Source organism: Desulfitobacterium sp. PCE1 (assembly GCF_000384015.1).
Taxonomy (GTDB): domain Bacteria; phylum Bacillota; class Desulfitobacteriia; order Desulfitobacteriales; family Desulfitobacteriaceae; genus Desulfitobacterium; species Desulfitobacterium dehalogenans.
This window is the reverse complement of record NZ_KB913023.1, coordinates 3080029-3195371: the sequence shown is the minus strand read 5'-3', so window position 1 is coordinate 3195371 and position 115343 is coordinate 3080029. Positions and strand designations below refer to the sequence as shown.

The 115343-nt window shown below is 45.2% G+C and carries 115 protein-coding genes, 2 pseudogenes and 1 riboswitch (1 of these 118 running past the window's edge); of the genes and pseudogenes, 94 read left to right on the top strand and 23 right to left on the bottom strand.

The window, feature by feature from the left end:
• Together smc and DESPCE1_RS0115990 are read left to right on the top strand one after the other, a co-directional pair.
• Positions 1–2957, top strand: partial view of a chromosome segregation protein SMC gene (gene smc / locus DESPCE1_RS0115995; RefSeq protein WP_019851041.1) — the 3' portion only. It extends 640 nt beyond the left edge of the window; only the last 2957 of its 3597 coding nucleotides appear in the window; its start codon lies off the left edge, out of view; it ends in the stop codon at positions 2955–2957.
• Positions 2958–3509: 552 nt separating this feature from the next.
• Positions 3510–3938, top strand: a complete 429-nt coding sequence (locus DESPCE1_RS0115990; protein ID WP_019851040.1) for a hypothetical protein — start codon at positions 3510–3512, stop codon at positions 3936–3938.
• Between the two features lie 312 nt (positions 3939–4250).
• Here DESPCE1_RS0115990 and DESPCE1_RS0115985 read toward each other — a convergent pair whose 3' ends face one another.
• The 3 genes from DESPCE1_RS0115985 to DESPCE1_RS22710 form a co-directional block, all read right to left on the bottom strand.
• On the bottom strand, positions 4251–4571 hold the full coding sequence (locus DESPCE1_RS0115985; protein WP_019851039.1) for a nucleotidyltransferase domain-containing protein: 321 nt from the start codon (positions 4569–4571) through the stop codon (positions 4251–4253).
• 138 nt (positions 4572–4709) lie between these two features.
• On the bottom strand, positions 4710–4940 hold the full coding sequence (locus DESPCE1_RS23860; protein WP_019851038.1) for a HEPN domain-containing protein: 231 nt from the start codon (positions 4938–4940) through the stop codon (positions 4710–4712).
• A 54-nt stretch (positions 4941–4994) separates the two neighbouring features.
• Positions 4995–5138, bottom strand: coding sequence for a hypothetical protein (locus DESPCE1_RS22710; protein WP_019851037.1), 144 nt, complete (start codon positions 5136–5138; stop codon positions 4995–4997).
• 528 nt (positions 5139–5666) lie between these two features.
• Here DESPCE1_RS22710 and DESPCE1_RS0115965 point away from each other — a divergent pair.
• On the top strand, positions 5667–6425 hold the full coding sequence (locus DESPCE1_RS0115965) for an alpha/beta fold hydrolase (RefSeq protein ID WP_019851035.1): 759 nt from the start codon (positions 5667–5669) through the stop codon (positions 6423–6425).
• Positions 6426–6655: 230 nt separating this feature from the next.
• Here DESPCE1_RS0115965 and DESPCE1_RS0115960 read toward each other — a convergent pair whose 3' ends face one another.
• The 5 genes from DESPCE1_RS0115960 to DESPCE1_RS0115940 form a co-directional block, all read right to left on the bottom strand.
• Positions 6656–7435: an AAA family ATPase gene (locus DESPCE1_RS0115960; protein WP_019851034.1), complete on the bottom strand. Its 780-nt coding sequence runs from the start codon at positions 7433–7435 to the stop codon at positions 6656–6658.
• Between the two features lie 24 nt (positions 7436–7459).
• Positions 7460–9367 carry an anaerobic carbon-monoxide dehydrogenase catalytic subunit gene (gene cooS, locus DESPCE1_RS0115955; RefSeq protein WP_019851033.1) on the bottom strand — a complete coding sequence of 636 codons (1908 nt, stop codon included), beginning with the start codon at positions 9365–9367 and terminating at the stop codon, positions 7460–7462.
• 46 nt (positions 9368–9413) lie between these two features.
• Positions 9414–9902 carry a 4Fe-4S dicluster domain-containing protein gene (locus DESPCE1_RS0115950; RefSeq protein ID WP_019851032.1) on the bottom strand — a complete coding sequence of 163 codons (489 nt, stop codon included), beginning with the start codon at positions 9900–9902 and terminating at the stop codon, positions 9414–9416.
• A gap of 172 nt (positions 9903–10074) precedes the next feature.
• Complete coding sequence (locus DESPCE1_RS0115945; RefSeq protein ID WP_019851031.1) at positions 10075–10743, bottom strand: Crp/Fnr family transcriptional regulator; 669 nt, start codon at positions 10741–10743, stop codon at positions 10075–10077.
• Positions 10744–10920: 177 nt separating this feature from the next.
• Entirely contained in the window at positions 10921–11766 is an 846-nt protein-coding gene (locus tag DESPCE1_RS0115940) for a DUF3102 domain-containing protein (protein ID WP_019851030.1), read from the bottom strand.
• 249 nt (positions 11767–12015) lie between these two features.
• Here DESPCE1_RS0115940 and DESPCE1_RS0115935 point away from each other — a divergent pair, with 249 nt between their 5' ends.
• Both DESPCE1_RS0115935 and DESPCE1_RS0115930 read left to right on the top strand, forming a co-directional pair.
• On the top strand, positions 12016–12390 hold the full coding sequence (locus tag DESPCE1_RS0115935) for a BlaI/MecI/CopY family transcriptional regulator (RefSeq protein WP_014795031.1): 375 nt from the start codon (positions 12016–12018) through the stop codon (positions 12388–12390).
• A gap of 2 nt (positions 12391–12392) precedes the next feature.
• Positions 12393–14633 carry a M56 family metallopeptidase gene (locus DESPCE1_RS0115930; RefSeq protein ID WP_014795030.1) on the top strand — a complete coding sequence of 747 codons (2241 nt, stop codon included), beginning with the start codon at positions 12393–12395 and terminating at the stop codon, positions 14631–14633.
• 84 nt (positions 14634–14717) lie between these two features.
• Here DESPCE1_RS0115930 and DESPCE1_RS0115925 read toward each other — a convergent pair whose 3' ends face one another.
• Positions 14718–15254 carry a CDP-alcohol phosphatidyltransferase family protein gene (locus DESPCE1_RS0115925; protein WP_028305600.1) on the bottom strand — a complete coding sequence of 179 codons (537 nt, stop codon included), beginning with the start codon at positions 15252–15254 and terminating at the stop codon, positions 14718–14720.
• A 337-nt stretch (positions 15255–15591) separates the two neighbouring features.
• Here DESPCE1_RS0115925 and DESPCE1_RS0115920 point away from each other — a divergent pair, with 337 nt between their 5' ends.
• The 39 genes from DESPCE1_RS0115920 (at position 15592) to DESPCE1_RS0115720 (ending at position 52284) form a co-directional block, all read left to right on the top strand.
• Positions 15592–16524 (top strand): 2Fe-2S iron-sulfur cluster-binding protein, encoded by a 933-nt coding sequence (locus DESPCE1_RS0115920; RefSeq protein ID WP_014795028.1) that lies wholly within the window; start codon positions 15592–15594, stop codon positions 16522–16524.
• Between the two features lie 335 nt (positions 16525–16859).
• Complete coding sequence (locus DESPCE1_RS0115910) at positions 16860–17273, top strand: metal-dependent transcriptional regulator (RefSeq protein WP_028305599.1); 414 nt, start codon at positions 16860–16862, stop codon at positions 17271–17273.
• A gap of 237 nt (positions 17274–17510) precedes the next feature.
• Positions 17511–17759, top strand: coding sequence for a FeoA family protein (locus DESPCE1_RS0115905; RefSeq protein ID WP_014795026.1), 249 nt, complete (start codon positions 17511–17513; stop codon positions 17757–17759).
• A gap of 53 nt (positions 17760–17812) precedes the next feature.
• Positions 17813–18595: a FeoB small GTPase domain-containing protein gene (locus DESPCE1_RS0115900; RefSeq protein WP_019851026.1), complete on the top strand. Its 783-nt coding sequence runs from the start codon at positions 17813–17815 to the stop codon at positions 18593–18595.
• Positions 18592–19989 carry a nucleoside recognition domain-containing protein gene (locus DESPCE1_RS0115895; RefSeq protein WP_019851025.1) on the top strand — a complete coding sequence of 466 codons (1398 nt, stop codon included), beginning with the start codon at positions 18592–18594 and terminating at the stop codon, positions 19987–19989. Before DESPCE1_RS0115900 ends, DESPCE1_RS0115895 begins: the two co-directional genes overlap by 4 nt.
• A gap of 206 nt (positions 19990–20195) precedes the next feature.
• Positions 20196–21134 carry a signal recognition particle-docking protein FtsY gene (gene ftsY / locus DESPCE1_RS0115890; protein WP_014795023.1) on the top strand — a complete coding sequence of 313 codons (939 nt, stop codon included), beginning with the start codon at positions 20196–20198 and terminating at the stop codon, positions 21132–21134.
• 11 nt (positions 21135–21145) lie between these two features.
• Entirely contained in the window at positions 21146–21922 is a 777-nt protein-coding gene (gene mtnP / locus DESPCE1_RS0115885) for an S-methyl-5'-thioadenosine phosphorylase (RefSeq protein WP_019851024.1), read from the top strand.
• Between the two features lie 15 nt (positions 21923–21937).
• Positions 21938–22975, top strand: coding sequence for an S-methyl-5-thioribose-1-phosphate isomerase (gene mtnA / locus DESPCE1_RS0115880; RefSeq protein ID WP_014795021.1), 1038 nt, complete (start codon positions 21938–21940; stop codon positions 22973–22975).
• Entirely contained in the window at positions 22975–23607 is a 633-nt protein-coding gene (locus DESPCE1_RS0115875) for a class II aldolase/adducin family protein (protein WP_019851023.1), read from the top strand. The genes mtnA and DESPCE1_RS0115875 overlap by 1 nt, the downstream gene beginning before the upstream one ends.
• A 65-nt stretch (positions 23608–23672) precedes the next feature.
• Positions 23673–24968, top strand: coding sequence for an amidohydrolase (locus DESPCE1_RS0115870; protein WP_019851022.1), 1296 nt, complete (start codon positions 23673–23675; stop codon positions 24966–24968).
• A 185-nt stretch (positions 24969–25153) separates the two neighbouring features.
• Complete coding sequence (gene ylxM / locus DESPCE1_RS0115865) at positions 25154–25522, top strand: YlxM family DNA-binding protein (RefSeq protein WP_014795018.1); 369 nt, start codon at positions 25154–25156, stop codon at positions 25520–25522.
• Between the two features lie 32 nt (positions 25523–25554).
• Positions 25555–26916, top strand: coding sequence for a signal recognition particle protein (ffh, locus tag DESPCE1_RS0115860; RefSeq protein WP_014795017.1), 1362 nt, complete (start codon positions 25555–25557; stop codon positions 26914–26916).
• 61 nt (positions 26917–26977) lie between these two features.
• Complete coding sequence (gene rpsP, locus DESPCE1_RS0115855; RefSeq protein ID WP_014795016.1) at positions 26978–27244, top strand: 30S ribosomal protein S16; 267 nt, start codon at positions 26978–26980, stop codon at positions 27242–27244.
• A gap of 22 nt (positions 27245–27266) precedes the next feature.
• Complete coding sequence (locus DESPCE1_RS0115850; RefSeq protein WP_014795015.1) at positions 27267–27497, top strand: KH domain-containing protein; 231 nt, start codon at positions 27267–27269, stop codon at positions 27495–27497.
• Between the two features lie 753 nt (positions 27498–28250).
• Positions 28251–28763, top strand: coding sequence for a ribosome maturation factor RimM (rimM, locus tag DESPCE1_RS0115840; RefSeq protein WP_014795014.1), 513 nt, complete (start codon positions 28251–28253; stop codon positions 28761–28763).
• On the top strand, positions 28760–29590 hold the full coding sequence (gene trmD, locus DESPCE1_RS0115835) for a tRNA (guanosine(37)-N1)-methyltransferase TrmD (protein WP_014795013.1): 831 nt from the start codon (positions 28760–28762) through the stop codon (positions 29588–29590). Before rimM ends, trmD begins: the two co-directional genes overlap by 4 nt.
• A 12-nt stretch (positions 29591–29602) precedes the next feature.
• Positions 29603–30160, top strand: coding sequence for an RNA methyltransferase (locus DESPCE1_RS0115830; RefSeq protein ID WP_019851020.1), 558 nt, complete (start codon positions 29603–29605; stop codon positions 30158–30160).
• A gap of 512 nt (positions 30161–30672) precedes the next feature.
• Positions 30673–31014, top strand: coding sequence for a 50S ribosomal protein L19 (gene rplS, locus DESPCE1_RS0115825; protein WP_014795011.1), 342 nt, complete (start codon positions 30673–30675; stop codon positions 31012–31014).
• A gap of 153 nt (positions 31015–31167) precedes the next feature.
• On the top strand, positions 31168–31680 hold the full coding sequence (lepB, locus tag DESPCE1_RS0115820) for a signal peptidase I (RefSeq protein ID WP_019851019.1): 513 nt from the start codon (positions 31168–31170) through the stop codon (positions 31678–31680).
• A 23-nt stretch (positions 31681–31703) separates the two neighbouring features.
• Positions 31704–32534: a ribosome biogenesis GTPase YlqF gene (ylqF, locus tag DESPCE1_RS0115815; RefSeq protein WP_014795009.1), complete on the top strand. Its 831-nt coding sequence runs from the start codon at positions 31704–31706 to the stop codon at positions 32532–32534.
• Positions 32535–32590: 56 nt separating this feature from the next.
• On the top strand, positions 32591–33373 hold the full coding sequence (locus tag DESPCE1_RS0115810) for a ribonuclease HII (RefSeq protein ID WP_028305598.1): 783 nt from the start codon (positions 32591–32593) through the stop codon (positions 33371–33373).
• A 123-nt stretch (positions 33374–33496) separates the two neighbouring features.
• Positions 33497–33853, top strand: coding sequence for an NADH-quinone oxidoreductase subunit A (locus tag DESPCE1_RS0115805; RefSeq protein WP_014795007.1), 357 nt, complete (start codon positions 33497–33499; stop codon positions 33851–33853).
• Positions 33844–34365 carry an NADH-quinone oxidoreductase subunit B gene (locus DESPCE1_RS0115800; RefSeq protein WP_014795006.1) on the top strand — a complete coding sequence of 174 codons (522 nt, stop codon included), beginning with the start codon at positions 33844–33846 and terminating at the stop codon, positions 34363–34365. The genes DESPCE1_RS0115805 and DESPCE1_RS0115800 overlap by 10 nt, the downstream gene beginning before the upstream one ends.
• Positions 34355–34846: an NADH-quinone oxidoreductase subunit C gene (locus DESPCE1_RS0115795; RefSeq protein WP_014795005.1), complete on the top strand. Its 492-nt coding sequence runs from the start codon at positions 34355–34357 to the stop codon at positions 34844–34846. The genes DESPCE1_RS0115800 and DESPCE1_RS0115795 overlap by 11 nt, the downstream gene beginning before the upstream one ends.
• Positions 34847–34858: 12 nt before the next feature.
• Positions 34859–35971 carry an NADH-quinone oxidoreductase subunit D gene (locus DESPCE1_RS0115790; protein WP_019851017.1) on the top strand — a complete coding sequence of 371 codons (1113 nt, stop codon included), beginning with the start codon at positions 34859–34861 and terminating at the stop codon, positions 35969–35971.
• A 24-nt stretch (positions 35972–35995) separates the two neighbouring features.
• Positions 35996–37051: an NADH-quinone oxidoreductase subunit NuoH gene (gene nuoH, locus DESPCE1_RS0115785; RefSeq protein ID WP_019851016.1), complete on the top strand. Its 1056-nt coding sequence runs from the start codon at positions 35996–35998 to the stop codon at positions 37049–37051.
• 4 nt (positions 37052–37055) lie between these two features.
• A complete protein-coding gene (locus DESPCE1_RS0115780) occupies positions 37056–37463 on the top strand; it encodes an NADH-quinone oxidoreductase subunit I (RefSeq protein WP_014795002.1) in 408 nt (135 codons plus the stop codon).
• Positions 37460–37972 carry an NADH-quinone oxidoreductase subunit J gene (locus DESPCE1_RS0115775; RefSeq protein ID WP_014795001.1) on the top strand — a complete coding sequence of 171 codons (513 nt, stop codon included), beginning with the start codon at positions 37460–37462 and terminating at the stop codon, positions 37970–37972. The genes DESPCE1_RS0115780 and DESPCE1_RS0115775 overlap by 4 nt, the downstream gene beginning before the upstream one ends.
• Positions 37969–38301, top strand: a complete 333-nt coding sequence (nuoK, locus tag DESPCE1_RS0115770) for an NADH-quinone oxidoreductase subunit NuoK (RefSeq protein WP_014795000.1) — start codon at positions 37969–37971, stop codon at positions 38299–38301. Before DESPCE1_RS0115775 ends, nuoK begins: the two co-directional genes overlap by 4 nt.
• Positions 38302–38320: 19 nt before the next feature.
• A complete protein-coding gene (gene nuoL, locus DESPCE1_RS0115765; protein WP_019851015.1) occupies positions 38321–40279 on the top strand; it encodes an NADH-quinone oxidoreductase subunit L in 1959 nt (652 codons plus the stop codon).
• The gene (locus tag DESPCE1_RS0115760) at positions 40279–41838 is read left to right on the top strand and encodes a NuoM family protein (protein WP_014794998.1); all 1560 of its coding nucleotides are present in this window, start codon (positions 40279–40281) and stop codon (positions 41836–41838) included. Before nuoL ends, DESPCE1_RS0115760 begins: the two co-directional genes overlap by 1 nt.
• The gene (locus DESPCE1_RS0115755) at positions 41838–43328 is read left to right on the top strand and encodes an NADH-quinone oxidoreductase subunit N (protein WP_019851014.1); all 1491 of its coding nucleotides are present in this window, start codon (positions 41838–41840) and stop codon (positions 43326–43328) included. Before DESPCE1_RS0115760 ends, DESPCE1_RS0115755 begins: the two co-directional genes overlap by 1 nt.
• 390 nt (positions 43329–43718) lie before the next feature.
• Positions 43719–44084, top strand: a complete 366-nt coding sequence (locus DESPCE1_RS0115750) for a YraN family protein (RefSeq protein WP_014794996.1) — start codon at positions 43719–43721, stop codon at positions 44082–44084.
• A 211-nt stretch (positions 44085–44295) separates the two neighbouring features.
• Positions 44296–44988 carry a response regulator transcription factor gene (locus DESPCE1_RS0115745; protein ID WP_014794995.1) on the top strand — a complete coding sequence of 231 codons (693 nt, stop codon included), beginning with the start codon at positions 44296–44298 and terminating at the stop codon, positions 44986–44988.
• A gap of 32 nt (positions 44989–45020) precedes the next feature.
• On the top strand, positions 45021–46826 hold the full coding sequence (locus DESPCE1_RS0115740; RefSeq protein ID WP_019851013.1) for an ATP-binding protein: 1806 nt from the start codon (positions 45021–45023) through the stop codon (positions 46824–46826).
• Between the two features lie 27 nt (positions 46827–46853).
• Positions 46854–47777: a LysR family transcriptional regulator gene (locus tag DESPCE1_RS0115735; RefSeq protein ID WP_014794993.1), complete on the top strand. Its 924-nt coding sequence runs from the start codon at positions 46854–46856 to the stop codon at positions 47775–47777.
• A 15-nt stretch (positions 47778–47792) separates the two neighbouring features.
• Entirely contained in the window at positions 47793–48722 is a 930-nt protein-coding gene (locus tag DESPCE1_RS0115730; protein ID WP_014794992.1) for a LysR family transcriptional regulator, read from the top strand.
• 267 nt (positions 48723–48989) lie between these two features.
• The gene (locus DESPCE1_RS0115725) at positions 48990–50366 is read left to right on the top strand and encodes an MFS transporter (protein WP_014794991.1); all 1377 of its coding nucleotides are present in this window, start codon (positions 48990–48992) and stop codon (positions 50364–50366) included.
• Positions 50367–50397: 31 nt separating this feature from the next.
• Positions 50398–52284 (top strand): aryl-sulfate sulfotransferase, encoded by a 1887-nt coding sequence (locus DESPCE1_RS0115720; protein ID WP_019851012.1) that lies wholly within the window; start codon positions 50398–50400, stop codon positions 52282–52284.
• Positions 52285–52368: 84 nt separating this feature from the next.
• Here the strand turns inward: DESPCE1_RS0115720 and DESPCE1_RS0115715 are convergent, their stop codons facing one another.
• The 7 genes and pseudogenes from DESPCE1_RS0115715 to DESPCE1_RS0115690 all read right to left on the bottom strand — a co-directional run bounded on the left by DESPCE1_RS0115715 (position 52369) and on the right by DESPCE1_RS0115690 (position 58200).
• Positions 52369–53898, bottom strand: a complete 1530-nt coding sequence (locus tag DESPCE1_RS0115715) for a YifB family Mg chelatase-like AAA ATPase (protein WP_019851011.1) — start codon at positions 53896–53898, stop codon at positions 52369–52371.
• Positions 53899–54144: 246 nt separating this feature from the next.
• Positions 54145–54264, bottom strand: coding sequence for a hypothetical protein (locus tag DESPCE1_RS24050; RefSeq protein ID WP_019851010.1), 120 nt, complete (start codon positions 54262–54264; stop codon positions 54145–54147).
• A gap of 14 nt (positions 54265–54278) precedes the next feature.
• Positions 54279–54797 carry a phosphoribosylanthranilate isomerase gene (locus DESPCE1_RS22135; RefSeq protein ID WP_019851009.1) on the bottom strand — a complete coding sequence of 173 codons (519 nt, stop codon included), beginning with the start codon at positions 54795–54797 and terminating at the stop codon, positions 54279–54281.
• Positions 54797–54982 (bottom strand): annotated as a pseudogene (locus DESPCE1_RS24210) (hypothetical protein); the annotation flags it as partial. The gene DESPCE1_RS22135 and the pseudogene DESPCE1_RS24210, both read right to left, overlap by 1 nt.
• Positions 54983–55582: 600 nt before the next feature.
• A complete protein-coding gene (locus tag DESPCE1_RS23855; protein ID WP_242835402.1) occupies positions 55583–56530 on the bottom strand; it encodes a hypothetical protein in 948 nt (315 codons plus the stop codon).
• Positions 56472–57146 carry a hypothetical protein gene (locus DESPCE1_RS23850; RefSeq protein ID WP_242835401.1) on the bottom strand — a complete coding sequence of 225 codons (675 nt, stop codon included), beginning with the start codon at positions 57144–57146 and terminating at the stop codon, positions 56472–56474. The genes DESPCE1_RS23855 and DESPCE1_RS23850 overlap by 59 nt, the downstream gene beginning before the upstream one ends.
• Before the next feature lie 463 nt (positions 57147–57609).
• Positions 57610–58200: an accessory gene regulator B family protein gene (locus DESPCE1_RS0115690; RefSeq protein WP_019851007.1), complete on the bottom strand. Its 591-nt coding sequence runs from the start codon at positions 58198–58200 to the stop codon at positions 57610–57612.
• A gap of 692 nt (positions 58201–58892) precedes the next feature.
• Here DESPCE1_RS0115690 and DESPCE1_RS0115685 point away from each other — a divergent pair.
• From DESPCE1_RS0115685 to DESPCE1_RS0115660, 6 genes are all read left to right on the top strand, one after another.
• Positions 58893–59597, top strand: coding sequence for a LytTR family DNA-binding domain-containing protein (locus DESPCE1_RS0115685; RefSeq protein ID WP_019851006.1), 705 nt, complete (start codon positions 58893–58895; stop codon positions 59595–59597).
• 15 nt (positions 59598–59612) lie between these two features.
• Positions 59613–60107, top strand: coding sequence for a hypothetical protein (locus tag DESPCE1_RS0115680; RefSeq protein WP_019851005.1), 495 nt, complete (start codon positions 59613–59615; stop codon positions 60105–60107).
• Complete coding sequence (locus tag DESPCE1_RS0115675) at positions 60088–60948, top strand: sensor histidine kinase (protein ID WP_019851004.1); 861 nt, start codon at positions 60088–60090, stop codon at positions 60946–60948. Before DESPCE1_RS0115680 ends, DESPCE1_RS0115675 begins: the two co-directional genes overlap by 20 nt.
• Before the next feature lie 266 nt (positions 60949–61214).
• Entirely contained in the window at positions 61215–61334 is a 120-nt protein-coding gene (locus DESPCE1_RS22685; RefSeq protein WP_019851003.1) for a cyclic lactone autoinducer peptide, read from the top strand.
• A gap of 356 nt (positions 61335–61690) precedes the next feature.
• The gene (locus DESPCE1_RS23845) at positions 61691–62374 is read left to right on the top strand and encodes a hypothetical protein (protein WP_019851002.1); all 684 of its coding nucleotides are present in this window, start codon (positions 61691–61693) and stop codon (positions 62372–62374) included.
• 573 nt (positions 62375–62947) lie between these two features.
• Positions 62948–63382 (top strand): hypothetical protein, encoded by a 435-nt coding sequence (locus DESPCE1_RS0115660; protein ID WP_019851001.1) that lies wholly within the window; start codon positions 62948–62950, stop codon positions 63380–63382.
• A 547-nt stretch (positions 63383–63929) separates the two neighbouring features.
• Here the strand turns inward: DESPCE1_RS0115660 and DESPCE1_RS23840 are convergent.
• The 5 genes and pseudogenes from DESPCE1_RS23840 to DESPCE1_RS0115635 all read right to left on the bottom strand — a co-directional run bounded on the left by DESPCE1_RS23840 (position 63930) and on the right by DESPCE1_RS0115635 (position 67067).
• The gene (locus DESPCE1_RS23840; RefSeq protein ID WP_028305595.1) at positions 63930–64313 is read right to left on the bottom strand and encodes a transposase; all 384 of its coding nucleotides are present in this window, start codon (positions 64311–64313) and stop codon (positions 63930–63932) included.
• 16 nt (positions 64314–64329) lie between these two features.
• Complete coding sequence (locus DESPCE1_RS23835; protein WP_242835400.1) at positions 64330–64707, bottom strand: transposase; 378 nt, start codon at positions 64705–64707, stop codon at positions 64330–64332.
• 11 nt (positions 64708–64718) lie between these two features.
• Positions 64719–65219 (bottom strand): helix-turn-helix transcriptional regulator, encoded by a 501-nt coding sequence (locus tag DESPCE1_RS22130; RefSeq protein ID WP_019851000.1) that lies wholly within the window; start codon positions 65217–65219, stop codon positions 64719–64721.
• A gap of 39 nt (positions 65220–65258) precedes the next feature.
• Positions 65259–66335, bottom strand: a pseudogene (locus DESPCE1_RS0115640) (YifB family Mg chelatase-like AAA ATPase); the annotation flags it as partial.
• A gap of 171 nt (positions 66336–66506) precedes the next feature.
• Positions 66507–67067 carry a hypothetical protein gene (locus DESPCE1_RS0115635; protein WP_019850998.1) on the bottom strand — a complete coding sequence of 187 codons (561 nt, stop codon included), beginning with the start codon at positions 67065–67067 and terminating at the stop codon, positions 66507–66509.
• 259 nt (positions 67068–67326) lie between these two features.
• Here DESPCE1_RS0115635 and DESPCE1_RS0115630 point away from each other — a divergent pair, with 259 nt between their 5' ends.
• The 7 genes from DESPCE1_RS0115630 (at position 67327) to DESPCE1_RS0115600 (ending at position 74172) form a co-directional block, all read left to right on the top strand.
• Positions 67327–68274: a decaprenyl-phosphate phosphoribosyltransferase gene (locus DESPCE1_RS0115630; protein ID WP_028305593.1), complete on the top strand. Its 948-nt coding sequence runs from the start codon at positions 67327–67329 to the stop codon at positions 68272–68274.
• Entirely contained in the window at positions 68274–69533 is a 1260-nt protein-coding gene (locus DESPCE1_RS0115625) for a glycosyltransferase family 39 protein (RefSeq protein WP_019850996.1), read from the top strand. Before DESPCE1_RS0115630 ends, DESPCE1_RS0115625 begins: the two co-directional genes overlap by 1 nt.
• A gap of 1 nt (position 69534) precedes the next feature.
• The gene (locus tag DESPCE1_RS0115620) at positions 69535–69891 is read left to right on the top strand and encodes an SMR family transporter (protein ID WP_014794900.1); all 357 of its coding nucleotides are present in this window, start codon (positions 69535–69537) and stop codon (positions 69889–69891) included.
• A 230-nt stretch (positions 69892–70121) separates the two neighbouring features.
• On the top strand, positions 70122–70457 hold the full coding sequence (locus DESPCE1_RS0115615) for a metal-sensitive transcriptional regulator (protein WP_014794899.1): 336 nt from the start codon (positions 70122–70124) through the stop codon (positions 70455–70457).
• Positions 70458–70505: 48 nt separating this feature from the next.
• On the top strand, positions 70506–73397 hold the full coding sequence (locus tag DESPCE1_RS0115610) for a heavy metal translocating P-type ATPase (protein ID WP_014794898.1): 2892 nt from the start codon (positions 70506–70508) through the stop codon (positions 73395–73397).
• Between the two features lie 59 nt (positions 73398–73456).
• Positions 73457–73651, top strand: coding sequence for a heavy-metal-associated domain-containing protein (locus DESPCE1_RS0115605; RefSeq protein WP_014794897.1), 195 nt, complete (start codon positions 73457–73459; stop codon positions 73649–73651).
• Positions 73652–73740: 89 nt separating this feature from the next.
• Complete coding sequence (locus DESPCE1_RS0115600) at positions 73741–74172, top strand: Hsp20/alpha crystallin family protein (RefSeq protein WP_014794896.1); 432 nt, start codon at positions 73741–73743, stop codon at positions 74170–74172.
• A 58-nt stretch (positions 74173–74230) separates the two neighbouring features.
• Here the strand turns inward: DESPCE1_RS0115600 and DESPCE1_RS0115595 are convergent, their stop codons facing one another.
• Positions 74231–74410 (bottom strand): small, acid-soluble spore protein, alpha/beta type, encoded by a 180-nt coding sequence (locus tag DESPCE1_RS0115595; RefSeq protein ID WP_014794895.1) that lies wholly within the window; start codon positions 74408–74410, stop codon positions 74231–74233.
• Positions 74411–74613: 203 nt separating this feature from the next.
• Here DESPCE1_RS0115595 and DESPCE1_RS0115590 point away from each other — a divergent pair, with 203 nt between their 5' ends.
• Positions 74614–75444 carry a TIM barrel protein gene (locus DESPCE1_RS0115590; RefSeq protein ID WP_019850994.1) on the top strand — a complete coding sequence of 277 codons (831 nt, stop codon included), beginning with the start codon at positions 74614–74616 and terminating at the stop codon, positions 75442–75444.
• Between the two features lie 19 nt (positions 75445–75463).
• On the opposite strand, the gene DESPCE1_RS0115585 is transcribed toward DESPCE1_RS0115590, so the two are convergent.
• Positions 75464–77803, bottom strand: coding sequence for an ATP-binding cassette domain-containing protein (locus DESPCE1_RS0115585; RefSeq protein ID WP_019850993.1), 2340 nt, complete (start codon positions 77801–77803; stop codon positions 75464–75466).
• Between the two features lie 166 nt (positions 77804–77969).
• On the opposite strand from DESPCE1_RS0115585, the gene DESPCE1_RS0115580 reads away from it, so the two are divergent.
• From DESPCE1_RS0115580 to rbfA, 36 genes are all read left to right on the top strand, one after another.
• Positions 77970–78572: a DUF3786 domain-containing protein gene (locus DESPCE1_RS0115580; RefSeq protein WP_014794892.1), complete on the top strand. Its 603-nt coding sequence runs from the start codon at positions 77970–77972 to the stop codon at positions 78570–78572.
• Between the two features lie 506 nt (positions 78573–79078).
• A complete protein-coding gene (locus DESPCE1_RS0115575) occupies positions 79079–79630 on the top strand; it encodes a hypothetical protein (RefSeq protein WP_014794891.1) in 552 nt (183 codons plus the stop codon).
• Between the two features lie 306 nt (positions 79631–79936).
• On the top strand, positions 79937–80899 hold the full coding sequence (locus DESPCE1_RS0115570; RefSeq protein ID WP_019850992.1) for a Ku protein: 963 nt from the start codon (positions 79937–79939) through the stop codon (positions 80897–80899).
• A gap of 190 nt (positions 80900–81089) precedes the next feature.
• The gene (gene dprA / locus DESPCE1_RS0115565) at positions 81090–82259 is read left to right on the top strand and encodes a DNA-processing protein DprA (RefSeq protein ID WP_014794889.1); all 1170 of its coding nucleotides are present in this window, start codon (positions 81090–81092) and stop codon (positions 82257–82259) included.
• A gap of 141 nt (positions 82260–82400) precedes the next feature.
• Entirely contained in the window at positions 82401–84491 is a 2091-nt protein-coding gene (gene topA, locus DESPCE1_RS0115560) for a type I DNA topoisomerase (RefSeq protein ID WP_014794888.1), read from the top strand.
• A gap of 1 nt (position 84492) precedes the next feature.
• Positions 84493–85806, top strand: coding sequence for a methylenetetrahydrofolate--tRNA-(uracil(54)-C(5))-methyltransferase (FADH(2)-oxidizing) TrmFO (gene trmFO, locus DESPCE1_RS0115555; protein WP_019850991.1), 1314 nt, complete (start codon positions 84493–84495; stop codon positions 85804–85806).
• A gap of 424 nt (positions 85807–86230) precedes the next feature.
• A complete protein-coding gene (gene xerC / locus DESPCE1_RS0115550) occupies positions 86231–87127 on the top strand; it encodes a tyrosine recombinase XerC (protein ID WP_019850990.1) in 897 nt (298 codons plus the stop codon).
• A 99-nt stretch (positions 87128–87226) separates the two neighbouring features.
• On the top strand, positions 87227–87757 hold the full coding sequence (gene hslV / locus DESPCE1_RS0115545; protein WP_014794885.1) for an ATP-dependent protease subunit HslV: 531 nt from the start codon (positions 87227–87229) through the stop codon (positions 87755–87757).
• Positions 87758–87769: 12 nt separating this feature from the next.
• The gene (gene hslU, locus DESPCE1_RS0115540; RefSeq protein WP_019850989.1) at positions 87770–89146 is read left to right on the top strand and encodes an ATP-dependent protease ATPase subunit HslU; all 1377 of its coding nucleotides are present in this window, start codon (positions 87770–87772) and stop codon (positions 89144–89146) included.
• A 45-nt stretch (positions 89147–89191) separates the two neighbouring features.
• Complete coding sequence (gene codY, locus DESPCE1_RS0115535; RefSeq protein WP_014794883.1) at positions 89192–89980, top strand: GTP-sensing pleiotropic transcriptional regulator CodY; 789 nt, start codon at positions 89192–89194, stop codon at positions 89978–89980.
• A gap of 31 nt (positions 89981–90011) precedes the next feature.
• Positions 90012–90455: a hypothetical protein gene (locus tag DESPCE1_RS0115530; protein WP_019850988.1), complete on the top strand. Its 444-nt coding sequence runs from the start codon at positions 90012–90014 to the stop codon at positions 90453–90455.
• A gap of 154 nt (positions 90456–90609) precedes the next feature.
• Complete coding sequence (rpsB, locus tag DESPCE1_RS0115525; RefSeq protein WP_014794881.1) at positions 90610–91347, top strand: 30S ribosomal protein S2; 738 nt, start codon at positions 90610–90612, stop codon at positions 91345–91347.
• A 142-nt stretch (positions 91348–91489) separates the two neighbouring features.
• On the top strand, positions 91490–92143 hold the full coding sequence (gene tsf, locus DESPCE1_RS0115520) for a translation elongation factor Ts (RefSeq protein ID WP_014794880.1): 654 nt from the start codon (positions 91490–91492) through the stop codon (positions 92141–92143).
• A gap of 95 nt (positions 92144–92238) precedes the next feature.
• On the top strand, positions 92239–92961 hold the full coding sequence (gene pyrH / locus DESPCE1_RS0115515; RefSeq protein ID WP_014794879.1) for a UMP kinase: 723 nt from the start codon (positions 92239–92241) through the stop codon (positions 92959–92961).
• On the top strand, positions 92961–93518 hold the full coding sequence (gene frr, locus DESPCE1_RS0115510; protein WP_014794878.1) for a ribosome recycling factor: 558 nt from the start codon (positions 92961–92963) through the stop codon (positions 93516–93518). The genes pyrH and frr overlap by 1 nt, the downstream gene beginning before the upstream one ends.
• A gap of 77 nt (positions 93519–93595) precedes the next feature.
• On the top strand, positions 93596–94366 hold the full coding sequence (locus DESPCE1_RS0115505; protein ID WP_019850987.1) for an isoprenyl transferase: 771 nt from the start codon (positions 93596–93598) through the stop codon (positions 94364–94366).
• A gap of 10 nt (positions 94367–94376) precedes the next feature.
• Positions 94377–95159 (top strand): phosphatidate cytidylyltransferase, encoded by a 783-nt coding sequence (locus DESPCE1_RS0115500; RefSeq protein ID WP_014794876.1) that lies wholly within the window; start codon positions 94377–94379, stop codon positions 95157–95159.
• 4 nt (positions 95160–95163) lie between these two features.
• Entirely contained in the window at positions 95164–96261 is a 1098-nt protein-coding gene (gene ytvI / locus DESPCE1_RS0115495) for a sporulation integral membrane protein YtvI (protein ID WP_019850986.1), read from the top strand.
• Between the two features lie 15 nt (positions 96262–96276).
• Positions 96277–97440: a 1-deoxy-D-xylulose-5-phosphate reductoisomerase gene (locus tag DESPCE1_RS0115490; RefSeq protein ID WP_014794874.1), complete on the top strand. Its 1164-nt coding sequence runs from the start codon at positions 96277–96279 to the stop codon at positions 97438–97440.
• A 76-nt stretch (positions 97441–97516) separates the two neighbouring features.
• Positions 97517–98581, top strand: coding sequence for an RIP metalloprotease RseP (rseP, locus tag DESPCE1_RS0115485; protein WP_014794873.1), 1065 nt, complete (start codon positions 97517–97519; stop codon positions 98579–98581).
• Positions 98582–98593: 12 nt separating this feature from the next.
• Positions 98594–99679 (top strand): flavodoxin-dependent (E)-4-hydroxy-3-methylbut-2-enyl-diphosphate synthase, encoded by a 1086-nt coding sequence (gene ispG, locus DESPCE1_RS0115480; protein ID WP_019850985.1) that lies wholly within the window; start codon positions 98594–98596, stop codon positions 99677–99679.
• Complete coding sequence (locus tag DESPCE1_RS0115475; protein ID WP_019850984.1) at positions 99679–101406, top strand: proline--tRNA ligase; 1728 nt, start codon at positions 99679–99681, stop codon at positions 101404–101406. The genes ispG and DESPCE1_RS0115475 overlap by 1 nt, the downstream gene beginning before the upstream one ends.
• Before the next feature lie 224 nt (positions 101407–101630).
• Positions 101631–102185 carry a hypothetical protein gene (locus DESPCE1_RS0115470; RefSeq protein WP_014794870.1) on the top strand — a complete coding sequence of 185 codons (555 nt, stop codon included), beginning with the start codon at positions 101631–101633 and terminating at the stop codon, positions 102183–102185.
• Positions 102186–102354: 169 nt separating this feature from the next.
• Positions 102355–103662 carry a putative DNA modification/repair radical SAM protein gene (locus tag DESPCE1_RS0115465; protein ID WP_019850983.1) on the top strand — a complete coding sequence of 436 codons (1308 nt, stop codon included), beginning with the start codon at positions 102355–102357 and terminating at the stop codon, positions 103660–103662.
• Positions 103641–104546 carry a TIGR03915 family putative DNA repair protein gene (locus DESPCE1_RS0115460; protein WP_019850982.1) on the top strand — a complete coding sequence of 302 codons (906 nt, stop codon included), beginning with the start codon at positions 103641–103643 and terminating at the stop codon, positions 104544–104546. Before DESPCE1_RS0115465 ends, DESPCE1_RS0115460 begins: the two co-directional genes overlap by 22 nt.
• Before the next feature lie 148 nt (positions 104547–104694).
• Positions 104695–104789, top strand: a riboswitch (guanidine-I (ykkC/yxkD leader).
• 75 nt (positions 104790–104864) lie between these two features.
• Entirely contained in the window at positions 104865–105200 is a 336-nt protein-coding gene (locus DESPCE1_RS0115455; protein WP_019850981.1) for a multidrug efflux SMR transporter, read from the top strand.
• Position 105201: 1 nt separating this feature from the next.
• Positions 105202–105516, top strand: coding sequence for a multidrug efflux SMR transporter (locus DESPCE1_RS0115450; protein WP_019850980.1), 315 nt, complete (start codon positions 105202–105204; stop codon positions 105514–105516).
• A gap of 529 nt (positions 105517–106045) precedes the next feature.
• On the top strand, positions 106046–106726 hold the full coding sequence (locus DESPCE1_RS0115445) for a polysaccharide deacetylase family protein (RefSeq protein WP_242831261.1): 681 nt from the start codon (positions 106046–106048) through the stop codon (positions 106724–106726).
• Positions 106727–107026: 300 nt separating this feature from the next.
• Positions 107027–107557, top strand: coding sequence for a hypothetical protein (locus tag DESPCE1_RS0115440; protein ID WP_019850978.1), 531 nt, complete (start codon positions 107027–107029; stop codon positions 107555–107557).
• Positions 107558–108419: 862 nt separating this feature from the next.
• On the top strand, positions 108420–109298 hold the full coding sequence (locus DESPCE1_RS0115430; RefSeq protein WP_019850976.1) for a DUF6612 family protein: 879 nt from the start codon (positions 108420–108422) through the stop codon (positions 109296–109298).
• A 189-nt stretch (positions 109299–109487) separates the two neighbouring features.
• The gene (gene rimP / locus DESPCE1_RS0115425) at positions 109488–109946 is read left to right on the top strand and encodes a ribosome maturation factor RimP (RefSeq protein ID WP_014794861.1); all 459 of its coding nucleotides are present in this window, start codon (positions 109488–109490) and stop codon (positions 109944–109946) included.
• A 45-nt stretch (positions 109947–109991) separates the two neighbouring features.
• Complete coding sequence (nusA, locus tag DESPCE1_RS0115420) at positions 109992–111470, top strand: transcription termination factor NusA (protein WP_014794860.1); 1479 nt, start codon at positions 109992–109994, stop codon at positions 111468–111470.
• Positions 111471–111479: 9 nt separating this feature from the next.
• Positions 111480–111749 (top strand): RNase P modulator RnpM, encoded by a 270-nt coding sequence (gene rnpM / locus DESPCE1_RS0115415; protein ID WP_014794859.1) that lies wholly within the window; start codon positions 111480–111482, stop codon positions 111747–111749.
• Complete coding sequence (locus tag DESPCE1_RS0115410) at positions 111743–112039, top strand: L7Ae/L30e/S12e/Gadd45 family protein (protein ID WP_014794858.1); 297 nt, start codon at positions 111743–111745, stop codon at positions 112037–112039. Before rnpM ends, DESPCE1_RS0115410 begins: the two co-directional genes overlap by 7 nt.
• Positions 112040–112082: 43 nt before the next feature.
• A complete protein-coding gene (gene infB, locus DESPCE1_RS0115405; RefSeq protein WP_019850974.1) occupies positions 112083–115028 on the top strand; it encodes a translation initiation factor IF-2 in 2946 nt (981 codons plus the stop codon).
• A 24-nt stretch (positions 115029–115052) separates the two neighbouring features.
• The coding region (gene rbfA, locus DESPCE1_RS0115400; protein WP_019850973.1) for a 30S ribosome-binding factor RbfA at positions 115053–115343 on the top strand (291 nt) is incomplete at its 3' end.

Below are 115343 nucleotides of genomic sequence, written 5' to 3'. Positions count from 1 at the left end.
AAGAGCAAGCCGCCATTGCCAAAGAAGCTGTAGAATTAACCACAGAACAAAAGGCTTTGGAGATTGAGGTGGTGGCCTTTGATCTGAAAGAAGTTCGGAATAAGCTTGCCTCAGCGGTACAAGAAACGGAAGAGCTTCAATTGGCTATCGCTGCGGCAGTAGCTGATTTAGGCCAAAAGGAAAGTGAGATTCTCAGCAATAAAGTGAAGCTTAATCTTCTCGATGAGCACATCCAGAAGCAGCAGGAGACCACCTACCAATTGGATCAAGGGGTCAATGAAATCATCCAGGAACTGCGGCTCCGCCAGGAGAGGGAAGGTTATCTCGGTGAGCAAATAAACCGTGTCACCACGGAACTATCCACTTACGATGAGAAGGTTCGCCAGAGTGCAGAGCAACTCAGAGCCTTGGAGGATAGAAAATCTCTCTTACATAAGACCTTGGACCAGGCCAATCAAAAGTTAGCCGAGGATGAACAATGCTTAGCTGAGGCTAAAGCAAGAAATGGCTTAGAGGAAATCGAAACCCTCAGAGGTAATCTCTCCCATCTGCAAAGTAAGCTTGCCGAGTCCACCACAGGATTAAGCCGCATTACCCATCAGTTGGATACCTTGAACTCAACCCATCAGCAGTTGATTAAAGAAAAAGGGGCTAAAGAAACCGGTCTGCTTTCCTATGAGCAACAGGAAGACCATGTCCAGGAGCAGATCAAAGCTCAGGAAGGGATACAGAAGGATATCCTGCGCAAAGCAGAGAGGATGCACCAGGAGATAGCCCAGCTCCGTGAACAAAGCAAAACAGAACAGAAGGAGCTTCTGGAGCTTAATCGGGAGTTGGAGAAAAAATCAGCCCGCTATCATGTCCTTAAGAACCTTGAAGACTCTTTGGAAGGTTATCAACGAGGTGTCCGGGAGCTTATGCTGGCTAAGAAAAAGAACATTCCTTCTTGCGGAGACCTCTGTGGAACCCTGGCTGATCTCCTTCAGGTTGAAGAGCGTTATGAGGTAGCCATAGAGGTTGCACTGGGGGCAGGAATTCAAAATATCGTGACCGAAACGGAACGAGGTGCTAAGGAAGCCGTTCATTATCTGAAAAGCCGCAATCTGGGTCGAGCCACCTTTTTACCCCTGGATGTGATTCAAGGGGGGACAACCAATGTGGCGAAAGAGGCCGCTCAGGACCCCGGTTTCATCGGTGTGGCGGTGGATCTCATCGCCTTTCAGGAAAGATATCGCAAGGCTTTCGAATCCCAATTGGGGAGAACCCTCATCGTTACAGATATGGAGGCAGCTACCCGGGTAGCGCGAGCTTCGGGCTATCGGGCCCGCATCGTGACTCTGGAGGGGGAACAGGTTCACCCAGGCGGGTCCCTGACCGGGGGGAGCTTGCAAAGGAAGGGCTCCAACATCTTAGGGCGTTCCCGGGAAATAGAAGAGCTCCGGAAAGAGTGCGAAGAGAGAGGTACCCGGCAGAGAGAACTTGAAGTCAAGGCGGGGACTCTCAGCGCCCAGATCCGGAAAGCTGAGGAAAGCCTTAAAGGCCTTATGGGTGAAGAGCAGGAGCTTAAATCCGCTATGGCGGTGCTGAGAACTCAAGAGGCTAATCTTCGGGAGCAGATGCAAAGGATTCGCGATGAAATAACCGCCCTAACCATCCGTATGGCAGGGATAGAGCAGGAACGGAATGACCTGCAAAGTCATAAAACCCTTGGGGAAGGGGAGCAAAGCAAGCTTGCGGAAAGCATCAAAGAAGCTCAAGGGGCCTTGGTTTTACAAGAAGAGAAGAATCAAAAAGCCGGCCAGGAGATGGAACTCCTGCAAGAAAGACTGACCCAAACCAAAGTACAGGCAGCCAAGTGGGAGCAGGAGCTGAAACAGGCGGCGGAGCGCTTGGAGCAGGATCAGGCCCTTTTGGCGGAGAATCGGCATCTTTTGGAGCGCAAGCGCAAGGATCTAAAGGATTTGGAAGAGGGCAAAGCCCGTCTGGCCTTCGAACAGGAAGAATGGGAGAGCCGCCGCAGGGAAGCGGGAGAGCAGCTACAGCAAGCCCAGGAAGTTCTCATCGCTTTGCGCAAAGAGCGGGAAGTTCTGTCCAAGGAGCTGATGGACCAGGAAGGCCTCGCCCAAAAGAAAAGACAGGAGCAGCAAGCTCTGGAACAAAAGCTGCATAACCTGGAGCTGAAGACCGCTCGCTGGGATGCCGAATGGGAAACAGGGTCCAAGCGTTTGCTGGAAGAATTCGCTCTGACCTGGGATGAGGCTCAAACCTACCAAAGTGAAAGAAACCGCGCCGAGCTGGCGGCCAGAGTCCAGGAGATCAAACTAAGGATGGAACTGCTGGGCCCTGTGAACCAAGCAGCCATTGAAGAATATCCTAAGCTCCAGGAGCGCTACGATTTTCTATCGGTGCAAGGGCAGGATCTTGAAGAGGCCAATGATTCCCTCCATCAACTCATTGCCGAACTGGATAAGACCATGTCGGAACGCTTTGAAGAAGGATTTATAGCCGTGAACGAAGCCTTTAAAGTGGTCTTCAAAGAGCTGTTCAACGGGGGCTATGCGGAGCTTCGCTTAGTGGACCCGGCTAATCTCCTTGATACGGGGGTAGAAATCATCGCCCAGCCCCCGGGGAAAAAGCCTCAGCTTCTTTCCCTCCTCTCCGGAGGGGAGCGGGCCCTGACCGCCATCGGCCTGCTCTTCGCCTTACTGAAGGTGAAGCCTAGCCCCTTCTGTATCCTCGATGAAATCGAGGCTTCCCTGGATGATACCAATGTCAGCCGCTTTGCTCAATACATCCACCGCTTGGCGGACTCCACCCAGTTCCTGGTCATTTCTCACCGCAAAGGAACCATGGAAGCAGCCGATGTTCTCTATGGCATTACCATGGAGGAGTCCGGTGTATCTAAGCTGCTGTCTGTTCAGCTGGAAGGCCAGGACAAGGATACCCAGACGGCTTGAGATGATTGCGGAAGTTTGAATAAGCTAAAATAGACCTAATGATATAGACTAAATAGAAAAAGGATACTTCTCTTTTAAAGGGAGGTATCCTTTGGTTTTTAGCTATTCGGGGAGTATAGGCTTGTGGGTGCATAAGGGCATATCCTTGAGATAAACGTGAAATAACCCCTAAAAGCAACGACGGATCAACTGCAAAGCAAAAATTTTAGCCCTAGTCAAGTGAGGGGGCTTTTGCTATCATAAATTGTGTGGATAATTCTAAATTTTCAGTCTCTATGCGATAGAGGGAGGAGGTGTTAGTACATTGGGACCTTGGAGGAATTCATTTGCACCGAGTTTTCTGAGTAAAATAGTATTAGATCACAAGAATCCTAAACATTAAAAAACAGGGTATTTAATATATAACCCGATTTTCTGGCAATATGCTAATGTCTTATCTGTTAACACAAAGATTGATCACCTGTCCTGAAGTAGGCTAGTAGGTCTTTTTAGGAGTTGTTCCATTTTGTGTGGGGCCAAATACCTTATGGAACTGATTAAGGAGAATGTAATGTGAAAAAGAATAAGTTTTTTTTTATTACTGTGCTGGTTTTGAGTCTAATGCTTTTAAGTTTAACAATATTAAAAGCGCCTGATTACATAAATGAAATTAAGCCATATCTAGATATTATGCACAAATTAAATTTAGAATATGGTTTAGAAGGTGACTCAAAAATAAGACTGGTTCAAGGTGAAGAACAAAATTTCTATTCTCATGTTAAGAATATGTCTTTAAATGATTATGAGCAAAGTTTACGTGATGCCTATGAGCAAGCGCTCCGTATTCCTACAGTGATAAAATCAGACCCAAACTTTAGCATTGAATATGGCTATTATTTATCTGACAACTATTCATTTGATAATGAAATTAAAGAAGGTAAAAGGATTGCCGCAAAAAAGATAAGCCATGGCCTCCTAAACTTCTCTGCCTACCCTAAATAAAATTTCAAAAAACTCCTTAGGAATGAACGCAATGATGATGGCGATTTCTGTTTTTTGCCTTTTCTCACTGATTCTAAGGCGGCGGTTTTTGTTAAGCAAGATAATGATAAACGATTTTAGCCTTTTGAGGCAGTAAAAATAGCGAATCGAAGGCATGAAGATATGGTGAGTGAATTTATTAGATCCTCATTAACTTTAACCAGTAAAGAATACCCAAGAATTTTGTTGGTAAAGATAAAATAGGTATCCTCCCAAAAAAGGAGATACCTATTCTTTGGTCAATAAATAGTTTTTTGTATCAGATTCCTGGCACTAAATAACTTTTATTCCGTTATTTATAATTTCTCTTACAAACGGATTATTCACAGTAAATTCGTGTAGGGAAAAGGGGTGAGGTTCTATTCTATTGTCGATGTTTCGTCTTAACTTCATTAACATATGTGTATCCTCAATAATATCACCTGAAAAGCCTTCAGCAACTACAGCGACATCAATGTCACTATCTTGCCGATTTTTGCCATTTGCATAAGAACCAAAAAGATAGACGCTATGCAAGTCCAAATGTTTTTTGAGGTTGGCTGCATACTTGAAAATAATTGCATTTAGTTGCTCTCTAGTATCGAAATCAGCCATAATCTCAGCTCCTTAATCTCTGTTATCCTTTCTTCGGTGTATGTATCTGTGCACTTCTTATAGAAAGTTTGTTGGTAATCAGGATATCTGGTACTTATGTTAAAAGTTGTTATAAGGTCAAGTAAATCTTCCCTTGTATTATCTGTAGATAGCCCCTGCTTTGTTTGCTAGTAAAAGCAAATTATGAGTTCGTGGCACGTTTTCTTCAGCAACATTTTTAACGAATAACGCTTTGAGAAGTTTTTCTATAACTAAATGTCCAAGGAATAGACTCCAGTGATAATCTTTACTTTTGAACAAATTCATCATTGTAAGATAGTCTTTATCTGATGAATCTCTCCAATAGTTAATAATATCTTCCGCCTGCATCGTTCACCACCCCCATACTTAATATAAGTATAACATAAAACTTTAATATTGTAATTATTTCCAGAACAAAGCGAAATGAAAACCTCTACTGGTAAACTTAATCCCGTCCACTACGATAAAATCGTCTCCCTTGGACTCTATATAGGCTAATCTATAGGCAGCCTTGAGTTTGCCAATTTCGAATGCTTGCTCAATCATGTCTTCTACATCCTCGGCATAAGGTTTGTCCGGCTTGATATGTATATGTGTAAAAGCAAATCCCGATCGATAGTAAAGGAATAGTCGCCATTACATTTGTATTCATTTAGTACCCTCTTCAGCTTAAATTGATTATTTAATTAGGCATAATAGGAATTTCCTTACAATGATAACTTTCTATGCCGTTTTTATGCCCAAAGGGGAAGTATATGCTCCTGATGGTCTTTGCTCTTTAAATTCATGGTATAATCTGTAATGAGAATGTTTTTGAGAATGGCCTGCATCGTTCCTGAAAGGAGTGGGATTTATGTCCCTGCCGCTTTACAGACAGATATCCAATCACCTTTTCGGTACATCTTGTATGGTTTTTGCTGCTCCCTTTGATTTGAGAATCCCTGAAAGAGAAGGATGAAGATGTTGCTTCTGTGGTACAGTCTGATCCAGTTGTAATATGTGAGAAGGCGGAGTTAAAAATCAACAATCTAGAGTAATCATAGCTTTTAAAAACTTTATAAGCAGGAGGGAAAAATGCCTTACATTAAAGTTCAAGGGAAAGATATTTTTTACCGGCAAAACGATAAAGCTATTTCCCACAGACCGACCATCTTATGTGTGCATGGTGCCGGCGGAACTGGAGAGAAGTGGGCAAATCAACTATCCGGTATCAAGGATTATCATCTTATTGCTCTCGACCTTCCTGGCCATGGACTTTCGGAAGGAGAAGCGATTAATTCCATACAGAGTTATAAGGAATATATCTGGGAATTTGCCCAAGCCATAGAGTTAAAATCTTTTGTCATCACGGGGCATTCCATGGGTGGCGCGATTGCCATGCAGTTTGCTTTAGACTATCCGGATTGGTTAAAAGGCCTGATCATTGTTGACAGCGGCGGAAGATTGAGGGTGAACCCTGTGATGCTGGAAAGCTTGTCACGGGGAGAACATCTGCTGGAGAGTGTTCAATTCAGCTATTCTCCTAAGGCTGCTGCAAAGATTCTGGAAGATGCTGCTGAAGAAATGAAAGCTGTGTCAACTCAGGTTTTATTGGCAGATTTCCAAGCCTGCGATAATTTTAATGTAATAGAGAGTGTTCAGCGGATTAATCTGCCTACTTTAGTTATTTGCGGGCAGGAGGATAGAATGACGCCGGTTAAGTATTCTGAATACCTTGCTCAGCAAATACCTCAGGCATCACTTGCGCTCATTCCAGATGCCGGTCATATGTCCATGATTGAACAGCCGGAAGCAGTCAATGAGGCTATCATGGAATTCATGCACACTCTATAGTAGAGCTTTTTTGTCAATTCTTGTACATACTCGACATCAATAAACAAAGCGAGATTTGCAGGAACTAAGACGACGAATCCATCAAAAGGCGAAGGCTGAACCTACGCACCGCTTTTGGGTATTATTCACCCACATCACCAAGATGAGCACCCTGCATCAAAACTACAAAATAAAACAGAGTCCTGAATGTCACCTCCGGTCATTCAGGACTCTGTTTGCCTGGGAAAATTTTATAGCTTACTTATCAATTGAACCAAGTTCTCTTTTATTCTTTTGATCTCCTCGACCGGCTCTCCGCCCAGATCAAAGAGGGCTTTTCCATCCAGGTCAGCATCCATAATCTCTCGGCTGAAAGTGACATGGCCCAGCAGAGGAAAATCACTCAGAGCCTCCCGCACAAACTCCAAATCCTTAGCACTCCTCACTTTGCTTGCCACCACAAAAACTCTTTCGATTCCCAGATCATGGGCCAGCTCCTGAATTTGACGTGCCGTCTGAACACTCCGCCGCCCCGGCTCGACCACCACGATCAAGGCATCCACCGCACCTGCCGTTCCCCGGCCCAAATGCTCAATGCCGGCTTCCATGTCCATGATGACCACTTCGTCTCTCTGCACTAAAAGGTGCTGCATCAGCCGCTTGATGAGGGTGTGTTCCGGGCAAACACATCCTGATCCGCCCTGCTCCACCGTGCCCATCAAGAGCAGCTTAACACCTTCATGCTCAACACAAAACTGCTCCGGCAAATCATCCACCTTAGGGTTGAGGATGAAAAAGGTGCCATAACCACCATCTGCCCCCGTCCGCTCTTCAGCCAGTGCCTTCATCTTGGCGAAAGGAGTAATGCCCCGGTAGTTTTCCTCAGGAATACCCAGAGAGGAAGCCAGGTTAGCATCAGGATCTGCATCCACCGCCAATACCCGGTAACCATCAGATGCCAATAGGCGAGCCAATGTTCCGGAAAGGGTTGTCTTTCCGACACCGCCTTTGCCTGTTACCGCTATTTTCATGACTTAACCCCCTGTTTGTTGTTTCTATAGATTTAATCCGGCCCGCTTCTCCTGAATCACGGCGAATAATTTCTTGGCCGCCTCTTCGGGATCAGTCTCAACGATAAAATAGCCCCCCGTAATATCCTTGATCTTCTCTGTCAATACTTCTGTGACCACCTGGGACCCCAGGACTTGAGGAACAGTTCCCAGATGAGTGGGCAGGCCTAAGGCTACGGCCCAGGTGCCGATGGCTACCGCTTTTTCCGACATCGCTTCAGGAGCGGAGGCCACCAGTGGCAAGCGATCCAGATCAACCCCCAGCTTTTGCGCTATGGCGACAGCTACGGAAACGGCACGGGTATTGTCTACGCATGATCCCATGTGGAGAACCAGAGGCAGAGGCCCATTCAAACCATTGGCCTGGCCGATGGCTGTCAGGACAGCTTTCAATCCATCCCCCGCATATTCCATGGTTGCTTCCTGGGTCATCAGTCCATGCTTAGCCAAAGCACCTGCTCCACAGCCTGTTGCTAAAAGAAGAACATTATCGGCTGCCAACCGTTTGGCCAGCTCAACAAAGTTTCGATCCTGTAGGGTGTTGGTGCTGTTGCAGCCGGCAAATAGACAGATCCCTTGAATATTGCCATTCACAATATTGTCCAATAAAGGTTTAAGAGGATCGTGAGCATCAAGCTGACTCAGGGCTCCGACCACCGCTTCGGCGCTGAAACCGACGATCGCCTTTTCTTTAACCTGAGGGATATTCACCCGCTTGGGATCCCGACGCTGGTAAGCTTCCACAGCCAGCTCCAGGATTTTTTTAGCGGACTCTATGGCAGTCTCCGTCTCGAACTGAATATGGGTAGCACCCGGGATTTTTGTGGTAGGCATAGTGGTGATGAGCTGAGTATGGAAACACTGGGCAATCGCTCCCAGGGAAGGCATAATACACTGAACATCCACCACCATGGCTTCCAAAGCGCCTGTTAGAATAGGCATCTCCTGGGAGAGATAGTTGGTCGCCAGGGGCACACCATGACGTACCATCACTTCATTCCCGGTACAGCATACGCCAACGACATTAAATCCACCTGGTGCTCCGGCTTGCTTAGCCAAGTCATTCATCATAGCCGCTGCATCGCACACCATCTCACTGAGCAGGGGATTATGCCCATGGACGGCAATATTAATGGCATCTTCCTTAATGACGCCCAGGTTGGCCTCGGTCACTGTGGGTGTAGGGGTTCCGAAGAGAGCATCGGAAAGCTCGGTCGAAATATACATTCCCGTATAATCGGCTACCGCTCCTTTTACTCCTCCCAGAAGAATATTCACCGGATCGGCATCACAGCCCACATGAGTCCGGCTCATAATCTCAGCAACGGTAGCATCGATATTGTGAGGCATGACATCCCATTGTTTTAATTTGGCCGCCCGCTCTTCAGTCATAGTCAATTCTGCCCAGCGGCACGGAACTTTAGAATTCTGACGGGAGTAATCCTCCAGGGACACTTCAGCCACTTCTTTGGTCAATTCACGAATGCTTTTTCCTTCGCAATCGATCCCCAGCCTTTGGGCGATTCTTTTCAACTTTTCTTCATCCTTAATCTTATAGGCGGGGGCATTTCCTTTTCCGACCTCCTGCATGGTCAGGGCAATATGGCGGCCGTGGTCGGAGTGAGAGGCTGCTCCGGCAGCAATGCCGCGGATCAAATTGCGGGCCACGATGGTATGAGCATCTGCGCCGCAAATTCCTCGTTGGGCTCCATTGCCAAAGGGATCGACCCGGCAGGGACCTTTCCAGCAAATGCGGCAGCAAACACCCATTTTGCCAAAACCGCACTGAGGTTGCTGATCTTTATGGCGATCCCAAACGGTTTGGATCTTCTCTTTTTCGGCCACAGGCAGCAGTTGCTGCACTGCTTCGTCGATGGAAAATCTTAAATTCATGATCCTTTCCTCCTTTAGTCTACGACACTCTGCATTCGCTATTCCTTTATAAGCTGAGCGAAAGGGCTTTTGTCGGGCAGGCCTGAATGCAAGCACAGCCTTCTGCTTTAATTTCTTTATTCCGGCTAAAACACAGGTCACATTTGAGGGCTTTGGTCCGGTTGTTCTTTCTTCCATCCGATCTTTCGACCACTTCCGTCGTCATGGTGATTGAATCGAAGGGGCAGGCCTTGGCACAAAGCTTGCAACCAATACAAGTTTCCCGATTAAGCTTGACGATCCCCTCTTCCTGATACAGTGAGCCGTTCGGGCAAACCTTAACACAAGGAGCATCCTCACACTGACGGCATTGAGCGATCACCACTGTGGTTCCTTGCTGGAGGACACGCATGCGCGGCTTAAGCTTCATTTGACCAGAAGCCGCTCCTTCGATCTCACATCCTGCATGGGCCAGCCCACAAGCCAGTTCACAGCTTTTGCAGGCTAAACAACGGCTAAGATCAGCATGGATGAAACGGTCTTTTTCGTTAGACATAAAGCAACACCTCCTCATCTCTGCCCTTTCATCGATAGAAAGGGTAAATTATGTCGATTTCATCGTACCATGTATGATTACAGAATTATGTCAATTAGCAGACAAAGGAGAGTGAATTTTCACTCTCCTTTGTCTATAAAAACTATTCTATTGGCTGCTTGGTTTCAGCTTATCATTCTTTATCGAGCATCTTCTTTAACATGTCCATGTCTTTAATAATAAGAGTTCGCCTATTCACTTTCAGCAATATGCCGCTCCTGTAAAAATCGTTGAGCAGAAAGGATACGGTCTGGCGGGTTGTTCCCAAAATTGTTGATATATCCTCCACATTTAACCCCAACTCCAGCTGAATTCCCTCATCCACTTGACACCCCTTATCTTTGGCTGCATTCATTAAAAATTCAGCTAATCGAGTGTGGGCTTCCTGAAAGACCAGGCCATTAATAATGGTAATAGAGTTTTTCAAAAGGTCTCCCAATACTTTAATCATAATCAGAGAAAATTGAGGATAGCGGGTGATCATCTCGCCAAATTTTTTAGTCTCAGCCACCCACAATACAGTGTCATTATCCAAAGCCTGGGTAAAGGCTCTGGTATGCATGGAGAAGATATCCCCTTTTTCTAAAATAGATAGGGTAAACTCCTTATCTTCATAAGATAAAAAAACCCGTACCCGCCCGTTTTCAACGAGCATGACTAAATTCTCTTCATGATTAGGAAAAGAGATGATCTGCTTCTTTTGGAAAGCCCGCTCTTGAAATATGGATAATAAATCACTGTATTCCGGTGACCTCAAAGCCTTTATCAAATCAATATCTGTCAATTTCATTCTGGCAGGCATGATGATCCACCTTTCGCTGTTAGTTTCCTAATTTCCCCTATTATAACTAGCGCACTATGAACATACAAGCCCCCTCATAATTCGACAGATTATACATATAGAGTGGCAATAGAACGAAAAAGCGCGTCCGCGTTTTACGACAAAGGACTCGCTTTTCGTTGAAGTGCGCTGTATCCATCAGTTTTCCACTCTCTCATCCAGACATTTAAGCAGAAACTTTCTCAGATTTTTTCGATACTCCCCATGCACATCCTTATCAATGTTAACCAGTAGATCCAGCTCATAGGTCAGTTCCTTGAATGCTTTTTCCAGAGCTTCAAATTTAAAAGCGACTCGATGAGTGGCGTTTTTAATTTGGACGGCGGTAAGATCGGTCCTCAACTTCTGATTGTTTTTGAAGAGCTGGCTCTCTTTGAGTTTACTGTTCTCGGCTGTCTTTTTCGCCACATCCTGTTCCAGATTTTGTTTTTCCTTTTCCAGCTCCTCTGTTCTGAGCTTCAGCCCATCGCGCTCTTTTTTCAGCTGGTTGTTTTTCTCCTTTTCACTCTCCAGAGCTTCCTGTAGCTCCCTATTCTCCTGCTCGGCTTCCTCTTTTTCCTGCTTGGCCTGCCCCCGCTCCTTGATGGCCCTCTGTAGCTGGCGCACGGACATATTTTCTATATCCAGTTCGGCGATGAACTCTGCCCGCTCTTCTTCCGGAACATCCAGAAGGGCTAAAGCCTGGGAGTAGGATAGAATCTGCAACGTTGATGATTCTTCATCTTCCCCCTCCGGGGAGCCCCACCTTGTGTGCCCGTACTCTCGGGCGACTTTCATATACCTCTCTGCCGTAAACTGGGAATAATTCACATGTTCTTGCAGCCATTTTCCCCAATCCCCATAAGGAAGAAGGGATTTGGCCTCGATCAGCCGCCGGCCTATTTCCACAGCAAAGGTTAACTGGATTCTCCCTCTGGATTCTTTATAGCTGTTGATCTCTGCCGCGATAATCTGCGGAGTACGTTCGCTTACCAAATCACTCATGACAATCCCTTCCCGGGTTTTTACTATAGTATATGGATTTGTCCCAATTGGGTGACAACTTGTAACACCCAGGGAAGGGACTAAAATAAATAAAAGTAGTGCGAAAGGAAGTGAATGGGGAAGTTTAGGCGGATTTCCAGGATTGACTTATATTTCTTACACATGTAGTATATAATTATCTTACAAGTGTAAGAAATGTTGTGATATACTTGTAAACTACTTTGTAATAGATTGTTGGAGGTGCGTATCTTGAAGGCAATTCCTCAAATTTCAGAGGCAGAACTGGAAGTAATGAAAATACTATGGGAGCTGAAAAGCTGCACCAGCGCTCAGATCATAGAAAGATTAGCGGAAGTATCGGACTGGAAACCCAAGACCATCCATACTTTGATTACCCGGCTGGTCTCGAAAGAGGCGGTCAGCGCCGTAAAGATCGATGGTAAATCCTATCTCTATTCACCTAATGTCAGTGAAGAGGAATATAAAAGCTATGCGAATAAATCCTTTTTACACAAGCTCTATAATGGTTCACTGAATCTCATGCTAGCCAGCTTTATTAAAGAGCAGCATCTATCCAAAAGAGAGATAGAAGAACTTAAAAAGATGTTAGATGAGGAGATGTAAACATGGAAGCTGTCTTTAAGATAGTTTTAACAACATCCTTCTATGCCGGTATTGTCGGGATGGTCATACTCCTTGTTAAAAACGTGTTGAAAGATAAACTCAATCCCCGATGGCATTATTTGCTGTGGATAGTCCTGCTGGTCAAGTTAATTCTTCCGTTCGGCCCGGAAAGCGCGTTGAGCTTATATAATTTTCTTGAACCGCTGTCTCAGGAAATCAAATTTTTCGACCTGCCGGAAACGGTCGGAGATGCAAGCACTTTTTGGTCGGAGGGGGCTCAAACCGGGAATGAACTGCCTGGGCCCCCGACCAAAGGGTCCGTTGCTTCAGCTCAGGATTTCAGTACATATGCTGCGGATGTACTTCCTATCATTTGGCTTTCAGGGCTGGCTTTTATGCTTGTATGGCTGATCTATGCTAATGTTTCCTTTGCCGGAAAGCTAAAGACCCATGCCAAGCCGGCACCCCCCGCTGTTCAGGCCCTTTTAGAGAAATGCAAAACAAAGGCTAAAGTAAAAGGGGATATCGCTGTCCTTATCCAGGATATCGTAAAAGCGCCTTCCTTAATCGGCATTTTTAAACCAAGGATCTTGCTGACTCCGGATATATTACGCCTGAATGAACAGGATATTTCCTATATCATGCTGCATGAGCTTACCCATTACAGGAGAAAGGATGTATGGGTTAACCACCTTCTGCTTACCCTGCAAATCATTCATTGGTTTAACCCTGTTATTTGGTACTGTTTCATGCGCATCCGCCAGGACATGGAAGTTGCGGCAGATGAGCGTGTTTTAAGCTTATTGAGCGTAAACGAGCATAAGGAGTATGGGAAAGCCCTGCTAGCGGTTCTGGAAAAGATCAATACAAAAACGACATTAATGCCAAGGCTGGTGGGTATGGCCGATGACAGAAAAAATATCGAAAGAAGGATCAAGATGATTAAAATGGCTGACTTTTTTAACCGTAATCGGCCAAGGATCGTCCTCACCGGCATTCTCTGTGTGGTACTTTTAGCCGGTCTTTTGTGGACATCGGCTTCAGTTCAAGCAACGCCTTATGAGATCGGTGATTATACCTTTGAAACACCGGCGGACTGGGAAGTAACCGGGAGTGGGACGGAATTGTTCTTCAGCAAAGATCATCATCCCTTGGGGGGTGTTCAGATCTTAAATTACGACCCCGATCAGCCCCTTCCTGTCCCCAACCATTCTCTTACCAAGAGTAAACGGGAACTTCCGGGACTGATCACAAAAGGCATCTTAATGAACTTTGAGCTGACGCAGAGTGCAGCCTCCGGGGATAATACCGTGCTTGACGAAAAACACCTGTATTTGATCTTTGCTCAGGATCAAAGGGTCTACGATTTTTATGTCAGCACGGCATATAGCGACGAAGCTGAACTGATCAAAATCGGCCAAAGCATTAAGTTAAAACCAAAAAGCGCAGCCCAGGAGAACAACGCAGACGTCATATCACAAAATTTAGAGGATCAGCTCGCAACGGGTCAATCCATCGAGGAAGCTGTAAGTCTTGCTGTTAAAGGGCAGGGGAAGGGATACCTTCAGGGAGAGGTCCTGACCGAAGGCCATAAGATAGTTGAAGTCGAAGAAAAGGACGGGACAGTGATTGCCTATACTGTAGCCAGCGTCGGGTGGTTTGGTTTTGAAAACGGTATCTTTACCGGAACCAGCGGCAGCGGAGCTATTCCCACCGTTATGACCTTTGCCAGGAATTCGAATGGGGAATACAGCCTGCTGGAATATAAGGAGGCCATGGATGGTAAAGGGTATACGGAGTCCATCAAAAGGAATTTTCCGCAAAGATTATGGGATAACGTACTCTCCGCTGAACATTATCCTGAATTAGCAGTGCAAAAAGAAGCACAGGCTAAGCAGTATCTGCAAAGTATCGGCAGGGATGCCCAAGTAAGCCTGGGATATGTGGAGAAAAAACTGGTTGATATTAACGTAGAAGCTTCCAATAAACTGTTTGCCGAGCTTACCAAATGGGATCCCGAGCTGAATCGCTTTCCTTACTGGATCGGGACGAAAGAATACCTTGATCAAGGAGAGCGGTTTATCTATGAAACATCTCAGAATAAAACCAGTGACGGGTATGATCTTATAACCTTTCGCAAGAGTAAAGAAGATGGCAAGATAGAACTGGAGTATCAGTATAAAATTGTCGGGAACGAACTGACACTGGTTTTTCTGCAGAGTACTCCGCAGCTTAAACCATAGTCCATCCTCCAATAGGACAAATATCTAAAAGGTTTTGCGCTTTCTAAGTTAAAAAGCTCTCCTGATTGAGATAAAGGCAGCAATTTATAGCTTTCTTTCCAACAAGCCTTTTCTGTTGAGCAGAAGTTCATCTGATGTCAGATGGATGAGAAGTTCCTCTATCGCCGAAATGCTCGCCAAAACACAGATAATGTACATCAATACATCTGTATGAGAAAAAGAAAGTAATAATGGAAATAGAAATAAGACCAAACCGGTGGCTTTATTTCCATAAGTATGAAGACTTGCAAAACTGTTATATTTTATCTGGGCAACAATCATTGCTGCCAATCGAATGACGCCAATAAAAATAACCCACAGGAGAATAGCTGCTTCCGGGTTTATGATTGGCAAAAGTATAACGAGCAATATACCCACCATGACTAGATCGGCTAGGGAATCAATCTTTGCGCCAAGGTTGCTTGTGGTTCCTGTCTTTCTGGCAATAAAACCATCGAGCATATCGCTGAATCCACAGGCAATATAAATGACGTAAAAGCTCAGGCTCAATGGCTCTACGAAAAGCAAACCAAAGGAAAGTAATATCCTGCTTAATGATAGCCAATTTGGCATTGATTTCATGGGGTACCTCGCCGCAGCTCCGCAATCAAGGAAGCCATTCGCTCATCGATAGAGTTCATCAAACCACCGCCTTGAGTGTATTATGCTGTATATAACACACTATTGCAAAATAATATTCAAATGCTGCAAAAGTTTATTTTTCTAAGGAAACCCCAGACTGTTATGAAGATTTCGCTCAGTTTGAGATCTTATCTCTTTGGAGTGCAATCTTGATCTTGCTTAATGATTTTAAGAAATTGCAAAATATTCTTATAATAGATATAATTAAGCTGTTACTTATCAGAGTGCGACACTAGTTGATGACTATTTTAGCAATATAAAATGAGGAGTGAGAGAATTGGAATGGTTGACACTAAGCATCAATGGGCGTGAAGTCAGCGTACCAAAGGGAACGACCGTGCTGGAAGCTTGCCGGATGCATGATATCCCGATTCCTACGTTGTGCCACGACCCGGAGCTTACCCCTGCCGGAGCCTGCCGCTTGTGTGTCGTTCAGATTGAGGGAATGCGCAATCTACCGCCATCCTGTGTCACCCAGGCGACTCAGGGCATGGTGGTTCATACCCAAAATGAAAAGGTACGAGAAGCGCGCAAAACCATTTTAGAACTCTTGGTGGCCAATCATCCTTTGGATTGTATGACCTGCCAGAAAATGGGGGATTGTTCCTTGGCCGAGTATGCCTATGAGTACGGCGTAAAGGGTGAAAAATACCAGGGGGAGAAGCGTCAACTTCCCATCGAAGATTCCAACCCCTATATTTTGCGGGATCTGAACAAATGCATTCTATGCGGAAAGTGTATTGCTACCTGTGAAGCTGTGGAGGAAAGAGGTATCATCGGATTCGCCTATCGTGGTTTTCAGGCCAAGGTGGCTACCTTTATGGATACCGACCTGAAGGATTCAACCTGTGTCTACTGTAACCGCTGTGTAGCAATTTGTCCGGTTGGGGCTTTAATTGACAGAAACACACTGGGTAAAGGCAGAGCATGGGAGATCCGGAAAGAAGAAGTCACTTGCACCTTCTGTGAATCAGGCTGTAAATTCGAAATCAATTCCAAGGATGGCAAAGTCATCGGAGTCACTGCCAAATCAGCGTCCAGTGGACGGCCTCTTTGCCTCAAAGGACGGATTGGTTCTGATTTCCGTTATAACCCCGAGCGTAAAGAAAAACCCTTTGTCAATAAGGATGGAGAGTTTGTCCAAATTACCTGGGCGGAATTCCTCGGACTGGGGAATATTGCTGAGAAGCTCGCCTTGCTGGCGGAGTAACATGTCGGTTGTTTGATACTGTTGACAGCATGATATCCACCTTTATGCAGACGGCGACTGGCAGATGCCAGAAGCCGTCTTGTTGTTCGTGCACCATATGGCGGGGAACAATGGACATCCCGAGGGGGGAAGGATACGACACCGGTCAATTCGGTACATCCGGACTACCAACCGGACTGTGTTTTTATGTTCCATTTTTATTAGAAAAAGAGGTTGAAGTTGACAACACAAGAGGGGAGAAAGCTTGAGTGGTTTGCACTGGAGAACAAGGTCATAAGGCAAACTATCCCAGACATATAGTAGTAGAAAGGGATCAAGTCCTGGAGGTGAGGAGGGTGCTGTCCCCGAGCCTGGAAGATTACTTGGAAGAAATCTACCGTTTTTCCTTGGAAAATAGTGTAGTAAGAGTAACGGATATCAGTAAGAAGCTTGGCGTATCTCTGCCCTCGGTGTCCAAGGCCCTTCATAAACTAAACAATCAGGGCTATATCAATTATCGCCGTTACGGTGAAATTGTCCTTACGGATCAGGGGTGTCTGAAAGGCAGTTACTTGGTGGAGAGAAACCAAATGCTGCAAGAGTTTCTGTCCTTGATTCAAAGTCAATGTGATATTCCCGCTGAGACGGAAGCTATAGAGCACTATATATCCGATTCTACGATACAGTCCCTACGTCGGTTGATTACTTTTTTTAAGGAAAACCCAACCTGCTATGAAGCCTTCATTCGGTTTGAGTGTGATCAGAATTAAAGATAACCCTAACGACGAATTCGCGGGGCCGTTTTCTACCTGAGCTGTAGAGAACGGCTCCTTTGTTGTTCCCCGGGAAGTGTGGTTAGATTTTATTCTTGGCAAGGCAGAGTTTCCTTGCTATCCAAGTCACACTTTATTTTCATCTTTAATACAGTATAAAAAAACATAATTCACCTGAAAAAAGGAATTGGTTAAAAAGTTAACTCAGTCTAACACTGAAGGGAGTTGTGACTCATGGATTCACTATCGCTTATTCCTCTATCTACCCTTAAGCAAGGAGAGAAAGCTTATGTAGTCGATCTTGAACTGGATGGTTTATTAAGACGTAGAGTACTTGATTTGGGCATCGTTCCCGGAACCTCCCTCCAATGCGTGGGAACCGCCCCAGCGGGGGACCCTATTGCTTACTTAGTTCGCGGAACAGTGATTGCTCTCAGAAGTAAGGATGCGAAGTCAATCCGAGTAAATTCAACCTTAGTATAAAGGGCCAAGTCTACCGTTGTGGTGAATATGGATGTCTATGGAGAGTGAGTACAATGAATTTAAAAGGAAGAATCCAGAGAGAAAGCTTTGGTATAAGCAATGCGGAAAACCAATGGATTATTGCTTTAGCCGGAAACCCCAATGTGGGTAAAAGCACAGTGTTTAACGCTTTAACCGGTCTGCGCCAACACACCGGTAACTGGCCGGGAAAAACAGTGAACAATGCCCAGGGTTACTTTACTTATCGGGATCAAAGCTTCATGCTCGTTGATTTACCGGGTACTTATTCCCTTCTGGCTCATAGTGTTGAAGAAGAAATCGCCCGGGACTTTATTTGCTTTGGTCAGCCGGATGCCACGGTGGTGGTTTTGGATGCCACCTCCTTGGAGCGCAATCTCAATCTAGCCCTGCAGATTATGGAGATCACCCCCCGGATCATTGTCTGTGTCAACTTAATGGATGAGGCCCGCAAAAGAGGAATCATCATCGATTTTGATGCTTTGCAGAAGGAGCTTGGGGTACCGGTGGTAGCCACGGCGGCCCGGCTCAATCAAGGGCTTGAGGAATTGCAAAAAGCAATTTTTGATATTGCAGTGAGAAACCAAGCGACTCAGCCCATGCAAATTGTCTATTCTGAGGATGTGGAGCGAGCCATTCAGCTCCTCCAGCCCAAGATTGAAAAAGTAGGTATGGGTAATGTTCTCAGTCCGCGCTGGCTCGCCCTTCGGCTTTTGGATAGCGATCCTGCCTTCCTTGAAGAGATCGGTCGTTTCGTTTCATTGAATGAAGATAAAGAGGATAACCCCCAGAGCAAGGGGGGGAAGGTAGCGTTATGAGCAGTATCAATCCGGATCCTTTATTAAAACTCTATAGAGATTCAGAAACGATCAGGGAAGATTTCGGCCACTCCATCACAGATCGTGTGGTTATCGATATTTTTGCGTATTCGGAAAAACTGGCCAATCGAGTGGTCTATCGTGAAAAAGTGCAGGCAAGCTCGTGGAGGGAAAGCATCGATAAGATTGTCATTTCCAGAACCTTTGGTTACCCAATCATGCTGGGTCTTCTCGGGTTAATCTTTTGGATTACTATCGTGGGGGCTAATCTTCCCTCCCAACTCCTGGCTACGGTACTTTTCGCTTTCCAGGATCTTCTTACCCAAGGTTTTAATACCTTAGGTGCCCCGGCCTGGCTCCATGGTTTCCTGGTGTTGGGGATGTATCGTACACTAGCTTGGGTGGTTTCAGTGATGCTGCCGCCTATGGCTATCTTCTTTCCCCTGTTTACCCTCCTGGAGGATTTGGGCTATCTGCCTAGAGTGGCATTTAATCTGGATAATATGTTCAAGAAGGCCAGGGCTTGCGGCAAGCAATGCTTAACGATGTGTATGGGCTTCGGCTGCAATGCGGCAGGTGTGGTATCCACCCGGATTATCGATTCCCCAAGGGAGAGACTGATTGCTATTCTAACCAATAATTTCGTTCCCTGTAATGGACGTTTTCCGACCCTCATTGCCATTGCCTCGATCTTTGCAGCGGGTATGGCAGCCTTTTCCCAGTCTCTTTTGGCGGCAGGTTCGGTCATTTTAATGGTGCTTCTGGGTATCTTGGTCACCTTTGCGGTGTCCTGGGGGTTGTCCGTGACCCTCTTAAAAGGAGAACCTTCCTCCATGGTTCTGGAACTGCCCCCCTATCGCCGGCCAAAAATACGCGCCGTCCTTTATCGCTCCATGCTGGACCGTACTTTATTTGTTTTACGCCGGGCGGTTATTGTGGCAGCCCCTGCAGGAGCCTTGACCTGGACTTTGGCCAATATCACCGTAGGGGATGCAAGCGTTCTTACCCATATTGCAGCGTTCCTTGATCCGGTGGCTAGAGCAATCGGGCTGGACGGTTTTATTCTCATGGCCTTTATCTTAGGGATACCGGCCAATGAAATCGTGATCCCGGTCCTCCTGATGAGCTATTTGGCTACCGGACAATTAACAGATTTCAGCAGTCTGGCGGAGTTGAAAGAGGTACTCTTAGCCAATGGCTGGACTTGGCTTACAGCTCTGAACACCATGCTCTTCTCCCTATTGCATTGGCCCTGTGCCACCACCCTCCTTAGTATGTATAAAGAGACCGGAAGTAAAAAATGGACCGCCCTGGGCTTTTTTCTCCCCACGATTATTGCCTTTGCAGTATGTTTTGTCCTGGCTCAGATTGTTTATGGATTGGGGCTCGTTTAATAGAGTATGGGTGAGTTCTTCAATCCGCTTAAGAGCTGGAGTAAGTGCTGTATTTAGTGGTAATAAGAAGCTAAGATAATGAAGAGTTATATTCCATTTTGTTGGAATATAACTCTTTTTAATTTAAACTGGATTAGTTTGAGAGCCTGACCAGATTGTGATACAATAGCGTCAAAGGTGTGCCTATGTATAAGGAGGAAGTCCAGGTGGCTGGTTTTTTTACGAAATTAAAAGAAGGATTGACAAAAACTCGGGATCAGTTTGTTACTAAAGTCGAAGAAATTTTAACAGGAAAACGGAAAATTGATGAAGAGCTTTACGAAGAACTTGAAGAAGTATTGATTCGCTCCGATGTGGGAGTGAATACTTCCTTTGAGCTGGTTGAAGGGTTACGCAAAGAGGTCAAGAAAAGAAAATTACAGGAGGCCGAAGAGTTAAAGGTTGTTCTCAAAGAACTTATTGCTGAGCTGCTGGGGCAAGAAGAATCCATGAATTGGGCAGAACGCGGTCCCAGCATCTTTCTGGTGGTTGGTGTCAATGGTGTGGGAAAAACCACGACTATCGGCAAATTAGCTCATTATTTCCAAAGTGAAGGGAAAAAAGTTATTTTGGCTGCCGGAGATACCTTTCGGGCAGCGGCCATTGATCAGCTTGAGGTTTGGGGACAGCGGGCCGGTGTGGAAGTGGTTAAACAGAAAGAGGGAGCAGACCCTGCGGCGGTAGCCTATGATGCTCTCCAGGCGGCGAAGTCCCGGGGAGCGGATCTGGTCATTATGGATACTGCCGGCCGACTACATAATAAAGTCAATCTAATGGAAGAACTGCGCAAGGTTAAACGGGTCATTGAACGGGAAATTCCCGGAGCACCTCATGAAGTTCTCCTCGTGCTTGATGCGACAACGGGGCAGAATGCTCTCCAGCAAGCCAAGCTTTTTCAGGAAGTCGCCGGTGTGACGGGAATTGTTCTCACGAAACTGGATGGTACTGCCAAGGGCGGAGTGGTCCTGGGCATTCAAGGTGAAGTCAATATCCCGGTGAAATGGATCGGAGTAGGGGAAGGGATGGAGGATTTACGTCCCTTTGTTCCACAAGACTTTGCCAATGCTCTTTTTGACCAACCTCAGGATGAGGAGGAAGAGATCTGAATACCTTCGCATTGATCGGCGGAACAGGATTAGAGAATGTTGCTCTGCTGGATTTCCGCACAGAAAGCATCGATACCCCTTATGGAAGGGTATCCGTGGATATCGGGCGCTTTGGGACTCATGATGATCCGATTGTTTTCATGAGCCGTCATGGCAAAGGGCATACGGTGCCTCCCCATTTGGTCAATTATCGGGCCAATCTATGGGCTTTAAAAGACCTTGGTGTCCGTAAAATCATTGCCACGGCTGCTGTGGGCTCCCTTTCCTCCCGGTTCAAATTGGGAGATATTGTGCTTTTGGATCAATTTCTTGACTTTACCAAGAGTCGTCCCCAGACCTTTTATGAAGGGGGAGAGCAGGGCGTACTCCATGTGGATATGACAGAACCCTATTGTAAGTCTGTACAAGCAGTCATTCGTGAAGCTGGTGAGTCCCTGGGTGTGTCATTGGAGGACGGGGCTACATATGTATGTACAGAGGGGCCGCGCTTTGAGACCCCGGCTGAAATCAGGATGTACCAAATTCTCGGCGGAGAATGCGTAGGGATGACCAGCGTGCCCGAAGTTATTTTGGCCAGAGAATGCGGTATGTGCTATGCTTCGATTGGAATGGTTACCAATGAAGCGGCAGGAATAGCCAATCACCCCTTAACCCATAAAGAAGTCGTTGAAAGTTTGCAAGCTGCCGGAAAGACGGTAGCCGGGTTAATACAAGAAGCATTTCGGATACTTCTCCACGAACAGGATTGCCGGTGTCAAATGGGTAATGCAGAGGTCGGTAAGTTTTAGAAAGGCGGTACGAAGGTGAAAGCATTAGAGTGGATGGGGGATTCCCTGAAAATATTGGATCAGACCCGTTTACCTGTAGAAGTTAATTATCGGATGGCTACAACCTATGAGGAAGTGGCGGAGGCCATTGAGAAAATGGAAGTTCGGGGTGCTCCGGCTATTGGTGCAGCAGCTGCCTATGGATATGCCTTGGGAGCGATGGGTTACTCTGGTGAGCCGGAAGGCTTGCAAAGCCATATGGAAAAAGTTCAGCACCGTTTGGCAGGGACCCGTCCTACAGCGGTCAATCTTTTTTGGGCCCTGCGCCGTATGGAGGATCGGCTCAGGGATCAGCATGGGGTCAAGGAACTGTCGGAAATCCGCAAAGCGTTGGTGGGAGAAGCGGAAAGCATAGCTGAGGACGATCGTCGTGTCAATCGTTTAATAGGAGAACATGGGAACACCATCGTGACCGCTGAAGCCAGCATTCTTACCCATTGCAATGCAGGTGCTTTAGCCACGGTGGAGTATGGTACTGCCCTTGGGGTGATACGTGCCGCACAGCAGGCGGGGAAGAAAGTTCATGTCTACGCAGGTGAGACCCGGCCCTTCTTGCAGGGGGCCCGTTTAACAGCCTTTGAATTGATGAATGATCAGATTCCCGTGACACTCATTGCGGATAATATGGCTGGGTTTTTAATGCAGCAGGGTAAAATTGATTTGGTCATTGTGGGTGCGGATCGTATCGCAGCCAACGGAGATACGGCCAATAAAATAGGCACTTACTCCTTAGCCGTATTGGCTCATGCCCATGGAATACCTTTCTATGTGGCGGCCCCCACTTCGACTATTGATCTGAAAGTCCCTGGCGGGCAGGATATTCCCATTGAAGAAAGACATCCTAAGGAGTTAAGAGAGGTTTTTGGGGTTCAGGTTGCCCCGATGGAAGTTCCTGTCTATAATCCTGCTTTTGATGTGACCCCTTCGAAATTGATTACTGGAATTATCACGGAAAAGGGTATCGTATCTTCCCCTTACTCTGTGAATTTATTAAAGATGATGGTGCGCTCTTAATGCTCAAAAAGAAAATCCTTGAAATTGGTCAAAAAATAGCTCAAAGTGGTATGGTTGCCGGTACTTGGGGGAACATCTCCGCCTGGGATGCCCCTCAGAATGGGTATTGGATTACTCCCAGCGGGATGGATTATTTCATCCTAAAGGAAGAGGATCTGGTACTGCTGAGTCTGGACAGCACTGTGCTGGAGGGAAAGCGCAAGCCTTCCTCGGAGCTGCTGCTCCATGGGGAGATTTATAAACAGCGGCCTGATGTTAAGGGAATTGTGCACACTCATTCCTCATTTGCCACAGCCCATGCCGTATCCCGGATTCCCCTCCCTGGGATTGTGGAGGATTTGATCATGATTGCAGGAGGTCAGGTGGAGGTCGCCCACTATGATTTACCCGGCACGCTGGAGCTTGCTCTTAGTGCTGTGCAGGCACTGGAGGACAAGAATGCTGTCTTTCTTGCCAATCATGGCTTGGTTGGGGTTGGTTATTCTCTGGAGGAAGCTTTTAAGGTATGTCAAGTCGTGGAAAAAAGCGCTCAGATTCATATTATGTCCCGGCTGTTAGGTGAACCGGCAGTGTTAAGCCATGAGGATATTCAACTCATGCGCCGCACCTATCAAGAAAGCTATGGGCAATGAACCGGGTAGATTAGACCTCCAAAGGATTGGGGGTCTAAATCATTGGTTGTTAAGGAGTGATATTTATGTCCAAAATTCTCATTCGCGCTATGGTATTGCCCATGACCGGACCGGAGGATTTCTATCCCGAGGGGGAAATAGGGATTGAAAATGATCGGATTCTTTTCGTTGGGGAGAAGGGCTCTGCTCCGGAGGGCTTTATTCCTGATCAGATCATAGATTTGCCTGAAGATGTGGTCATGCCGGGACTCATTAATACTCATACCCATGCAGCAATGACCATGTTGAGAAGTTATGCTGATGATTTGCCTTTGATGCCTTGGCTGCATACGAAGATTTGGCCTTTTGAGGATAAACTATCCGATGAAGATATCTATTGGGGAACATTGCTGGCTCTGGGAGAAATGATCCAATCAGGAACCACCACCATGCTGGATATGTATGCTTCTATGGAACAGGTGGCGAAAGCCGTTTTGGAAGCCGGAACCCGAGGGGTTTTATCACGGGGAATGATTGGCAACGCTCCCAATGGGGAAAGGGCTTTTGCTGAGAACATAGACTTGGTGAAGAATTATCATGGTTCCGGTAACGGACGGATTCAGGTTATGTTTGGTCCTCATGCTCCTTATACTTGTTCCGGGGAGTATCTGCAGCGGGTCAAGAGGGAAGCGGATCGTCTTGGGGTGGGGATTCACATTCATGTGGCGGAGACAGAGGACGAGATAAAAACCATACGAGAGCAATACGGCAAGACTCCGGTACAATGGCTGGAAGAGCTGGGCTTATTCGGAGGGCATGTGGTTGCCGCCCATTGTGTTCACTTGACCGAGGAAGATCAGGAGATTATGGCCAAAAGGAATGTTTTTGTTGCCCATAACCCCGAAAGCAATATGAAATTAAACAGCGGCACGGCGCCGATTCCCGAACTCCGTTCACGGGGAGTTGTGGTTGGATTAGGGACGGATGGAACTTCCAGCAATAATAATCTGGATATGTTTGGGGAAATGCGCTCAGCGGCATTTCAGCAGAAGCTCTTAAAAGGTGCCACCGCTATGCCTGCCTATGAGGTGTTGCATATGGCCACCGTGGACGGGGCGCGGGCTTTGGGGCTTTCTGACTTGGGTAAGCTGGCACCGGGCTATAAAGCGGATTTAATCTCCATCAATTTTGATCAGCCTCATTTTTATCCGAGGTTCTCCATTCCCGCCCATTTGGTCTATGTAGCCCATGCCGGGGATGTACGTACAGTCATGGTGGATGGCAAAATCCTTATGCAGGAACGCCGGCTCATGACAATGGATATCAAACGGGTTTGTCATGAGGTGGAAAAGCGGGCCAAGGAGATAGCGCAAGGCTTGTAGTCTTTTTTAATTCTATAAAATAAAACTTTCCTTCATTAATATAGGCGCAAAATTCTTGAAATAGGAAAAGAGAAAAAATATGCGAAAAATATGTTTGAAGAGAAAGTAAAATTACTTGACAAAGCAGGAAATATACCCTAAAATAGCGCAGTAAAGTAAAAATCCTTTACGGGAGGCTTTTTGCATTGGAACGATTTGCAAAAATGGCATTACTGGCGGATTTTTATGGTCCTCTTTTAACTCCCAAGCAGGGGAGGATTTGGGATCTCCATTATGAGCAGGATTTCTCTTTGGTGGAGATTGCTGAACTTGAGAATATCAGTCGGCAAGCAGTCTATGATTTGTTAAAGAGGACGGAAAAGATCTTGCAGGGGTATGAGGATAAGCTGGGCTTGATTCATCGCTTTGTGGACGAGCAGCATAAATTATCCGAAGTCTATCAATTAGTGCAGGAATTCGAGCAAAAGGATTTTTCCAACGAGAAAGCCTGGGAACGGCATCAATCCATAAGTCAAAAGATTGATGAAATGTATAGGGATATTGAAGCTTCCTAGTCTTAGATCGGGTCCGGAAAGTGAGGGCTGGTATGTTTCAAGGCCTAAGTGAAAAATTACAAGAAACGTTTAAACGGTTAAAAAGCAAAGGCAAGCTCACGGAAGCGGATGTCAATGAAGCCATGCGTGAAGTCCGTATGGCCTTGTTGGAAGCCGATGTGAACTTTAAAGTGGTTAAGGATTTTGTCGCCAAAGTCAAGGAACGTTCGATTGGACAGGAGGTTCTCGAATCTCTCTCCCCTGGACAGCAGGTGATTAAGATTGTTAACGAGGAAATGGTAGCCTTAATGGGCGGCGTTTCCAGTAAGATAAATATTTCATCCAAGCCTCCCACGATCATTATGCTGGTGGGCTTGCAAGGGGCCGGTAAGACGACCCATGGTGCTAAGCTGGCCAATATGTTAAAGAAGCAAGGGAAACATCCTTTGTTGGTCGCCTGTGACATTTATCGTCCGGCAGCTATCAAACAGCTTCAAGTCCTTGGTGAACAAATCAAGGTTCCTGTGTTTTCATTAGGCCAGGAAAACCCTGTAGAGATCGCTGCTGCCAGCCTTCAGCACGCCAACAGTCAAGGCTTGGATGTGGTGATCATCGATACTGCAGGCCGGCTGCATATTAATGAAGAGCTTATGGGGGAACTCAGAGATATTAAGGCCTCTGTGAAGCCTCACGAAATCCTGCTGGTGGTCGATGCCATGACCGGGCAGGATGCCGTGAATGTAGCAGAAAGCTTCCACAACGAGCTTGGGGTGGATGGAATCATCCTGACCAAACTGGATGGGGATACTCGTGGGGGAGCGGCTCTCTCCGTGAAAGCCGTAACCGGTTGCCCGATTAAATTTGCCGGTATCGGGGAAAAGATGGATGCTATCGAACCCTTTTTCCCGGAACGAATGGCTTCCCGTATTTTGGGAATGGGAGATGTCCTGACCCTGATTGAAAAGGCTCAGGAAGCTTTTGACGAGAAGCAGGCCCGGGAAATGGAGCAGAAGCTTCGCAAGCAGGAATTTACCTTGGACGATTTCCTGGACCAGATGCAGCAGCTTAAGAAGATGGGGCCGCTAAATTCCCTGCTGGAAATGATACCCGGTGTCGGGAAGCAGATGAAAGATGTTCAGGTCGATGAAAAAGATATGGCCCATGTCGAAGCCATTATTCATTCCATGACTCCCGAAGAGCGCAGAAAACCCGCCCTGATTAAGGATTCCAGAAAGCGCCGCATCGCTAAAGGAAGCGGGACCAGTGTTCAGGAGGTAGGGCGCTTGCTGAAGCAGTTCGAGCAGATGCAAAAGATGATGAAGCAGTTTGCCGGCGGTTCAGGTATGGGGATGATGGGCAAGGGCAAAAAGGGTAAAAAAGGGAAGAAAATAGGTTTTCCTTTCCCTTTTAAATAATTTTCTAGTTCTACTTATCTTTCCGAAAGGTGATAAGTATCCTGGTGAGGAGGTGAAAAACATGGCAACAAAAATTCGTCTTCGCCGCATGGGTGCTAAGAAGAATCCTTTCTACCGTTTAATCGTTGCGGATTCTAGTTCTCCACGCGATGGTCGTTTCATTGAGGAGATTGGCTTCTATGATCCTACGAAACAACCGGAAGTCCTGAATATTGATGAAGAAAAAGTAATGAAATGGTTAGCAACTGGTGCTCAACCTTCAGATACAGCGAAGTCTCTTCTTCGTAAAGCTGGGGTTCTCGCTAAGTACCATGAGTCCAAGAAGTAATTGGATTGTTGGGGGTGTTCCTGTGAAGGAACTCGTAGAAGTTCTTGCGAAAGCTTTAGTCGATCACCCGGATCAAGTGTTGGTTGCTCAATCGGAAACGGAGAAATCCGTTCACCTGCAGCTCACCGTTGCTCCGGAGGATATGGGCAAAGTGATTGGTAAGCAGGGAAGGATTGCTAACGCTATACGCACGTTAGTAAAAGCTGCTGCGGTCAAAGATGGCCGTAGAGTGCATGTTGACATTGATCAGTGATGTGTTGAGAAGGGCCTTGAGCCCTTTTTGACGTTAGGTGCTTCTGCTTTTTAGATTTGGGTAGGGGTGTATCAGAATACTGGGGCGTGTAGCTTTACGCACAACGGTCACTTCATAGCTCCGGGGCTGGTTCACTCGCTTTCTTAACAGCTCAGCCAAACCTCTGGGTAATACCTGAAGTGAACCAGTGGCTGAGCTATGTTAAGAAAGCCTCGTTCACCTGGCCGCCCCTCCGCTTAAAGAAAGCTTGGCTTATGGTGAGTGAAGCGAATCAGAAGCCTTAGCTGCCTTATACACAGTGAAATCCGTTCCCTTTTGTGCCTAAAGCTACACTCGCGGGTCTTGCTTAGTCTTCTTTCGGGCTTCACCTAAGCCTTTCCCGAGCGGGTCGCCGACCATGCCGCAAGCGGCGTCGGCAAGGCTGAACAAGCGGCCCAAGCCAAAATTCACAACACCCCGCCCGCTCAAACCTAAGAAGCAGCTCAAGGATTTTGCTTTCAGGCAGAGAACGGATTTAAGCGAGCAGGAAAGCAATCTTCGCGAAAAGACAGCAGCGGAGTCGGGTTGGAAACAGGACGTTTCCAACCGCCCATTGAGCAGGAGCGATTTGGGCGGGCACCCGACGGAGCGGAGGTCTTGAGCGATTAGATTGCTCCACGCAGCTTATGGAGTGAACGCCGAAAGCAAAATCCTGGAGAATTTAGTTTTTGCGCTTTTTAAAGTACTTTCCTCAAAGAAGGAGTAATGTCTTTTATGGATGAGGTTTTAATCGGTGAAGTCATAAAGCCCCATGGGGTTCAAGGGGAAATCAAAGTGTATCCCATTACGGATAATCCCAAGCGGTTCAAGAAGCTTAAGGAAGTTATCCTGGTGCAGAATCAGGAGCGGCGTTGCTTGAAGGTTCTTAATGCCAAAGTCCATCAATCGGAAGTGTACCTGACTTTGGAAGGGGTTAATACCAGAGATGAGGCAGACGTCCTAAGAGGATGGGCGGTAAAAACGGACCGCGACCAGGTTCCCCCTCTTAAAGAAGGCTGGTATTACTTCGAACTGGAGGGTATGCAAGTCTATGAGGGAGAGGCTTTATTAGGGACCTTGACCCAGGTGATTCAAACGGGGGCTAATGATGTTTATCTTGTTAAGGGGGATAAAGGGGAGATCTGCGTGCCGGCTTTGAAGACGGTAGTGAAGCATGTGGATGTAGCCGGAAAGCGGATGGATGTAGAGCTGCCCTCCGGACTGATTGATGGTGACGAAATACGATGATGAAGTTTACCGTGTTAACCCTATTTCCGGAGATGTTTGCACCTGTTCATGAGAGTATTTTGAAACGTGCTCAAGCAGCACACCTCATTGATGTGAGTTTGATTAATTTTCGGGATTACGCTGCAAGTAAGCATAAGAATGTGGATGATGTTCCTTATGGTGGAGGAGCGGGGATGGTGCTCAAGCCGGAGCCTCTCTTTGCTGCTCTGCGGGATTTGCCGCCCTGCGACCGTCGACGGCGGGTTGTTTTGCTCTCTCCTCAAGGGGAAGTGTTTCAGCAGCAGAAGGCCAAAGAATGGAGCAGGTTGGATGAGCTGGTCTTTATTTGCGGTCACTATGAGGGATTTGACGAACGTATTCGCAGTCTTGCTGATGAAGAGGTTTCTTTGGGGGATTTCGTTCTGACGGGAGGAGAACTGGCAGCCATGGTGATGATGGATGCAGTGGCTCGTTTATTGCCCGGCGTGCTGGGGGAAAAGGCATCGGCTGAGGAAGATTCCCATAGCGAGGGGCTTTTGGAATACCCTCAGTATACTCGTCCCCCCTTGTTTGAGGGGATGGAGGTTCCAGACATTCTTTTATCCGGTCATCATCGGCGTATTGAGGATTGGCGAAGAAAGGAATCCCTGCGTCGTACTTTCTTAAAGCGCCCTGATTTGTTCGCCAAGGTAGAATTTCAAGCGGGAGATTTTAATTTATTAGAGGAACTGATTCATGAGCATCCCGAACTGGGGAAAGAACGTTCTCGCTGGGAACATTTAAGGCCCAAGCCCAAAAAACGCAGACAGAAGAAGTCTGAATTTAATGGGACTGAGAATGCAGAATAAGGAGGAACCATCATGGGCGATTTGTACGTCGCATTGCTTCATGCTCCAGTCTATAATAAAAACATGGAAACCATCGCGACCTCCATCACCAATTTGGATATTCATGACATCGCTCGCAGTGCCACTACATACGGAGTGAAGCGCTACTATATTATCCATCCCGCTGAAGCTCAAAGAGCCTTAGCTCAGCGGATTATGGGGTATTGGCAGGAGGGCTTTGGTGCAGAATATAATCCCAATCGCCAGGAAGCCTTTGCCCGGGTTAAATTGGCTAGAGAACTTGCCGAGGTTGAAGAGGAGATTTTTAAGGAACAAGGGAGAAAGCCTTTGAAAATAGCCACGGATGCCCGGCGATATCCCAATACCTTAGGTTATGCTGCCGTACGGGATAAGATCGAGAATGGGGAGGAACCTTTGCTGTTGCTCTTCGGCACAGGCTGGGGGCTGCTCAGGGAAGTTATGGAGGATTGTGATATCATCCTTGAACCTATCTATGGGCCTGGTGAATGGAATCATCTTTCCGTTCGTTCAGCAGCAGCTATTATTCTCGATCGTTTAAGGGGACATTAAGGGAATTTTAAAAGCCCTCAAATAGTGATCTAATGACCTACTAGCGTAGCTTTACGCACAAAAGCGAACGGATTTCACTGTATATAAGGCAGCTAAGGCTTCTGATTCGCTTCACTCACCATAAGCCAAGCTTTCTTTAAGCGGAGGGGCGGTCGGGTCAATGAGGCTTTCTTAACGTAGCGCAGCCACGGTTCACATGCAGAAAACAGCGGGGTTTGGCGACGAAAGTGTCCAGTGGACAGTTTCGCTCAAGGCGGCACTCCTCAAAGAACACTTATCCGCCGCAGATGCTGTTAAGAGAGCAAGTTGGTCAGCCCCGGAGCTATGGAGTGAGTGTTGTGCGTAAAGCTACTCGACCCAAATAATATTTTGTGATTTTTAAAGTTGCATACAGCTTATTGTTTATGATACAATATCACGGTAAAACGGATGGTCCGCTCACTGTGAAAAGCATGGTGCTTAAACATCGGCTCAGTGTATGAACATCTATGCAAGGAAGGGGGGAATCAATAATGGATTTTATTCGCATGATTGAAGAAGAGCAAATGAAAAAAGATCTTCCTGCCTTCCGTCCTGGAGATACTGTACGTGTCCATGTAAAAGTTGTCGAGGGTTCTCGGGAACGTATCCAGGCTTTTGAAGGGGTTGTTATCAAGATGAAAGGCGGCGGTCTTCGTCGGTCTTTCACAGTGCGTCGGGTAACCTATGGTGTAGGAGTAGAGCGGTCTTTCCCGCTGCATTCTCCTCGAATTGACCGTATTGAGGTGGTACGCCGTGGTGTTGTACGCCGTGCCAAACTCTACTACCTACGTGGACTTTCAGGTAAAGCTGCGCGGATTCGCGACCGTCGCTAGCAATAAGATGGGCCGGAGCTATCCGGCCCTTTTATTTATAGATAGGGGAAGACATTAGTAAAAAAACCATTCGTTTTGTCTTAAAAACGCTGTATGCTCCTTAAAATTTCTGTTCATACTAGTGAAGAGTTTGAAATAGGGAGGAGAAAAACAGTGAGGAATAAGACAAAAATCGGATGGTTAATCTGGGTCCTTGCAGCAGTCGTCATTTGTGCTGCTCTTTTACGTTTATTTGTACTTCAGCCCTATACTATTTCTTCAAATTCTATGGAGCCTACTTTGCTTCCAGGGGATAGAATTCTCGTGAATCGTTTTGCTTACCAATACGGAGCACCCGCTCGGGGAGATATTGTGGTTTTTGCCTATCCGAAAGATACCAGCCGTACTTTCGTCAAGCGGGTCATTGCAGTGGAGGGTGAGACTGTTGAGCTCAAAGGGAATCAAGTCTATGTCAACGGATCACTGATTCAGGAACCTTATCTGAAGCAAGGGGATCATTCACCCTTTGAACCCGAAACGATCCCTGCTGAAAATATCTTTGTTTTAGGCGACAACCGTCGGGAGAGCGGTGATTCAAGAGAATGGGGAGTTTTGCCGAAAAGTTATATCATAGGGAAAGCTTGGTTTGTTTATAGTCCGCTCCAAAGATTTAAGTTTTTTTGGTAGACGGTAGATAAGAAGGTGTTTCGTTGAGTATTCAGTGGTTTCCCGGCCATATGGCCAAAGCAAAGCGGTTGTTAGTGGAACAGCTGCGTTGGGTGGATGTGGTCATCGAATTGGGAGATGCCCGTTTGCCAGAAAGCAGCAGAAACCCTCTGCTGCAAGAGATGTTGGGGGATAAGCCTAAAATCGTTATACTGAACAAGGTGGATTTGGCTGATCCTTATTGGACGGAGATCTGGACACGTAAACTTCGTCAGTCCAGCCCGGTATTGGCAGTAAGCGCAACCGGCGGTGCCGGGGTGGGCAAAATTGTTCCTGAAGTCGAGCGGCTCATGGCCCATAAAATAGAGAAATGGACGGCCAAAGGAATTCGTGCCCGCAGTATCCGGGTGATGATCGCGGGAATACCCAATTGTGGAAAATCCTCTCTGGTGAATAATCTCATAGGAAGTGCAAAAGCTAAAACAGGGAATAAACCGGGAGTGACCCGGGGCAATCAATGGATTCGCATTCACGACAGGGTGGAATTGCTCGATACGCCGGGATTGCTTTGGCCGAAGTTCGAAGACCCAGAAGTGGGCAGAAAATTAGGTGCTGTAGGCGCTATCCGGGATGAGGTTTTAAATCTTGAGGAGCTGTCCCTTTGGGTATTGGAGCATTTAAAGGAGAATTATCCGGAGGCTTTAAAACGATACACTGAAGATGTCCAAGGTTTGGATCTGGAAGGGATTGGACGAAAGAGGGGCTGTTTGGTTAAAGGGGGACAGGTGGATACCCTGAAAGCGGCTCAGATTTTTATAAGGGAATTTCGGGCAGGATCTTTAGGGAAGTTTACTTTAGATCGTACGCCGAAATAATTGATGATACTATCCAAAAGAAATTTTTGAAGAGATTAGGAAAGAGGAAAAATACGTTGAAGGCAATATCTCGAATGAGTATTCGTGAAGTGAGTGAGGTTCTCAATACTGAACCTTCGGAGGAACTTCTTAAAGCCTGTGCTCAGGACTCACGTCAAGGTATACAGAATCTGATTGCTCGTTATTATAAGGAGTGGGAAGCTCGTCAAGTCGAAGAAGAACGCATCGAAGCGTTATTAATGGAAGAGAAACAGTTGTGGAGCAGCGGGTATTTACATATAGCCGGGATTGATGAAGCGGGGAGAGGTCCTCTGGCCGGCCCCGTCGTGGCAGCTACCTGCATTCTCCCTGCCAAATTTAATTTGCCCGGACTCAACGATTCCAAAAAGTTGACCGAGAGCAGACGGGAAAAACTGTTCCAACAGATAAAAGAGCAAGCTATCGGGTATGCTGTCGGCAGTGCGGAACCTGCCGAGATCGATGGATTGAATATACTTCAGGCCACCAAATTGGCCATGAAGAGAGCCGTGGAAAGTTTAAAAGTGCGTCCCCATTTTTTATTGATTGATGCCTTGGAATTACCAGGTTTCAAGATACCCCAAAAAGGCATCGTGGACGGAGATGCCTTAAGTGCCAGTATAGCGGCCGCATCCATTTTGGCAAAAGTCTCAAGGGATCGCTTAATGAGTGAACTGGACAAGGTTTATCCTGAGTATGGATTTGCCAAAAACAAAGGCTATGGTACCAGAGAACATCTTATGGCTCTGCGCCGTTATGGAGTGAGTCCCATTCATCGAAGGAGCTTTGCGCCGGTTCAACAGCAACTGGATATCGTTTGAAAATACTTATAATTTGCATTCAAGATATTAGACATACATAAATGTTGACTATTCATAAACAAATATGGCACAATGAGTTTGGCTTATGGGAAATATATTTTTTATATGAAGGGGGGTAGGGAGATGTCAGATAACTTTGCTGCTGTGGGGATTGCTCTTGTGGTAGCAATTGCCATCAACTTAATTATGATGTTGATGCCAAAACTCTTAGCTCCAAAAAAACCGGTTCCTGAAAAGTTAACACCCTATGAAGGCGGTAACGTGACCATAGGAAGGACCTGGTTGGGTTTCAAAAGCAATTATTTTCTTTATGCTCTTGTTTTTACAGCTTTTGATGTAGAAACGGTATTCCTGTTTCCATGGGCGTTGTCGTTCCGACAACTTGGAACCTTCGCTTTTATTGAAATGTTCGTATTCATTGTCATTCTCTTAGTTGGTTTCTGGTATGCTTGGAAGGAAGGTGCATTAGAGTGGATGTAGCAAAAGAGAAAGAACTCCGCGAAGCCGAAGCTCTTATGGAAAAAAACATGCTGCTCACCAGTGTTGATAAAATTCTGAACTGGGGACGGGGGCATTCTTTTTGGCCGGTAACCTTCGGTTTAGCTTGCTGTGCTATCGAAATGATGGCTGCAGGTGGTCCGCGTGTTGACATCTCTCGTTTTGGGTATGAGGTCTTCCGGGCGTCACCTCGCCATGCCGATGTCATGATTGTCGCTGGAACATGTACTCGCAAAATGGCTCCTCTTCTGCGGATGATTTATGACCAGATGCCTGAACCGAAATGGGTTATTGCTATGGGCAGCTGTGCCGCTGCAGGTGGTCCTTTTGCGGATTCCTATTCCATGTTGACAGGTGTGGACAAAGTAGTCCCTGTCGATGTCTATATTCCTGGCTGCCCTCCACGGCCGGAGTCCTTAGTATATGGGTTGCTTCAACTTCAACATAAGGTGAATCACCCAGACAAGGTGAGGTTATTGAAACATGGGAAATAATGAAGTATTAAAAAAACGTGTGGATGATTTAGCATCCCGGGTCGGCGGAACCGTCGAAGAGATGCTCGATACTTTAGTGCTTACCGTTAAGGCACCTTATATTACGGAAACCTTAACGGCAGCAAAAAGCTTCGAAGAAGTGCCTTGTGACTTTCTCCACGACATTGGGGGAGTGGATAAGTTAGACCACTTCGAAGTGGTATATCAATTAAACAGTTTGCGCGGACCACAAAAACTCAGAGTCAAAGCGATTGTAGATCGCGACAATCCAGTGATTGATTCCGTAACCCGACTTTGGGCAGGTGCCGATTTCATGGAGCGGGAAGCTTATGATATGTTTGGCATTCAATTCAAAGGGCATCCCAATCTGAAACGGATTTATATGTGGGATGACTTCGAAGGGTTTCCACTTCGCAAAGATTATGTCACAGAGCCTGCGGAAGTTCGAAATGTTATGCGCGTGCGCAGGGAAGATGATTAAGGGGGTAGAGCCATGTCTGATATATACAATGAAGGAACAGAAGAACTCCTTTTAAACATGGGCCCCCAACATCCGAGTATGCACGGCGTATTTCGTATGATTGTTCGTTTACAGGGGGAAACTGTTACCGGTATTGAACCTAAGATTGGTTATTTGCATCGCGGGTTGGAGAAGATCGCAGAAAGCCGTACCTATCCGCAATTTATTCCCTATACCGATCGTTTGGATTATCTGGCCTCACCTCATAATAATCTGGCCTATGTCCAAACTGTTGAAAAATTAATGGGCCTTGAGATTCCGGAGAGAGCGGAATACCTCAGGATTATTTTAGCCGAGTTGGCTCGTATCGCCAGCCACCAGGTATTCATCGCCAGTTCCGCCTTGGATATGGCAGGATGGACGGCTTGGGGATATCCTTTCCGGGATCGGGAGAGAATCCTTGATCTGTTTGAAATGATAGCAGGCAGTCGTTTGACTGTGAATTGCATGCGGATTGGCGGAGTCAGTGCAGAGCCTCCCGCAGAATTCTGGCCTGCTTTGGAATCCTTCCTGGATGATATGCCGGAAAAGATTGAGGAGTATTTTAACATTTATATGGGCAATGAAATTGCCCAGGCACGGATGAAAAAGATAGGTATTCTCACCAAGGAGGCTGCAGAGAATCTTTGCATCACGGGTCCGGCTTTACGGGCTTCCGGTGTCCAATATGATGTACGGAAGGCTGAGCCTTATGGGATTTATGATCGCTTTGATTTTGAAGTTCCGGTGCTTTACGGTTGCGATAACTATGATCGCAATCTGATCCGTTTCATGGAGATGAACGAAAGCCTTAAGATCATTCGCCAAGCGATCAGGGATATCCCTGAGGGTCCGATTATGGCTAAAGTGCCTAAAATTATTAAACCACCGGTCGGTGAAGTCTATCATCGCGTGGAAAATCCCAAAGGTGAACTCGGTTTCTATATCGTAAGTAATGGAACACCGAAACCTGAGCGGGTTAAGATTCGGGCCGGCGCCTTCGTCAACCTTCAATGTTTAAGTGAAATTGGTGTGGGCACCTATATTCAAGATCTTATCGCAAGCTTTGCATCCTTGGATGCAGTACTTGGTGAAGTGGATAAGTAATACTCTCAACGAGGGGAGAAGAAGATGGAAGCTATACGTGCTTTAAATGAGTTGCCACAAAATATTGCGGATGCCATCCGTGGTTTGTTTGCGGATCCGAATTCGATTTGGGCAGACTTAACCATGACCTTAATCGGGATGATACTTATCATCGTAGTGATCGTCATTTCAGCGCTTTTACTGATTGTTCTCGAACGTAAAATTGCTGGTTGGGGATCCCAGCGTCCCGGTCCAAACCGCTTAGGTCCACGTGGATGGTTTCAAACGATTGCCGATGCTCTGAAGTTGCTGGGTAAAGAAGATCTTGTGCCCGCAAACGCGGATCGGTTTATGTTTAGGATTGCTCCTATGTTTATATTTGGTATTCCCATTTTGACCTTGACCATCATTCCCTTTGGTTATGCCATGACCGTTATCGATCTGGAACTGGGTGTGTTTTTCTATCTGGGAATTACCTCGATATCCACTCTTGCCCTGTTAATGGCAGGATGGAGTTCCAACAATAAGTATTCATTGCTGGGTGGTATGCGTGCTGTTGCACAGATGATCAGTTACGAGATCCCCTTGATCTTCTCACTTCTTGGGGTTGTCATGCTGACTCAGACCTTTAATTTAACGAAAATCGTGGAAGCACAGGCGACATTGCCCTTTATTTTCTTACAGCCTTTAGCATTTATAATCTTTTTGATTTGCGGACAAGCGGAAGTCAACAGGGCGCCATTCGACCTTTTAGAAGCTGACCAGGAAATCATCGCCGGACCCTTTACGGAGTACACAGGATTGCGCTGGGGATTATTCTACCTTGGTGAGTACGCTAATCTTGTAGCTATGTGCGCATTAGCAACCACCGTATTCCTTGGTGGCTGGCAAGGGCCGGCAGTTTTACCGGGCTGGGCTTGGTTCTGGTTAAAAGTAGGTCTCTTGATCTTTGTCTCCATGTGGGTTCGTTGGACGTTCCCGCGGATTCGGATTGACCACTTAATGCATTTGGCCTGGAAGGTCTTGTTACCGCTCGCGCTTCTCAACATCTTGTTGACGGGTTTGGGGATTTACATCTATCAACTCGTGATTGGAGGGTGACAGAGTGTTAGGTAAAGGATTATTAACGGGAATGGGCATCGTACTCAAGAAGATGCTCGGACCAAACGTCACAGAGTTCTATCCTGAGGTCATGCCGGATCTTCCCAAGGCCGTTCGCAGCTCGATGGGACTGGAACCGGAAAAATGCATTTCCTGCACATTGTGTGCTTTGGCCTGTCCGAACAAGGTCATTACTTTAACCAGTGAAAAGGATGAAAACAATAAAAAAGTTCTTAAATCCTATCACATGGATGTGGGACGTTGTTTGTTCTGCGGCCTATGCACGGAAGCATGTCCGACGGATGCACTGACAGTGACCCAAGAGTTTGAGAACTCCGTCTTCTATCCCGAGGATTTATATTGGGACATGATTGAGCGTTCGAAGCGTAATCGGAAGGAGGGCAACGAATGAGTACTATGGCGACGATTGTATTTTTCATTTTCGCCATAATCGCCGTGGCTTCAGCATGGGGAGTTGTCACCTCGAAAAATATTGTACACAGTGCCTTTTTCTTGGCTCTTTCCTTTGCTGGAGTTGCCGTCCTGTATGTTCTCTTAAATGCTGAGTATCTTGCAGCAGTTCAACTTTTAGTTTATGCAGGAGCAATTTCGATTATGGTTATCTTTGCAGTCATGCTGACCTTAAGGGGCGATGTGGCTGTAAGCAGCCCTGTTACAAAAAAATGGACCCAAGGGGCTTTGGTGGGTTCCCTTGTCTTTATTGTTTTGGCCTTGGTTATTCTGACCAACAGTGATTGGCGAATTCTTGCCATGCCTGCACTTGCGGGAGGGACTACAGTGGAGCTCTCCAAGCTGCTCTTGACATGGTATATGGTACCTTTTGAAGCAGCTGCCATCCTTATTACAGTAGCATTGATTGGGGCAGTGATTATCGCGAAAGGAGGGCATGAAAGCAAATGAGTATAAGCGTTGGGCTTGGATCCTATCTTTTGGTTGGAGCGATGCTTTTTTGCCTGGGGCTCTACGGAGTTTTCGTGAAGCGAAACATCATTGCCATTCTCATGTCCGTTGAATTGATGCTTAACGCAGTGAATATTAACTTCATTGCTTTTAGTCGGTTTGCCCCCTGGGCTAGTCCCGGGACAAATCCCCTCATTGGACAGGTGGCCGCAATCTTTGTTATCGTTGTTGCTGCAGCGGAAATTGCCGTGGGATTGGCGTTGGTTATCGCCATTTACCGCAATCGCCGTACCACGAATGTGGATGAATTCAACTGGTTGAAGTGGTAGAGAGTCTATGGAGAGGTAGGTGTTCAAGGAAATGAATGATCTTTTTCAATGGGCATGGTTGATTCCCTTTTTGCCCTTCCTGTCGTTTCTACTCATCGCCTTAGTCACAAAGCGATCCAAAAGACTGTCCTCCACCATTTCTATTTTGGCGATTCTTACTTCGTTTGGATTGTCCATAGCTATCGGTCTTGGTGTAATTCAGTCTGGCTCGCAAGTCGTTGAAAACCCCGTGTTGACCACTGTGAACTGGCTCAGCATCGGCGGACTTCATATTGACTTTGGAACACTCATTGATCCTATGAGTGCGATGATGTTATTTGTAGTGACCTTGGTTGCATCCATGGTTCAGATTTACTCCATCGGATATATGCATGGAGACCCCGGTTTTTCACGTTATTATGCCTTTCAATCTTTATTCGCAGCTTCCATGCTGGGCATGGTTTTAGCAACAAACCTTTTGCAATTGTTTATCTTCTGGGAGCTCGTAGGACTATGCTCTTATCTGCTCATCGGATTCTGGTTCTTTAAGGTGTCCGCCCGGGAAGCGGCCAAGAAGGCCTTCATTACCACCCGTGTCGGGGACTTTGGCTTGCTCTTGGGAATTCTCTTCCTCTATAACCAATTCGGTACCTTGGATTTTTATGGTCCTGGTTCCTTATCCGTTCAAATGGCGACCAACTTCCAGGATTTTGCCCTGATCGGCGGAGTAAGTTATCTTACCATCATGGCAATTTTGGTCTTCATCGGGCCTGTTGGGAAATCCGGTCAGTTCCCCTTACACGTCTGGCTGCCTGATGCCATGGAAGGTCCTACACCCGTCAGCGCCTTGATCCACGCTGCAACCATGGTTGTAGCCGGGGTCTATTTGGTCGCACGGATGTTCTTCCTCTTTGATAACGCGTCTCCTTTTGCTCTGCAGCTGGTGGCAGGAATGGGTGCCTTTACGGCAATTTTTGCGGCCACCATTGCCATTGCGCAGGACGATATCAAACGGATCTTGGCTTATTCAACTTTAAGCCAATTGGGGTATATGATGTTCGCCCTTGGTGTCGGCTCCTTAACCGCCTCCATGTTCCACCTGATGACCCATGCCTTCTTTAAGGCCTTAATGTTCTTAGGAGCAGGTTCTGTCATTCATGCCCTGCATGAAAAGCAAAACATCTGGGATATGGGTGGACTTTGGAAGAAGATGCCGATTACAGGCACGACCTTCTTCATTGGGGTCTTGGCTATCGCCGGTATTCCGCCTTTTGCCGGATTCTTCTCCAAAGATGAAATTCTTGCCGCCGCATTGCATAATGGTCATCCTATCATCTTTGCAGTAGGCTTGTTTACCGCCTTCCTGACCGCCTTCTATATGAGCCGTCTCTTCTTTGTGGCCTTCATGGGTAAAGAGAAGCCGGAAAATCATCCTCACGAATCTCCTTGGGTGATGACCTTGCCTTTGATCATCCTGGCCTTCTTCAGCGTGGTCGGCGGATGGGTTGCCTTGCCTGAGCATGGTTTTGGTTTCTTCGTTCGTTACGGCGCGTTCCACCCTCATGCTATGGATTGGCTTGTTGCCTCTGTTTCTATTATCGCAGGAGTATTGGGGATCGGTTTGGCCTACATCACTTATGTGACCCGGGCTATTAAAGCTGAAAATGTGGTTGCCCGTTTCCCTGGTGTCTATAAGCTTCTTAAAAACAAGTACTATATCGACGAAATCTATCTCTGGTTCATTCATAAGGTTATGGATGGCGTTGTAGCCAAAGTACTTTATTGGTTTGACCTCTATATTATCGATGGTATTGTTAACGGGTTGGCAGCGGTTACCCGGGGTTCGGGCCGCGTCTTACGCCGGACCACCACTGGTCAGCTGCAAACCTATGCTTTGGTATTCTTCTTTGCTATAGTCGTAATCTATCTTGTCTTCGCCTTGGGAGAGGGACAGCTTTCGGCGCTTAATCCCGCAGCTATGCTAGGAGGTGTTAAGTAATGTCGACTTTGGCACTTCAGCCTGAAGTGGGCTCCTTTATTCTGCCATTCGCACTGTTAGCACCCATTCTGGCAGCACTGCTTATTGTGTTCCTGCCCAAAGAGGAAGGAAAGACGATTAAACTGGTGGCAGCTCTGGGTACCCTCACTTCATTGTTACTTTCTCTCTATGTATTCTTTGCCTATGACCGCTCCTTAGCAGGCATGCAGTTTAATCTCACGATTCCGCTGATTCCGGATATCGGTGTTAATCTGGCTTTCGGGGTGGACGGCATTAGTATTCCTATGCTCTTACTCACGAACCTCATCGGCTTTACTGCCGTGTATTCCTCTTGGAACATCGACAATCGTGTCAAAGAGTTCTTCGTTCTTCTCCTGATCCTGATTGCCGGGGTTATGGGAACCTTCATTGCCCGCGACCTGTTTATCTTCTTCCTTTTCTATGAAATCGTGGTTATTCCCATTTATATCATGGTTATCATCTGGGGAAGTACAAAACGGGTGACCAAAGAGTATGCAGGGATGAAGCTGACCATCTACCTGTTGATCGGATCCGCTTTATTGCTGGTGGCTATGGTTTCCCTTTGGGTCAATGCTACCAACCAGCTGGCCGCCCTGGGCCAGGGGCCGACCTTTATGTTCGATGAGCTGGCAAAGCTTCAGTATGACCAGACCTTCCAGATCATTTGCTTCGGTCTTTTAACGTTAGGCTTTGGTTCGCTGATTTCTATGTTCCCCTTCCATTCATGGTCTCCTGACGGTTATGCCGGCGCTCCTACAGCGGTCAGTATGATTCACGCCGGAGTCTTGAAGAAGATCGGGGGTTACGGTTTAATTCGCCTGGGACTTATGGTGTTCCCCTTGGGTGCAAAATTCTGGGCGCCGGTGATTGCCGTCTTAGCGGTGATTAACGTTCTCTATGCAGCCTTCATCGCTTTAGCACAGAAAGACCTCAAATATGTGGTCGGATATTCTTCCGTAAGCCATATGGGTTATGTTCTGATTGCCGTGGCGGCACTTAATATAACCAGTATCAATGGCGCAGTGGCCATGATGTTTGCGCACGGCGTGATGTCAGCCCTCTTCTTCTCCATGATCGGATTTATCTATGAGAAGACCCATACCCGCAATATTGCGGAACTGGGCGGGCTTGCCCATCAGATGCCACGCCTGGCCGTAGGTTTCTTACTGGCAGGTATGGCTGGCCTGGGATTGCCCGGCACAGTGAACTTTATCGGTGAATTTACGATCTTCATTGGAACGGTTAAGGTATTGCCGGTCCATGCGATAGTTGGTATCGCCGGGATTATCTTCACAGCGGTTTATTCCCTCCGACTTATTGCCAATGTCCTCTTCGGACCTCGCCGTAAGGAATGGGATCATCTGAAAGACCTGCGCGGTCCTGAGCTTGTTCCTTTGGTTGTTCTGGTCTTTGTCATCATCATCACTGGTGTGTTCCCGAACACCGTACTGCAATTGATTGACACCGGGGTCCAATCCTCAGGGTTAGCCAAGGTGCTTGAAGCTGTGACTCAGGCGAAGATGGGAGGGTTGTTCTAATGGTGAGTTTCGAATTATCTTTACTCTCAACGGAAATCATTATGGCAGTCCTTGGCCTTGGCTTATTCGCAGTAGGATTAATCCTTCCCCGCGGGTCAAGACAGGGAATGTTCCCTCTTACCTTATTCGCCCTCTTGGGAACCCTTGCTTATGCCGTCTATGATTTCTTCTATGGTGGAAATGCGGCGTTCCTGCAAGGAATGTATATGCATGACCAGTTTGCAGGCTTTTTTAAGATTCTTTTCGTCATTGCGGCATTCCTTGTGGTGCTCTCAACGAAAGACTATGTGGCTAAATTCCAGGCTCATCGTGGAGAGTTCTATCCCTTATTGCTCATAGCCACTTTGGGCATGATGCTCATGGCTGGAGCAGGGGATCTTATCACCATGTATGTAGGCTTAGAGATGATGACCATAACCTTCTATATTCTCGTAGCCTACCATCCCAATGATCCAAAATCCTCAGAAGCCGGTATTAAGTATTTAGTTCTTGGAGCCGCTTCCTCGGCAGTGCTTCTCTATGGTATCAGCCTTATCTATGGACTCACCGGCTCCACCCAGATGCACTCGGTGGCCATGACCTTGGGTGCGGAAGCGAATCCGGTGACCATTCTGGCTACCGTGATGATGCTGGCCGGTTTTGGCTTTAAGATTAGTTTGGTTCCTTTCCATATGTGGGCGCCGGATATTTATGAAGGGGCACCTGCTCCGATTACCGCCTTCTTAGCTACTGCTTCCAAAGCTGCCGGTTTCGCAGCCCTGATCAGATTCTATGTCTTAATGATGTACAATCACTCCATGGGTGAAGCTGGGCTCATTCTGCTTCTTGTTCTGGCTGCTTTAACCATGATCATCGGAAACTTGATGGCCTTCCCGCAAAAGAACATCCAACGTTTGATGGCTTATTCAGGGATTGCCCAAGCAGGTTATGTCATTGTTGGTGTTATCGCAGTCTCCATTGCCAGCACGGCAGCCCAAGGGGGCGTCGATCCGGTCAGTGCTTTTCTGGACGGGATTAAAGGGGTATTGTTCTACCTGATGATTTATGTCTTTGCCAACTTAGGGGCCTTCGCGGTGATTACCCACGTGGCCCAATCTCAGGGCAGCACAGAGATTAAGGACTATGCAGGTTTAGCTAAACGCTCCCCGCTGTCCGCCGCAGTTCTCACCTTATCCGTTCTTTCTTTGGCTGGGATTCCTCCCTTGGCAGGATTTGTAGGTAAATTCTACCTCTTCTCAGCTGTCGTCAACCAAGGTCATGTCTGGATAGCGGTGATTGGTTTTGTGATGAGTATGATTTCCGTCTACTACTATTTATCGATTGTTAAGGTCATGTATCTAGGCGATGGGGAAGGATTACCTGAAGTACCGGTTCGTGGTGCTGCCAAATTTGGTATGGTATTCTCTATGATCATTACCATTGTCTTAGGTATTTATCCCACACCTCTGGCTCAAATGGCGATTACAGCCGCTACGAGCCTGGTAAAATAGAATCCGTGGATGTCAATTGTTCTTTGGAGAGTCTCAGCTTAGGCTGGGGCTCTTTTCTTTGTAGATTCAACAGTTACCGTCTTGCTCTTCTTAGGGCACTCTGCGTGGTATGACCGTTTACTCTGAAAAAGATTTACAAGCTAAGTCTCCAAGATTTTGCTTTACACCGTTCGCTCCATAAGCTGCGCGGACAAAACTAACGCTCCAGCCCTGGAGCTATGGAGAGAGCGTTGTGCGCAAAGCTACACGGCCCGGATAACATTTTTCCTCCTTTGCACCTACCCGAACAAGAGGGAAGGGGACAAAGAACCTTGTTGTGTGTTAGAATATGTAAATAGCAGATAAGCGAAAAAACCTTAGGGAACTAAGGAAATCAAAGGGGAGCTGTCGGTGAGCGAAAGTCGGCAAGCATTAGGAAAATATGGAGAGGAACTTGCTGTAAAGCATATTAAGCAGGCTGGACTTACTGTTCGGGAATGCAATTATCGCTGTCCTTTAGGGGAAATGGATATTATCGCTCAAGACGGGGAAACGATTGTTTTTATTGAAGTTCGGACTCGTTCCACCGGAAGACAGGGATGGGGGGAAGAGAGCATTACCTCTAAGAAGCGTGAGAGACTTTATCGTATTGCTACTCATTATTTAAACTATAGGAAGTATAAAGAGTGGCCTTCTTTACGCTTTGACATAATTGCCATACGTTCCCAAGACCGGGAAGGCAGTCAGCCGGATATTATCTGGATCCGTAGCATTTAAATAATATTGATAAATCCACATTCTGAAAAGAGTGGCCCTATATGCCCGCAAGCGTAGCTTTACGCACAGGAGACCACGCCCGAAGGTACGGATGTGGGGAAAGCTACACGACCCGAGCAAACGTATTACATTGGAATCAGATCTCTTATTTGTTATAAAGTAGAGGTATGATAAAATGCAGATATAAGACAATATTGGAGGGGAGACAGCTATGAATCCCATTTTAGTAATCGATGATGAAGAACGCATACGTCATTTGGTTCGCATGTATTTGGAACGGGAAGGCTATGAGGTGGATGAGGCGGGAAACGGACGGGAAGCTTTGGAAAAAATCCAGAAACGGGATTATGCCCTGCTTATCGTTGATTTAATGATGCCTGAGATAGATGGTTGGAAGGTATGCCGGGATGTAAGAGAGAAATCCGATATCCCTATCATCATGCTTACTGCCCGAGGGGAAGAGTTTGATCGAGTGCTGGGTTTTGAATTGGGCGCAGATGATTATCTGGTAAAGCCATTTAGTACCAAGGAGCTTGTGGCACGAGTAAAAGCCCTTTTAAGGCGTTCCCGGGGGAATACTGCCATAAGTTCTTCGGATTTAGTCTTTGGTTCCCTTAAGATTGAAAAGGAGAAGCATCGGGTGTCTATTGAGGATGAACAAATTCCTTTTACCCCAAGGGAATTTGAACTTCTTTACTTTTTAGCGAAAAACCCCAGCCGGGTGTTTTCCAGAGAACAGCTTATGGAGACTGTATGGGGCTATGACTTCTACGGGGATGCCCGTACAGTGGATACACATGTGAAAAAAATCCGCGAAAAGCTGGCGGATCCTAAGGTAAGAAGTATGCTGGCTACGGTATGGGGAGTGGGCTATAAATTCGATCCTGAAGCAGTCAATGAATAGGTTAAGTCTTCACTTGAAAAGAGGAGAAAAAATTGAAGTTTGATCTTCGTCCACGAAGTATCAGTATAAAATTATGGGCTGCCATTACCGCTTTAATCCTAGTGGTATTAGGTGGATTAGGGATAACAATCACTTTGCTTTTCGGTGATTTTTATTTCCAACAAACATTGGATACTTTGGGAAATGAAGTTAAGGAAATATCTCACTATCTCGGGGAGCAGCCTAACTGGTCTCAGCGCTTATTTGCCATTGATGAGATCCGTCTTTCCTCGGATACCCAGATGGTTGTCATTGACCGTTACAGTGAAATCATTGCCATCAAAGGTGGGAATGTAGCGGCAAGCTTCGGAACCAACGACCGTATCGGTTGGGGTGACGTTTCAGGGGAGATGAGCTGGCTTATCCGCTCTTTATACCCTTCGGATTTCTTATCTAGAACGGATATTGCCGAGGTCTTGGCGGGAAAGGTTATAACGATTAAGGCTATCCCCAGGAATCAGACGGGACAAGCAATGCTGATCGCTGCGGCCCCCATAGGGACCCCAAGTGAGGCTATTGTGGTGTTGGGGACATCGCCGGCCCCTGTTCAAGATAGTATTAATGCTTTTCGACGGATGACTTTATACGTATCTCTGGCAGCTGTGGTGTTGGCTACCCTGGTAAGCTTAGTTTTCGCAAGACAAGTGACGAGGCCCTTAGCTCTGATGCAAAAAGGGGCCAGCCAAATGGCTAACGGGGACTTTCAGCCCATCACCGGAGTGAGAAGCCGTGATGAGTTGGGTGAACTTGCCGATGTCTTAAACTCTATGGGAGAAAGCCTGAAGAACCATATGACTTGGCTATCCGAGGAGAGAAACCTCCTCCTGGGTATTGTAGAAGGGATCAGCGATGGCGTCATTATGCTGGATGCGGGTGGGGAGATTCTCTACACCAATGAACCTGCTAAAGCCCTTTGGCAAGGGTCGGGGCCGGACGAAGAGTCCCCGGAGCGGAAAGAAGCCCTTATGACTTTTTTACGGGAGTTCATGGAGGATGTTGAGATCGATAACAAGATCCATTTCAACTTGGATACCCAAGTGCTTCAAGTGGCTATGGCAACAACCCAATTTGAAGATGGAAAGCAAGGCTATGTTGCTGTACTGCGGGATATTACCGCATCCTTAAGGGCTGAAAAAGAGCGGCGGGATTTTATGGCCAGTGTCACTCATGAATTACGAACCCCCCTTCACTTGATTCAAGGATATTTAGAGGCTATTCAAGATGGAGTAATAGCCGAAGAGGAGCAAGCGGAAAACATTGATTTGGTGTTGGAAGAGGCTAAACGTTTAGCGAAATTAGTCATGGAACTCCAGGAGTTGGACCGCTTTGACAACTGGAAGAATTTTGAGAAGAAAGAAATTGACTTGGCTAGTTTTCTCCAAGAGTTGCACTATCGCTTTCAAGGACGGGCAGAAGAGTTAGGAATTCATTTAGAGATGGATAATGGTACAGGAGTCATCCATGCCAACCGAGATCGTTTGCTCCAAGTCTTTATCAATCTCATAGAAAATGCGTTCCGGCACACTCCTAAGGGGAAAAGTGTCAACATTAGAATCATTGACTATGGGGAGCATATTCAGTTTAATGTAGAAGATCAAGGAGAGGGAATTCCTCCTCAAGCCCTTCCCCATATTTTTGATCGATTCTATAGGGTGGATAAATCCCGCTCGCGGAAAGAAGGAGGTATGGGCTTAGGCTTATCCATTGTTATGCTGATCGTTGAGGCCCATAATGGGGAGATTAAAGTTGAAAGCGAGGTCGGAAAAGGTACAACCTTCAAAGTGATACTTCCCAAATAAATGAACTTTATTGGAGGGATAGTTTCTGTGCGAATAGAGCAACTCCAGCATATTATTGAAATTAATAATAAAAGGTCCATATCGGAAGCGGCGAAAACTTTCTTTATGGGCCAGCCTCAGCTTAGCCACTCCATGAAGAACCTGGAAGATGAGTTAGGATATAAGATATTTCGGCGCAATCGAGCAGGTTTAATTCCAACCTGTCAAGGGAAGGAAGTTGTCGGACTGGCTCGTGAAATAATTAATAATATGGAGGAACTTAAGTCTCTGGCAAGTGGCAAAGCCAACCTAACCGGAAATCTCAGTCTGACTCTTGCGCCGGGAGTTTTCAACTCATATGCCAGCTGTTTGATAACTGGTTTCAACGGAAAATACCCTAATATTAATCTAATGATTACAGAGGATATAGACACTGCAATCATTGAAAAGGTTGCCACGGGAACATGTCTAATGGGGGTCACGGTGTGGACCAGCAATTATGATGAGACCATGCGAAGGCTCCTTGATGGAAGTGATATAGCCTATGAAGAAATTATTCAGGATGACCTGAGCTTGATTGTCGGTAATCAGCATCCATTAGCAGATAAAGAGATCATAAGATTGTCCGATTTGGAAGGAATGACTTTTGTGGATTATTGCGGCAGATATCGTAATTTGCTACGAATTTGTGGGATCAATACGACTAAGAGTCAATTCCTGATTGTTTATAACCGAGAGGTCATGAAAATGATCATCGCAAAAAATCAGGGAATCGCTCTGTTTCCTCGTTTTTTCTTTTATAATGATTTGTTTTTTGAACAAGGGTTGTTGAACTATCGTACTATCGAGAAAGGAAAAGATGAAATCAAAATGAAAATGTATCTCATCTATTCCAGAACTAAACCTTTGTCGCATTCTGCGCGGCAATTAAAGAAGATGCTCACCGAAACAATTGTCGGCAACTATAGTTAAGGAGAAAATTCATCCATGCGTATAGAACAGCTTGACCAAATCATAAAGATTCACGAACATGGATCTCTATCCAAGGCTGCTAATTCACTGTTTATCAGCCAACCCTCATTAAGCGTATCCGTCAGCCGGCTGGAAGAGGAACTGGGCCTGAAAATCTTTGAACGCAGTAATACAGGTGTGCTGCCTACAGAGCAGGGAGAAGTTGCCTTGGAATTGGCAAAAAATATTGTGGGATTAAGCGAAAAGATTAAAGAAATTATGGATGGAAGAAAGGTCCTAATCCGTAATCTTCAGATGGCTATACCGGGAGCCTTCGCTAATGCCATAGCCCCGGATCTACTGCTGAGGTTTCACGCTCTTTATCCTGAGGTTAATCTGCATATTCATGAGACACCCTATTATGAAATTGTGGAGCGCATGGATAAGGGAGCATACTCCATAGGCGTCATACCCTGCGGACAAGAGGGCAAAAAGGATTTGCTCAAGCAGCTTAAAGACGTTGAAATTGAATGCGAGATTATCTCCGGCGGTCAGGCCAAATTATTGCTTTTCTTAAGCAGCAAGAACCCTTTGGCAGATAGAGAACGGATTAGCTTCTCTGATATTAAGTCGATGAAAATGATTTCATATAAAACAAACTATATTCAAACTTCGCGAAACTTAGGATATCCTTTCAATAAGCCAATTGTTGTTGAAGACATTGAGCTGCTTAAAAAGCTGATCGGTGCGGACTTCGGGTTTTCCATTTTTCCAGAGATTTTATCCTTCAACGATTTATATATGAGCAGTGGAATGATTAAAGCTATACCCATGCCGGAGTTAAGTGAGCAGTGGGATATTTTCATCTTATACTACCCTAACGAATCTTTATCATCTATCGAAAGAGAGTTGCTTGCTCTGGTCAAAGAGCTGATTCAGGATAACCTAATTAGTCAGATAGAATAGAGGTTGGAATTTAATATGGGTATGCAATATATGCACGAGTAAGTGCATATATTTTTTTTCACATACCTGGCATAACAAAACCTATATTATGCAAAGCCCTAGCAATATCCTACAATAAAGTCAGCCAATTGGTCCATCAGTTTTACTTATTTTTATGGCTCACAGAAAAGCCTTGAAGGAGGAATTGTGAAAGTACTGTCTTTCTTCTTTGCCCCCGAACCTATACTTTCAATTTTTAGGCTGACTATGTAAAGGATGTGGAAATGTATGAGTGTAGAATTTAACCAAGGTAAGGAAATTTCACTTACCGATGGGCCAAAAGTAAAGAAACCCAATAACTATTTCGATGGATTGGCTGTGTCCAAACAGCATCTGTTTTTATTTGTCATCATTGTTTTGTCATACTTTTTCGAGCAAATGGACAATAACAATTTTGCCTTTATTGCTCCTGCTCTTGTTGGTGGAGGGTTTTTCCAACAAAATCAAATCGCCACAATTACCTCAACTTATTTTCTGGGCATGACCCTTGGAGGATTCCTGGGAGGATTTATTTCTGATGCTATCGGCCGTCGCAAGACTTTTTTGTTAGCTATGCTGATCTTCTCTTCTATGTCTATCCTTAACGGCTTAACCAGCAACTTTTCCGTCTTCGTATTCGCCAGAGCGGCAACGGGATTCGGTATCTTCATGATGATGGTTACCTCAATTGCTTATATCGCGGAAATGGCTCCTGGAGAAAGTCGGGGTAAATGGCAAAGCTTGACCGCCGCCGGAGGGTTTATGGCTATGCCGGCCATCGGATTTATTTCCAGAGCGATTATTCCTACAAGTCCGGAAGCTTGGCGGATTATTTTCTATCTGGGTGGCTTAGGCTTTATAAGCTTCGTACTGGGTCTTAAATATCTTAAAGAATCTCCACGTTGGCTGGTAAGCAAAGGCAGAATCGCTGAAGCTGAGAAAATCGTCGAAGAACTCAGTGGCGTAGCAGTCGATTTAACAGAGGCTGCCAAGCATACTCCGCCAAAAGTAAGCTTTGTTGAACAGTTTTCAGGAATGTTCAAAGGGAAGTATCTAAAACGCACTCTTATTTTGCTGGGCTTTGGTATTCCTATCAATATTGCCAGCTTTGCCACATCTGTCTGGACACCAACCCTCCTCACCATGAAAGGGTTTACCCTCGAACAGAGCTTAACCATTGGTACTGCCTTTATGCTGGGTGGCCCGGTGGGACTGTTCCTCTCTTCACCCTTCTCAGATAAAGGCGGTCGGAAGATTCCTATAGCCGTAGGTGTTTTAGCAGGTGCTATCATGACCGTAATCTTTGCCGGCCTGGGCAATACCTATATGGTCGTTATGATTGTGGCATTTATGTTAAACGCTTTAGGTATGGGTACCGGATTTATCGCCATGGCGTATGTTCCTGAACATTTTCCGACCAAAATGCGCAATACCGCCGTGGGTATCGTCAATGCCTGCCAACGTCTCGGTGTATCGGCTTCTCAACTTTTTATTCCCCTCATCATGGCAGGATACGGCTTTAAAGGTTTATATCTTGGTATTGCCTCCTTAATGACATTCTCAGGCTTGTTCGTTCTTGCCTTAGGGGCACGTACGGGTGGAAAAGCACTAGAAGAAATTGACTAAAGTACGCAATTGCAATAAGGAGTGTTGAATGATGAATCCGATCAAAAGTGAACAAATTCCCCATATTATCCATAGGCAAAAGGATTTGGAAGAAGCTTTTTTAGCTGAATTCTCAGCGGGCCATTATACGCTGGCTGACCCACTGGTTGAACTCAATCCCTATGAGATTTGCCCCTTAACGGCCATGATATTATTTGAAACACCGGTATCCACTGAGGCCACGATTATCGTTCGTGGAAAAGAGCATCCTGGAGATATCCGGCATACATTTCCTGCTAATAAGAAGCATATTCTACCGATTTATGGGCTTTATGCAGATTACGAAAATAAGGTTGAAATCGTCCTGGCTAATGGACAGAGGAATATGGTAACCATCAAAACCGGGCCCCTTCATCCTGATGTTCCGGTAGCCACCTCGATTAAGACTACTTCTGAATACATGGGAAATAATCTGATGTTCCTGACGGCGGCTATGAAAGCTATGCCTGTAGGCTATGACTATGCAGGTGAGGTTCGCTGGTATGCTACGAGAAATTTCGCCTTTGACCTCAAGCGTATACCTAATGGCCATATTCTTATTGGAACTGAACGTTTGGTGAAAATGCCTTATTTCACCACAGGCCTTTATGAAATGGCCTTTAGCGGGAAAATATTCAAGGAATACCGTCTGCCCAGCGGATACCATCATGATCAATTCGTAATGGAGGATGGCAACATCCTGGTTCTCACCTTTGATTTTTACTCCGGTACGGTTGAGGATATGTGTGTGCTGCTGGATGCCGAAACAGGGGAAATTCTGAAATCCTGGGACTATAAAAAGGTCTTGCCACAGGATGTAGCCGGTTCCGGAAGTCAAGATGCTCACGACTGGTTTCACAATAATGCCGTTTGGTATGATAGGAAGACCAACAGCCTAAGTTTATCCGGTCGTCACCAAGACGCAGTGATCAATATTGATTATGAAACAGGGGAGTTAAACTGGATCATTGGGGACCCTGAAGGGTGGCCTCAGGACATGGTGGATCAATACTTCTTTACCCCGGTTGGGGAAGGGGAGTTCGACTGGCAGTATGAGCAGCATGCTTGTGTTGTTTTGCCCGATGGAGATATCATGCTTTTTGACAATGGTCACTTCAGAGCAAAAAACAAAGAAAACTACTTGCCCAACAGCCAGAATTTCAGCCGTGGTGTAAGATACCGTATTGATACTGAAAAGATGACCATAGAACAAGTATGGCAATATGGGAAAGAACGGGGCGCTGAATTTTTCTCACCTTACATTTGCAATGTTGAGTATTATGATGAAGGTCACTATCTGGTTCACTCCGGTGGTATTGGCTATGAAAACGGCGAAACCTGCGAAGGTATGGCGGTTATGAAGGTATTACAACCGGAGTTTAAGGATAATGTGTACACCTTTAATTCCATTACCTGTGAGCTCAAAGATGATGTGCTCATGTATGAATTACAAGTACCTGCCAATTGTTACCGGGCGGAAAAACTACCCCTCTACTATGCCTACGAAACTGCTGAATTGGGTGCGGGAGAAATACTTGGCAATTTAGTTGAGACCCAAGAGACAAAAATGAAGATTAAGGCTGTGGAGACAGGTGAAAGGGTGCCGGATCATTATGAAGCATCCATCACAGAAGAAGAGGATCGAATTCTCTTGAATGCCATCTTTGACGCTGGGGAACTGGCTCAGTTACTCTTGGTGGATGGAGACGGCGGGGTAAAAAGATATCCTATCAATACCGTACCTCAGGCATTTCAAGCTATGTGCGTGGGGACGTTCCAAAAAGCAGACCCTCGTAACATTGATGTTTATATCAATAAGACCGGATTATCCGGAAAGTATCAGGTTAAGCTCATTGCTGAAGAAAAGCTCTATGAGACCGGAGTTACCATTACGGCTTAAGCATAATAATAGCAAAGCAAACGGCTGGAGAGCAGGGAAATGCCCTATTCTCCAGCCGTTTCTGACTTGTTTTATATAGCAGGATCAGTATGCAGTAGGGCGGTCCAAGGTTCGGTATTGAAGGGCTTCGGCGAGATGAAGAGGAAAGATATTCTCCTTACTATCTAAATCAGCAATGGTACGGGCAACCCGCAGTATTCTATCGTGGCTGCGAGCGCTTAGGTGCTGGCGGTCGAACACATTACGAAGAAGCTGTTCCCCAGTGGAGTCAAGACTACAGAAAGCGGATGTTTCCCCAGCACTCATCTCCGCATTAGTTCTGCTCTCCCCTAGACGGGCCCATTGGCGTCGGCGTGCCTTGAGAACACGGTTTTGAACATTCACTGAGGTCTCACTCTCCGAATACCGGTGAAGGTCATCAAACTCCACCCGGGGAACTTCAATGTGAAGATCGAAGCGATCCAGTAAGGGGCCGGATATCCGATTGCGATAATTACTGATTTGACGTGGCGTACAGATACAGGCTCGCTTAGGATCCCCGTGCCATCCGCAGGGGCAGGGATTCATGCTGGAAACAAGGCTCAGGCGTGCGGGGTATTTGACACTGCCCCGCTGGCGGGTTAAAGTAAGCTCACGGTCTTCTAAGGGTTGGCGCAGAGATTCCAGAACTTCTCGCGAAAACTCCGGTAACTCGTCCAAGAAAAGCACCCCATGATTTGCCAGTATTAGTTCGCCTGGCTTAAGATCACGGCCCCCTCCGAGGATTCCCGCAGCTGTTGCCGAATGATGAGGCTGGCGAAAGGGTCTCGCTTGAATAAGCTGTCCATTATGACCTAGCAAACCCGCAATGCTATAAATCTTTGTAACTTCTAGGCTCTCTGCTCTAGTTAAAGGAGGTAAAATTCCCGCATAGGCCTTAGCCAGCATAGTTTTTCCTGAGCCAGGTGAACCAATAAGCAGAAGGTTATGTCCACCGGCGGCCGCAATCTCTAAAGCCCTTTTGGCTTGCTGTTGACCCCGTATAGAACTTAAATCTATAGTATTATCCGAAGAAATCTCGATAGTGGGGTGGAGTGATTTTGCATGGGTACTACTAAAGAGCAGATCAGTCTTTAAAGAATTCACTAACTGAGCTAGATTATCTACGGAGCCGCTCTTAATCTCATCAATGAGATTTGCCTCAAGAAGGTTCTCTGGAGGAACGATGAGGGCATATTCAGAGTGTTGGGCTAAAGATACAGCCATAGCGAGAATTCCTGGGACTGGCCGTAGCTGTCCTTCTAAAGATAATTCCCCGACAAAGACATCATTAGTCAGGCTCTTAGGTGAACATTGCCCTGTCGCGGCAAGTATGCCGATGGCAATGGGTAAATCTAGACCTGAACCATCTTTTTTAAGGTCTGCCGGAGCCAAATTTACCGTAATGCGCTGTAAAGGGAAATCAAAGCCCGAATTTTTGATAGCCGAGCGAACACGCTCTCGTGACTCACGGACTGCCGTATTGGGAAGCCCAACGATATCAAACCCAGGCAGACCGTTGGACACATCCACTTCCACCCGAATTAAGTGTGCCTGAATTCCAGAGACTGCCATCCCATGAACAGAAGCAAACAAACAAATCCCTCCTATAGAAGGAAGAATTCGACAGAGATCTGTATTTTCCTTCCATTTGGTCACGATGCATCACTATGTTCAGCATGGTATAGGAAACTTTCATCAGGTGGAGTTTTACTCTCGATAGTTCCGGTGAAATATCGTACTTGTTACTGAAGTTTAGTTGACGTATCCTCGCAGTGGACAGGATCATATCATCATAGGCTATGGGTCGGATCTTTTCTGGGGATAAAGCTACCGACTTCTTTAATGAATCTTTTGACTTTTTCCGTCCTTATGCTGAGGTGCTTCTTCAACTCCCGTTAAGACATCTACGGCATAGGGGTTGGTTTGTTGGATAACCTCGGAGATATTCTTTGGAGTCAACCCTCCAGCTAAGATCAGCGGGAGGGTGCTTTCTTTTTGCAGTGTCTAAATAGGGAATAATCCACCTTTACTCCGGTACCTACTGGCTTCGACTTGGTATAAGAGTCAACTAAGAGTGCAGATAAGCTGGTTTGTGCTAAGCTGCGAGCCGCGATAAGCGGGTCATCTATTTCAAAATCACATTTGCCTTCCTGATCGAGGCGCAAGGCCTTGATCACCTGAATTCCCTGTAAATTCAGCTCTTGGGCTAATTCTTTTACTTCTTGAAGGGTTTGGGTGCTGTGCAGTTGGATAATATGAGGACGCGTTTCCTTGGCTACTTTAAGAATATGCTCTGAAGTACCTCCCACCACTGCCACAGTGCTGACAAAGGGAGGCACTTTGTGCATCAGTTCCTTTGCCTTGTCCACAGTTAGATTCCAAGGTACGTTAACGGGATACTCCACGACAAAACCAAGCCCATGTACTCCCGCCTGAACACAGCACCGGATATCCCCTTCATTCATCAGGCCGCAAATCTTTACTCTAGTCATCACGCTCTCCTTAAGTTATTAAACTTCCGATACATTGCCACTGAGTCCTGTGCCTTGAGAATAGCAGTTCCGATTAAGGCACAATGAGCACCGGCTTTGCTAGCGCGTAAAGCCTCCTCGGGGGAAGAAATCGAACTTTCACTGACCACCAAGGCTCCTTGAGGAGCGAAACGAGTGAGTCGTTCCGTTCTATCTACACACCATCATCCGTCTCCCACTGTGTGATATATAACCCATTGAGGGTATTTCTACTTTGTATGGGGAGGTGTTGCCTGGGGGTAGGAATGGGTTAAGAATGCATGGGATAAAGGTTCTCACGGAAGGCGGGTGTAGGAGTGGTTGACCTGTTTTAAGAAGATGGTTAGGTGCTTCTGTCTTGCGCAGGGGGAAATTTGTTATTTTTCAGTACCTGTGTCGTTGGCTCCCTCTTTCTACTCTTTTCCTCAGTAGTGTCAGCTAGTGAGCAAAATAGAGGTGATTGGTCTCACCGGGTTTTGGAGAGCATTATTTTTCATTTTGAATTTCAATCATAATGGAATAGGTAAAAGGAGTATCAGCATATCTTAATTGGATTTCTAAGTTTACCATTCGGATGTAAATGTGGCCCATAACCCCTTTTGACTGCTAGATTTATAAACCGCCTCGGATAGTGTAGCTTCCGGCAATTTAGAGTTGATGCAGAGCAAGGATGGCAGTAGTTCGTTCGTCTACAGCCGGTCAGTGTAGTCTCGTGCCAAGTCTGAGCGTAGTTCAGCGTGTCGCAGAAGACCTCAATAACTGCTTTTTCAGAGTTGGCTTAGGGTGTATGCCATATGGTGTACCTCCTCGGCAATCTTTAGGGTTAATAAAATATCGGCATAGCATCCATCTTTAGTTTTAGAAAACCTAACTTTCGAGGGAAGCAAGTTTTTTCCCCTGTTAGCAAATCCAACTAATGTCATAGCCCATTCTGATAATTCAACTGGGAGACGATAACATCTTGGTTCATGTGTTTCCACAACTGTCACCAGGGGTATCATTTCCTTGCTAAAACCGACCGATAAAACATTGCAGATGCGTTGACCATTTGTAATTCTGAGCAGTGGTTGTTTTTTTATATCGAAGTAGACCTTAGCTCCTCTTTGATTCAAAAAGTATTCACTAGGAGTTTTGTCGATAGGATCAATTGGCAGTTTGTTCCCCATTCTCTGAAAGTAGTCCTCCAAGCATTTACAAGCATAAGTATTGAAAAACTCGCCTTGCATATCCATATTGCTTGCATTAATGTCCTTTGTAAATTCAAAATGGTTCATAAATCCCAAAAAGGCAATAAAGACAATTAAGTCGTCTCTGTAAATCCCTGAATATACTTTATACCATGCTTTATCCAAAGCTACTATTACCGAATGCATTTTTTTATAAAGGTTTAATTGACGTTCATAAATTTCAAACCAGCTTTTATTTAGAATTTTCTTTTTAATTCCTTCATCTTGAGAGTTATAGTGTAAGGCATTATTCAATGCTTTCAGCAGTTTTGAAATTATACCGGCCAACATATCAGCAATACGAATTCCAAGAGAATTAACCGAATTTTCTTCAGTAACATTTCCTAGGCCTACTCGTTGCGCTGCTTTCGAGGTATTCTCATTCCCGCCTTCTTTATCTACAATTAACGAATAATCATTAATCGTGTTCTCATACAAGTATTTTTTTAAGCCAATAAAAGCAAAAAGCAATGTCGTAATTCCAATCAATAGTTTTGACTGTTTGGATATCGTCTAAAAGTATAAGGATTTGCTTAAAGGTCTCATTCTCTTTTTCCTTTAATTTAATGTTTGATTTGTTTTGCTCAATTTTGTTTCCAAAAAACACCTTCAGCGAACTTAAAAGATCGGCGGTATTATCGAAAATGCCTTCAAGTATTTCTTTTGGTTGGTACTCTAACAAAGACTTTACGATTGAGTATCTAAAAGCATCCATATCAGCAAATACGGTGTTTTGATAGTTTTCAAACAACTGCGAAATAAGATATTCGACTTTGCTTATGACTGCTAAATAGATGAGAGTTTTCTCATAGAATATGGATAAAAAATCTTCTAATAAACCAATATTGGAACTATTCAAAGAGGCAAAGCCATTTTTCAACTGACCTTGTTTGATGGTGGTGCTTTTTAATTCACCTTTTGATTGTCTGTGTTTATATTTTTCTTCAAATGCAGCATATCTTCCAAACAATTCTGTTTCATTCTTCGAGTGCCAGCCAACAACCACAGCAATAAAATTGTCGTAGTAGTTATCCGCAGTTATTGTGTTGTGATTAATCTTTCTACTATGCTCTGATTCGTCATAGTAGAAATTATGTTTACTCATCGGTTGCCTCCTTTAGTAAATCATCATTTAGGACCTTGAACCTTGAGAATTGAATAACTGCCTCTTCCAACTCCGTAACGGCTTCCGACAGATGTAATCGTCCGTGGTAAAGGTACAAACGGCGGGTAACGAGTTATTAAAGCAAACCTGCAGGTTATTTTGTCGACAGCCAAGTGTCTGCGTTTAGGTATCCGGTTCATGGAGCGGGGGGGGGGTTCCCAGGACACGTTAGTTGAAAAAATCCTCAGTAATATCCAGGGGCAATAATAAACTGTCTACCTCACATTAGTCATTACTTGCTTCTTCTATAACACTGGATAAAATTAGTTTGTACAATTGAGGTAAATCTTTAAAGTATCGTAATTCTGTACGATTAGTAATTGTCCCATATCATTAATAAAATAGAATTAGCCCCGCATATCACTCCATCTTAACTCAGGAGCTGTGCGGGGTTATTGTTTTTCTAGGAAATTCCTAACCTCTGCATGGCCTGATCACTTTTTTCCACAAATACTTTACCTATCCTACTTGCCATCAATGACTGCAAAAATATGCCTGTCGAACTTGATAAAGCTAGGATTATAAGCCAATGTGGTTTATTCAGAACCAGAATACCTATAACAGGCAATATAGTGAATAGTATCCACACTACTAGACTAGAGCGTTTATGCTTTCCAGTTAGAATACAGGCTATTATTCCTAGAGTTAATGAAGCCATTATTAAAACACTTAGTTCGAAACTCCAGACCATATTCCTTATAAGAAGAGAACTGCCGATAAAAAGAACCCATGTAAATACCTGACATCTTAAGAAGCTTGAACAATGGGCTCCCCCCGTAAAAATCCTCAAGGCAAGGGCGGATAGCATAATTAATGCTGTATAAACCGCCGTTCCCAGAAAGAGAGAAACCCCTACCGTTAGGATGAATTCTATTCCCAGTCCCAACACTAAAGCTAGCCCATATTCCACCTTAGCCTTTTCTACTGCCTCTATCTGTGAATCTTTCAACAAATTCATGGTCATTTGATGTGCCATTCGCTCCAAATCAAACATATCCTCACCCCTCAAATTCCATTGCCCAACCCTGTTTCACAATAGGATCATACATCCAGTCCCCATAAAGTTTTAAATAGGGTCAAGGCGACGAACAGATCACTTTTTCAAGGCGATTGGTCTATCGCGACCGATGCTAAATATAACCAGGACAGGTGCTCAATTCTTCACCGTGATGCCTGCTTTACCTAACCGAAATATTCAGGTGGACATTATCAGCAAGTTCAAACAGATAAATCCCTTATAGGGATTGTTTGCTAACCGGACTCAAATTACCTGTAGAAAGTTCCGGGCTAACTTGTAATAAATACCTGAAAATAATGCGCAAAAGAGATAACACCATTAATAAGCCACGTCACTATTTGCCTGCCGTGGTCTTCCCCATTACTACTGATTTGATTTCTTTAAAATGAGTCAAAAAGGATTCTCGTCCTTAACTTTATCGCAACCTAGAAGGTAGATGCTATACTCCGTACCGTAGTCGGGAGACCGAGGACCTCAAACCTAGGCAAGCCATTGTATAGTTCCCTATCAGAATAATTTGCGATCTTCTGTCGAAAAATGGGAAATTTGCCAATAGTAGATTCCTTTTGTGATAAAATCATATTATCGTTGATATAACAAATTGTCTATAAAAATTACATGTTTCTTGCCTAGTTATCTATTTAGGTGCGCAATAGAGGTGGATAAGGATGATTATTGGAATTGTCGAAGATGAGCGTTTGTTTCAGGAAGAACTAGTAAGATATCTACATGAATTCATGGATATTAATGAAATCGTAGTATTTGATAGTGGAGAAGACTTATTAACACGGATTGATAGCCTCAATTTAGATATTCTCTTTTTAGATATTGGTTTACCGGGTATTTCAGGAATCAAAGTAGCAGAACAGGTTAGGCGGGACTTTCCTTTTCTGGACATTATATTTATCACTGCAGATGGTAGCCATATAAAAGAGGCCTTCCAACTTTACGCCTCGGACTATATCGATAAGCCCTTAAATATAGACAGGTTGCGCAGCACTTTATTAAGGATAAAACGAAGAATTAATGATTCTGGTAAGAAAATTGAGATAAAGACTGAGGAAGGAATAATCCTTCTCAATCAAAATGAGATCTATTGGGTGGAGGCACTTTCAAAGAAATCACAGATTCATATGAAGAGCAATTCTCATACTTGTCTTCACTCCTTAAAAGAAGTGGAAGGCCAACTTGATAAAAAGTTCTTTTGTAGAACTAGTCGATCCGATCTTGTAAACCTTAGATTCATTGAATCTATTCAACCATCTACACGCGATATGTTCAGAATATTCTTTAAAGATAAGGACTACCAAGCTTACCTGCAAAAAGGTAGATATCAAGAATTAAGAAAAAGAATTAAGGATTTAAATAGTTAAGATTTAAGAGTGGAGGTGAGCGAAATTTTTGAAGTAATTGTTTTCTCAGTACCTGAAGCTGTTGTGATATTTATGTTGGCTTCGAGTATTAGCGGAAGAAAGTTATCGCTCCGACGTTTAATCATTATAAGTATTTTTTTCGGCTTTATAGCTTTTTTTACTCGATCAGTGCTTGGAAACTACATCCTTAACATACTTTGCTCTTGTATATTTATTGTTCTTTTACTTAAGATCATGGGGGCTTATGGATTATTCGATGCCATTACAACAGGCCTTATGGCTATTTCGATTTATCTTGCTATAGAATTCATTAATGTGAAGATTTTGCTGATGGTAACCGGTATTGAACCTATAAATTTAAGTAAAGATTTAAGATTAAGGTTGTCATGGTTTATGCCTCAGCTCCTGGTTACAGGGGGATTATCCTTTATTATACGATATTTTGTAAATTCCCGTTCCATTAATAAGTTAAGGAATAGAGGAAATGATCATGAAAACCAATATCTATAAAACAGCTATTGCCTTTTTTATGGTCCAATCAGTCCTTATCGTAATAATATTGAATAATAACTATATGAAAGATCATGCCTATCTTCAGTCCTCTTTGTCAGAATGGGTTGAGTTGTTGTTAGGATTAGTCATCGTTTTAATGAACCTAGGTGCTGTGATAATCGCTAGAATACTATATCTTAGTGGAATAGAGGCAGAGCAATTAAAGACAACGGCATTAAAATACAACCATATACTCACACAGAATCGGATCTATCGACAGCATCATCATGACTTAAAAAATCATCTGACTGTCATACTTGGTCTTTTGAATCAAGGGAAATTGATTGAGCTAAGAGAGTATTTACAGTCTTATTTGAACACTGTTAATGATGCTTTACTTAGAACTAACTCGGGCTTGGATGAATTGGACATCCTGCTCTCGGCAAAGATACAGGATGCCAAACGCAATGAAACGGAAGTGAAACTAATTATCCGAGATCCTATTCAATGCAGCAGTAAAAAGGTTTTAGATTTGGTAACGATTGTCGGGAATGTGGTAGATAATACTCTTGAAGCTATAAAGTGCCTTGAACCTTCTCAACGCGAAGTTACTTGGTCCATTCGCAAAGATCCCGTGGATTATATATTTGAGTTTTCGAATCCATTGCTTCTGGCCAATCAAACCGCCAAAGGGGACTTCTTCGAGGAAGGCTTTAGCACGAAAGGGGAAGACAGGGGTCATGGGCTGTCAATGACTAAGAAACTAACGGAAAAGATGGAAGGAACCATCACGATAGATACATCCAAGGGAGAGTTTAAAGTGATCATTGAAATTCCTAGACATAAGCTGGAGAGGTAAAGGTATTTGATTGATTTGATGAACATCAAAAAAGTGTTGATCAAGATAGTGAAACCCGGATATATCCTGCACCAAGTGGGGTATAGTCCGGGTACTTATATTATAAGGCTTTTTTAAAGGGAAAAGCTAATTAATTTGAAAGCTTAGTGCAGTTTCGTTCCTCAAAATGACACTTTCATTCCTATTTTGCCAATTGGTAGATTTTTTTGTGGTATATTTTCTGTAAGAGGATCCTCTAGGAAACTATAGGAAAGGAGTTGATTAATATGAAATCGGGCAAGGGTTTGTTTGTATCGTTACTCTCATTTTTGGGAGCTTTCGCTCTCGTAACCCCAACTTGTCTGGGATGGTTCTATGAGCCGAAAAGGCCGGAAGAGCTAGGATGAAAGATGTAAAATTTTCCTATAGATGTGTAACGAAAACCCTCCTTTTTTCGTTTACTTGATTGAAGGGATAAAAAACTCCTTATTATCCCAAGATATCAATCCTTTTGTAAAGGAGGGAAGTATAGTCTTTAAAATTTAATATTCATATTCAAGGTATAGAAACCTGGGGTTCTGCCCTAAACCCCGTCCTCGCTGGAGGGCAGCCGTTCATAGCTGATCGGAAGACTAAAGGATATTAGGATAGTCAGATGTCAAGGGCCTCCGATAAACGTGTTTTGCTCGTTCTAACACAGGCCAACTGTAATGACAATTTAAAAATTCATAAAATTTGTTTACAAAAAAAGGAGGAAATAATCATGAAAAAAGCTATTGTTGCTTTGATAACGTTACTACTTTTGCTTTCACCGTCATCGTTAATAGCGGCGCAAGATGATAAGCAACCTGGTGTAGAAAAACCAAAAACGAAATACGAAGTCGCAGAAAAATTATACAAAGAGTATAACATTACGCCTCCAAGCTATTATGTGCCGCCTGCAGATAGCTATGTAGAAATGGATCAAAAGGCCTTGGATGAATTTGAACGACTTATGAGAGATGGATATGAACGAAATAAAAAAGTTAAAATTGAAAATGAAAAGAAAATTAAAGCACTTGAAGCTCTAGACGGTGTTAAGCAGATTACTGTCCCTGTAATGATTGGACCGAATGGCGAAATAACCGCTGGTAATAGTGAAATAACTTCTGATTTTGGGATACTCGCACAAAAAGCGTGGAAAGGTCAAGGAGAATTAACTTATGCTCAATTACTTGCTGAAGCGACTGTAGATAACAGTAATGGATATTGGAGGTTCTTTACAAACACATTTAGGGTAACAGGAATTGTGCAATATTGGCCTTACACGTACCAAAATACTAGTGCTTGGAAATACACATTTATGGATTATGATGAGACCTGCGCAGTATCTTTCAAAACAGATATTTATCTTTCTAATAGTTACCATGATACAATAACAGAGTACGTAGAGTTTTATGCGTATTAGGTCTAAGGAATCCCTCCAAACAAAAGCATATCCAATACATTGAGTCGAAGAGTGTAACAAAATGTAAATGACCGTCGGAATCAAGAGTATATACGCTGTGCACCACCTTTGATCCTGAAGGTCTGGATGTATCCCGAACTCCGTGTAACATCCAAAATTGATGTAAAATAAGGTGAATACTTTATGGGAGCAATAGTTTAAATAGGCTATCGCTCCCTTTGTCTGGGTTGTCAATTAAAGATCCGAAATGAGACTTGATATAGGGGGTGGTGGATGCAAGAACGAAAGAGGCTTACCTCAAAGGAATCCATTATTTGAGCCATATCCCGCGACCCATTGAAGCCGCCGCCTCAGTGTCCCATGTAAAGCTACCTCAGAGCGAGTTCTTAACTAAAGCATTCCAACTGGTGACAATATCCTCACATCAAAGTTTTAGAAAAATAGGAATTTTATCAATTTAATGGTACAATAATATAAAACCCCAGCATAGAATGGAAGTGTGAGTAATAAACTTACTCTTAATGGTAATTAATCTCTGTTATGCTATTGATTGCACCGAGGAGGTGATTCGTCATGAAAAGGACATTTGTTATTTTGATAACATTACTACTTCTGCTTATCCCGACATTTTTAATAGCGGAGGAAGAGAAGAAAGCGGATGTAGAAAAACCAAAAACGATGTACGAAGTCGCACAAAAATTATATAAAGAGTATAACATTACGCCTCCAAGCGATTATGTGCCGCCTGCGGATAGCTATGTAGAAATGGATCAAAAGGCCTTGGATGAATTTGAACGACTTATGAGAGATGGATATGAACGAAATAAAAAAGTTAAAATTGAAAATGAAAAGAAAATTAAAGCAATTGAAGCTCTAGATGGTGTTAAGTGGATTACTGGCTCTATCCCCATAGTTACTGTTAAAGTTCTAGACGATGGTAGCTGGATTATTCTCTCTATTGAAGAAACTGAGCTAATACCAAGGCCGGAAACTGACACGATAGAATAACCTGTTTTTGTGAATAAAATAAGCTTTTAGTGACCGCCGTAATGGAGGGTAAGCAGAATGCTGCACCACTTCTGATTACGGCGCTTTGTTTTTTGTTGCACTTGACCCCAGGGCATATATTTAATTGACTCCCAAGCCTCCATATTTGACCTCTATGCAGCCTTTCATGCGGGCTGTGGCTGGCCCGTTTGGATTTACCCGTAATTTTGCCCTGGCTATGATGAGTTAAAGGACACTTTATTGAAAACATGCATCCCACTCCGGCCCGCTGCAGCCAGCCGGGCGGAGACGCCGGCCAGCCAGAACTAGATACATAAAAGTATCTCATACATGCCGCCCGGGCGTCGGCGCCTGAAGGCCGCCTGGGATACAAATAAAAAGGGCGTGTCCCAAAAGTTAATTTAAAATGTTGAGCGACACGCTCCTTTTTATCATGGACAGATAAGAAAACACCTAAAATGCAGGCTTATATCGCCACTTTAGCCCTGATCTGGGCACAACAAAGCAAGGGAAGTCTTTCCCCTTGTGGATAACTTTTTGGGTTTGATCAGGCTGCCTTAGGGATATGTAAATGTTCTCCGCAGCGCCTGGCTTGGGTTTTGTTGTGGAGTTTGTTTATGTTGAATGCCATAGCCAGTAAAAGAAGCTCTGTCTGTACTTTTACCCGGCCGCGCAGAAGAAAACGGCGAAAACCCATATCCTGTTTCAAAACACCGAAGGCTCCCTCGACCTGAATTGAGCAGTTTATCCGTAAAAGAATACCTTCGTCGGTATTGATACGGGCTTGCATTTCCTGACGCTGTCTCTGAAAGTTTTTAGAAACATGAAGGTTTTTGCTTCGTTCCTCCAGGGGTATTTTGCTTGCGCCTTTAATACATTTTGTCTTGTGTGGACATCCGTCACAGTTGGTACAGGAATATACGGTGGTCACGAGGGTGCGTCCGGCTTTAGACTTGCTTTTTTTTCTCATATGCGGCTTGGATGGGATGACCCGCGTGGCAGATGTAGCTGTCATTTTCAGCATCATATGGCATATTCTCCCGTTTGCCGATGTCACTCTTGTATTTTTTAGTCTTAGCCTGCTCATGGTTGGCAGGTTTGATGAAGGCCAGTTGTCCGTTCTCCTCGCACCAGGTGTAGTTATCTTCGCTCTCAAAGCCTGCTTCCGCCACCGGCTTGGTGTAGCCAAGAGGGAGGAGCTTTTCCATCATTGGGATGAATGTATCTATATCACTGCGGGCTTGGGAGATCATCGCAGCGACGATGTACTCGGCGTCTACCGCCAAGGTGACATTGTAGCCAGGCTTTGGCTGCCCGTTTTTCATGTGATCCCCTTTCATCCGCATGAATGTGGCGTCTCTGTCTGTCTTGGAAAAGCTGTTGCGCTCACCAAAGCTGTGGTTGTAGTCGTCATATTTTTTCTGGCGGGCCAGGCAAATTCAAAATTCAGTCTATCAAGCTTATATTTAGGCATCCGCTCTCCACTCTCCCAAGCTCTAAGGGTTCTTACATTAACTCCAAGAAATTTTGCATACTCCGATAGGGTCATCCCACGCATTAGACGTGCTCTTTTTATTTGTTCCGGAAGTGTTTTTTTAGGCAGTAGATCAAAAGCAGCCAACTTATAAAAAGGGACCTCTAAAACAGCCCCTAGGGTTTTCAGTGTTGATAGCAAAGGATTGACCTTATTATGCTCTATACCCAGTATCGTTACTTCGCTTAATCCGCTTGCTCTTACTAAATCTGCTATTGTCATTCTCTTAGCAAGTCTTGCTTTCCGAACACGAGATCCCGTTGTATTCCCGAGTATAACTGTTCCAGTTTGTCGTGGTGGCAAAGTTTCCTTCTTATTATATAACGCTCAATATTGTAAACTACACGGGCAGGGATTCATGCTGGCGACAATACTTAGCCGGGCAGGATATTTGACACTGCCCTGCTGCCGGGTCAGGGTCAATTCCCGGTCTTCTAAAGGTTGACGCAGAGATTCGAGGACTTCCCGGGAAAACTCCGGCAATTCATCCAGGAAAAGTACGCCGTGATTGGCCAGAATGAGTTCGCCGGGTTTAAGAGCACGGCCACCGCCAAGAATCCCTGCTGCAGTTGCCGAATGGTGGGGCTGGCGAAAGGGTCTTGATTGAATAAGCTGCCCGTTATGGCCCAATAAACCGGCGATACTGTAGATTTTAGTAACTTCAAGGCTCTCAGTTCGCGTCAAAGAAGGGAGGATTCCCGCATAGGCTTTGGCGAGCATGGTTTTGCCTGAGCCGGGAGAACCCATAAGCAGGATATTATGTCCCCCGGCAGCGGCAATTTCCAAAGCTCTTTTCGCTTGCTGCTGACCTCGGATGGAGCATAAATCCAGGGTTTCCTCAGAAGGCTGCTCAATGGGGGAAGAATCGGTTAAAGGAAACGATGCTGTGAAGGGGGAAGAAAAGAGCTCCTCGGTATGGAGTGCACTCACCAATTGAACAAGGTTTTCTGCTGAGCCGCTTTTGATTTCTTCAATAAGATTGGCCTCGAGGAAGTTCTCATGAGGAACAATCAAGGCGTAGGAGGAGAGTTGGGCTAAGGAAACGGCCATTGCAAGAACTCCGGATACCGGCCGTAGTTGTCCTTCTAAAGAAAGCTCTCCGACGAATACCATCCCGGTGAGTTTTTCCAGAGGACATTGTCCTGTAGCGGCCAGTATACCGACGGCAATAGGTAAATCCAACCCTGATCCATCCTTTTTTATATCGGCAGGGGCTAAATTAACCGTAATACGCTGCAAAGGGAAATTAAACCCCGAATTTTTGATGGCTGAGCGAACACGTTCCCGAGATTCCCGTACGGCAATGTTGGGAAGCCCGACGATAGCAAAATCAGGCAAGCCGTTGGATACATCCACTTCCACCCGAATTAAATGAGCCTGAATTCCAGATACGGCCATGCCATGAACAGAAGCAAACATCAAATCCCTCCCATAGAAGGAAGAATTCGACAAATACCTATATTTTCCTTCCAGAATCGCTTGCAAATTTTTGTCTATGGAGGGGGAGGCAGCCCCGGGTGGAAAAGAAATATGCTCCTCCATCTGTAGTGGTTTTTAATAACCGGACTACATTGGGGAGCATTGATTTTTTTATTTTATCCGTTTAAGATAGGCGGTTTCCATTTGCAGGATGTCAATCTTGGCTTCGATTCGCTCCAGCGAGCGAGAAACATTTTGATTGATATCTTTTTGTACTTCTCTGGCGTCAAATAAAGCCGCAATTTTCTTCGTTAAACCTTCTTCCATGCGAGTTTGTGATTGTTTGAGGCTGGAGATGTCCTCTTTCATAGAGGAAATATCTATTTTCATGGAAGAGATATCTTGGTCCATACGAGCTTGTGATTGCTTAAGGTTGGAGATATCCTCTTTCATAGAGGAAATATCCATTTTCATGGAAGAGATATCTTGGTCCATACGGGCTTGTGATTGTTTAAGACCGGAGATATCCATTTTCATAATGTCGATATCGATCTTCATAGTATCGATATCTGCCTTCATGGCATCGATATCTACCTTCATAGTGGAGATGTCAAGCTTCATAGTGTTGATGTCAGCCTGCATTACCTCTTGGTTGATAGCTAAAGTGTCTATACTTTTAGTGAGTGTACTCAGCTGCTGGATTACTAATTCCTGAAATTGACTATTATCCAATAAATCAATCCTCCTTATCAACTGGGTATCTCTTTAATTTACTCTTCTTGATAATCATATAAGACAAGCTTTGGGTTGTAAAGTGCAAAAAAAACAATTCCTGGAACGATATTAGGAAGTAATAATTTGGTAGCATGCGGTATTTTTTAGGGGCAGGAAGTGAGATGGATGAGTCGAATAGTTATTAATAGTGGAGTTATGCTCTTAGGCTATTATTAATTAGCTTGAGACTAAATAGATAGGGTGTGTATGAACATTGGTGGTCCAGTTAGAAACTCTAAGGGATAAAAATCCTGGTCCAGAGCCGCAAAAGAAGAATACGATAAAAGCAATTGCACAATTAGTCCGTCCTCGGCAATGGGTTAAGAATTCCTTTGTCTTCATTGGCTTGTTGTTCACGCAAAACCTTAGCCAACATTTGATTATTAAGGTCATCATTGCCGCGGTGGCCTTTTGTCTTGTCTCCAGCGCAGTCTATGTGATGAATGACTTTGTGGATCGAAGATATGATCGGAATCATCCGATTAAGTGTAAGCGCCCTCTCGCATCAAATCGGGTTACTCTTCCTGTAGCAGGCTCGATTTGTGCTCTGTTTCTTTTGGGGGGAATCCTCTTAGGTTTGCATGTATCTAAAATCGCCGTAGGAATTCTTGTTTTGTATGTTGCCCAGAATATAGCTTATACGAAAGGGCTTAAACGAATTGTTCTCATCGATGTGTTTATTATTGCTCTGGGGTTTATGATGAGGATTCTCATGGGAACTTGGGGAGTGGGAATTCCCCCTTCTGAGTGGCTCTTATTGTGTGGCTTTATGGTGGCTCTTTTTATGGGCTTTGGGAAACGGTGTTCTGAGTTGAACGAATTGAACGCAGATGCCGGACTGCATCGGCCTGTTCTGGAACGATACAGCTCCGGGTTCTTAAATCAATTGCTTGGTATTACGGCCGGTGGGGTTATTTTTACCTATAGCTTATATACCCTGGATTCTGCAACTGTGGCACTTCATCATACCTCTGCTCTCATTTATACAGTGCCCTTTGTTATCTATGGCATTTTCCGCTATCTCTATCTTATTCATGAGGGGGAAGCGGGAGATCCGTCGAAGCTTGTCACAAAGGATGGACATCTGATTGCGGTCGTTATTCTTTGGGTTCTGTGCGTATTGTGGATCCTAAAGCTTCATGATCTAGTATTAGGGGTGTTTTGATGTATCGGATTCTACTTTTTGGTTTGTTAGTTGATGTGCTCTGGGTCATTCTGGTACAAACGGTACCTTTTTCAGATTTCTCATATTATCACCGATTAGCGACTCAAATTGCCAATGGCGGCCCATGGGGCGATACCTATACCTCTGTGGGTTATCCGATTTTTCTGGGGCTCTTTTATAAGCTGTTCGGGAGTTCGATCTGGGTTGCCAAATTTTTAAATATTGCCCTGAGTACAGTAAATAATATCCTTGCCTATTTTCTGCTTAAAAAAATGTCCGTCCCTGCAGAGGTGCGGAATAAATGCCTTTTGCTCTTTGTCTTGTTCCCGATGAATGTTTATTATAACAGTTTAGTGGCTTCAGAAATTCTCTTTACCACAGGGCTGCTCTCTGTTCTATTACTCTATTTTTCCAATCTCCGTTGGAAGTATTTTTGGATTGGAGTATTGACGGGACTCAATGCAATGATCAAGCCGTTCTTTCCTGCCTTTGTCCTGGCCATCTTCTTGGTTGAGATTTTGAGCAAAAGGAATTTCCGGCAGAGTCTAAAACGGTCCGGAATCGTGCTTCTGGTGGCCCTCATCGTGCTATCGCCCTGGCTCTATCGAAATTCTAAGATGTTCGGTGAGTTTTGCTATATTTCAAATAATAGCGGCATAGTTCTCTATATTAATAACAACTCCCAGAATAAAGTGGGCGGTTGGATGCCCGCCGAGGATGTAGAAAATTCTGTGGTCAAAACCCCCGCCTATCAAGAGGCAAATCCCCTTGAAAGGAATAAAATGCTTAGTGCGGCGGCTAAAGAGTGGATCGTAGGACATCCCTTAGAATTTCTTATCTTGGGAATGAAGCGGCTTGCCCGTACCTTTCTACTCGTCGGGGATATCAATTATGCCTTTCATGGAACGGCACTCGCATTGCCAAGTATTCAGATGTTTCTTGCTGCTCCGGGGAGCAGTTGGGTACCGTTTTTCATCTTCCTGACTTCTGAGCTAGTACGGGCCCCTGTTTTCTTCCTGGGCTGTATCGGAATACTAAGTTATTCCTGGCGAGTTTTGAGAGGGGCTGTCTTCTCAGGCAGGCCGGAACAAAGAAGAATTAACAAAGAAAAGCTGACCCTCTTGATTACATTCTTTATGTTTGCCGGCGTGTATTTTATCACAGAGGGGCAGAGCCGTTACGCCTATCCAACGGTGATTATTCTAATCTATTTTGCCCTTTGGCGGGTGTATCAATGGAAAGATAAGATGGAGGAATAATATGTTAGGGCAGATTATCATCTCGGTTATGCTTGGGGCGCTCGGCCAAATCCTCGTAAAAATCGGAGCTAAGAATCTTGAACTGGACTTTTCACCCGAGAATTTACTTAGAAGCCTCGGCATGATTATCCAGAACTTCCCGGTCATGTCAGGGTTGTTTCTTTACGGAATAAGCTTCTTATTGTGGATTAAAGTGTTGAGTAAGACGGAGTTAAGCTATGCATACCCTTTCGTCAGTCTTGGCTATATTTTTATCATGGCGTTTTCAGTGATCGTCTTTAAAGAGAATATTTCCTTTTATCGAGTGCTGGGAACTGCGCTGGTCATTGTCGGTGTCTTTTTCATTTCAAGGAGTTAAAAAGAGGCTTAAGAAAAGAAATATGCTCCTCCATCTGTAGTTGTTTTACGAATCGGACTACGTTGGGGGAGCATTATTTTTTTACGTTATCCGCTTAAGATAAACGGTTTCAGTTGAACATATAAGACGAGCTTCAGACTGTAAAGGGAAACGGTAGCATTTCGCAAGAAAAATAGCAATTGACAAAATAGGATAGGGGGGTATACTATATCTTCAGGAGGTGGACACCAATGGAGGAAAAAATAAAGCATTGTCCAGCTTGTCATGACTCAAATGATCAGGAAAGTGAAAGACTAAGCCATCATAGTGAAAGAACCATTCGTGAGTTGATCAATCGGATGAATCGGATCGAAGGTCAGATTCGCGGCATCAAAGGAATGATTGAGAATCACGCCTATTGTGATGATGTATTAAATCAGATTGCTTCAGCTCAGGCTGCGTTAAATGGTGTATCCAAACTTCTTTTAGAAAAACATATGAAATCCTGTGTTCTCGAGCAGATCCAAGAGGGTAACGATCAGGTCCTTGATGAGTTGGTCAAAACCATTTACAGAATGATGAAATAAGGGGTATCAAGGACTTAAGAGCGGGATAGAAGCCGAGGAGGCGTTACAATGAGTAAAAAGAGCAAAATAATTAAAGTGACCGGCATGACCTGTGAGCATTGCGTTCGTCGGGTGAAGAAAGCCCTTGAGAGTTTACCTGAGCTGGAAAATGTAGAGGTCTCTCTGGAGAAAGAATCGGCCAGCTTTGACTGGGCAGGGGAAATCCTAAACATGGAAAAGGCGAAAGAGGTCATTGAAGAAGCGGGCTATGCGGTGATAGAGGCCGAAGAGGAAACGCGGCAAAAGGAACTCAAGGTTCATGGTATGACCTGTGAGCATTGCGTCCGAAGAGTCAAAAAAGCTCTGGAGAGTCTCCCGGAAGTGACCGATGTCGAAGTCTCATTAGGGGAGTCTCAAGCCAGCTTTCGTTATAATCCGGCTATAACCACAGATGCACACATTAAGGAGGCTATCCAGGAGGCGGGATACACTACAGAGTCCACAGAATCCACTGAAGCCCCCGTGCCGGACACCCAAAAATCGAAAAGCACTGCACAACGGTCCATCAACGGGACAAAACAACTCAAGATAACAGGTATGACCTGTGCTAATTGTGCTCTGACTATTGAAAAAGGAATGGCAAAGCTGCCGGGGGTCAAATCCGCTACGGTCAATTTTGCCTCAGAGAAACTTTCCTTAGACTATGATCCCTCACTTCTTGATGAAAAAACTATTCTTGAGAAGGTCAAAGATTTGGGTTATGGGGCATACATGGAAAGCAATGAAGGGAAAGCCCAATTTAAAGTGAGCGGTATGACCTGTGCTAATTGTGCTCTGACCATTGAAAAGAAATTGCGCAACACTCCGGGTGTTCAGACCGTAGCCGTTAATTTTGCTACAGAAAGTGTCACCACAGACTATGATCCCGCCGTGACTAACCTGGAGACGATTTATGAGCAGATCAGGGATGCAGGCTATACCCCGATCGAGAATAAGGAAGAGTTTCATGAAGATAACCATGTGAAATCCCAGCGGAACTGGGTCATCTTTAGTGCGTTGTTATCCGCTCCCTTAATGCCTATGATGTTCATGCCCATGACTCCTGGCATGATGTATACCATGTTCTTCCTGGCAACTGTCGTTCAATTTACGGCAGGCTGGACATTTTATCGGGGAGCTTATCATGCCCTGAAAAATCGCTCCACAAATATGGACGTTTTGGTCGCGATGGGGATTACGGCTGCTTATGCTTATAGTGTGATGACAACCTTCCCCCATATTTTCTTTGAGGGGCCCACATTCTTTGATACATCAGCTCTCTTAATCACCTTTGTACGTTTTGGTAAATATTTAGAAGCAAAAGCCAAGGGACGTGCCGGACAGGCCTTAAAACGCCTCCTTGAGCTCCAGGCGGATAGAGCCCGCTTATTTATTGATGGAGAAGAAAAAGAGGTCCCTGCTTCCAGTGTCAGGATCGGGGATGTGGTCCTGGTGAAGCCCGGGGAAAAGATTCCTGTGGACGGGGTGATCCTCGAAGGGCAAGCCAGTATTGATGAGTCCATGATTACGGGAGAATCCATACCGGTTGATAAGGGTATCGGTGAAAATGTAGTCGGTGCAACCATCAACCGTTCGGGAAGCATTAAGGTCTCCACCACAAAGACAGGTAAAGACAGTGTCCTTTCTGGAATTATCAAAATGGTGGAGGATGCGCAAGGGGTTAAGCCTGCTATTCAGCGTTTGGCTGATAAGATATCCAATGTCTTTGTGCCCGTGGTAGTAGCTATTTCGATCCTGACCTTCATCATCTGGTATGTATTCCTGGACAGCACCTTTGTCTTCGCTTTTACTGCGGCCATTGCAGTCTTGGTCATAGCCTGCCCCTGTGCTTTAGGTTTGGCAACCCCCACGGCCATTATGGTGGGAAGCGGCGTCGGTTTAAACCGGGGTATACTTTTCAAATCAGCAGCCGTACTTGAAGGAATAGCCAAAGTGGGGGCCATTGGCTTTGACAAAACAGGCACTTTAACCAAAGGGAAACCTGAAGTAACTCATCTCATTTCCTATGAAGGATATTCACAAAAGGACCTGCTCAGGATCGCTGCGGCAGGAGAGAACCCTTCCATCCATCCCTTAGCTCAAGCCATCGTCCAAAGAGCCAAAGATGAAGGGATCGAAGTGGCAGACGTTCAGGATTACCATGAAGAAAGCGGTCATGGGACGATCTGCTCTTACCAAGGTAAAAAATTGCTCATCGGCAATAGAAAGTTAATGATGAAAGAGAATGTTCCCACCGAAGGGGTAGAGAACGATTTTCAGGAATTGGCCAACGAAGGAAAAACTACCAGCTTTGTAGCCTATGATGGAAAAATCATTGGGATCATCGCCTTGGCGGATGTCTTAAAAGAGAGTACGAAAGAAGCGATTAAACGCTTGCATGGTTTAGGAATTAAGACCTTCATGATTACCGGGGATAATAAGAAAGTCGCCACCGTCATTGGCAATGAGGTGGGCATTGACGAAGTGATTGCGGAGATCCTTCCCCAGGATAAAATTGAGATTATCAAGAGATATCAAAACGATGGACTAAAAGTAGCCATGGTCGGGGATGGGATTAATGATGCCCCCGCCTTAGCTCAAGCCGACATCGGTATCGCTATCGGCTCAGGCACGGATGTGGCCAAAGAAACCGGGGATGTGGTTCTGGTGCGCAATGATCTCCTGGACGTGGAGCGTGCTATTCGTCTTGGCCGCAAAACCCTTACCAAAATCAAGCAGAATTTATTCTGGGCTCTCATCTACAATACACTGGGAATCCCTATTGCTGCCGGAGTGCTTTTCCCTATCACCGGAGAGCTCTTACCCCCTGAATGGGCCGGTCTGGCGATGGCCTTTTCCTCGGTGTCTGTAGTGACCAGTTCCCTGTTGCTCTCAAGGTATAGTAAGGTATTGGCCAATTAAAAATTTGTTGTTTTTCTCCTTCTACGAGTTGGAGGAATAGATAAAGGGAGGTAAGAACCATGAATCAAACATTAAAAGTTACCGGAATGACCTGCAATCATTGCAAAGCTCATGTGGAAAAAGCGTTGCTGAAAGTTGGCGGAGTCCAACAAGTGGAGGTGAATTTAGAAAAAGGAGAGGCAGTTGTTGCCGGATCAGCCGGCCGTGAAGACCTGATCAAGGCTGTGGAAGACGCCGGTTACAGCGCTGATTGAACGAGACTTCTTTCAGTGATAATGCATGTTTTGAAACGGGATTTGCCATACTAAGATTGAAGAATACGAACCTTAATGAGGTGAGAATTATGGCATTAATTCCTAATGATCCCTTCCGGATGCTCAATCACTATTGGGATGAAATGGAGCGTAATTATCTTAGAGGCCGTGGCAAAGAGGAGCTTTCACAGTTTCTCTATCGGGTCGATGTGGAAGAAACATCGGACCAGGTGTATGTGACGGCAGAGATTCCAGGCCTTGAGAAGAAAGAGGATCTTCATATTGAGATTAACGAAAATCTTCTGACCATCAGCGGTGAGGTCAAACGGGCTGCCACGGCAGTTGAGAGAGCTTCTCACCGCACAGAGAGATATTACGGAAAGTTCAGCAGAACCCTCACCCTTCCCGCGGTGGTAAAAGCGGATGGCTCTCATGCCAGCTATAAAAATGGGATTTTGGAATTGTCTTTTCTCAAGGATCGTCACCCGGCAGCCCGCACTATAGAAGTAGATTTTCATTAAGCTTGATATTTAGAAAGGGATTAACTCCAAAGAGTTAATCCCTTTACCGTCCCTTGTCTTAGGACAAACGACCAGACATATTGCGTTCGGCAATTTCAATTGCTTTTTTGACCATGTTGCCACAATCCCGAGATGAAACCCCACTGAACCCTTCCTGCTTTAAGGTATCCGAAAATCCAAGCTCTTGAGCTATCTGTTGCTTAAGGTTATCTGACATAGTACTACGACGTCTGGACATTTGGATTCCTCCTTTCACCTTAGGGAAATTCAATCTCCTTGCTATTTAAGCAAGTAACACTAGTTTGCATCGCTTCCCTTAACTTTATGTGTGACGAAGGAGCTATTGTTATGCCGGAAAAGGAATAAATAGTTAGATAAAGTCAGAAAAACTGTTATGATATACCCAACACCTACAAGGTAATGAGAAAAGGAGGAATAGATTTGCCACTTTTATTCGGGACTGCTGGGGTTCCCTTATCAGCCAAGGAACGGTCCACAGAAGCAGGGGTCAAACGGGTTAGGGAGCTTCAACTGGATGCCATGGAAGTAGAGTTTGTCCAAGGGGTCCGCATGAGGGAAGAGAAGGCCCAAAAGATTGCCAAAATAGCTGTGGAAGAGAAGGTTGCCCTAAGCTGTCATGGCCCTTATTGGATTAATTTTAATTCTCAGGAACCTGAAAAAGTAGCAGCCAGCCGGGACCGTCTTTTGCATAGTGCACGAATAAGCAAAATCTTAGGTGTAAGAAGTGTGATATTTCATCCCGCTTTTTATCATCAAGATGATCCTCAAGTGGTCTTGGAAAGGACAGCTGGGGAACTTATGATTGTTCGAGAGATTCTGGACACAGAAGATAATGATGTCATACTGCGACCGGAGACAACGGGAAAGCCCTCGCAGCTGGGCACGCTTCAGGAGGTTTTGACCTTAGCACAAGTAGTGCCTGGGGTTTTACCCTGTATTGATATAAGTCACCTTCATGCCCGCAGCAATGGGGGGATCAATACCTATGATGAATTTTGTCAAGTCCTGGAGGCTGCGGCAGAAACCTTAGGGGACCGCTGGGTTAAAAATGCTCATTTTCATGTTTCCGGGATTGAATATGGTGCCAAGGGAGAGAAAAAGCACCTTATCCTTGATCAATCCGATTTGCGCTATCCCGAGCTATTAAAGGCATTTCATACCTTTGGTATGGAAGGATTGGTGATTTGTGAAAGCCCCAATCTCGAAGAGGATGCTCTTCTATTGCAAGCTACTTATCACGAGATGGGATGAGTAGGATCCCCAGGCTTCCTTATTCTGTACGCAACGCTTCTACGGCATCCTTTCGAGAGGCCAGCCGAGCGGGAATATGACCGCCTAATACAGTAATTACGGTACTGAGGATGATTAAGAGGACAGCATGGTCCAGCCTTAACTGGGATGCATTGGTAAGGCCGGTAGATTTATGGATAGCTTGATTGATAGGGAATGTACATGACCAGGCTACCACAATGCCGAGGACACCGGAAAAAACTCCGAGAATAAAAGTTTCAGCATCAAATACTCTTGTAATATCCTTCTTTCTTGCGCCCAGTGCTTTCAAAATACCGATTTCTTTAGTCCGCTCCAAAACACTGGTATAGGTAATGATACTGATCATAATCATACTGACCACCAAAGAAATAGCGGCGAAGGCAATAAGGACCAGGGTGATACCATCCATAATCCCTTTAGTCAAATCTGAAAGGGTCCCAGCCAAATCGGTATAAGTAATGACATCCGCTTCATCTTTTCCTACATTATAGTGCTCAATATATTTGATGACCTCATCCTTGGCGTCAAAGTTTTTAGGAAAGACCATGATCATATAGGGAGAGGGGTCGCCCCCTAAATAAGCAAGCAGGAGTTCCTTAGTATTTTCATCGATCTTCTCTCGGGATAAGACATTATAATCAGCATCTCTTTGGGCTATCACAATGTCGGAATCCATAGCGTTATCGATAACTTTTTGGGATAGCTGATCATCATAAGCGATCCCGGATGCCAACATAGACATACTGGTTCCGGCTTTGGGACGAACTACACCGGAAATTTTAATGGTAAAACCATTTGCAGAGGTATAGTTTTTTTCATAAGCATTGGCAGGGAGATAAGTTCCGAAGGGGGTTTTCGCGTAGAAGTCGTTATTATGGATCACTCTATACTCTGTTCCTACAACATCGGAGAAGGCCAGGCGGTCATTTCCTTCCCCATCAAACCCTAAATCCCCCAGGGTGCCCTTTTCGATTTGATTTTGGCTATTGAGTACCAATACCACATCGGTGAAGTTTTTAGGATATTCTCCTGCCAGTAACTCATAATTATCTACCAGGTAACTATTATTTCCTGAAACGGCACTGGGAAAGGAAGACAGGCCGACTGAACTTGAGGAGGTCATATTACCTGAGGGTGGCCCATTGCTCAAGGTGATAGGAAGGTACTTATCCTCCATCTTCCGTAAAAGGTTCATTTGGACCACTCGGGTATAACCAATACTGCCAACAATATCCGGTGAGACATTTTCCAAGTAGTTGATAAATTCCGGGGAAAGATCGTTTTTATGAGTAATGATATTTTTGCTGGAATCTATGACAATAATTTCGTTAGTATTGGAATTGGCATTGGTACCATAGATCCGATCCCGAATTTCTAGGGTCATATTATTCAGATCGTTGGCATTCATCTGTTGAGTTTCCTGGGAAATAATAATAGGAAACTCAGCCATGGCATCGAATTGGAATTCGTCAATTTCTGAACGAAAGCCCGTGGATAAGCTTAAGATAATGGCAATCCCGATAATACCGATACTGGAAGCAAGGGCGGTGAGAAAAGTGCGCCCTTTTTTGGTCCATAAATTCCGGAAGGATAGGTTAAGAGCGGTCAAGAAGCCCATTCCAGTTTTCTTGAGGTGAAAATCCTCGGGGTGGGCGGGGATTCCATAAGGATTGGTATCGTCAATAATCTTGCCGTCGGAAAACCGGATGATGCGATCCGCGTAAGTTTTGGCCAGCTGGGGATTGTGGGTGACCATAATCACCAACCGATCCTTGGACACCTCTTTGATCAAATCCATAATCTGAACACTGGTAGTACTATCCAAAGCCCCTGTGGGTTCATCGCACAAAAGAATTTCCGGATCATTGGCAAGGGCTCGTGCTATAGCTACCCTTTGCATCTGTCCGCCGGAGAGCTGGTTAGGCTTTTTATGCAGATGCTCCTTTAGTCCTACTTTTTCTAGGATTTCCAGAGCCTTTTTATGCTTTGCCTGCTTGGAAACGCCGCTTAAAGTCATGCCCATTTCCACATTGGCCACGATACTGATATGTGAAATCAGATTATAGCTTTGGAAGACAAAGCCCACTGAATTATTGCGATAGGCATCCCATTCGTATTCTTTAAAGGCTTTGGTGCTTTTGCCTTTTATAATTAAGTCCCCTGAATCGTAATGATCCAGTCCGCCAATAATGTTTAAGCAGGTGGTTTTTCCGGAGCCGCTGGTACCCAATATAGCCACAAACTCTTTATCTCTAAAGGAAACGTTTATGCCATCGAGAGCCTTTGTTTCGATATCTCCTACCCGATAGATTTTTTTGATTTCTTTAAGCTCAAGCATGATAGCCTCCTCAAGAGTATACATAATGGGTCTCATGGGTATTTTCTCTTTTACTTATGTTTTTAATGCAGAGACGGGCTAAGTTTCTTTACAGGTAAGGAGGAAAAACAAAGGTCTGAAAAGAATATCACAGGGAAGAGCAAGTTGACTTTAGGGAGGATGAGGAATGAATTATTCAGCCGCTTATGATGTTGCTTTAGAGAAATTCCGCAAAGCGACCCTTGAGGAAATATCAGAGTACTCCGGTTACCCCATAGATGGGAATAGGATAAAGATAATATTCCTAGGTCAAAGATTTGATGTTGAATACCCATCCGGTCAATTTTATGCTGAGGCAACACTGAATGAGGAGATTTCTGTTCCCACTCAGATATTAATTCTTCATTATTTAGTAAACCGCTCACCTGCTATTCAGACCGGGCAATTAATATCTTATAAAGAATTACCGGGGGGAAGTATCTATATACAACCCTTTACGAATCGCGCCATTAATCCTTTGGTTAAGACCTTTGGCTCCCAACGGTCAGATCTTATTAAGGTGGCCGGCACTTTGGGAGGAGAAGAAGTTTCCCTGGGGGACGCTGCCGTGGTCCTCAATGTATTTCCAAAAGTCCCCATAACCTTGGTTGTCTGGGAGGCTGATGATGAGTTTCCTGCCTCAGGAAATATTCTTTTTGACAACTCAGCCGGCACGATTCTCCCGACAGAGGATTATGCAGTCTTAGCAAGCCAGGTAGTGTTTACTCTGCGGAAGTTAGCATCTAAATAAATCGAGTGTGGCAGAAGATTAAGGACAGCAAGGCTAGGAAAACATGAGTAAATCCATGGGTTAAATGATAATTGGTTTTATTAAAAATATTAAATTAATGCCTTGACATAGTTTTAACATGCTTATATAATTGCAAATGTAATCCGGATTATGAAAATTTATCGAACTTGTTGCAGATTTTTGTCTAAACAAGTGTTTTTTTTGGCCAGATACTTGTTGTGACAAATGTAGTAGATGCAAATATTGGAGTGACAATAGTTAGCCTATGCAACTAGCTTTGCACTAATCCAATAATCTATGATGGCAATCGAGTTCATATCACTGTAGGTTCACATCACCGTGTTTTATGCTAAAATACATTCTTTCACAGAGAGACTCATTTATGGGTCATAGAGTAGAAGAGATATTTCTTCACAGGAGGAGTTTCTTTTTATTGTTAGTCTTTAGCTTAATAAGCTGAAATGAAAAAAATTGTACGTTCTCGAGATTAGGGAGGAAAAAAAGAGATGAAAAAGATTTTGGGTGTTGTACTTTCTTTGGGTTTAGTTATTGGACTTGCTGGTTGTTCAAGCCAAGCTCCTGCAGCCGCTCCTGCTTCAACTCCGGAGCCCATCAAAATGGGCCGCGTTGATGCAGCAGCTCATGGTACCAATGCGGTAGCCATTGCTGTTGTTGCAGTTCAAGGGGACAAGATTGTTGGTGTATCACTTGATGAGTATCAATTCATGCCTGCTGATAAGGCTAAAGGTCTTGCTAATTCTGAAGGCCTGGCTGCAAAGAACTATAAGGATCCTGCTCAAGTTCTTGCTTCCAAAATTGACAACAATGAGTACTACAGCGCTAACATGAAGGAAAAAGCCGGATCTACCGTTGCCTATGCTGACAACTTCAACGCTATCGTAGAATTCTGCGAAGGAAAAACCATCTCCGAATTAGAAGGAACCCTTTCGTCTACTCCTGCAGAAAAGATGCCTGTTGATACTGTATCCGGTTCTACTTTAGCTGACACTGCCGGCTATATCAAAGCGATTGTAGATGCTGCGAAAGCTGCAAAGTAATTTAACTTATATTAGAATATTTAAGTAGTAAAGAGTGCCCGTAACCTGAAAAGGTAGAGTGGGGCACTCTTTTTTTGCACTGTCAGAAAGTATAAACTTACGTTATATACTTTCTAAGCATAAGAGCAACTAGGCAGCCGCCTTTGCCAGAGGCTTGGCGCCAGCCAAGTTTTCTTTAGAGTTTTTGCATAATTCCTTGATAAGGGTTTGTTGCCTTTTGATGGATGGAATGCCAATAATCTAAGTCATTAACATCGAATGAACTTTAATCTCCGGCTTACAATAAAGCTTGAGGAGGTGTATTTCATGCATACCGTATGGAAAGGTTCAATTAGTTTCGGCTTAGTCAATGTTCCGGTCAAAATGCATGCCGCCACAGAAACTCATGAATTTCACTTTAACTATTTACATAAAGACTGTCATAATCGACTTCGCTATATCAAGAAATGCCCCCATTGTGAAGTAGAAGTAGCTGCCGAAAATATAGTTAAAGGTTATGAATATGAGAAGGATCATTATGTCATTATGGAGGAGGAAGACTTAGCGACCCTGGAAGCCCCCATGAGCCGCTCCATTGATATACTGGATTTTATCGATCTTAGTGATATTGACCCGGTCTACTATCAAAAATCCTATTACTTAAGCCCGGAAGAGACGGCTCATAAAGCCTATAAATTACTTTGTCAAGCTATGTCCGACACTGGGAAAGTGGCAATAGCTAAATTGACTATGCGCTCCAAACAACATCTCGCTTGTCTCAGGGTGATTGATCAAAATGTTATGGTCTTAGAAACAATGTACTATCCGGCGGAAATTAGACATTTGGAGTCAAGTTGGGATAATGTATCTCCTACGGACACGGAGATTGCCATGGCTCGTCAGCTCATTGAGAATTTAGCGGCTCCTTTTGAACCCGAGAAATACCGGGATGAATTGCGGGAGCAAGTGAAAGAGCTCATCGAGAAAAAAGTGTCCGGAGAAACTTATCAGGTTAGCACTGCGCCGGAACCAGGAAAGGTCATCGATTTAATGGAGGCTCTACGGGCAAGCATTGCCATGACCGATCAGAAAAAAGGAAACCCTGAGAAGAAAAATAAAGGAGCAGAGGGTTCCCCTGATCAAAAGAAGTCCAAGACTAAAAGTAAAGAGACCACAAAGAAGCCTTTGGACGGAACCGAGGAACCGGGGCCGGCAGTTCAGGCAGAAGAAGAAAAACCAGCTAAATCCACATTAACCCCCCGGGGGCGGCGCAAGGAAAGGGGAGCATAATTAAGAGTTTACCTGGGGAGGTTTTCGGAAAAGATTAGAAACAGTTGGGGATTTGAGCAAAGTCAGGCAGGAAAAAAATGATTTTGCGAGAATACTTCATTATTTTCAATAATAGTATAAAATTCGACATAGCTCGACGCAGGAAAAAATCCCCAAAGTCGCGAATTGATGGACGGGGGAGGGTTGGCCTATGGGGAAAGAGAGTTTAAAGGAAACAATAAAGGATATATTATTAGAAGAAAAACTTATCCGAGCTATGCTACATACCATACAGGGCGTAGGAAGCGGCAGACTGCGCCAGCTGATTGCCCGCTTCGGGAGCGCCTTAAACGCTTTGCAGCAAATCGAAGGGAGCCAAGAGCTACAAGATGAGCACTGGCTGCAGCAGATTGTGCAAAAGAGTAAAGAGATCCATCCTGCGGATATTCTGGAGTCCTTACATGATCATGGAATAAAGTTGGTCATTCCTGAAGAAGAGGGTTATCCGGATTTGCTGCGTCAATTGACGGATGTTCCGCCGCTGCTCTATTACAAAGGGACCTTACCCGTCGGGCAGGAAGCTCTGGCCATTGTCGGGGCTCGTAAAGCTACTCCTTATGGGAGAGCTGCAGCTGAATCACTGGCCAAAGAAGTCGCCGGACAGGGGATTATTGTGGTTAGCGGGTTAGCCAGGGGCATCGATACCGCTGCTCATCGGGGAGCACTGGCCGGAAGGGGAATAACCTGGGCGGTCATGGGCTGTGGATTGAAGCATATGTATCCTCCGGAAAATCAAAAGCTCGCTGAAGAAATAATGGCAAAGGGTGGTGCTTTATGGAGTGAATTTGCCCCGGGGATGCCTCCTGAACCTCAATTATTTCCAGCACGCAATCGCTTGATCAGCGGAATGTCCAGAGGGGTCGTGGTTGTGGAAGCCGCCCTGAAAAGTGGAGCCTTAATCACTGTGGACTTCGCTCTGGAGCAAGGCCGTGAAGTTTTTGCAGTACCTGGACCTATTTTCAGTCAGATGAGCAAAGGGCCTAACCATCTTATTCGGCAAGGTGCCAAGCTGGTGGAAGGTTTTGAAGATGTATGTACAGAGATTCCTTCCTTTGCCGGAGCAGGTCATATGACCAATCCCTCTGCAGATAGAGATACGGTGTCAGCGGACATCGGGAAGCAGGAAGATCAACGGGGAATAAGCTGCGAGCAGCAACAGATTCTGAACCAATTAAGTGATATCCCCACTCATATTGATCAGATTACGATGAATTCAGAGGTTCCCCCTGAGCAAATTCCCTTAGCCTTGCTTGAACTCCAACTTGCCGGCCGCATCGAACAACTACCGGGTCAATTTTATGTATTAGCTTATAAGTGCTAGACATACTATGGAAAAGAAGATAATATTAGGCTAGTTTACTTATAACCACTCAAGCTAAAGTGATTCAAGATTTTGAAAATTCGGGCTTGTAATATACATTGTGAAAGCAAAATAAGACGTTAAGATTTCTTGAGGTGATGTATGGCTAAAACACTAGTGATCGTTGAATCTCCGGCTAAGGCTAAATCCATAAGCAAATTTTTGAGCAATAATTATACAGTCAAAGCGTCCATGGGACATTTGCGGGATTTGCCTAAAAGCCAAATGGGAGTTGACGTAGACAAAGATTTTGAACCCAAATATATAGCTATCCGTGGACGAGGAGATTTAATTAAAGAGCTTCGCGCTGCCGCCAAGTCTGCCAATAAAGTTCTTCTGGCCTCTGACCCTGACCGCGAAGGGGAAGCTATTGCTTGGCATTTAGGCCACCTGCTTGGGTTGGATCTATCAGAGAAGTGCCGTATTGAATTCCATGAGATTACAAAACCAGCCATCACGGCAGCGATTAAACATCCCCGTCAGATTGATTCCAGCAAAGTAGATGCCCAACAAGCCCGTCGTGTCTTAGATCGTTTGGTGGGGTACCAGTTGAGTCCGTTCCTTTGGAGAAAAGTGAAAAAGGGCTTAAGTGCCGGGCGGGTTCAATCGGTTGCCGTCCGTTTAATCTGTGATCGGGAAGAAGAGATACGGGAGTTTATTCCGGAAGAGTACTGGACATTGACCGCTTCCTTGAAAAGTGAGGGAGGGGTATTTTCTGCTAAGCTTGCCAGGAAAGGGGATCACAAGATCACCATTGCTTCGGAAGAAGAGATGAAGAAGGTTCTCCAAGAACTGGCCGACCAGTCATACCGGGTTAAAGATGTTCGTACCAGGGAGAAAAAGAAACAACCATCCCCTCCCTTTACCACCAGCAGCCTGCAACAGGAAGCTCATCGCAAGCTGAATATGTCACCCAAAAGGACCATGATGCTGGCCCAACAGCTCTACGAAGGGATAGAGCTGGGTAAAGCAGGAGGTATAGGTTTAATTACCTATATGCGTACCGACTCCGTGAGGATTTCGGAAATTGCTCAGGAGGAAGCCAAGGATTTTATTGTGGATCACTATGGGGAGGATTATTACCCGCCGGAACCACGTCAATTTAAAAGCAAAGGCCGGGCCCAAGAGGCTCATGAGGCCGTTCGCCCTACTTCCATATTGAGAACCCCGGACTCCATGAAGGAATTCTTGTCCCGGGATCAACTTCGTCTTTACCGATTAATCTGGGACCGTTTCTTAGCAAGCCAAATGAGCGCGGCTATCCTTGATACGTTAACCGTTGAAGTAGAAGCCGGTGAGTACCTGTTTCGTGCTAACGCTTCCACGGTGCGTTTTCCTGGATATCTTGCCGTTTACGAAGATGGACAGGATGAGAATGAGGACCAACAAGAAGGGACCCTCGCGGCCAATATTCAGCCCCATGAGAGTCTTAGTGCCGTTCATCTCCAAGAGAAGCAGCATTTTACAGAACCGCCTCCTAAGTATACGGAAGCTTCCTTGGTGCGAAAAATGGAGGAGGAGGGAATTGGCCGGCCCAGTACCTATGCCCCTACTATCGAAACGATCCAATCACGGGGCTATGTGGCTAAAGAAGGAAAACAGCTTTCTCCTACAGAATTGGGAGAAATCGTCATCTCCATTCTAACAGAGTATTTTCCGGAAATTGTGGATTTGGAATTTACCGCAAATATGGAGAAAAGGCTGGATGATATTGAAGAAGGGGCTTTACCCTGGAAAGCCGTCATTCGGGAATTCTATGGCCCCTTTGCGGAATCCTTAGAGGAAGCCGATCAGCTTATGGGTAAAGTACAAATCGAAGATAAGGTATCGGAGGAAATCTGTGAAAACTGCGGACGTAACATGGTGATCAAAATGGGACGTTATGGCAAATTTCTGGCTTGCCCAGGCTTCCCCGAATGCCGTAATACAAAGCCTTTGTTGGAAGAGGTCGGAAGGTCATGCCCCGATTGCGGGAACCCGCTTGTTATCCGGCGCAGCAAAAAGGGCAGAAAATTCTATGGCTGCAGCACTTATCCGGAATGTGAATTCGTATCCTGGGAGTTGCCGGCACCGGAACCCTGTCCAAAATGCGGAGGATTAATGGTGGTTAAAACCTCGAAGCAAGGGAAAAAATATGTCTGTACGAATTCCGAATGCCGTTTTGACAAGCAAGTAGAGGAGCAAGCAGAATAATATGTCAGCCATTACAGTGATCGGGGCAGGTCTGGCCGGAGCGGAAGCCGCCTGGCAGATTGCCCGACAAGGAATAGAAGTTGAGCTTTATGAAATGAGGCCGGTGAAAATGACACCGGCCCATCATACAGAGCATTTTGCCGAATTGGTCTGCAGTAATTCTCTTAAAGGGGCAGGATTGGATAACGCAGCCGGACTGTTAAAAGAAGAGATGCGCCGGCTGGATTCGTTACTCATGAGAGCAGCAGACCGGTACGCTGTACCTGCGGGAGGCGCTCTAGCCGTTGACCGTGAGAAATTTTCTCAAGAAATAACAAAAATTCTCGAAGAGCATCCCCTGATCCAAGTTCACCGGGAAGAGGTCAAGTCACTTCCCCCATCGGGTATTGCTGTGATTGCCTCAGGGCCATTGACCTCGGAGGATTTAGCGCTGGACATCCAGAAGGTGACAGGTGAGGATGCCCTTTCCTTTTACGATGCTGCAGCTCCCATCGTTACCTTAGAGTCGATTAATATGGAAAAAGCCTTCTGGGCCTCTCGTTATGATAAAGGGGACCCAGATTATTTGAATTGTCCCATGACTGAAGAAGAATACAAAATTTTTTACAACGAACTCATCAAGGCCGAGACGGCTGAAGTCAAAGGCTTTGAAAAAGGTAAAATCTTTGAAGGCTGTATGCCCGTCGAGGTCATGGCAGCCCGGGGAGAGCAAACCCTGACCTTTGGCCCTCTTAAACCCGTAGGCCTTATCGATGCACGCACTGGCAAACGATCCTATGCTGTTGTACAGCTCCGCAAAGAAAACCGCGCAGGGACCCTTTTTAATTTGGTGGGTTTCCAAACCCATCTCAAATGGGGAGAGCAGCAACGGGTTTTCCGTCTTATTCCAGGCTTAGAAAATGCCGAATTCGTCCGTTTCGGAGTCATGCATCGCAATACCTTCTTAAATGCCCCCAAAGTATTAAAGGCCGACTACAGCCTCCAAAAATCGCCCAATCTCTTTTTTGCCGGTCAAATCACCGGAGTAGAAGGCTATGTAGAATCTACAGCCAGCGGCTTAGTGGCAGGTCTCAACGCCGTTCGCCGCCTCAAGAACCTGCCCACCCTTATTTTCCCACAGGAAACAGCCCTTGGCTCTCTGGCTCGCCATTTAGAAGGATCCCCCAGCGTGGACTTCCAACCTATGAGCATCAACTACGGTCTTCTCCCACCTCTAGAGGTCCGTATCAAAGCTAAAAAGGAGAAAAACGCAAAAATCTCCGCACGGGCTTTAGCGAAGCTGGAGGAGTTCAAAGCAGCGGAGGGGCTTAATTAAGCGAAAGCAAACTCTCCAGGATTATATTTTCCACGTTCACTCTATAGTCTGCGCGGACCGAACTAATCGCTCAGGCTCTTCGCGAAGTTCGGTATCCGCTCGCCTAAAGCTGTTCTCTTTCGGAAAGCATAATCCTTGGGTGGGTTTTCAAGCATTTGTTCGAGTATCTTATGAGGACGTGAAAAGGACCCGCAAGCGTAGCTTTGCGCACAAAAGCGAACGGATTTAGCGGAGGGGCGGTCGGGTCAACGAGGCTTTCTTAACATAGCGCAGCCACGGTTCGCATGCAGAAAGCAGCGGGGTTTGGCGTAGCTGTTAAGAAAGCGAGTTGACCAGCCCTGGAGCTACGGAGAGAGCGTTGTGCGCAAAGCTACACGACCCGGCCAAAGTTTTCATTCTAAAAACGAAGAGGTGAGAATGCACCATGCAAGCCGATCATGCCCTCAGCTTATTCGACGGCCACCTTAAAACCCAAAACCGATCTGAGCATACGCTCATAGCTTACCATAATGACCTCATCCAATTCTTTGATTTCGCCGCCCGGGAGTTAGGCGAAGAACCGGAAAAAATAACCGTCGATCAGGTGGATATATACATCGTTCGCAGTTTCCTTGGGGAAATGACGGACCGGGGCCTGGAGAGAAAAAGCATGGCCCGCAAACTTTCTGCCTTGAGAGCCTTTTTTAAATTCCTATGCCGGGAAGGAATCCTGCAGAAAAATCCTATTCAGCGCATAGCCACCCCTAAGTTAGGAAGGAAGCTGCCCCACTTTCTCTCGATAGAAGAACTGGATAAACTAATTCGCACTCCTGACTGCACCACACTGCTGGGGGCGCGGGATCAGGTGATCCTGGAATTGCTCTACGGATCCGGCTTACGGGTCAGCGAGCTGGCCGATCTTAATCGTCAGGATATCGATGAGGGGACTTCCCTTCTTCGGGTTCGCGGAAAAGGAAATAAAGAGAGAATCGTTCCCTTAACCCATTACGCCCTGGAAGCCGCCCGGAAGTATCTGAACATGAGAGAGGATGAACAAGAGGCGTTACTCTTGAATTACCAGGGATCGCGGTTATCCGTTCGTTCCATACGCCGGATTCTCGATGGATTGGCGCTGGAGGCTGGGTTATCACAACACCTTCATCCCCATATGCTTCGTCACTCCTTTGCCACCCATTTACTTGATGGCGGAGCTGATCTTCGCAGCGTCCAGGAGCTATTGGGGCATGCCAAGCTCTCCTCTACCCAGATCTATACTCATTTAACGAAGGAACGATTACGGGAAATCTATGAGCAAAGTCATCCCCGGGCAAAGAAAATGTAAGGGGCTTGTAAATTTTCACAAAAAGACAACAATTGTACACAACTTCCCTTGACACTTACCCAATAATTCTGTAAACTGCCGATATAAGGAGGTATTCCTATGTTCCATGCAACGACCATCGTTGCCGTAAAAAAGGATAACCAGGTAGCAATGGCTGGTGATGGCCAGGTTACTATGGGCCAGGCAACTGTTATGAAGCATAAAGCAAGAAAAGTGCGCCGACTGTTCCACGGCAAAGTTCTTGCCGGGTTCGCTGGTTCCGTTGCCGATGCTTTTACACTCTTCGAGAAATTTGAAAATAAGCTTGAGGAATACCAAGGAAATCTCCAACGAGCTGCTGTAGAGCTTGCCAAAGACTGGCGGATGGATAAGGCACTTCGCAATCTTGAAGCTCTGCTCATTGTAGCAGATAAACAAAGCATGCTCTTAATTTCAGGCTCTGGTGAGGTCATCGAACCTGATGATGGAATAGCGGCGATTGGCTCCGGTGGTAACTATGCTTTAGCAGCAGCCCGGGCATTGGTTAAAAATACAGATCTCCAACCTGCACAGCTTGTTCAAGAGGCTATGGAGGTTGCTTCGTCTATTTGCGTATATACCAATGACCAAATTATTGTTGAAGAACTGTAAGGAGGGGAGCCAATGGAACAACTTACACCACGGGAAACTGTCCGGGAACTGGATCGATATATCGTAGGTCAAAACCAAGCTAAACGGTCAGTAGCAATAGCTCTCCGTAATCGCTTCAGAAGGAGCTTGCTTTCCGAAGGGATGCAAGAAGAAGTTCTCCCTAAGAATATTCTCATGATAGGCCCCACAGGGGTTGGGAAAACTGAGATTGCCAGACGCCTGGCCAAACTGGTACGAGCTCCTTTTCTTAAAGTGGAAGCCACAAAGTTTACGGAAGTGGGCTATGTGGGCAGAGATGTTGAATCCATCATCCGTGATTTAGTGGAAATTTCTTTGCGCATGGTTAAGACGGAGAAGATGGAAGAGGTGGAGATTCAGGCTGCACAAGCTGCGGAAAAGCGCCTTGAAGCCCTACTCGTTCCAGGGAAACGCCAGGAAAATAATTCGTCAAACCCTTTCCAATTTTTGTTTAACCAAGGACAAGAAAAAGATGAGACGGTAACTCCCGAGATTGAAAGAGATCGGTCGTTTATACGTGAACGCTTGCGCAGTGGAGAACTTGATGATCAAGTCATCGAGGTTGAGGTAGAGGACAACCAACCCCTTCTCCCTGATTTTTTAGGAACCGGCATGGAAATTAATACAAATCTTCAGGATATGATGGCAGGAATGCTTCCCAAAAAGCGGCATAAACGGAAAGTTACAGTCAGAGAGGCTCGTCGTATCCTAACCACTGAAGAGGCACAGAAGCTCATTGATCATGATGAAGCTGTTCAAGAAGCGATTCGCCGGGCAGAACAAGAAGGGATGGTTTTCCTCGACGAAATCGATAAGATTGCCGGAAGAGAGGGAGCTTCGGGTCCCGATGTATCCAGGGGAGGCGTCCAGAGGGACATACTGCCTATTGTGGAAGGCTCCACGATTAACACAAAGTACGGACCCGTAAAGACCGATCACATCCTGTTTATAGCAGCCGGTGCATTTCACGTGGCCAAACCATCGGACCTTATTCCCGAGCTTCAGGGGCGCTTTCCCATCCGGGTTGAACTGGAATCCCTGAGCATTGAGGATTTTAAACGGATTCTGACTGAGCCCCAATCCTCGTTAATTAAGCAGTACAGTGCCCTGCTGGAAACCGAAGGGATAAAGGTCGAGTTTACAGAGAATGCTATTGATGAATTAGCAAAAGTTGCCTACGAAGTGAATTCCAACACAGAAAACATCGGGGCCAGAAGACTTCATACCATCGTGGAAAGAGTCTTGGAGGAATTGTCCTTCGAAGCCTCGGAGCTGCCTGAAGATTATACGGTTACGATTAATCGGGAATATATTCAACACCGGCTTGGAAATATCGTAAGGAATCAGGATCTTTCCAGGTATATCCTTTAACAGGGAATTTGAATCAGGGTTTAAATAATAGGAGGAATTTTCGCAATGAAAAACTTATTGGAAAAAACAAGAGGTATCAGTAAATTAATCCAGAAGGCTGCCGGACATCCAGTAGACTTCGATGAAATGGCCAATGTGCTCAGTGAATCCATTCAGTCCAACTGCTATATCGTAGGACGTCGTGGCAAGATTCTGGGCTATAGCTTTATGCCTAATTTTGGCTGCAACACCATGGAAGACATCGTTGTTCATACCGAGCGTTTTCCTGAAAGCTATAATGAAGGATTATTAAAGGTAACAGAAACTCGGTCCAATACAACTCAAGTAGCCAACGGATGCGTATTTAACGAAAAAGAGCGTTGTCATTTCAACAATAAAATTACCACGATTGTCCCGATTCTCGGAGGCGGAGAACGCGTGGGAACATTAGTATTGGCAAAATTCGATCAGGATTTCAGCGAAGCAGATTTAATCCTTGCTGAATACGGAGCTACAGTAGTTGGTATGGAAATCCTGCGGATAAAAGCTGAGCGGGCAGAAGAAGAAGCCCGGAAGAAAGCGGCTGTCCAAATCGCTGTAGGCACCTTGTCTTATTCAGAATTGGAAGCTGTAGAGCATATCTTTGCCGAACTGGGAGGCGGGGATGGATTACTGGTTGCCAGCAAGATCGCCGACCGTGTGGGAATTACCCGTTCCGTCATTGTCAACGCCTTAAGAAAATTTGAATCCGCCGGTGTGATTGAATCCAAATCTTTAGGGATGAAAGGGACCTACATCCGCGTATTGAATGATTATCTCCTGGAAGAGCTGGACAAAATCAGCCACAATAAATAATCCCTGTAAACACAAAGGTGGAGGGATCTCGATGGAAGAACAGGTTTATTCCTATCAAGTGAAGCCTTTGCTGATTCCCGGGGGACTATATCTCGTCATTGCCCCACTTGCTTTAGCTGGTCTGCACTACGGATTAAAGATTTCGGCTTTGGAAACGAATATACTGCGGGTTATCTATGGTCTTACCGCTCTGGGGATTGTCGCCGTATGTGTTTATGGACGGAGCAAGAGTTTTCGGATCAGTGACAATCAGTTAGTCTTTGGTTCTCTGAGGGGAGAGTACAGCCTCTCCCCTGCTGAGATTCGCCGAATTGCCCTTTTTACGACCAAGCAAGGCAAGGAAATCGTTCAGATCAAAACCAAAAAACAAGATTATTATCTCAGCGATCTCTATTTTCCTTTTCCGGAACTGATGACAGAGTTGGAGCAGTACATCAAAGAGAATGAAATTCGGACAAACTTTTCCTGTGCATAAGCTTTTTGTTGCATTGGAGTTCCAACTATGATATCCTATTCGCAGTGTGAAATGACTACACACGCAGAGGGATGGCGGCTTAAGTTCCCTGAGATCAGGGTAAGCCAAAAGATGAACCTGCGGAGGAAAAAAACAAGAAAGGAGGTGCAACACAATGGCTGTAATTTCTATGAAGCAATTACTAGAAGCCGGTGTTCACTTCGGTCATCAAACTCGTCGTTGGAATCCTAAAATGGCTCGTTACATTTTTACGGAGCGCAATGGTATCTATATCATTGACCTGCAAAAAACCGTAAGAAAGGTAGAAGAAGCCTACAATTACGTGCGGAATTTAGCGGCAGATGGCGGTACTGTTTTGTTTGTCGGTACTAAGAAGCAAGCCCAGGAGTCAGTGAAAGAAGAAGCTGAACGCTGCGGTATGTATTATGTCAATGAGCGTTGGCTCGGCGGCATGATGACCAACTTCCAAACCATTCAAAAGCGTGTTAACCGTCTTCGTGAATTGGAAAAGATGGAAGCTGAAGGAGTATTCGAAGTTCTTCCTAAAAAGGAAGTTGCTTCACTTCGCCATGAAATGGAGAAGTTGGAGAGATTCTTAGGCGGAATCAAGAACATGAAAAGACTTCCGGATGCTTTGTTCGTTGTGGATCCACGTAAAGAGCGGATCGCTGTGGCTGAAGCCCATCGCTTGAACATTCCTATCGTTGGTATTGTGGATACGAACTGTGATCCTGATGAAATCGACGTGGTCATTCCAGCGAATGATGACGCAATTCGTGCAGTGAAGCTCTTAACAGGTCGTATAGCGGATGCCATCATTGAGGGACAACAAGGAAGCGATGAAGCTGAAGAAGCAGCAGAAGAAGCTGCTGAAGAAGTCGTTGCTGAATAATTATCCCCCATACGGGTAAATGTGGATTAAGTAGAGGGGCAGGGTGAAGAAGGGTTGGTTAAGCTTCCCGGATGCTCATCCTGCTCCTTTTCTGTAATGTCCTGTCGAAAGAAATACATACAAATGTTTGGAGGGTTTTAACATGGCAGAAGTTAGTGCAGCTCAAGTAAAAGAGCTCCGTGAACGTACCGGAGCCGGAATGATGGATTGTAAAAAAGCTCTTAACGAAGTCGGTGGCGATATGGATAAAGCGATTGATTTCCTTCGTGAAAAAGGTCTCGCTGCTGCAGCCAAGAAAGAAGGACGCATCGCAGCCGAAGGAATCGTTGAAGCCTATATTCATGGCGGCGGAAGAATCGGCGTCATGCTCGAAATCAACTGTGAAACAGATTTCGTGGCCAATACGGATGATTTCAAACAATTTGCCAGAGATATCGCTTTGCAAATTGCTGCGGCAAAGCCCCTTTACCTTTCGAAAGCGGATGTTCCTGAAGAGGAACTGGAGCATGAAAAGAATATTCTCAGAGCTCAGGCTCTAAATGAAGGAAAACCCGAGAAGATCGTTGATAAGATGGTCGAAGGAAGGATCTCCAAATACTATAAAGAAGTATGTCTGCTTGAGCAAGAATTTGTGAAAGATCCGGATAAGACCATTAATGATCTCGTACTTGAAAAGACTGCTAAGATCGGAGAACGTATCGTGATTCGTCGCTTTACTCGCTATGAAATGGGCGAAGGGATCGAGAAACGTCAAGAAGACTTTGCTGCAGAAGTTATGAAAGAAATGAACCGCTAAGGTAAGCAATTAGAGGACACTTAGGTGTTCTCTTTTTAGAATAGCGAAGAGGATTATTTTTCGTTATGTAGAAATATGTATTTGGAGGTTCAGCAATGGAAACACCACGATATCGCCGGGTTATCTTAAAACTTAGCGGAGAAGCGTTAGCCGGGAATCAGGGCTTTGGTATTGCTCATGATATGCTTGTAGCCGTTGCAGAACAAGTTGTTGAAATCCAGAAGCTTGGAGTAGAAGTGGCCTTAGTGGTTGGTGGTGGAAACATCTGGAGAGGAATTGCGGGAAGCAATCAAGGGATGGACCGGGCCAATGCGGATTATATGGGAATGCTTGCCACGGTAATGAACGCTTTAGCGTTGCAGGATGCCTTGGAAAAGGCTGGTGCGGCTACTCGTGTCTTGTCCGCTATTGAGATGAGACAAGTGGCGGAACCTTATATTAGAAGACGGGCCATCCGCCACCTTGAAAAAGGACGCATTGTTATTTTTGCGGCTGGGACCGGAAACCCTTATTTCTCAACGGATACCACGGCAGCACTGCGTGCTGCGGAGATTGAAGCCGAAGCCATCCTTATGGCCAAACGTGTGGATGGAGTTTATGATTGTGATCCCCTGAAAAATCCTGAAGCTAAGAAATATGACAGACTGACCTTCCTAGATGTTCTTAGCCAGGGATTGGGCGTTATGGACTCTACAGCAGCTTCATTGTGTATGGACAATAATATTCCTCTTATCGTGTTTGACCTAAACAAAAAGGGTAATATCCTAAAAGGAATCATGGGTGAATCCATTGGAACCTATGTAGGGAGGGATAAATAATGATTAATGACGTTTTAAAAGAAGCAGAAGACCGTATGGTCAAAGCAGTGGAAGCGCTAAAAAGAGAATATTCTACGATTCGTGCAGGGCGGGCCAATCCCAACATGCTGGATAAGATCACCGTGGAGTACTACGGGACCCAAACTCCAGTGAACCAGCTGGCCAATATTTCAGTTCCGGAGCCTCGCATGCTTGCGATTCAGCCCTGGGATAAATCCAGTCTGCCCATGATCGAGAAAGCGATTTTGAAATCTGATTTAGGATTGAATCCCTCAAGCGATGGTGCAGTTATTCGTCTAATCATTCCTCAGTTAACCGCTGAACGAAGAACAGAAATCGTAAAGACTGTGAAGAAAAAAGCTGAGGAATCCCGGGTTGCAGTACGCAACATCCGCCGGGACTGCAATGACGACCTTAAGAAACTGGAAAAAGACCATACGGCTTCAGAAGATGAAGTCAAACGGGCTCAGGATGATGTACAAAAGATGACCGATAAATTCGTAAAAGAAATTGATCGTATTATGGGTATAAAGGAAAAGGAAATCATGGAAGTTTGATTTCCAGTGGATTTGACCCCCTTTAAACATAAGGGGGTCTTTACCCTCTTTAAGGTCTGCCCATTGGAGGTATGGAAATGTGGCATAGATTTTGGGACAAAAAAGAGAAAAGCAAAACCTTAGTCGATCAGCTGGATAAGAATAATTTGCCGCGGCATATAGCTATTATCATGGATGGGAATGGCCGCTGGGCTCAGAAGCGAGGCTTACCCCGAGCGGTAGGTCATAAGGCCGGCGTCGAAGCACTGAGGGATATTGTTAAGGCTTGTTCAAATCTTGGCATTAAGGTCTTAACGGTTTACGCTTTCTCCACCGAAAACTGGAGTAGACCCAAAGATGAAGTCAATATTTTAATGAATCTATTAATCGATTACTTACGACGTGAATTGGATGAACTCCACCAGAATAAGGTGTGCATACAAATGATTGGCAATATGGAACAGCTCCCTTCGGAAGCGCAAAAAGAATTAAAGCGCTCTTTTAAAAAAACAGAGAACAATAGGGGGCTTATTCTCAATCTAGCCATAAATTATGGTGGACGTGCAGAAATAACTTCAGCAGTACGGCGGCTCTGTGAAGAAGTCATGAAGAAAGAGTTGACACCTGAAGAAATTACGGGAGAAGTTATCTCACAACATCTGTTTACATCAGGATTACCTGATCCGGATTTACTCATTCGGACTTCGGGGGAGTTGCGTGTAAGTAATTTTTTATTATGGCAGATTGCTTACACCGAGATTGTTGTCACAGAATGTTTGTGGCCTGATTTTAATCCGGATCAACTGATTGAAGCGCTTCTGGAGTTTCAGAAGCGGGAGCGTCGTTTTGGCGGGTTGAACAAGCGGTAAGGAGTATCATATGCTGACAAGAACACTAAGCGCCTTGGTTTTTGTCCCTATTATATTGGGATTGACATATTTGGGAGGGGTATATACTGCTTTACTTGTGACGACGGTTTCCCTCATAGCGCTTAAGGAAGCTCTGGCCATTGGTGAAAAATTAGGATTTAAAGCATGGACTATAAGTTCGGGTATCTTTTCCATGGTATGGCTATACCTGATGTTTGCGGGCGAAACCCAATGGAAATTTCCTTTAATGATTGCATGGCTTTTGTTTGCTATGGGAAGAATGGCTTTAGGGTATCCCAGGGTTAATTTGGGAGAAGCAGGGTATAATTGTTTTGCTCCGATTTACACTGTGGTGCTGTTTTCTCATCTCTATCTTATCCGAGGATTCTCTGAAGGAATAGCTTGGGCAATTCTCACTTTTATTTTGGTATGGGCTACGGACACTTTTGCATACCTTATAGGGAGAGTCATGGGGAAGCGCTTACTTGCCCCTCACGTCAGTCCCAAAAAGACCATAGAGGGTTCCTTAGGGGGACTGGTTTTTTGTATTCTAAGCGGCATCCTGGCGTGGAAAATTATTGGCGGCGCCCCTTTTATAGCGTACATTGTTTTAAGCATTGTCGTAGCTGTCAGTGCTCAGATTGGTGACCTGTTCGAATCCGCCCTGAAACGCAGTGCAAACATTAAAGATTCAGGGAAGGTTATTCCAGGACATGGGGGAATTCTCGACCGCTTTGATAGTCTTTTATTTGTGATACCCATTATGTATTATTGGGCATTATTTGTGAGGTGATTCTGTGAATCTTCAGGAGGAACCGAAGCTTAAACAAAATATTAATCGCTTAGCGGTTATTACCTTTATTTTGGTGCTGCTCAAAGTTATTACATTTTTCTTTGTGGAGTTTATGCCTGTTTTCAGCCGGGTTATGAGTCAACTCCTTGCTGCGCTTTTACCTTTCATTATTGCTTTTTTCATTGCCCTTTTGCTGGAACCTTTGGTCATACGATTTATGCGCGGATTAAAGGCAAGCAGACCCATCGCCGCAATTTTGGCCTTAGTTCTTGCTATTTTTGGAATTGGCAGTATCGTCTTTTTGATTATAGCCCGTCTCTATACAGAGCTGTCTGACCTGGGTCATTCTTTCCCCAGCTACGGATATTTGGTGACTTTTTTTAACAACATTCTCGACACAGTCGACAACTTTATCCAGCTCAATCCTCAAGTCCAAATTTCCATCAATAATGCCACTCAGGGACTCATTGACTCGTTGCAGGGCTGGGCTCTCGCGGGCAGCAAGATTCTTTTGAATTTCATTTCCGCCTTGCCGGGAGTTTTTGTGGTCTTAGTCGTATCCATCGTTGCCACCTTCTTTATGAGTGCCAGTTACCCGGGAGTCAAGAATTTTTTCAGCAACCTGATCCCTCGAAAGTGGAAGCCCAGTGCCCATTCCGTAAGCCGGGATCTGGGGGCTGCGGTGGTTGGATTCGTTCGGGCGGAAGCCATACTTGTTTCTGTAACCGGCCTTATTTTGACTTTAGGATTAGTATGGATGGGTAACCCCTATGCCTTCACCATTGGTTTTATTTCTGTCTTTTTAGATTTATTGCCCATCGTCGGAACAGGGATGATTTTTGTCCCTTGGATTGTTGGTTTGTTTATTTTGGGTTCGGTATCTGAGGGCATTAAGCTCTTAATCATATATTTGATAGCCATGGTCGTAAGGCAAATTATTGAACCTAAAATCATGTCCCAAAATATTGGGATTCATCCCTTGGCCACCATTATTTCCATGTATGTTGGTTTGAAATTATTGGGTGCTTTTGGTTTGATTTTAGGACCGGGTTTAGTGATTATCTATGAAGCATTAAGAAAAGCAGGCTTTTTTGGAAAATAAGAAGGTAGTGAGCGCGTGAAGAGATTGACAATTCTAGGCTCTACGGGGTCTATTGGAACACAAACCCTGGATATTGTGCGTCAGAATCCGGAGAAATTAGAAGTTTTTGCTTTGGCGGCAGGGAAGAATGTCAAGGAAATTGAACTCCAAGCCCGGGAGTTCAGGCCCCAGATCATTGGGCTGATGGAGGAAAAGGCTGCTCTGGAGTTAAAGCATAGGATAGCAGACCTGGACATTGAAGTGGTTCATGGAATGGAGGGGCTCCTGCGAACGGTTACAGATGAAGTGCCGGATACGGTGGTAACTGCTATCAGCGGACGGATTGGTTTAGAACCTACCCTGGAAGCTTTGCAGACGGGAAAAGATATTGCCTTAGCCAATAAAGAAACTTTGGTTGCCGCCGGCGAGTTGGTTATGGAGACAGCCAGAAGGCTGGGTAGAGCTATTCTTCCGGTGGATAGTGAGCATTCTGCGATCTTCCAATGTATGGAAAGTGATTCGCGTACCCTGGAGAAGATCATACTTACCGCTTCCGGCGGTCCTTTCCGGGGATGGTCTGAAGAACAGTTGAAAGAAGTCACTCCGGAAAGAGCTCTCCAGCACCCTAATTGGGCTATGGGAGCAAAGATAACCATTGATTCAGCGACCATGATGAATAAAGGTTTAGAAGTTATCGAGGCTCATCACCTCTTCAATATGGAGTATGAGCAGATCGAGGTATTGATTCATCCCCAAAGTGTGATTCATTCTATGGTCCAATACTGTGACGGGAGTGTCCTGGCCCAATTGGGGAGACCGGATATGCGTTTGCCTATCCAGTATGCCTTAGCTTACCCGACCCGCTGGCCTAATCCATTGGAACGGCTTGATCTGCGGGGAAAGAGCTTAACCTTTTTTGATCCGGAGGATTATGATTTTCCTGCCTTGAAGCTTGCCTATGCTTGTGGAAAACGGGGAGGGACTTTGCCGGCTGTTATGAATGCTGCCAATGAAGTTGCGGTTCATGCCTTTTTATCACGCAGGGTGTCCTATCCGGAAATCATCGCCTTGGTGGATAAGGTTTGCTGGGAACATGATGTGTTAGATGCTACAGATTTGGAAACCATACTTAATGCGGATCATTGGGCGCGTGTTCGCACGGAAGAGCTCATCCTTTCGAATAAGACAAGGCATAGTTGAAGATAGATTGGTATAAGATTAAGAGAAACATGAGCAAGGACACCATTCATAGTGGAAGAATGGAGGAGGGTTTAGTTTGGTAAGTGCTATAGCTGTGGTATTTGCTTTCGGGCTGCTGGTTATGATTCATGAACTCGGTCATTTTATTGTGGCCCGTTTAAATGGCATTAAGGTGTTGGAGTTTGCTTTTGGATTTGGGCCGAAGATCATCGGTTTTAAAGGCAAAGAAACTGCTTACTCCCTAAGGCTGGTTCCTTTAGGTGGCTTTGTAAAGCTTTATGGAATGGATGCTGAGACAGACGAAAATGGGAACCAGGTTTTAGCCCCTACCACAGATCCGCGCAGCTTCAATAACAAAAAAGTATGGCAGCGCATGTCGGTTATCGCCGCAGGACCCATTATGAATTTAGTCTTGGCTATATTTTTATTCATGATTGTCTTTGCCTATTTTGGCATCGCCACAGCAACCAATACCAATGTCGTAGGTTCGTTGATTCAAGGAATGCCTGCTCAGGCCGCCGGGATTGAACCCGGGGATAAAATTGTTTCGGTCAATGGAGTCGAGACTTCTACTTGGACGGATTTAACCCAAGCGATTCATATTAAGCCTGAGCAAGAGGTTGTTCTTGTGGTTGAGCATCAAGGAATGCAAAGAGCCCTAACCATAACGACCCAGAAAGACCCCACCTCAGGAAACGGTCTGGTGGGGATCAGTCCGGAGGTTACCTATCAGAAGACGAGTTTACTGGAAGCGGCACGCTATGGGCTGGAACAGACCATTAATTTCACTCGTTTGATCTTAGTCACCTTAGCTCAGATGATTACAGGTGAGACGAAGGCTGAATTGGGAGGACCGGTAGCCATTGTTCAAGCCATCGATCAAAGTGCTGAGTCAGGCTGGGAGAATTATTTAGGATTTATCGGGATATTGAGTATTCAACTGGGCCTCCTTAATCTTTTTCCCATTCCAGCCCTTGATGGAAGCCACCTGGTCTTTTTGCTGATCGAGGGACTGAGGGGTAAACCTATGAACCCCGAACGACAAAACTTTATTCATTTTCTGGGCTTCATTTTCTTAATGTGCTTAATGTTGGCAGTCACTTATCAAGATATTTTAAAACTCTTTTCAGGCAAAGGATAAGGAGGCCTCAATGTGGAGCGCAAGATGACGAAAACCGTAAGGATTGGAGATGTAACCATAGGGGGAGGAGCTCCTATCGTCGTCCAATCTATGACCAATACAGATACCCGGGACATCTCCAGTACCCTGGCTCAGATTAACGCCTTGGCCAAAGCTGGGTGTGAGGTGGTACGGCTGGCCGTGCTGGATCGGGATGCGGGCCATGCTCTCAGAGACATTGCCTTGAAGAGCGAGCTTCCCGTCATCGCCGACATCCATTTCGATTATCAGCTGGCTTTGCTGGCTATCGAACAAGGTGTTCACGGGTTAAGACTGAATCCGGGCAATATCGGCGCACGCTGGAAGGTGCAGGAGGTTGTCCGGGCCTGTAAGGAAAGAGAGATACCTATTCGGATCGGGGTTAATGCCGGTTCACTGGAAAAAGAAATCCTGGAAAAATATCAGGGAGTCACCCCTGAAGGAATGGTGGAAAGTGCCTTAGGGCATATACATTTGCTTGAAGAAGAAGGCTATGACAAAATCAAAGTCTCCTTAAAGGCTTCCCATGTCCCCTTGATGCTTGAAGCTTACCGCAAAATGGCGGAAAGGGTGGATTATCCCCTTCATATAGGAGTCACTGAGGCAGGAACGGTTCGTTCCGGAGTGGTAAAATCTGCGGTAGGTATCGGCAGTCTCTTAGCCGAAGGGATAGGAGATACCCTGCGTGTATCCCTTACCGTGGATCCTGTTCAAGAGATTCCTGTAGCTTTGGAAATTTTGAAAGTTCTTGGGTTAAGAAACCGGGGAGTAGAGCTGATCAGCTGTCCGACCTGCGGCCGTACTCAGGTGAATCTCGCTGAATTAGCTGAGAAGGTTGAGGACAAGCTCTCCAATCTTCCTCCGCTGGATCGCCCCTTGAAAGTTGCAGTTATGGGGTGTGCGGTCAATGGACCCGGAGAAGCCCGGGAAGCGGATTTTGGTATTGCTGGCGGCAAAGGAATGGGCTTGCTCTTTAAAAAAGGGGATATTGTCGCCCGTTTATCTGAAGAAGAACTATTGCCCGCCTTACTCCATGAAATCGAAAATTATGTGAAACAGTATGGAAAGGAGCAACACTAATGCGTGTAAGCCAAATCCTTAATCCCACCCTGCGGGAAGTTCCTGCTGAGGCGGAAGTGGTTAGTCATCAGTTGCTGGTTAGAGCAGGATTAATCCGTAAATCCGCTGCCGGTATCTATACCTACTTGCCTCTGGGCTTGCGTGTATTGCGCAAAATTGAACAAATAGTCCGGGAAGAAATGGATGTTAAGGGAGGTCAAGAAGTCCTGCTCCCGATTATTCAGCCTGCCGAGCTCTGGCGTGAGAGCGGTCGCTGGGATTTATACGGACAGGAGCTGATGCGTCTTAATGACCGCCACAATCGGGAATTCTGCCTGGGACCGACTCATGAAGAAATCATTACTGATCTGGTACGGGGAGAAATCCGTTCCTATAAACAGTTGCCCTTGCTTCTGTATCAGATTCAAAATAAATACCGGGATGAGCGGCGTCCCCGCTTTGGCTTAATGCGGGGACGGGAATTTATCATGAAGGATCTTTATTCCTTTGACCGGGATGAGGCAGGCTTAGCTGAAAGCTATAAGAAAATGTATGATGCTTACACCCAGGTCTTTACCCGTTGCGGTTTAACCTTCCGCCCTGTAGAGGCAGATGCCGGAGCCATCGGCGGTACGGGGGGCACTCATGAATTTATGGTCTTGGCTGAATCTGGAGAAGCGGCCGTCGTCTATTGTCCTGATTGTGATTACGCTGCCAATGTGGAGAAGGCTGAATGTAAGCCCGCTCCTGTTGCCGGCGATACTCCTGCCGGTGCTTACCGTAGTGTGGATACTCCTAATGCAAAGACCATTGAACAGGTGGCTGAATTCTTAGGAGTTCCCCAAAATGAATTGGTGAAGTCCCTTCTTTATCAGGGAGACGATAAGCTCTTCTTGGTTCTGGTGCGGGGAGACCGGGAAATCAATGAAATCAAAGTGAATAATGCACTTGGTCCCTTTATCAATCTGCAGTTGGCCGGTCCTGAGGCGGTTCAGAAAAAACTTGGCTGTGAGCCCGGCTTTGTAGGCCCTATCGGTATTCCCAAAGACTTGATGGTGGTTGCCGATTTGGAAGTACCTTTGATGGCTAAGGCTGTTTGCGGTGCCAATGCTGAGGACAAGCACTATGTGGATGCTGTACCGGAGAAGGATTTCCGCATCGATCAGGTTCTTGACCTGCGCATGGTGGAAGCCGGGGAGCCCTGTCCCAAATGCGGCAGCCCTCTCCAAGAAGCACGGGGCATTGAAGTGGGTCAAGTCTTTAAACTGGGTACCAAATACTCCAAAGCTCTCAATGCCGTATTCCTGGATGAGAACGGGGCCGAGCATCCCTGTGTCATGGGGTGCTATGGTATCGGAGTCAGCCGTACCATGGCTGCGGCTATTGAACAAAACAATGATAAGGATGGAATCATCTGGCCCATCCCCATCGCTCCTTATCATGTGATCGTCGTTCCTGTCAATATGAAAGATGAGCAAGTCCGCGAGACGGGCGAGAATTTATACCAGGAGCTGCTGAAACTCGGTGTGGAAGCCGTCCTGGATGATCGGGACGAGAGGCCGGGAGTCAAGTTCAAAGACGCTGACCTGGTAGGCTATCCTCTGAGAGTTACAGTAGGGAGCAAGACTTTGGCCAATGGAGAAGTCGAGCTTCGGGATCGCAAGACAGGGGAAGTTCAGCTGGTGAAAGTGGGAGAGCTGGCAAGCCGTGTCCAGGGAATGATTGGTGAAGCCTTAAGGGTTAAGTAAAGATAGGTAGAATGACTATAACTCGACCGGGAATGCCGTAAAAAGCATCTCCCGGTTTGTTTTTGCATCCATCCATTGAATAAGAAATCGTCCGTTATTTGTACATGATCAGATTTACGGCTTGCTCATAATCATACTTGAATGGAAAATAGAGGGATTTATGTTTGCGTGAAGAATATTAGGAACAGCTGACGATTTTTGTTGATAAGGTGGTGGAGAGAAACATGAGCAGATTGTTTGCTGTCATAATGGTCTTGTTTTTTGGAATTATGGGGACATTATTTAATAACACACATCATCCTTCAGGGCGAACTATTGAGGAAGCAATAGAAAGATCCGGGAGAGAAGTTGTGTCGATCCTCCATAGTGAGAAAGTAAATGACGGAGAAGTAGTGTTCTATCATAAAGGAATTAATGACGGGAATGCTCACAGCGTAGCGGCTGGATATGTCCAAAAGACCAACAGCGGCTGGAAATGGGTATTCGGCGGAGAACATACTGGAATAGATGAAGTAACAGCTCAATACTTTCCCTCTACGAAAGGATACGTGAAAAGCCCTTTTCCCTTAGCGTATGGTGAAATTCTTAGAGGGGATATCGTTAGTATCGGGGTCCTAACAAAGAATTCAGACATAGAAAAGAAAGCGCGCATTGTCAGCAATGAAAAAGGCAAGGTATGGTTTGTCTTATTGAATTCTTCGGAAGGAATATTAAGTAAAATCATAGGTTACAACCAGGTGGGCGAAATAATTTTTTCAAGTGAATATGTTGAACCATAAAGTGAGACCTACAATTTAGGCTTAGAGTGATATGGGGATCAGAAGGCAGCGGGCTATTCTTTCGCTGCCTTGACTATTATAAAAAACGATAAAGTTTTTCATGGGAACAAACAGTCCCTATTGCAAGAATATATGTTCTGTTATATTCTTATAATTGGGGGGGACGGATATGGATGTATTTGATAAACTTACTATTTTGACAGACTCAGCAAAATATGATGTGGCTTGCACTTCCAGTGGGGTCGAGCGTAAGGGTAGGTCAGGCAGCATTGGGAATACGGTAGCGGCCGGGATCTGTCATAGCTTTGCCGCAGACGGTCGGTGTATAACCCTTCTTAAAGTGCTGCTGACCAATATCTGTGTCTACGACTGTAAATATTGTATCAATCGCAGTTCCAATGATGTTCCCAGAGCTGCCTTTACTCCCCGGGAGCTTGCCGAGCTGACGATTAATTTTTACCGTCGCAATTATATTGAGGGGTTATTTTTGAGTTCGGCGGTCATTAAAAATTCGAACTATACGTCCGAACTACTGATTAAGACTTTGGAACTTTTGCGTCATGAGTATCGGTTTGCCGGATATATTCATGTTAAGGCCATTCCCGGTACAGATAATGAGATTTTAACCCGACTGGGCTATCTGGCGGACCGGGTCAGCGTCAATATCGAACTCCCATCCCAGGAGAGCCTGAAGCTTTTGGCTCCCGATAAGAGCAAGGAAGCTATTCTCCGGCCTATGGGTCTCATCAAAGGTAAAATAACGGAAAATACTACGGATCTGATCAAATACCGCCATGCTCCGAAGTTTGTCCCGGCAGGTCAAAGTACCCAGCTCATCGTTGGCGCCACACCGGATACCGATTATAAGATACTGACCCTGGCAGAAGGGCTGTATAAAAAATATCAACTGAAACGAGTCTTTTTCTCGGCTTACATACCGGTTGCCGAACACAGTCTGTTGCCGGCAGTTTCGGCAAAACCACCCCTGTTGAGAGAGCATCGCCTTTATCAAGCAGATTGGCTCCTGCGGTTCTACGGTTTTGAAGCCCGGGAACTATTGGATGAAGGTCATCAAAATTTTAATCTACATGTTGATCCCAAATGCAACTGGGCCCTTAATCATCTGGACCAGTTCCCCGTCGAGATCAATCAAGCCCCTTATGAAATGCTCCTGCGGGTACCGGGAATTGGTGTAACCAGTGCCCGCCGGATTTTGCGGGCACGGAAAATAGCCCATCTCGATTTTGCGGGGTTGAAAAAGCTGGGCGTTGTTCTTAAGCGTGCTCAGTATTTTATTCTCTGCAAAGGAAAAACCCTGGAGGGGCTTAAGGTAACTCCTCATAACGTGATGCAAGCCCTGATGTCCGAGCGGGTCATCGCCAGTCTTCCCTCCCAGGCACCCCAGCAACTGGCCCTGTTCGAGGAGCCACCCATTTCCCGAGAGGATGTGATTCAGTGTTTGACGGGGCAACTTTAGTCTACAAATACGACGGAAGCTTTGAAGGACTCATGTGCTGTGTCTTCACAAGCTATGAGGAGAAGGAAATCCCCCTCGACATTCTCCCGCCGGAGGGCCAGCCTGGCCTCTTTGATACCCTTAAGACTATTGAGACGGACCCTCAAAAGGCTCAGCGCGTGTATGATTCTATCCCCATCAAAATTTCTCTGGAAGCACAAGAACTGGTGAGACTTGGTTTCTTGACCTGTGCCCCGCAAAAGGAACGGCTGATTTTTCTTTTTCTAAGGCTGGGGTACAAGGTAGGAGGGAATGTCATGGGGATGCTGACTGATGAGCATGTCAACGCATTGCAAAAAGCGGTACAGAACTTAACCTTTGAAAGCCACCGCTATAAAGGGTTCGTCCGGTTTTCAATTTATAACGAAGCCTTGGTCGCCATGATTGAACCCCAAAATTTCGTTTTACCTCTCTTGGCCGCTCACTTCTCAAGCCGTTACCCCAATGAAGTCTTTATGATTTTTGACAAGACTCATAAGGCCGCACTAATCCATCAAGCGGGCAGAGCGGAAATCGTGGATGTTGAGGATTGGGAATTGCCGGAGCCGGAAGAAAGCGAAGTAGAATACCGCCGCCTCTGGCAGCAGTTCTACAAGACCATTGCCATTGAAAGCAGGGATAATCCCCGCTGTCGTATGAATTTCATGCCCAAACGCTTTTGGAAGCATCTGACGGAGTTTTATCCTGAGCAGAAAGTTAAGGCAAGAGAATCTAAAGATGGCAAACCCAAAGGAGAAAACCCCGTCTATGAGGAGGCGGCAATGCTCTCTGGTAGCAAACTAAGTGATAATAGGTGGCTGCAGGAAGGGCGAAATTTCCAAGCGCTTGGAAATTTGAAGCCTTAACCCATGGCAGAACTAATTTTGAATATCAAATTTGTGCTTCCAAATGTTGCATCGATGCACCATTTTTATTATTCTCTGAGGAGAAGAAGGGGATGCGATACATTCTTGACAACTGAAAGCCTGCTGTGTATAATGTGCTCAAAAATAATAAGTAGTTTTCTAGGGTTCCGCAGTTCGCTGGCCTGGTCCGAGAGTAAACGACAGCCTACGGCTGTATCACGGAGGGATAAAAGCCCGGGAGAATAGCTGCAATAATGCAGCTTATTTTCCCGGGTTTTATTATTTTTTTTGCTAATACTTAAAAAGGAGGGGATAGATATGAACAAAATCTGGGCATCTGTTGTGATTGCCGCTTTCTTTGAAGTATGTTGGGTGATTGGGCTGAAGCATGCGGAGGGTATTTGGGAATGGGGAGGGACATTGATTGCCATAATCATCAGTTTTTACTTGATGATTATGGCTGGGCGTAATATTGCCGTTGGCACGGTATATGCCGTCTTCGTCGGACTTGGAACAGCGGGAACCGTATTGGCGGAAATTCTACTGTTCAATGCACCTGTTATACCTGCTAAACTCGCCTTAATTGTGCTGCTGCTCAGTGGAGTGGTCAGTCTCAAGCTGCTAAGCAACCAGAAAGAGAAGGAGGTGCGATGATATGGACTGGCTATACCTCATAATTGCAGGTGTTTTCGAGATGATGGGAGTTGCAATGATTAACAAGCTGCACAAGGACCACAATTGGAAGGCGCTTGCCCTACTGGTCACCGGCTTTGGCCTAAGTTTTATTTTTCTGGCGCTTGCTATGAAAACTTTGCCGATGGGAACAGCCTATGCGGTGTGGACAGGAATTGGGGCTTCGGGAGGAGCGATACTAGGGATGTTGATATATGGTGAACCACGGAATTTACCAAGGATTATTTCTATCGCCGTTGTGCTTGGCTCTGCTGTTGGATTAAAATTGATCAGTTAGTACGGTTTCCTAGGGAGTCAGTATTTCCTTTCTTGGGTTGGCTGCCCATTTGGCATAATGAGATAATTTAAGAGCTGAATAAGCAAAAGCTGGTCTTTCTTATATAAGGAAGACCGGTTTTTGCTAATGGGATATAAGTAAAGTTATTTTCACGTTTAAAAGATGTGGTTTGAATAGAAACATCCTAGGTGATGTATTATATATTATCTGATGATCCCGATAGTAATTTGATTTTATGAGGGGAACATATATTGATTTGGTTCTTTTTAACTAAAAACAGTTCAGCGGAGGTTAGATGATGAAGCATCTTTTGACAGCATTGATTATCTTATCCTGTTTACTTTTGAGCAATGGATGTTCCCACATACAAAACCTTGGTCGATCAGATCATAGCGAAAGGTCCCAGGCAGAGTCCTCTGCTCCCAATAATGCTGTGAACATTTCGGATGATAATTTATCTGTCAGCCAGTCAAAGAATACAGATGTTTCGGAAACCCCTCAAAAGGATCAAATAGAGAAAGGAAGTCCCATGATTGAACAATCGTTAAGCGCATTTCCTGCTGATGGGATACCTGTGCTCATGTATCATTCCATCAGTACCATCCCTGGAAATAATTTAGGGGTTCCTGTTGCCCAATTCACTGAGGAAATGAAGTGGTTAAAATCCCGTAACTATTCCGCCCTATCACTGGAAGAATTTTACCAAGCTTTGATACATGAAAAACCAGTTCCTCTCAAACCGATTCTGATTACGTTTGATGATGGATATTTGGATAATTATCAAGATGCCTGGCCGATTTTACAAGAGAATGGTTTCCGGGCGACTTTTTTTATCATAACTGATTCAGTTGGTCCCGGAATGATGAACTGGGAGCAAATTCGTGTTCTTGCAGATCAAGGAAACAGCATCGGAAGTCATACGAGAACCCATCCAGATCTAACAATTCTTTCATCTAATCAACTTGAAAAAGAGCTTGCCTTATCAAAAAAAGAGATAGAAAGCTATGTGGGCAGAAATATTAATGCTTTGTGCTTTCCCTCGGGCAATTACAATGATAAAACACTTGAAATAATGCCCCGCCTGGGATATAAGCTCGGCTTTACAACTAAACCTGGAAAAGTCCATTTAGGGGATAAACCTTTAGCCTTAAAAAGAGTCCGCATTCCCGGCGGCATGTCCTTTGATGCTTTTAAAAGCTTGTTTCCATAAAGTGATGTCGGTTTTTCATGCCTGAATCAGTATTCATAGAAATGACTTCCGAAGGAAAACTTAAGGGAGTCATTGTCGTTTTTATTCTAAAGGTGAAAAATCTGTAATGCAGAGAAAGTAATTCGCTCCGGTAGAAAACTGATTCTTGGAAATGAAAGAAAAACAAGCTGCTGAGCTCTGAGGAATTAAAGAAACTCTGAAGTTTTTTACATAAACTATCAATTTTAGGAAGGAAATAGCTATTTTTTGGCGAATGCATAACATTAAATGGTATTAAAAGAAAATTAAAGGAGGGATCATATGAGGGGCAAAAAAAGACTTATTCCATTAGTTTTATTCGTAATAATATTTTTATCTATTCCCTTAGGAGCGTTTGCTGCTTTTGATGATTACGGCTATAACCCACAAGGAAGAATGTTTAAAGGGACTTTAGAAAATTGGGAGGCTTTTCTTTATAACCAACCGGCTGTTTCTTGGGATCCTAAAGCAACCGATGTCATCTTTTTGGAAAGAAAGTGGGATAAGCTTTTTGATCCAATGTTAAGGGGCGATATCCCCCTTCCTGGTGCTTGGCAAAAGGCAAAATTATGGCAGTATTTATCTGGTGAGCAAGCAGGATGGACTTGGCATCAAGAGCTGGAGGTAGTTTATTCACCAAATCAACCGATAGCTGGTGCTATGGAACTTACGGCCAATGAAATGGGGATTCCAGGTTTTTATTGTGTAACATTTAAAGAGTGGCAGACTGGCCCGAAGGGACAAAAAGTGGTAATAGACGATCTTTCAGTGAATTCAAGTATCATACAAAAGGCGCTTAAATTTACAAAATAGCTGTTAGAACTATGGGTTACTAGATGTAGTACGAGAGTACACAGTGACAAGCCAATCAATTCTTTTCCTTCAAAATCGAAATGTCTATGAATGGAAATGCCTCTATATATGCTATAAAAGATTAAAATTGTTTTGTTGCGATTTGGTCGTTCAATGCGTACCAAATCTTTTTTATACGGCTATCAATAATTTGGAAGCAATTTAAGGGCATATTTATATTCTTGTAATATAGACGGGATGGATGGAAGATTAAATTCTGGGATAGCCCTTATTGAACGTCGATCCTATAGCCGATATATAATAGTAACTTTAGATGAACTAAAAATTTGCTGGAAAGGTCAGCAGATACCTATCTTGATTATATAATGATCCAGAAAAATAACGAGCCAGTTTTATGCTTAGCAATACTTAGCTTTAACCCAGATTTATCCTTGATAAAGGTTATTGGGGATGAGAATGAACCAATTTATAAAGAAGTAGGCACTAATCCGTCCCTTTCAGTCATTGAAATGAAATTTCCTATTTCAAATATAGATTACTCTTTCCGGAAAAATGTGGAGTTACTCCAGTTATTGGGCTAGATATATATGCTATTTTTAGCAAATGTCATTCAATTCAAATCTCTCTTTTTTGGTTGTTACTCCAGATAGAATTCCAGTAAATGTACTCCCTGGCGTAATAGTTATTGTGTTAGGAGTTTTTTTAAAGGGAAGAAACTGAAAAACTAGATTCTTCCATATTTTTCTGCCTGGGTATTTGATTATTCAGCTATCAGAGTCGAGATTTCTATGCTAATATTAATTGGTAAATATAATCTTCCAAAGTCCTATTAAAATTAATAAGAAGGAAGTGCATAACTGGAATGAATAAAAAGATTTCATCTCTTATACTTATTCTAATGTGTACACTGGTTCTCGCAGCCTGTTCTACGGGGACGACTAACTTAAGCCAAGGAAAAAGTCCCGAACAGATCGTTGAGGAATCCTTTGCAAAGTGGTATGGGCTTAAGAGCTATGATATGGACATGGTTATGACTATGAAGTTTTCTGTGGGAGAAGAGGTTCTGGATATGTCCATGACAGGAAAAGGAGCCGTGTTTCAAAACCCTATGAAAATGAAAATGGTCATGGAGGCCAATATTCCCGGAATGGATCAAAAAATGACTTTAGAGCAGTATGTAGTGCAAAATGAGCAAAAAATGGCTATCTATCAGAATATCGAGAACAACTGGCAAAAGATCATTTTCGATGATCCTGCAATGACGGAAAAGATGTACATGGACCCCAAAGATAACCTTAAATTGTTTATGGACCATCTTGTTTCGGCAGAAATCCTTGGGGAAGAAAAAATCGGTGAGAAGGATACATTAAAGATAAAGCTAGTGGCTTCAGGGGATATCTTTGACCAGATCTTTCAAGAAACAGCTGGCAATACGCTCGGCGTAGGGAATGGTCTTATCAATCCGGATGTCTTTTCCCAAATAGGAGATATGGTTTATACAATCTGGGTTGATAAAGTTACCCTTGATACGCTGAAGTGTCAGATGGATCTATCCGAAAATATGAGAAACTTAGGTAAAGCTCTAGCCGAAGACCCGAAGTTGCCTTTAGAGATAAAAGACATCTTCTCCGATGCAGAAATATTTATGGAATACACGATCTTAAACCAAAATAGCGCCCAGGACTTCACTATTCCTGAGGAAGCTATGAATGCCCCGGAGGTAGAATTACCAACTGCTTAAAGAAATTATCGAATCATTTCAAATAGCTTGCACAATTCCCTGGTATGTGCTATAGTTTAAAGAAGAGAAATTCTATTGCAGCCGAAGAGGAGTGGGTCTTGAACCCACTCTTTCCTTTGTTTTGTATAACACATTAAAACCCTCGCAACACTAGTCATAGTGGTTATTAAAAATAATAGGAGGATGGCTATGGGAGAATCCATCATGGAACAAGTTGAGGCGATCATTGCACCTGTTATAACCGAACAAGGCCTTGAGCTGGTTGATGTCGAATATGTTAAGGAAGGTGCACATTGGTATCTCCGCATTTATATCGATAAAGAGGGCGGGGTTGATATCGACGATTGCACGAATGTCAGCCATTTGGTAAGCGAGGTATTGGATAAGCATGACCCTATAGCTCAAGCTTATATGCTTGAAGTCTCTTCGCCGGGATTAGAGCGCCCTCTGAAGAAGGATGAAGATTTTGAACGCTTCACAGGAAAACTTGTACGGGTCCTGACTAAAGAAGCTTATCACGGATATAAAGAGTTTACTGGTTATTTAGTCGGTTTAATTGAAGACGACATCGTTTTGGAATATGAAAAGGAAAGAATGGCTATTCCCAGATCGATAGTGGATAAAGCACATTTGACCTTTGAATTCTAGGTTTGACTATGTTTTGGAACATAATATAAGGGGGAAGAATAAAAAATGAATATGGAGTTCATTGAGGCCCTCCATGAATTGGAGAAGGAACGGGGGATCTCAGCGGATATTCTGTTTGAAGCTATTGAAGCTGCTCTAATATCTGCTTACAAGAAAAATTTTGCTTCGTTACAGAATGTCCGGGTACATATCGACCGTATGACCGGAGAGTTCAAGGTTTTTGCCCGGAAAAACGTGGTGGATGAGGTCGAAGACTCACGGACTCAGGTAAGTCTGGAAGAAGCACGGAAGATTGACCCTAACTATGCCATTGATGATGTGGTGGAATACGAAGTCACGCCTCGTGAATTTGGGCGGATTGCTGCTCAGACTGCTAAACAAGTGGTGGTGCAAAGAATTCGTGAAGCTGAGCGGGGCATGATTTACGATGAATATATCAACCGGGAAGGGGATATCGTTACCGGAGTTGTTCAGCGCTATGATCAGAAAAATGTCATTGTCGACTTAGGTAAGGTTGAAGCTATTCTGACAGCACAAGAACAAATCCCTGGTGAGACCTATCAACCCTTTGAGCGAATTAAAACTTTTGTAGTGGAAGTCAAAAAGACAACCAAAGGGCCTCAGGTTATGCTATCCCGTACTCACCCTGGGCTGATTAAACGTTTGTTTGAACTGGAAGTGCCGGAAATCCATGACGGCCTGGTTGAGATTAAGGGAGTGTCCCGGGAGGCGGGAGCTCGCTCTAAAATCGCTGTGTATTCCCGGGATCCCAATGTGGACCCTGTGGGTGCTTGCGTAGGCCCTAAAGGCAGCCGTGTTCAAACCATTGTTACCGAGCTGAAGGGTGAAAAGATTGATATCGTAAATTTTTCCACAGATCCCGAAGAATTTGTGGCTAATGCACTCTCCCCTGCCAAAGTTGTCGGTGTGTACCCTAAGCCCAATGAGAAAGTTGCTTTGGTCGTAGTTCCTGACTATCAATTATCCCTGGCTATCGGTAAAGAAGGTCAAAACGCACGTTTAGCTGCGAAGTTGACCAATTGGAAGATTGACATTAAAAGTGAATCTCAGGCCTTGGCTCAAAATCTCATTCCCGAGAAGAATGAGGAGCTGGGAGAGTTCGAAGAGTATGATGAATTCGCGGATTATGCAGAATATGAAGAGTATGAAGACTATAATGAATATGAAGAGTATAGCGAATACGATGAAGAATATGAAGAGAATGCAGAATACGATGAAACCTCATACGATGAGAACTATGATGATGAGCTGGTTTATGATGAAAATTCCGAGTACGAAGACTTCGATAATTACGAAAAAGAGGAACTTCCATACGAAGAGGGCGAAGAATACGAAGTAACATCAGGCAATGCAGGGTCTGACAAGGAAGACTATACCCTCGCAGAGTCAGAGAGCAAGGAAGAAAAACTGACGGAACGGGATCGGGCCATGATGAAGTACTTTGATGCTGATGAGAAAAACAGCCGCAAGGAGAAGAAGAAGAAAGCCAAAGGTAAAAGGTAGGTGAGTGCTATGAAGACACGCAAAATTCCGCTAAGAATGTGTTTGGGCTGTCAAGAAATGAAGCCGAAAAAGGAGCTCATTCGCGTAGTCCGCACACCAGAGGGAGCTGTGGAGCTTGACCCCACTGGTAAACGGAATGGCCGTGGCGCATACATTTGCCCGCAAGTCGAGTGTTTTAAAGCAGCAGTAAAGGGTAAGCGATTCCAAAAAGCCCTGGAAATTGAATTGGCTCCTCAAGTGGTTGAGGAACTGGAAAGGAAGTTGGGTGGGGAGTGTTAGAACGAATCTACTCTCTCTTAGGATTAGCCCGAAGGGCGGGAAAGATTACCTCCGGAGAGTCACAGATAGAGGTTATGTTAAAGAAAGGGAAGGGATTTCTCCTCATTTTGGCCGAAGACGCTCCGGGAACCCATAAAAAATATGGGAAATGGGCGGAAGACCTTCGCTTGCCTGTTTTGATACTTGGGACTAAACAAGACTTGGGGATCGCCGTCGGGCTCTCTCCAAGATCAACGATTTTGGTTATGGACGAAGGATTTGCCAAGGCCATACTAAAGATAAGGAGTTGACGCCTGGAAAGATAATGTGCGCTGAATATGTGGGGGTGGTATTTTGAGTATACGTGTTCATGAATTAGCAAAGGAATTAAATTTAAGCAGTAAAGAAGTGATGAGTCGCCTGGAAAGTATAGGTGTCGATGTAAAGAACCATTTGAGTGCTGTCGAAGATCATGAGGCCAATCGTCTTCGGACTCGAAATCAAAAGCCGCAGGGCAAAGAGCAGGTTGTGGAACCTAAAAAAAGTATTCCGACACAAGAAAGTAAAAGCTTAGCTCAAGGTTCAGTTGAAGGGAATCATGATAAATCTCAAAGCTCACAAGTGGAAAGTTCCCGAGTAGAAGGGGAAGGACATCCCCAAGGACAACGGCCTATGGGAGATCGTCCTCAAGGACAAAGACCGATGGGAGATCGTCCCCAAGGACAACGGCCTATGGGAGATCGCCCTCAAGGACAACGGCCTATGGGAGATCGTCCTCAAGGACAAAGACCCATGGGAGATCGCCCTCAAGGACAGCGGCCGATGGGAGATCGTCCTCAAGGACAACGACCGATGGGAGACCGTCCTCAAGGACAACGACCGATGGGAGACCGTCCTCAAGGACAAAGACCGATGGGAGACCGTCCTCAAGGACAACGGCCTATGGGAGACCGTCCCCAAGGACCAAGACCGATGGGAGACCGTCCTCAAGGACCAAGACCGATGGGAGATCGTCCTCAAGGACAAAGACCGATGGGAGATCGTCCTCAAGGACAAAGACCGATGGGAGATCGTCCTCAAGGACAAAGACCGATGGGAGATCGTCCTCAAGGACAGCGGCCGATGGGAGATCGTCCTTATGGACAACGACCGATGGGAGACCGTCCTCAAGGGCAACGTCCCATGGGAGACCGTCCTCAAGGGCAACGTCCTATGGGAGATCGTCCTCAAGGACCAAGACCTATGGGAGATCGTCCTTATGGGCAACGACCGATGGGAGACCGTCCTCAAGGACAAAGACCGATGGGAGATCGTCCTCAAGGACAAAGACCGATGGGAGATCGTCCTCAAGGACAAAGACCACCTCAAAGACCACCTGCAACTCCCAGTGCACCAGCGGTAGAGCAACCGCCTAAGCGTCAAATCGGTGAAAAGAAGAAAACACCAGATCGGCCTTTTGAACGCAAAAAAGAGATGGAAAAAGAGATGCGTTCACCACGAAATAATAAACGGAATATGAAACCAGCGCCACGTGAAATACGTGATACTGCGCCAAAGCATATTGTTATTCCGGAAACTTTAACAGTTCAGGATTTGGCATCGAGAATGAGTCGTAAATCCGGAGAAGTGATTAAAAAGCTGATGGATTTAGGAGTCATGGCAACGATCAATCAAGAGATTGATTCTGAAACTGCCACCATCATTGCGGGAGAAATGGGAGTAACGGTAGAGGTTAAGGTAGAGAAACCAATTACTGTGATCGAAGAGATTGAAGACGATCCAGCTGAACTGCGGCCACGTCCTCCGGTTGTCACGGTCATGGGCCATGTTGACCATGGTAAAACGTCACTCCTTGATGCTATACGGACAACCAAGGTCACTGCATCGGAAGCGGGTGGTATCACTCAGCATATTGGTGCTTATCAGGTAGAAATTAATGGACAAAAGATCACCTTCCTTGATACCCCGGGCCATGAAGCGTTTACAGCAATGCGTGCCCGCGGGGCTCAAGTTACGGATATTGCCATTCTTGTTGTCGCTGCAGATGACGGCGTGATGCCCCAAACGATTGAAGCTATCAACCATGCCAAGGCGGCGGATGTACCGATTATTGTAGCAATCAACAAAATTGATAAAGAAGAATCTAACCCGGATCGGGTTAAGCAGGAATTGACCGAATATGGACTGGTCGTTGAAGAATGGGGTGGCGACACCATCGCGGTGCCTGTCTCGGCAAAAGCCCGCATGAATATTGAACAGCTCTTAGAGATGGTTCTGCTTGTTGCAGAAATTAAAGAGCTTAAGGCTAACCCCAATCGAAGTGCTACCGGAACAGTGATTGAAGCCGAATTGGATAAAGGAAAAGGACCTGTGGCTACAGTCCTCGTCTCCAAAGGAAACCTAAATGTTGGAGATATTATTCTCGCAGGATCCGCCTTTGGCCGCATCCGTGCCATGGTGGATGACAAAGGACGCCGTGTTAAGAAAGCCGGCCCATCCACTCCTGTCGAGGTACAGGGGTTAAATGAGGTCCCCATAGCCGGTCAAGTCTTTAATGTAGTTGACGACGAGAAACATGCCCGTCAGATTGCTGAAGCGCGTGCTAACGAGCGGAAGGCTGAAGAAGTGCGGCAGACGACTAAAGTCAGCTTAGAAGACCTCTTTGATCGGATTAAAGAAGGGGAAGTAAAAGAGCTGAATGTTATTATCAAGGCTGATGTTCAGGGATCCATTGAAGCTCTGAAGCAATCGCTCCTCCGCCTATCCACCAGCGAAGTCCGAGTCAACCCGATTCATGGAGGGGTTGGGGCGATTACGGAGACAGACATCATGCTTGCTGCGGCTTCCAATGCCATCATCATTGGGTTTAATGTCCGCCCCGATGCCAATACCAAAGCAACGGCAGAACTGCAAGGGGTAGATATGCGTCTCTATCGGGTCATCTATGATGCGATTGAGGATGTCAAAGCGGCTATGACAGGCATGTTGGATCCTGATTTCAAGGAAGTGGTACAAGGCCGGGCCGAAGTTCGCCAAGTCTTTAAAGTTCCCAAAGTTGGAGCTGTCGGCGGATCCTATGTTCTCAACGGCAAGATTACAAGACACTCCAAAGTCCGCGTCATTCGTGATGGCATAGTCATTCATGAAGGAGATCTGGAATCCCTGAGACGTTTCAAGGACGATGCCAAAGAAGTTGTGGAAGGCTATGAATGCGGTATTGGAGTAGCAAACTTCAACGATATTAAAGAGGGAGACATTATAGAGGCCTTTATCATGGAAGAAGTGAAACGAGAACTATAATTCACCCCTATGGAGGGAGACCACATGGCTAAACATCGTTCGAATAGGCTCGCAGAGACCTTAAAACAAGAAATATCCCAGTTGATTCGAGAGGAGCTCAAGGACCCTAGGATTGGCTTTGTTACCGTGACCAGTGTCGAAGTAGCCGATGACCTTGGCAGTGCTAAAGTCTATATAAGTGTTTTGGGTGACTCTCAGCAGGCTAAGGATTCATTGGATGCCTTAAAAAAGGCAGCGGGCTTCGTACGCAGCGAAATCGGTAAAAGGGTGCGCTTAAGGCATGCTCCTGAGATCGTGTTCAAATATGATACTTCC

Excerpts from the sequence above, each read along its gene's own strand:
- hslU (WP_019850989.1), top strand. The coding sequence starts at position 87,770 with ATGGAACAACTTACACCACGGGAAACTGTCCGGGAACTGGATCGATAT.
- DESPCE1_RS0115575 (WP_014794891.1), top strand. The coding sequence starts at position 79,079 with ATGAAAAAGATTTTGGGTGTTGTACTTTCTTTGGGTTTAGTTATTGGA.
- trmD (WP_014795013.1), top strand. The coding sequence starts at position 28,760 with ATGATGAAGTTTACCGTGTTAACCCTATTTCCGGAGATGTTTGCACCT.
- hslV (WP_014794885.1), top strand. The coding sequence starts at position 87,227 with ATGTTCCATGCAACGACCATCGTTGCCGTAAAAAAGGATAACCAGGTA.
- DESPCE1_RS0115965 (WP_019851035.1), top strand. The coding sequence starts at position 5,667 with ATGCCTTACATTAAAGTTCAAGGGAAAGATATTTTTTACCGGCAAAAC.
- DESPCE1_RS23835 (WP_242835400.1), bottom strand. The coding sequence starts at position 64,707 with ATGAAAAACGGGCAGCCAAAGCCTGGCTACAATGTCACCTTGGCGGTA.
- rimM (WP_014795014.1), top strand. The coding sequence starts at position 28,251 with ATGGATGAGGTTTTAATCGGTGAAGTCATAAAGCCCCATGGGGTTCAA.
- DESPCE1_RS0115440 (WP_019850978.1), top strand. The coding sequence starts at position 107,027 with ATGAGGGGCAAAAAAAGACTTATTCCATTAGTTTTATTCGTAATAATA.
- DESPCE1_RS0115945 (WP_019851031.1), bottom strand. The coding sequence starts at position 10,743 with ATGCCTGCCAGAATGAAATTGACAGATATTGATTTGATAAAGGCTTTG.
- pyrH (WP_014794879.1), top strand. The coding sequence starts at position 92,239 with ATGGAAACACCACGATATCGCCGGGTTATCTTAAAACTTAGCGGAGAA.
- DESPCE1_RS0115925 (WP_028305600.1), bottom strand. The coding sequence starts at position 15,254 with ATGAAATCAATGCCAAATTGGCTATCATTAAGCAGGATATTACTTTCC.
- DESPCE1_RS0115720 (WP_019851012.1), top strand. The coding sequence starts at position 50,398 with ATGAATCCGATCAAAAGTGAACAAATTCCCCATATTATCCATAGGCAA.
- DESPCE1_RS23845 (WP_019851002.1), top strand. The coding sequence starts at position 61,691 with ATGAAAAAAGCTATTGTTGCTTTGATAACGTTACTACTTTTGCTTTCA.
- DESPCE1_RS0115950 (WP_019851032.1), bottom strand. The coding sequence starts at position 9,902 with ATGTCTAACGAAAAAGACCGTTTCATCCATGCTGATCTTAGCCGTTGT.
- DESPCE1_RS0115760 (WP_014794998.1), top strand. The coding sequence starts at position 40,279 with ATGTCGACTTTGGCACTTCAGCCTGAAGTGGGCTCCTTTATTCTGCCA.
- DESPCE1_RS0115430 (WP_019850976.1), top strand. The coding sequence starts at position 108,420 with ATGAATAAAAAGATTTCATCTCTTATACTTATTCTAATGTGTACACTG.
- rpsB (WP_014794881.1), top strand. The coding sequence starts at position 90,610 with ATGGCTGTAATTTCTATGAAGCAATTACTAGAAGCCGGTGTTCACTTC.
- DESPCE1_RS0115660 (WP_019851001.1), top strand. The coding sequence starts at position 62,948 with ATGAAAAGGACATTTGTTATTTTGATAACATTACTACTTCTGCTTATC.
- DESPCE1_RS0115805 (WP_014795007.1), top strand. The coding sequence starts at position 33,497 with ATGTCAGATAACTTTGCTGCTGTGGGGATTGCTCTTGTGGTAGCAATT.
- rpsP (WP_014795016.1), top strand. The coding sequence starts at position 26,978 with ATGGCAACAAAAATTCGTCTTCGCCGCATGGGTGCTAAGAAGAATCCT.
- DESPCE1_RS0115930 (WP_014795030.1), top strand. The coding sequence starts at position 12,393 with ATGGAAGCTGTCTTTAAGATAGTTTTAACAACATCCTTCTATGCCGGT.
- DESPCE1_RS0115580 (WP_014794892.1), top strand. The coding sequence starts at position 77,970 with ATGAATTATTCAGCCGCTTATGATGTTGCTTTAGAGAAATTCCGCAAA.
- DESPCE1_RS0115675 (WP_019851004.1), top strand. The coding sequence starts at position 60,088 with ATGAAAACCAATATCTATAAAACAGCTATTGCCTTTTTTATGGTCCAA.
- rnpM (WP_014794859.1), top strand. The coding sequence starts at position 111,480 with ATGAAGACACGCAAAATTCCGCTAAGAATGTGTTTGGGCTGTCAAGAA.
- DESPCE1_RS0115475 (WP_019850984.1), top strand. The coding sequence starts at position 99,679 with ATGCGTGTAAGCCAAATCCTTAATCCCACCCTGCGGGAAGTTCCTGCT.
- nuoH (WP_019851016.1), top strand. The coding sequence starts at position 35,996 with ATGGAAGCTATACGTGCTTTAAATGAGTTGCCACAAAATATTGCGGAT.
- DESPCE1_RS0115625 (WP_019850996.1), top strand. The coding sequence starts at position 68,274 with ATGTATCGGATTCTACTTTTTGGTTTGTTAGTTGATGTGCTCTGGGTC.
- DESPCE1_RS23860 (WP_019851038.1), bottom strand. The coding sequence starts at position 4,940 with ATGCAGGCGGAAGATATTATTAACTATTGGAGAGATTCATCAGATAAA.
- DESPCE1_RS0115465 (WP_019850983.1), top strand. The coding sequence starts at position 102,355 with ATGGATGTATTTGATAAACTTACTATTTTGACAGACTCAGCAAAATAT.
- DESPCE1_RS0115940 (WP_019851030.1), bottom strand. The coding sequence starts at position 11,766 with ATGAGTGATTTGGTAAGCGAACGTACTCCGCAGATTATCGCGGCAGAG.
- DESPCE1_RS0115445 (WP_242831261.1), top strand. The coding sequence starts at position 106,046 with ATGATTGAACAATCGTTAAGCGCATTTCCTGCTGATGGGATACCTGTG.
- DESPCE1_RS0115725 (WP_014794991.1), top strand. The coding sequence starts at position 48,990 with ATGAGTGTAGAATTTAACCAAGGTAAGGAAATTTCACTTACCGATGGG.
- rplS (WP_014795011.1), top strand. The coding sequence starts at position 30,673 with ATGGATTTTATTCGCATGATTGAAGAAGAGCAAATGAAAAAAGATCTT.
- DESPCE1_RS0115585 (WP_019850993.1), bottom strand. The coding sequence starts at position 77,803 with ATGCTTGAGCTTAAAGAAATCAAAAAAATCTATCGGGTAGGAGATATC.
- DESPCE1_RS0115690 (WP_019851007.1), bottom strand. The coding sequence starts at position 58,200 with ATGTTTGATTTGGAGCGAATGGCACATCAAATGACCATGAATTTGTTG.
- codY (WP_014794883.1), top strand. The coding sequence starts at position 89,192 with ATGAAAAACTTATTGGAAAAAACAAGAGGTATCAGTAAATTAATCCAG.
- DESPCE1_RS0115960 (WP_019851034.1), bottom strand. The coding sequence starts at position 7,435 with ATGAAAATAGCGGTAACAGGCAAAGGCGGTGTCGGAAAGACAACCCTT.
- DESPCE1_RS0115870 (WP_019851022.1), top strand. The coding sequence starts at position 23,673 with ATGTCCAAAATTCTCATTCGCGCTATGGTATTGCCCATGACCGGACCG.
- DESPCE1_RS0115790 (WP_019851017.1), top strand. The coding sequence starts at position 34,859 with ATGTCTGATATATACAATGAAGGAACAGAAGAACTCCTTTTAAACATG.
- DESPCE1_RS0115600 (WP_014794896.1), top strand. The coding sequence starts at position 73,741 with ATGGCATTAATTCCTAATGATCCCTTCCGGATGCTCAATCACTATTGG.
- DESPCE1_RS0115620 (WP_014794900.1), top strand. The coding sequence starts at position 69,535 with ATGTTAGGGCAGATTATCATCTCGGTTATGCTTGGGGCGCTCGGCCAA.
- dprA (WP_014794889.1), top strand. The coding sequence starts at position 81,090 with ATGGGGAAAGAGAGTTTAAAGGAAACAATAAAGGATATATTATTAGAA.
- DESPCE1_RS0115745 (WP_014794995.1), top strand. The coding sequence starts at position 44,296 with ATGAATCCCATTTTAGTAATCGATGATGAAGAACGCATACGTCATTTG.
- DESPCE1_RS0115505 (WP_019850987.1), top strand. The coding sequence starts at position 93,596 with ATGTGGCATAGATTTTGGGACAAAAAAGAGAAAAGCAAAACCTTAGTC.
- DESPCE1_RS23850 (WP_242835401.1), bottom strand. The coding sequence starts at position 57,146 with ATGAGTAAACATAATTTCTACTATGACGAATCAGAGCATAGTAGAAAG.
- DESPCE1_RS22710 (WP_019851037.1), bottom strand. The coding sequence starts at position 5,138 with ATGATTGAGCAAGCATTCGAAATTGGCAAACTCAAGGCTGCCTATAGA.
- DESPCE1_RS22685 (WP_019851003.1), top strand. The coding sequence starts at position 61,215 with ATGAAATCGGGCAAGGGTTTGTTTGTATCGTTACTCTCATTTTTGGGA.
- ffh (WP_014795017.1), top strand. The coding sequence starts at position 25,555 with ATGTTTCAAGGCCTAAGTGAAAAATTACAAGAAACGTTTAAACGGTTA.
- DESPCE1_RS0115470 (WP_014794870.1), top strand. The coding sequence starts at position 101,631 with ATGAGCAGATTGTTTGCTGTCATAATGGTCTTGTTTTTTGGAATTATG.
- topA (WP_014794888.1), top strand. The coding sequence starts at position 82,401 with ATGGCTAAAACACTAGTGATCGTTGAATCTCCGGCTAAGGCTAAATCC.
- cooS (WP_019851033.1), bottom strand. The coding sequence starts at position 9,367 with ATGAATTTAAGATTTTCCATCGACGAAGCAGTGCAGCAACTGCTGCCT.
- DESPCE1_RS0115905 (WP_014795026.1), top strand. The coding sequence starts at position 17,511 with ATGGATTCACTATCGCTTATTCCTCTATCTACCCTTAAGCAAGGAGAG.
- xerC (WP_019850990.1), top strand. The coding sequence starts at position 86,231 with ATGCAAGCCGATCATGCCCTCAGCTTATTCGACGGCCACCTTAAAACC.
- DESPCE1_RS0115530 (WP_019850988.1), top strand. The coding sequence starts at position 90,012 with ATGGAAGAACAGGTTTATTCCTATCAAGTGAAGCCTTTGCTGATTCCC.
- DESPCE1_RS0115830 (WP_019851020.1), top strand. The coding sequence starts at position 29,603 with ATGGGCGATTTGTACGTCGCATTGCTTCATGCTCCAGTCTATAATAAA.
- DESPCE1_RS0115730 (WP_014794992.1), top strand. The coding sequence starts at position 47,793 with ATGCGTATAGAACAGCTTGACCAAATCATAAAGATTCACGAACATGGA.
- nuoK (WP_014795000.1), top strand. The coding sequence starts at position 37,969 with ATGAGTATAAGCGTTGGGCTTGGATCCTATCTTTTGGTTGGAGCGATG.
- DESPCE1_RS0115685 (WP_019851006.1), top strand. The coding sequence starts at position 58,893 with ATGATTATTGGAATTGTCGAAGATGAGCGTTTGTTTCAGGAAGAACTA.
- DESPCE1_RS0115895 (WP_019851025.1), top strand. The coding sequence starts at position 18,592 with ATGAGCAGTATCAATCCGGATCCTTTATTAAAACTCTATAGAGATTCA.
- nusA (WP_014794860.1), top strand. The coding sequence starts at position 109,992 with ATGAATATGGAGTTCATTGAGGCCCTCCATGAATTGGAGAAGGAACGG.
- DESPCE1_RS0115500 (WP_014794876.1), top strand. The coding sequence starts at position 94,377 with ATGCTGACAAGAACACTAAGCGCCTTGGTTTTTGTCCCTATTATATTG.
- DESPCE1_RS0115985 (WP_019851039.1), bottom strand. The coding sequence starts at position 4,571 with ATGGCTGATTTCGATACTAGAGAGCAACTAAATGCAATTATTTTCAAG.
- DESPCE1_RS0115615 (WP_014794899.1), top strand. The coding sequence starts at position 70,122 with ATGGAGGAAAAAATAAAGCATTGTCCAGCTTGTCATGACTCAAATGAT.
- DESPCE1_RS22135 (WP_019851009.1), bottom strand. The coding sequence starts at position 54,797 with ATGACTAGAGTAAAGATTTGCGGCCTGATGAATGAAGGGGATATCCGG.
- tsf (WP_014794880.1), top strand. The coding sequence starts at position 91,490 with ATGGCAGAAGTTAGTGCAGCTCAAGTAAAAGAGCTCCGTGAACGTACC.
- rimP (WP_014794861.1), top strand. The coding sequence starts at position 109,488 with ATGGGAGAATCCATCATGGAACAAGTTGAGGCGATCATTGCACCTGTT.
- DESPCE1_RS0115595 (WP_014794895.1), bottom strand. The coding sequence starts at position 74,410 with ATGTCCAGACGTCGTAGTACTATGTCAGATAACCTTAAGCAACAGATA.
- DESPCE1_RS0115900 (WP_019851026.1), top strand. The coding sequence starts at position 17,813 with ATGAATTTAAAAGGAAGAATCCAGAGAGAAAGCTTTGGTATAAGCAAT.
- DESPCE1_RS0115875 (WP_019851023.1), top strand. The coding sequence starts at position 22,975 with ATGCTCAAAAAGAAAATCCTTGAAATTGGTCAAAAAATAGCTCAAAGT.
- DESPCE1_RS0115605 (WP_014794897.1), top strand. The coding sequence starts at position 73,457 with ATGAATCAAACATTAAAAGTTACCGGAATGACCTGCAATCATTGCAAA.
- DESPCE1_RS0115450 (WP_019850980.1), top strand. The coding sequence starts at position 105,202 with ATGGACTGGCTATACCTCATAATTGCAGGTGTTTTCGAGATGATGGGA.
- DESPCE1_RS0115775 (WP_014795001.1), top strand. The coding sequence starts at position 37,460 with ATGAGTACTATGGCGACGATTGTATTTTTCATTTTCGCCATAATCGCC.
- DESPCE1_RS0115570 (WP_019850992.1), top strand. The coding sequence starts at position 79,937 with ATGCATACCGTATGGAAAGGTTCAATTAGTTTCGGCTTAGTCAATGTT.
- trmFO (WP_019850991.1), top strand. The coding sequence starts at position 84,493 with ATGTCAGCCATTACAGTGATCGGGGCAGGTCTGGCCGGAGCGGAAGCC.
- DESPCE1_RS0115755 (WP_019851014.1), top strand. The coding sequence starts at position 41,838 with ATGGTGAGTTTCGAATTATCTTTACTCTCAACGGAAATCATTATGGCA.
- DESPCE1_RS0115610 (WP_014794898.1), top strand. The coding sequence starts at position 70,506 with ATGAGTAAAAAGAGCAAAATAATTAAAGTGACCGGCATGACCTGTGAG.
- DESPCE1_RS0115455 (WP_019850981.1), top strand. The coding sequence starts at position 104,865 with ATGAACAAAATCTGGGCATCTGTTGTGATTGCCGCTTTCTTTGAAGTA.
- frr (WP_014794878.1), top strand. The coding sequence starts at position 92,961 with ATGATTAATGACGTTTTAAAAGAAGCAGAAGACCGTATGGTCAAAGCA.
- DESPCE1_RS0115795 (WP_014795005.1), top strand. The coding sequence starts at position 34,355 with ATGGGAAATAATGAAGTATTAAAAAAACGTGTGGATGATTTAGCATCC.